Origin of the sequence: Legionella sainthelensi (assembly GCF_900637685.1) — a bacterium.
GTDB lineage: Bacteria > Pseudomonadota > Gammaproteobacteria > Legionellales > Legionellaceae > Legionella > Legionella sainthelensi.
Genome location: NZ_LR134388.1, coordinates 3,872,401 through 3,987,743, shown reverse-complemented (window position 1 = coordinate 3,987,743; position 115,343 = coordinate 3,872,401). Strand labels below are relative to the sequence as shown.

Sequence of the window (115,343 nt, the reverse complement as noted above, 5' to 3'; positions counted from 1 at the left end):
AATCCCGCGCTTTCTCTGTTTAAGCCTAAATCAATTTTGGCAGCAGAAGAAGAGTTACTGACTTGGAAAAAACTCTTCCCTAATGATTATTAATACATTTTAAGTGGTTGTCTGATTTATGCGAGTATTATTAAATAATGCTCGCATAGTGCTATTAGCGTTAAAATTTAATGATGGGCTATCCAGGAACGTAAATAAGACAATGCAGGTGTTATGGTAGCAGCAGAGTGTCCAGAGTTGTTCTTATAAAGGCATACCCAACTGTCTTGACCTTCAATATTAATCCCGAGAGGGCCTTTTTCAAAACTTAAAGAATCTAATGCACGCAATGCTTGTTGTTTTGCATCGTTTTCATTAGTGGTTCGGAACGGTCCGATAGCAAAAGTCCAGTGATCATTAGTATCGTAATTGTGGGATCTTACTGCCCCATACCAAAAACCGTTTTCTTTTATGACCTCTGTAACACCTACGGTTTTCAGTATAGATACTGACGGACATTGACTAGGCTTCTCAGGTGTTGCAGCAAAACTGAATTGGGATAGTGATAAGAATAGAATTGCATTTATAATTTTTAATTTCATGATTTTCCTTTGAAAATTTGTAAAAATATTTCCATAAATTACTCAGGTTGCATCAATTTTTTGATATGCACTAAGTAAGTAGACAATATACCTTAATCTAATCATTTAAATCCAACAGTACTATGTAATTATTGCCATAACCTGGCGCAAGTGGAGCCTGTTTTACGCCTAACCTAGCTGATAAGAAGGAAATTACTTAATTCTTGATTATATGGCTCGAGCGACGGCGGACACATTGCTGCGAGCAAAAATGTTAAGTACCCGCGCTGCCAGAATTTCTTCGGGTAGCTGATAAGCCCAGAAATCGTCATTTATATTCATTTTAATCCAGTGAAGCATGGCTATGTCAAAAATCCTTCAGATTGGTCTTACTCCAGTATCCATCGATTTATTCGTGAAGGAATATTGATCTCTCAGTAGGCTTGTGGTGATTGTTTTAAGAAATACTGGTTTGGTGAGTAGATTAGGCATGCTGGGCTTAAAAGCTCAGCCTACGCTTGCTAGTTTCTCGCTTTAATGTTGGTTACAATAATTTTGTTCTTATTCACAATAACAATTGAATAAAAACATTCAATCTAGGTTTAATAATCTCTTTAAAATTGGGCTTCAAGAGTAGCTACATTATTGAGAATTAAAGTTATTTCCTTTTGGTTTGCATCGGATAAAGCATGAGTGTTTTCAATCCTATTGCCATAAACTTTAGGTAACAATTTACAAGCGAGCCATTGCGTGTGTCGATTTGTAGTTTTGCTCTGGTTACTACAGCATTACTAAATACATGTACTCCTTGTTCATTGAACATGCTGTCTTTAGATGAGTCATCAGCAATTTCCAATATTTCATCAACCCATAACTCAATTTGACGCCTTTTTGCTTGCGTGTATTGCTCTGAAAAGTCCTCATTGTTTTAAGCCATGTGAATAAGGTAGCTTGGCTCTGCCAATCAGAACTTTCTTTGCATACAGCATCAATGGGGTACTGGGTTTTCAGAATAGTTTTCGCATAACATGCGCGAAGCATTCCCTGAAATGCAGGAGCTTTAAATGCGAAACCTGTAACGGATGAAGCAATTTGCTCTGATATTTAAATTACGACACAAGCTGTGTCGTAATTGCCTTGGAGCCGTATTGCCGCTTAATGCAAATGGTTAAAGATGATACAGTCGTGAATGGTATGCTACTTTCTTATTGAGCTCGGCCAAGGTTTTGCCTTTGTTGGTTATCAAGTGTCCTTGACGTCTGATGATCAAGCATTTTTTGTTGATCTACTCTTTTACTACATCGAATTGAAAAATACGAAATTTAAACCGGAGCACACAGGACAGTTGGGTTTTTACCTTGCAGCTGTTGATGATCAATTACGAAAGCCCGGAGATAACCAAACTATTGGAATCTTGCTATGCAAATCAAAAATAAAGTCATTGCAGAATATGCGTTACGAAACATTAGTGCACCTATAGGTGTTTCAGAATATACCTTATCCAAATCAATTCCCACTGATTTGAAAGACAGCTTACCGACAGTTGAAAAATTTTAAGCTGAATTAAATGAGTCGGTAAAAGACAGTTAATAAATTTTCAGGGTAATCAAACGAACTCTACGTATATTTCAAGAATGTATGGGACAAGTGTGGCGCCGTGTCAATACGGAGCTAAAACCGCCCCACTCTTCTGAATCTTCATGGCGGGGTATGGAGCACATTTTCGTTTATTAGTTTTATTGTTTCACTCAGTATCATTTTATGCAACTAATTTTCTATAAAGAAGAATTGTAAGAAGAGAACCTAGCGAGCAGATTAAAAATAAATAGTAATAATCAACTAATTGATAGATTACGCCTCCTAAAACAGGACCAACAGCTAAACCCATAGCGGCACCATTAAGAACACCATAACAACTACCTATCACATCTGGTGGTGCAATTTTAGCAAGAAAGACATCATTCAAGGGGAAGAAAATAACTTCACCTAGAGATAAAATCAGCATGGAGCAATTCATTGTTACGCTATTCTGGGCGAAACAAAATCCCAAAAAGCCTAGGGCGAATAATGATAGCCCGGTAGCGGCAAGCACCATATAATTGACTTTTCTGAGGAGAGGGCCAATACCTATCTGCAACAAAACGCAGGTTATTGCATTGACGATGAGCATGTTGCTGTACATCACTATCCCATCATCAAATTGCTGCACCATATACTGAGCTAACGAAGAGGTTATTTGGGCGTATAAACTGTAACAAATAAAATTAATCAAAAAGAGTATTTTTAAAGAAGAATTGGCTTTGATGAATCGAAATGTATTCATCATTGAGAAAAGTGGTTCTTTTTTTGTTTGCCTATTTTTCTTTTTTGACCAAAAAATCAATAACAAAAGACCAGTAGCAAGATAACAATATGCAATGAGCTGAAACAGTTGAGTGGAGTGTTCTACAGCATAACGTGCCCCAATCAGTGGACCTAAAGCGGCTGCTAAATTTAAAATGGCATAACGCACACCAAAAGCAATAGTTCTCTGTTGCTCATGGGGGTTGGACGCTAGAAACGTTTTTGATGCAATATCAAAAATGGCTCGGAATACACCAATGATGGTGTTTAATACAATAAAACACATTAATGACTGGTTTTGATAAAGACACTCATAAGCAATGGCCGAACCCAATAAAGTCATGATGAATAAGTGCTGAGAAGGGTAGCGGTCTGATAAATGTCCTATGAATAAGCTTGTTAAGCTGTGACTTAATTGCCCAGATGCAATAATCGCTCCTATGCCAATAGGTGATAGTGAAAAATGATTCAAATAAATGGCTAAAAAAGGGATGATTAAAAACTGCCCTAATTTCATGATAAAAAAAGAGAGCATAAAAAGTGACATGTTAAAATAAGCGCTACTGGTGCGAGCGGAACTAAGATACATCGATTCTGACATGATATTCCCCTAATTAAGGTGAGCTTTTGTGGTGATGTACACGTGTTCCATGGCGAAACTCACCGAAGAAATAGCCTCATCAATGGTGCTTCCTGTTCCTAAAATATATCCTTGTCTGGATAAAGATGAGCTTAGTTTCCCAAGTTTCTGCCCCTTTTGCAAAGTACAATCAATACGAACGATTCCGGGTAAATTGTTTGCAGAATCAAGTCCATGAATCTCAAGAATCTCTTCAAATTCTCGAGCAAAAAATAAAACAGTTGCGGCATTTGCTTTCTTCATTTTTGTATTTTGACTTAATCCTAATAAATGCAAAACGGTTTCAGAAATAACATCTACTCCTGTAGTTAATTCGGTCAACTCCCAAATTTGGTCTCCTCCCATTCGAGTTTGTGATTCAATGATTTTAATTTCATCCTGATGCACTTTAATTTCAGTATGCGCAGGGCCATTTTGGTGCTGAATTACCTCTAAAAAACGAAGAATGAGTTGCTGTATTTTTTGTTGTATTTCTGGAGTCAGGCGAGCAGGAGAATTATGCCCCAATTCAATAAAATGAGGGAATCCGGTTGTAAGCTTTTCAGTAATAGCAATTACCTGATGTTGTCCATCCAAACTTAAGGATTCCACACTGTATTCTTTACCTGAAAGGTATTCTTCAGCAATAAGTTCAAGATTGCCATGCTGTATCGCCCAGTCCCATGCATTAGGGAGGTTTTCGAGTGAATCCACATAGCACACGCCTTGACTTCCTGCGCCATGAACGGGTTTTAGAATAAAAGGAGCCTGTATTTTTGTATAAAAAACAGTTACTTCTTCTAAAGTGGTGCAGCGTTGATAGGCAATAGAGTCAAGCTGATGACTCTCGAGTAAACGACGCATTTTAAATTTATCCCGAGTATGTTCTACTGGAAATACAGTATTGCCTTTAATGTTCAATTGTTCAGCGATTAAGGATGCGGGATATAAGCCAAATTCAGTAAACGAAACAACGGATCTAAAATGATGTACTTGATGTAATTGTTTCGCTATTCGACTTAGTTCAGAAAGATTCTCATAAGTTTCAACGAATACGATTTGTGCATCCAAAGAGATATTCAAAGAATCATGTTGTGATTGAATCAGCACAAATCGGATATTCATTGTTTTTAGTTTTTGTAATGTATGTTCTCGTGCACCGATGACTAGTAAACAAGGCGATGGGTTTATATCATATGCTTCCATGTTGGATGTTCCTTAAAAATGACGAATTCTTGGGTAATATCTGCAACTGATTTATTGAGATAATAAGTGCTCAATGAAGAGAACTCCTTTCCAGCTGGTAAACGGCCAAGCCATTCAAGTGGCGTTAACTTATCCTGAATGAAGTTGGTTCCCCAGGCACTTAAATCATTGCTTAACAGCTCTTCAAGAAGTTCGCGCTCTTCTTGACTATCAGGATTTAAGAGTCTGCAAAAGATTTTTTGGATTAAAGGAAGATAAGCAATTTGCCTTGTTCCACCCAAGACCCTAATTTGAGGCATGAGGCATAAAACAAGAAAGCTTAAAAAAATATTAGGGATAAGTAACCCATCGATAAGTGCTGTTCGAATCGATTGATGGTCTAAAGGTATTGTTAATTGCTTGCTGAGATTAGTTGTCTCTTCTTTAAGAACATTATCTTCAATGGTTAATGCACGTATTTTATTGTCTCTGACACCCCAGAAAAACTCGGTACCTTGTTTTAAGAACACATGATTTTTTTCATGCATCATTGAGGCGATTGAATGGTTCAACTTGTTGCGTTGTTTCGGGGAAAAAATAAGTTGATAAATAATTCCTTCAGGCTCACGTAAATGTTCTGCAACTAAAAGTGAGGTGAAGTAGTCGTTCATGATTAATGGCTGTATTTCTTGGTCTTGAGCACAATGAGCCAGTAAACGTTGATTTGATAATGTGAATGCAGGAATAAACCCTTCATATTCTTTAAAATCAATTGCTGTTAGTAATTTTTCTAGTCCTTTTTGTTCAAAATAATTGGATTGATTCAAAGACTGGATAAAATTACCCTTAAAATAAGTCAATCGAGGGTAGGATGAACACACACTGAGCTTTGACATCTGTTTCGGAGTCAAGTCAAATAAATTAATCACCTCATGTTTTAGGTTAAGCCATCCCGGACCTTGCTTCTTGCTCCATTGTAGCGTTCGTGTCACGCTGTTTAAGACAAACATATGGTTTAGTCGATGGATTTTGCTTCCCATCCAGCTCATCAATATGGCATTAAAATCAACCTCGTTGGTGTACAACTGACAATGAGGTCCGGTTTGAACAATGGGGTATCCCTCAAACTCTGAAATAGCGCGTTCAACGTCAATCGATTGTGACCTAAAAAACAGTTTCAATGCGTTATAGAATTTTGTTCTGGATTGAACTGCTATGGTACTTTCGCAAGAAATAAGCCTTTGCCACACTTGTTTGATATAGGACGATAAAGTATCGTCCCAATGTATTTTTAAATCACTAATAACACCAGGACAAATGGTTTCCATTGCTTTGGTAATAGGAAATGAGTCAAGTTCTTTCATACTAACCCCAGATATGTTGTGTCACGTGAAAAAAGGGGTCAAACACGTTATCGAATTGTGTTTGAGAGTAGTTCTGGAGTTTTTTATAGAGGATATGAAGTTCTGCACAAGCAATAATAAAGTGGTGCTCTGGAAATTGATTCATCAATTCTAAAAAGTCATCCAATAACTGCGAGTCTACTTGATTATCCTTGACGGCCTTAATCAGCATATTAAGTTGTGTTTGCACCTCAGTTCCAGAATAAGCAAGGTGCTGAGCTACCTTTGCCCATAGAGGATGATGTTCCAAAACCTGAGCTTCTTTTGCTGAGGAGGCACAAAGAACGAGAAATTGAGTGTTTTGTGTCAGTACGTGCACCAAAACTGGTGTAACCAGCGAATAAATTTTAGCTTGGTGCTCAAGCAATAATTGGGGCAGTAATGCATGAGCAGTAAAGCAGCAAATTACAATGCAATCTACTTCGTGCTGCAAGAGATAAGCTATATTTTTTTCTAGTTTTGCTAAGAGCTCCGCTTTACTTTGATTGACAGACATCAGCGCTGTTGATTGAGACTGCAATGGCTCAGAATACAGATATACAGAAGGAGAATGATACACTTCTTTTAAATCACTCTTGTTGAGATAAGTCGTATAAAGAGTCTCCACAAATGATGCGGAAGCTAAAGGCCCCATTCCGCCGATAATACCTACTTTGATTGTTTTTTTATTCATTCTTGTTAATCCATTAATTTATCACAGCACCCACACGGTCTGTTTAACTCAAAATGCGCTTTGACTTTTGTATAAGCGTTGTAGCCGACTCGTGCGATGAGATTAAGCTTGTTGGTATCGATTCGTTTATCCTTAGTTAAAATGTCAGGATTAATATGAATGCCGACAACTTTTGCGATGACCATGCGGTTGATTAAACTCAAATCAACGGGTGTCGGCAATTGAATCGATTGGTGATAAACACATTCCAAACTAATAGGTGCACCTTTAACACGATAGGTTTGAATAATTTCTCCCGGTAAATGGTCCACCTCAGCCATAGCAAATTCGTTAATTCCTCGTGAAAAATCTAGAGAGGTGATATTCATTGCTTCCTTATTGCTGTAATTCACTAAATTGACGGTAAATTCTTTAGTCTCCTCAGCGTTTTTTAAAGTATCTTTGGGGCCACCGCTGTCATGTGAACCGGTTGTTGCAAACATAATCATTGGTGGGTCTTCACAGACAATATTAAAATAACTAAAAGGCGCTAAATTAGGATTGCCCTCGGTATCTTTGCTGCTTATCCAAGCAATGGGCCTTGGAACAACACAGGCTTTAAAGAGTCCTTTAGGCAACTTCTGGGATGTGTGAAAAAACATGATCGATTCCTTGATTCGAATGGGGAAGAAAGACTCGTCCACCCATAGTTTGAAAATTTCTAAATGCCCATAGACTGGGGCTTACAAAGACGCGTTGAATCCAGCGATAAGGATAACCTTGATTGTCGTAGGTTGGCGTAAATCGTTCTCGAGCATGCAGCGTAAACCGATTGTCCACATACACTAATTTCTCTGGAGTAATCTGAATGACTTCAGCTGTTTCTTTGATTGCTTGATGGAAATGAGCCAAGGCCATTTTGGCTGCTTGATTGATGGGAAGCATCATATTTGAGTAAAAAGCAACAGACACTCGCGGCTTATTTAATGCTCCTCTCAAGACCGAACATTTAACCATTGCTTCCTGAGAGAAAATTTCTCGCCACCGATAGGGGAGGTTTAAATAAAAGTTTTCTCCATATAAAATCTTCAAATCAAAGGGATTTAATAATTTTAAAGCCTTGCGAGTATCAGCAATGAATGTTTTGGTGGGTTCAATGGTTTCATCAATTCGGATACCTAAAAAGAATAGTCCCGATGGCGAATAATCATCCTCAGCAACATACTGCAATGCCGCATTTTCAATGTGAAAATCAAGCTCTACTTCAGAACCCAATCCTGTATAATCAAATTTATTTTGGGCTTGTGGTGTTAAATTATTAACAAGCTCTTGCCCCTCAAAATAGATGGAGTAGGGTTCGCCTACTAGAGAAGCAAAAGCGGTAATAATGTTTTCACTCAAGGTGCCTGATTTAAACAGTTTACCTGTTTGTTCGAAACTGGGACTTCCATAGATTTCTTCATCGATGGGAGCATTGTTAATCACTATTGCAGAGACCAAGCTATCGGTGCTGCGTTGATTTGTAAGCGTATTAATTAATGTTTCGGGTAGCACATTATATATTTTTTGCCGCAGCAATTGGATATAGTGCTCTCTCCCTAAAGGGTCATATACAATTTCGTTAAACTCCTGTACTAGTTTTTGTTTCTTTTCAGAACTCAGAGTGATTTCAATAATACTTTTTTCATCCATGGTAATTCCATATTTAAATCCTGTACTTCTGATTAAAAAAAATCAGTCTTTTTTAGGTTATCTTTAGCTGGTAAACTTCATATCTAAATTTACAAAATATTTTTTCCTTATAGGTTGAACTTGATTAATTTGAACATTGAATATAAAAGAAAAAATTACTATATTTTCATGTAAATTTCAGAATTGAATAATGAACAATTTAACTTAAAACAAATCCAATTTATTGACAGGTCTCTTTTTGTAGAACTAAAATCGTGGCTTTTTATTGGATTTTACTAGAGAGTGTCTTCATTTGTTTTTTAAATCAAAAAATTAAAGACACACTCTAAAGTACAGGATGTTGCATTGATGTTTACAGAGTTTGATGAAAGAAAGGGATTGGTTAAATGTTTTTGGTCAGATATTCGTCACCGTTTTGAAAAGGTAGAGCCTGTATTTACTAATATTGTAGATCAGTTATCGCCAAATCAATCTTACCCTCTTTATATAGCTTATTATCTTTATGGTGATACTGATGCTGACACACGCAGTTCCTTATTTCCTAATATAAATGGAGACTACTATCGAATTACGGATCCTAACCTTCCACAAGATATTCTTCAGCATCTTGGATATAGTGTAAATGGCACTCCTTTAGGCATGGTTCTCGAAAAAGAGCTCGAATGTTTTATCGATTTGAAAAATGAACAAATCACAATTCCTTGGCTTGTTTATAAACCAGGGGATATTTTCCCTCTATCAACCATTCTAAATAAAAGAAAAAGTCATGTTTATACGCCCAATGGATTGTTGTCTTCAACAGCAGGAGCACGCTCAACATTTATGTTGCCTAATATTGGAGCGACTCTAAATCATTCGAATTTACAGCGAGATTTTAATATTAGAAGTCGACCAGCAAAATCACTATATGAACATTGGCAAGTTTTTAGAGAGGTAGTCAATAGTAGTGTAATTAGTACTGATTGGCGTTGTTGTATCGTTTATTTCTCGGAGAGTTGGTTAATTAGTTTGCATAATGATGTTAGTTGGAAAACTTTGAAGCAATATTTGCATGAATTGGCATGGTATCGATATGAGTATGAGCGAAACAGAATTTATTATGACATCACTTTTTCAATCATACAAAAAAATCGTAATTTAAAACCCAATCCTTACCTTGTTGATACAGCAAAACATTTATTTGCTACTGCTTTGGGTGCTGCTCCCGGCTATGTTCCTGCAACAGATAATAATGCTTTACCGGTTGATATTTTGCAGCAAGCTTTTGTGGAATCTTATGGCTTAAAAAAATATAGGCCAACAGTGATGCAACCTAAACATTTTAATTTTCAAACAGATTATTTTCCAATATATTATTCATTACAGCATCCAGCTACTCGTATATTCTCGCCAAGATCAAGGCTTGCCTCCAGTACAATAAATGAAGTGCGCGAACTAGAACATATCATGAATATTTTTATCGAAGAATTATCAAAAGATGGCGCGCTGTCTTCTGATACTGTTGTCGGGCAAATAGCAAAATTTGTTAAATTCAGCTATTTTCATAATGCTTTAGATACTCATAACATACTTAGAAACTCTCTCGAGTTGTTAAATAGTGATAAGCGGTTTAATGATACTTTATTCCTACATACATCTGAAGCATTATTTGCGGCAGATGCATCTTTCTTAAGGGGGTGTGTTAGTATAGGTTCTGCTGCAATACCAACACAGCAAAAAACACATTGTCCCAATGAACATGCTGCAATACCAGAGTAAATTGCCACCCCAATTTTGATATATGATACCTCCTAGGGTTGGCCCAATGACATTGCTTACTGCAAATGCAGTTTGAAATAACCCTAAGCTTTGTCCTTTTTTCTGATTGCTACTTAGCTCATAACATAGAAGTTGGGCTGTAGAGATAAAGAGCATTTCACCAGTTGTCCAAATAATGCAGGAGAAAAGAGCCAGCACAAATACAGAAGAATAGCTTAAAACCAACATCCCTATTCCCATTAATAAAGCACCAAGTCCTGTCACCAATAATTTATTTTGCTCATCTACTAATGTAGTCAATGGAGCTTGGAAAAAGACAATTAGAAATGTATCTAAGATAAATAAAATACTTACGGCCCTAATACCTAAATGTGGAAATGACTTTTGAATATAGAGAGGATAAGTAGTGCTTAACTGGGCAATAATTAACCCAACAAGAAAAACACACACAATAACCAATAATAAAATTAGTTGAGATGTATTTGAATGATCGTAGTGATGCTGTCCTTTGATTCGTAATGGTACAGTAGTGCTCGTATTTTTCTGAAATAAAAGATAAAGTGCGGAGCACAAAAGCAATAAGCTTGATAAACAAAAAATTGACTGAAATCCATAAGTGGTCATGCTAGCAATAAGGACCCCTGATAATCCTAACCCAAAATTAGCAGCAACATGGGAAATACTAATCGCTTTATAATGTAACTTTGTATCATTTCGACACAAGCTAAGCATCCATACATTATTGGAGGTTTTAAATCCATAGGCTGCAAATCCAAGCAAGAACATATTAGCCATTAGTGCAAAGGCTGAATGTAAGTTAGTTAAAAGAAAAAACGTTGTAGATTGCACTAAAAGGCTAAAGATTGAAATAAGACGAGGTGAAAACATATCTGACAATTTACCAGTAATAAGTCCACCCAATACTGTACCCAAACCGTAACAAGAAAGTAATAATCCAGCTATGGATGGAGTAAAGTGCCTAATAGTAACAAAGTAGAGCGATAGGAAAAAACAAATACCAATAGTAAGCGTATTAATACAAATTAGCATAATACCCTGCCAGCAAAGCTTAGGTAATCCTTCATAATTTGCTGTATATTTTTTAGCGAAAGTTGTTAAATAATCCGTCATTTTTAAATTAATCCAAGTGCACTTAATATTGCCTTATTACAATTAGCTTTTTTTACAGGGGGAATATATAAGGTTGAAAGAGTCGATAATTGGATATCCGGTAAATGCTGTAACTGCGTACGGGTTATTCTAGGCTCTAAACCAGGATATTGTGCGGCTTCATAAATAATAATTTCATCTACAGGCTGATAAAAATGCTTCAAATAATCCAATAAGAGCAAAATACCTGTTTTTTTATTATTTGTTGAGCCGTGATCAATAATGCCTACTGCATCAATTTGCCACAAAATTAAGTGTGACGAAGGATCTAATTGTCGCTGGTAAATTAAAAAATCCGATGCTTCGAACGATTGACACCCTAAAGAACCAGGATCTATTAATAGATCAGCAAAAAGACAAGCCTCAGCAGAAATAGCAGGTAAGATTTTTACAAAATAACCCTTTTTTTGCGCTTGCTTAACTGCCTCTAATCCTGGTTTGGAAAAAACACTGGGATGACCATATAGTGCAAAGCATACATGCTTTTTTTGATATAGATGTTCTAAAACATAATTAGTAATACGCTGATAGGTTTCTGTGCGTAGAGAACAGGAACTATATAAAAAGTCCAATGATTCTGTATTTTGATTTTGTTTTTGTATCCATGACTTCAGAATGGGATCATTTACTAAATAAAGAACGATATCAGACTGTTGTATATAAGCAATTGTCTCTGTGGTTAAATGGGCAAAGAACTTAATTCCGCACCCAACAACAACCAGTGAAGACGTATTTGGATTTATTTGCATATCTAATGTTAAAGCATCTTGAAAATCTAAAGATCAAAAATTGTAGTTCGATCAGCAAGTCTCTCCGTTTTATTGAAAAGAGCTTTTAGATATGAAGCATCATTATTTGCAAATACTTGCTGTATGTCTGCATTTTTTTCTTTTAATAACTTATCAAGATTTATTCTATGGTGAGTTGTGCTGGCTAGTTGTTCGAGAAGCGTTACAATACACATAATGCAGATCCCTCATAAGATTAAATTTTGATTCTAGCATAGGGTTATAATATAGTTAAACATATGGAACATATAATTTTAATACTTGGTTCTTATAACAATGATCAAGGTAAGTTATCTCACATTGCTACTGATCGATTAATGAAAGGCATATCAGATTATAACGAACATGGAAATTCTAAAATACTATTAACTGGTGGTTATGGCGATCATTTTAATCGCACAGATAAGCGTCATACCTTTTATGCAAAAACTTTTTCTTATAGAAAATAAGATATCAGGAGATGATATTTTAGGCGAGGTAGGAAGTACCTATGCTTTAGAATATGCTTTATTGTCTAAGGAAGTTATTGATAAACATTCTACTGAAAAAATAATAATAGTAACCTCTGATTTCCATATGTCTCAGGTTCAGTTTATTTTTAATAACTATCAGTTGCAGTATTCTGCAGCAACCACTTGTGTTCCAACAGAAGAATACAATGCGATTCTTGCTCAAGAAGAAAAAAATTAGAGACAATCAAACAAAAAATAGGATACCTGAATGGAATTCCATACTAGTAACTTACCGAGCACAAATTATTCTTCATTTGTAATACATTTACTTAAAGACCATTTTCCTAAGAGCAAAATAATTGTTGATTCACTATCAAAAATCAAGTGTGTTCAACATGCCCATTTAATCATTCTATTGAAAGTAGATAATAGTGCCATAGAGGGTTCTTTTTCAATCCAAAACGGACAATATATCCAATTGTCCTCCTATTGATATTATTGGTGGAGGTATTGCTGGTGTTGTTTATGCTGTGCGTGCATTACAAACTAAAATCAAACAAGAAGATTCTATTTTCATTGACAGACTAACTATTCATGAGTCTCCCTCTTTGCCTTATCGGTTTTTTGGACTTAGGATCACAGTACGAACCGGTATTTAGAACAATATGGGTTGCAAGAAATTGGTTTTTCGAATTCATTCGCTGCGCGCCAAGGAAGGCGGAACGCCGAGGCGTGTAGTCCGGGATAGGTTGCGATTTACGCAGACAGCCCGACAGGGATGCGTAGTAAATCTTTCTGCAACCGTTAAGTCATTGGCGCAGGTATCCGTTTTTCTTGTTCAGAGCAAACGTACCGTAGACAGGACGCTCAAGGCCTTTAACCTGTCACGTTGGTGAGTGAATTCTGGGGACTGGGATAATAGTATGGACCCTGCCACTTTAACTAGGCTTCGTTATGAGCCAGAATGAAAATGATACATTTTGTAAAACCCTACGTAAAATCGATTAAAAATGATGCTCTAGATGCAGAAGCAATTGCTGAGGCGGTAACAAGACCCAACATGCGATTTGTTCCTAAAAAACGAAGGCACAACAAGACATCTTGTTACTTGATAGGGCTAGAGAATTAGCAATAAAACAAAGAACAGCGCATGGCAATCAGCCTCGTGGATTATTGGGTGAATATGGCATTGTTGTAGCAAAGGGACTATCTTATCTTAATCAGTTGCCATCAATTTTAGAGCAAGAAGGAAACAAATTAAGCATTGATTCAAAAGAGTTTTTTTACAGTTATATTAACAATTAAAAATGTACTCTGAACAAGTTGATTATTATGAGAAGAAAATTCACAACCATGCTGCTACCGATCCACGCTGTGAAGCAGTCCAGGAAATAGAAGGTGTTGGGCCAATAACTGCGTCAGCTATAGTAGCTACAATTGGTGATGCAAATGCTTTTAAAAATGGGCGTGAAGTCTCAGCTTGGCTGGGTTTGATACCAAAGCAGCACTCGAGCGGGAATAAAATAGTTTTAGGGAGCATTACCAAGCGAGGCGATCGTTATATAAGAAAATTACTTGTTCATGGTGCGCGCTCTGTTGTGAATACCTGTGATAATAAAACAGATAGAAAAAGCCAGTGGGTGACAAACAAAAAGCAGCGTTGTGGTTATAAAAAGGCAACAGTGGCTCTTGCCAACAAGAATGCGTGGGCACTATTAGCAACAGGCGAATGTTATCGAAAAGCAGCACCAACAACAGAGGCACAAATGGTATGAGCAAATATAGCGCAATGATTAAATTACATTGTTTCGCCTAATTTTGTTGGATGTAAAAAAGACATCCGACAAAATTAGGCGATTAAAAATGAGTTAAGAGCGACAAACCGTTCAGGAGTTGCTTAAGGTAAACCAAGATTGATAGCAAAACCGGTAAGACCAGTTCTTTCAAAACCTATTTGGGACAAGGGTTTCTAGTAAGACCGTTGGGATGATGAGGAGAAAGAACGCAGATACTATCAGGGTCCGAGTGAACGTATATCACTCAAGTAAGAGACCGAATACATGACTGCATCTCAACCTAAATTGCTAAAAATTTATAAATTACCTCTTGCAAAAAAGGCGGAGTCCATACATGTCCCAGAATTTATAACGAGGTAGCGACACGCTTGAGCAATTTAAGATAGAACCCACAAATGAAGTTAATGAAATGAGCATTAAATAAGGGAATGTAATACGAAGCATCTCTGTCGCTAGATTAAAACGATAAGCATCCAAACCTGGTGAGAATAAACTTACTAAATTCAGTGCTCTCCAAACACCCAAAAAAGTTATAATTAATAAAACGATGCTAAGTGGCTCTACCCCAAATAAGCACATCATTACCCATAAGTTATCTCTCCGAGAGTTTGTTGTGCTAAAAGAAAGTCCTTGAGACGTTGCAAACCAATCCAAAGTGTAGTAGGTCCTGGCTCTGGGTCATTATTTCTATTCATGTATCCTCCCATAGAAGCAATTATTTTGATCATTATTTTTAATGGCGGAGGTTCAGCAGGAGGTGCTTCTTTTTTAACGATGAGATGAGCCATTTTCCACTCTTCGGTCGAGAAGATTAACTCCCAACTTATATCAGGACATTCTCGCCCCAATATAGTTAAATAGAGAATTCTCCATGCAATAATCATGTATAAAGTTAGGCAGGGGTCAAAACGACTCTTGTCATTAAGCTGTAATTTCTCAACTCGGCAACCGCTTTTTAAAATACGAAAGTACACTTCAATTTGCCAACGGCATAAATACCATTTCAGTATATTATGTGCTCCAGTAGCATCATGGATTTTGACGTTCGTTAGTAAGACCCACTCTAGTGGCTCTTGTCCTTCAGGTGAGTCGATTTCTGTTGCAATTACCACCGTCACGATTACTGTTTTGTCACCATATTTTGTCGATATTTTTCGTTTTCTATCGGGTGGGCATAGAGTAATCTCTGTTGCATATAAATTTTGTGTTACGTCCCGACCTACTTGTTTTTCTTTTGCAGGTATTTCAAAAGTAATAGTGCAAAGTGGTGGGGTACTTTTAGTCTTTTCGATTAGTTTTTCCTGGTCAGGTCTTCCATTATCATTCAAAATTCTCCGATTAGAAGAGGCTCGAATGAGCCAATAGGCTGCAGTATTTTCTTGGGAAGATTGGGCATGCTGTGCTTCATGATATAAATCATAAATGTCCGCTTCTCTATCCGCAACCGTGATTAACATCGTATCAGGAACTTGCAAAGCGACTTCATTTGCTTTTCGGTAAGCCTTTAACCATCGATAGCTTTCCTTTTCTTCCAAAGGAATTTTATGGTTATCTCGACTTTTTTCTCGAGCAGTTCGATGACGTACCTTTTCTCTTGCCCAATGATAAGTATCTAAAACACCTAAACATAGTCGTTCCGGTGTAACTGCCAGGATGGGGTGCAGAAGTAACCCTAAATGCTTTTCATGATTAATCGGGCCGATATCTTCCCGTTCTTTTTTCCCTGTAAAATTAAGTGTTGTTGTATCTTGTAGCAAAAGAACAACTGAATGCTGCTTCATACGAGCAAGGGTCGATTCTATATGTGGGGCTAAGATGCTTTCTGTAGTGACTTGCTCATGATCAAAGAAACGATAAGCAGCTTTTGTTTCATGCCAACCGCCACATGCTGCAGGAATGCTCAAATTAGGTGAGTTACCTAATTTATCAAATAAAGAAAGCAATCGCTTATTGAGTTTTTTTCCTAGCAAGAGATCGAAAGGAACGTTTTTTAAAATTGATATGAAAAGTTATCGAATTAAGATGCCAAAACCCAGACTGGGAGTGGCTCCCCGGACAAGACTCGAACTTGTGACCTAATGATTAACAGTCATTTATTATTCAATATCAATTAATTTCAAATAATATCAAAAAACATCATAACTACTTGTAAATACTATGTTTTAATTGAAATTTGACTTTATTTTAATATCATTTAATATTATCTCAATTCATATTTAGTGGTACCAAAATCGGTACCAAAAATCATCTTGGTACCAGTTATGAAATTTACTGACGCGTATATCCGCAATTTAAAACCCCAGCAAAAATGGTTTGAACAAATCGAGTTTAGTGGGCTTGGAATTCGAGTCATGCCAGGGGGCGGTAAATCATGGATCTTTAGGTTCACTTTTGATGGCAAGCGTTACAAGATGACTTTGGGCAAGTATCCGGGAATTGGCTTGAAGGAAGCACGTGAGCTAATGTTGGATGCGGAGCATTTAAAAGAACAAGGGACTAATCCTATAGAGCATGCTAAGCAACAGCAAGCCAAATCGGACAACACAGTAAAGAAGCTTGCTTTAAGTTGGTATACTCATTATGTCGAAAAGCATTTAAAGCGTCCTTTAACGGTTAAAAAACAAATAGATGGTGATATTACTATACTTCTTGGTGATTGGGTTTTGGATGAGTTGGAAACCAGACATATTACACAAGCGCTGGATAAGATCGTCAAAAGAGGAGCAAGTGTGCACGCAAACCGCGTTTTAAGCTCGCTCAAGCAGATGTTTGGCTATGCGGTAAGTCGCGGCGCTATGAGCACCAATCCAGCCTCTAACATTCGTGCAAGAGATATAGGCGGTCATGAAAAACCAAGAGAGCGTGTTTTAAGTCTGGATGAAATTAAATCCTTGTGGCTATTTCTAGATGGTAGCGATTCGCAAATGGCACCTCAAACCCGATTGGCCATTAAGATTATTTTATTGACAGGTGTTCGTACTGCTGAACTTCGTTTGGCGCAATGGAGTGAAGTCAATTTTGACGAGTCACTTTGGATTATTCCAGCTATTCATTCCAAGGCTAGTATTGTTCATAAAGTATATCTTAGCGATTTGACCAAACAATTATTACAGCAACTGAAATCAATTAGCCGATCAGATTATGTTTTAACAGGCGCAGACTATCGTCAACCATTGACGGAAAATGCTTTGCCAAGAGCTATTAAGCGTATTCAAGAACGTTTGGGCATTCCAGAATGGACAGCCCACGATTTAAGACGTACATTTGCCACCCAACTTGGAGAAACGTTACAAATCGACCCAGTTGTTATTGAGAAATGTCTAGGGCACAAGATGCCAAGAATCATGGCAACTTATAACCGTAACGAAATGTTACCTCAGCGACAAGAGGCTCTGGAGCGTTGGGCGGATTGTATTGAACATATTACTACTGAAAAATTGGTATTTTTGAGAACACGAGCCGGCTGATTTGAGGTTTACAAAAATAAAAACTATAATTAATTTGTAAACTATAGAGAGGATATTAAAATGTTGGGTAATCGGATATATCGGGCACGCAAAGCGGCACGGTTAACTTTGAGAGAGTTGGCTGAAAAGGTATCTCTAAGTCACACTGCAATCCAAAAATATGAAAATAATGAAATTACTCCTGCGTCTGACATGCTTATCAAATTGGCAAAAGCACTTGATGTAAAGGTTGAGTATTTTTTTAGACCAGAACGGTTCACCCTCAAAAATATTCAATATAGAAAACATGCTGATATGCCGGAGCAAGATTTAGAGGAAATAAAAGCTAAAATTCTGGATCAAATTGAGCGGAGAATTGAGCTTGAAAGTCTGTTTCCTATTTCTCCTATTCAGAATTTCAAGTTAGGGGAAAAAAAATTACGTGGTTATGACGATATCGAAAGAATCGCCAACGAAGTAAGAAAGCAGTGGAATTTAGGGTTAGAACCGATAGCTAATTTAATCGATACTTTTGAGGAAAACGGCATAAGAGTTTTTGAAATTGATAATCAGCTATACCCGAAATTTGATGGATTTTCCGCACACATTAATGATCATCCTATTATAGTAATTGGAAGTAATTGGCCGGGTGATAGGCAACGATTTACTCTTGCTCATGAATTAGGGCATCTTGTGTTAAATGGTTTTATGCACCCGGATTTAGATGAAGAACGATGTTGTAATCATTTTGCCGGAGCATTTTTATTACCCAAAGAGTCTCTTGTTTTAATTATGGGTGAAAAAAGAACTTTTATTGAGCCTCGTGAACTTAGTATTTTAAAACAAGAGTTTGGAATTAGCATGTTAGCTATTCTTCACAGAGCAGAAGATGTTGGCATTATCACCAATAGCGTTTATCGTAAAATTCGAAGTACCTTTAATGAGAATGGTTGGACTAAAAAGGAACCCGGAGAGCAGTATCCAAAACAAAAAACCTATTTATTTGAACAAATGATTTTTCGAGCACTTGCAGAAGAGTATCTTGGCGAATCCAAAGCTGCGGAGCTTTTAAACTTGAATGTCGAACAATTAAGAGCTATGCGGTCAATGGAGTGCCATGATGCTGTTATTAATCAGTGACTCTTGTGTATTAATTGATATTGAGCAAGGCGAGTTAACCAGCTCTATGTTCAGTTTACCATATCAGTTTGCAGTACCTGATATCCTATTTGAGGAGGAGTTATCTGAACGGCATGCGGACTTACAAAATTTTGGTTTAATATCAAAATCGATGCGCAGTGAGTTAATCGAAAAAGCTTATAACTTAAGACAGCAGTACAGTCGTCCTAGCTTAAATGATCTCTTGGCTTTAATTTTAGCAGTTGATGAAACAGCCATATTACTGACAGGAGATAGAGCGTTAAGAGCGGTTGCAAAAGTTCATCAAGTTGAAGTGCACGGTACAATTTGGCTTGTAGAACAAATGATCAATAATCAATTGATAACTGCTGACGTAGCCAAAATAGCTTTTCTAAAAATGAAACACTCCGGTAGCCGGTTACCTTGGAATGAAGTGGCGCGGTTATTAAAAAACTATGGCCATGACTTCTGATATTGGTTTATCAATTAGAATTTTAAAAAGCTAAGGCCGCCGTAGCGACCTTGAGTACTCCTTCTACACTGAGGTAGATGAGGCGATGTAATTTTAGCAGATAATATGGTTAATTTGCAGCATTAAGGCGGCAGACCGAAATATCTTTTCTATCTCATACACAAAATACTTTGCGTACGATTTTTCTGATTTTACTGTACACAATCCTGCTTGTGTACGCTCTACCATACACAAAACAATTTATTTAAAAATAACGTATACAAAAATTATCAATATTATTTGATATCAATCAATATCAGCATCAGAAAAGCTATTGATCGATGAAATTTCCTCCCTACAATGAAACCATAAAGACTATTAATTCGCTTAAAATGGATGATAAGAGGCATGAATTTTTTATTTGCCAATGCACATGAATTAGCGGCGTTACTTGAATTGCCTTATATACAAAGATTAGTTTACCTGATGGGTATTCGTCCATATATGGACAGACAAAGTTGCATCGTAGGCATAAAGCGCAGAATCAGTTATCAATCATTGCGTGAAACCCTTTATGTGGGACCGATTGCAGGCGTTAAAACGGGCAGTCCAAGCCTTCAGCAAATGAAGCGGGCCGTTAAATCATTAGAGCGTGCTGGACTTATTGAGATTCAGTCCACTGAAAGGCACTTAATCGTGAAGTGTATTTACGCTGAATTGGATAACCCTGCTCCAAATAAGGCAGTATCGAAGCCGAACCGTAATCCCGACACAAACCCGACACAGGAAGATGCTGTGGAATCAGGGGAGTCATGTACATTAAGACACAAACCCAACATAGGCAATAACTCTGAGGCCGACCCACCTCAGAAGTCAGAAGATAATAATTATATATATGTGTGTAGCAAATTTGAAAAATTTTGGAAAAGTTATCCACATCCCGTTGATAGGGAAGCAGCTTTTTATCAATTTAGAGAGCTTAATCCTGATGATAAGTTATTTGAAAAGATGATGACGGGACTACATGAGCAAATTGAAAGTTATAATCTTCTGGCAATGATAGGTGCATGGGTACCTAAATGGAAGTATCCGGCCAACTGGTTGGCCAGAAAATGTTGGCAAGCAGATCCGTACGTTTTTGAGCATTCATTACCAGTTGCACATTACTTGGAAAATGAACAGATAGGTCTTCAAGAGGACTGCAATCTAGATCATACTTAATTTCAGCGATGTGGGAAACTCGATAACTGGTAAGGTTCTGCACTTTGAGAGAGAAGAATAATTTCTTTATCATCTATTATTATTTTCTGCGTCACTGCAATTTTCCAGCAGTGACGCAGAATTAAGAATTCAATCTTAGCCAGTAAAATCAAGACCAGTAGCCCTTTTGTCCGATCACGCTGCTCGGGATTGGACATCATTTACATGATAAATTCTTATTAACCACTAAACTCAAAACAGGATAAATAATTTTTTAATTAATGCTTTAGTTTAGATAACCGTTTTTCACTATGTTAGATCAAGGCTATTTTCGTTGTTGATCTAATTGATAAGTTTGAATAGATTGTGATAAATCATTGATGGCAGTTAGTATATTTTGAAGGTTGAATGATTGGTTAAGAAATGTATATTCTAAAGTTTGAGGATTGTAGTTTCTTAAAAAGGCTGTTGTAGAGACTCCGGATATAGCTCTTTGCATGTTGCCGATATTTTGATCCACTACGTTATGCCCCAAGGAGCTTATTGCCCATGTATCTAACCTTTCGTCAAAGTGAGTAATATGATTTCTTAGGTCACGATTATTCAAAATATTAGCCTCGTCAATTCCAAGTTGCGTTTTGAGATGTGTAGCACGAGTTTTGGCTTGTTTCTTTGAGTTGTTTGCTGGCCATAATAAAAAGGAAATTGCTGCAGCATGATGTAAAAAATGTTCTCCTTCTCGAAAAAAATCTTCAATTGATTGGGTTTTCATAAATTGATCCATCTGTTGAATACAATGTGTGGCGCGCCTAATTTGTCTCATTAGTTCCTTCAAGTATATCGATTCAATATGTTTGTCCATGTAATCTATAGCTCAACAAAAAATAATAACGTAATTTTAGTATAGCTAAACTATAGGCAAGTGTTCTTGTAGGCTGTTAATCCTCTGCGTCACTGCAAATTCTGTGCAGTGACGCAGGAAAATCACCCTGATTAGGCTCAATAAAATCAAGGTATCCAGAGATTTTGTCCTGACGCCCGTCTGGCGTCAGGACAAAACTCTTATCTCGAATTGGTTGTTTAGCATCTATCTATTTGCTATTTTGGAATGAAGCATAACTGATGAGCCGCACAGGCGAAACGTTATTGACGTCTTATGCAAAGCCACTTTAACCCTTAACTTGTGGCTGGACGTTTAGTAGGGTAAGTAAAGGTAACAATTTATAATAATTGTTTGCTCAATTTAAAAAATATAGGAGGTAGCTAATTAAAAAATAGCTGTAAACAGGCGATACCGTTTGCCATATAATGGTTGATTTGTCCCAACTTCGAGCTACGCAGCATTGCTGGGTTTCAACTTTGAGAGAGCCGCTCGACCAACACTAAACTCAGAACAGGGCAAATACTTTGTAACGAAATTCCAGTTAGGACATATATATTTACCTATACTGCTTCAATGTTTTTCTACTAATATTTCATTTCTAGATTAAGGATATTCATTGGTCTACAATTAGTAAAAGGCCAGCCAAGGAAGAATCATGAGAAACAATCATTTACTGTTGCTTTTAAAAGAAATTATGGAAGATATCAAAGAGGTTATCAGAACAGAAGAGGAAATTGAGCGCGAAAACTCAGTAAGAGATAAGTTATCAAATCCCGGTCCTTTCGAAGATTATATGAAAAATCTAGAGTTATTACAGATGAAGTTAAGCACATTGATAGAGGATATTGATCGAATAAAACGCAATCTTAAATAAGTTATTATATGTCTACTCATCTTCAATATATGAAATAAATTGATTACCGAGTTGAGTAGTTCTTTTCTCTAAACTTCCCTGACCAGTCATTGTAGTTTGCAATAAGGTTTTATCGCTGCTCACAAATCCTTTAATGTATAAGTCAGTCCAAATATTATCTACTAAGTCTTTTGAATTCCTTAATTCAGGAAACGCCTTTTCCAATGTTCCTCGAACACTTCCAATTCCCCCGATACCTGGAAGACTATTTTTATTATTTGCAAACCATTTTTGTGGATTATTGAATAAAGTCAGGATTTTTATATGCCAAATAGTAAAAGTATCTATGCAATTGAGAAAAATTTGTTGTAATGAGAAATCAGGGGCATTATTTTGAGCAGAATGGATGATTGCATTTTTAAGTGCTCGTCTTTTCTCTTCTTGATAATGTTTGAGTCCAATTGGGATAGATTGGAGTATGATATCCATAAACTCTTCATTATTTTGTAATTGTTCAAGGTCAACGCCCTTCTCTTGAATTTTATTAATAGCATCAGTTAGTTCTTGCTGCCATGCTTCAGAACGTTTTTGGTAGGGCATTTTGATTAAACAGGAAAGTAACTCTGTGGCTATAGCTCCTCCTGGCACAAGCGAATCAACTCCGGCTTTAATTAGCTTTGCAGTCTTATCTATTAGCCCTTCTTTAGGTGGCTCTTTAATGGTCATACTGATTCCTTGTAGTAAATGGAAAAATTTTAGAATGTGGTAATCTAAATTTTAAAATCGGTACCAAAATTGGTACCAAGCTTCAGGAAGGGAAAACTTGAATTTCGCCAAAACCCAGACTGGGATTGGCTCCCCGGACAAGACTCGAACTTGTGACCTAATGATTAACAGTTATAAAACAACGGCTTTTAACTACTTTTAGTAACTTTTAAATTATATCAACAACCCTTTATTTATAAGGCCTAAAGGCTTTTTATATAGATCAATTACTTTTATTGTGTTTTAATCATTCCTTCGACACATATTCGACACGTTTGAATAAGAGGGAAAATGAAAATCACCAAATCGGCCGTTGATAAATTACCTTTGCCTGTTTCAACGACTCAGGGAAGAACCGCACAAAAACGTTATTACGATGAGGTAATGAAAGGATTTGGTATCCGGGTTACCTCCGGTGGTACAAAAGCCTTTTTTATTGAAAAAATAATAAAGAATAAATTATCTCGCATCACTTTAGGTCGTTACCCTGAACTCACCGTCGAAATGGCAAGGAAAGAAGCGCAAAAGCTACTCGGACAAATTGCAACGGGAATAGATCCAGTTGCTGAAAAGCGCGCTGAAAAAATGCGGCAAATGACCTTAAACGATGTATTTAACGACTACCTTCAAGTGCGCAAATCGCTAAAGCACAATACCCTATATAATTACAAAAAAGTGCTAGCAACAGGGTTTGCTGGTTGGGCCGATAAACCCTTTCTTGCCATTACCAAAGATAGTGTTGCCAAGCATCATAAAAAATTAGGGAATGAACGTGGTGAAGCCTATGCCAATTTAGCCATGCGTCTACTGCGCGCCCTTTTCAATTTTGCGGCTGGTCAATATGAAGATTCACAAGGTAAATCATTGATTACCGAAAACCCGGTAAAACGTTTATCACAAACTAGAGCCTGGTATCGGGTTGAGCGTCGTCAAAGTTTTATTAAAGCTCATGAATTGGCGGCTTGGTATCTTGGAGTGCAGCAATTACAAAGTGAAATTTTGCGAGATTACCTATTGTTAATCATACTAACGGGATTACGGCGTCAGGAAGCAGCCACTTTACGCTGGGATCAAGTTGATCTCAACGCTAAAACCTTAACTGTACTTGATACTAAAAACCACGAATCTCATACCCTCCCTCTTTCCGGCTATCTTTATGAATTGCTATTATCGCGCAGTCAAAACAGAATCAATGAGTATGTTTTCCCCGGTAAAGGAGCAGCAGGCCATATAATCGAACCACGTAAGCAAATGGCCAATGTTACCAAGCTCTCAGGCATTCATTTTACAGTACATGATCTAAGGCGCACTTTTATTACCATAGCCGAGGGTTTAGATGTTTCAGCTTATGCTTTAAAACGCTTAATGAACCATAAAATGAATGGGGATATTACCGCGGGCTATATCGTGACCGATGTTGAGCGCTTAAGGAAACCAATGCAGCAGATTACCGATTATTTCTTAAAGTGTATGGGGGTTCAGCCATCTGCCACAATATTGGCAATCCAGCCGGCACAAGAGAGTGATATGAAAGATTTGGGTTAAAACTTATATAATATATCGATTTTCATTATATTGTAAAAGTTTTAACACAGATCAATAAAATCATGGCGTTCATTTTTTATGTTGTTCATTTTTCTTGAACACAATAAATTTATGAACATGTGAAAAAATTGCGGGGCATCAGGGACAAATGGGGCACTCAAACCATTACTGCGTTAGAGTGGTCCCTTCATTATTTTTTATTAGTGGGACGTATGGGACATTGTTTGCCAAAAAGTATAAAAATATTTATACCAATAAAGCGCGAAACAAATATAATTTATCAAAAATAATGAATCTTATACCAGCATATATAAATAAAACCTATAAAATAATTTACATGAAATTTTAATAAAAATTTTTCATTATAGACATTGGTTGAATATAAACATGAATACACTAAACCGCGACAACCTTTATTCTCATATGAAAGCCGGCTCCGTTTACCGGAGAGAAGATCTGTTGTCCTTTTCAAGCAATCTGGATAGAGACCTTAATACCTTAGTAGAAGCAAACAAACTCAAAAAGCCGGCAACAGGTTTATATTATAAGCCAAAGAAATCTCGCTTTGGATTACTGCCCCCAACAGATGAAGCACTGGTAAAAGGATTTCTTCATAAACCTTTTCTGATGTATTCGTGGAATGATTACAATAAATTAGGGTTAGGACTGACTCAGCTTTATAACAAAGTCGTTGTTTATAACAGTGAGCGCCATGAGGATAAAAAGCTTGGAAATCGTGTTTTTTCTTTCAAGCGCCCAAACAATGGTTTTCCCATCAAGCTGACCAAAGAATTTTTATTGGTAGATTTATTAAATAATGCAAAATATTTAACGGAAGATGTTAGCCAATTGCAGTTAAAAGTTGAGAAGAACCTCAGCCAGTTTGATAAAGACCTGTTGGTGAAACTATCTGCTAAGTATGGAAAAGTTGCCACCAGAAAATATTTACATGCCTTTCTTGGGGACTAAATAATGTCTCATAATTGTTTATATCGATGGAATATTTGTGTTAAAACTTCTATAATATAACGAAAATCGATATAATATGGAAGTTTTAACACAGAATGATTGCCAATGAAAGCCACTGATTACATCAACAAATTACGCAGTCAAGGACGCTTTTCTTTTACGATTGAAGAAGTCCAGAAAGTGCTTGGACTTGAAAAAATACCATGCTTAAATGCTTTGCATCGATTAAGGGAGCATAAACTAATTGCTAGCCCAGCAAGAGGTTTTTACTTAATTGTTCCTCCCGAATATCAAGTCTATGGCTGTTTGCCTGCTGAAATGTTCGTTCCAGATTTAATGAAATACTGGTGTCTCCCATATTACACTTCTTTTTTAAGTGCAGCGCAGTATTATGGCGCTGCTCATCAAAAACCTCAACGCTTTCAGGTAATGACATTAAAAAATCGATCTTCAATTCAATGTGGTCGTGTACTTGTCGAGTTTATTGCTAATAAATGTATGACTCATTTCCCTGTAAATAAATTTAATACAGTCGCCGGAACTGTTAATGTAGCAAGTCCAGAAGTATTGGCGGCTGATCTTGTAACATCACCACAACATGCAGCCGGCCTCAATAATGTAGCGACTATTCTGCTTGATCTTGCAGAAGCATTAGACGGCAAAAAATTAGTAGAATTAACTCAAATTAATAACCAACTTGTTTGGGTACAACGATTAGGTTGGCTGCTTGATTTCCTAGGTTTTGAAGAACTAAGTACTCCTTTATGGGGCACCTTAGAAAACAAAAAAACCCATTGGACGCGTCTTTTATCCAAAGGGCCTTATAACCCTATAGAACGTAATAAGAAATGGCGCATCATCATTAATACTACTGTGGAGCCAGATGAGTGATTCCTTTTGCACAGATTACACAATGGCGGCAAGTTGCGCCATGGACTGATGATATGCAGGTCGAGCAAGATTTAATACTATCCAGAGCTATTGTTGAGATTTTTTCAAATCCATTTCTCGCCAGTGAGTTAGCCTTTAGGGGAGGAACAGCACTTCATAAATTATTCTTCCATCCAGCGGCTCGATATAGCGAGGATATTGATTTAGTAAGAACCACGCATGGCGGTATTAAAGAGATTATTGATGCATTACGAAAGTGTTTAGGATCGTGGCTTGGTGAACCTAAAACAAGACAGACAAGCCAAAGCTTCAAACTGTTATATCAATTTGCCCCTGAGATGTCTCCTTCATCAAAACAGAAAATTAAAGTTGAGATTAATATTCAGGAAAGCTTCTCCATCCTTGAGCGTTTAGAAATGCCATATTCTGTTGAATCCGATTGGTTTCGTGGAAATGCCAAAATTAATACCTTCCAGTTTGAAGAATTACTCGCAACAAAATTACGAGCATTATATGAACGTAAAAAAGGACGAGATGCATTTGATTTATGGTTAGCCATAAATACAAAAGACTTTGATGCTGAAAAAACGATGGCAATTTTTTTGGACTACATGGCTAAAGATAATAAAAGCATTTCAAAAAAATTGTTTACTGAAAACCTCCATAACAAGCTGCAAGATCATGCTTTTATGGGTGATATTGGCCCTTTATTATCAGCTGACTTAAGAAAAACCCATTCGCAGCCCATAACTACAGAAGGACAAGGAAGAAATTATACATTGACTGAAAATAACCAACGAATGGCAACAGAAGGATGGGATTTAGCTGATGCAGTTGAAGTAATAACCAATACATTTCTGACAAAGCTTTAACCATTATATGCAACTATAAGATAAAACCTGTTGCAGAATATGAAAAAAAGGGCGGGACAAAGGGGACAAGTGGGGCACCCGCGCCACTACTGCGTTTGAGCCGCCCCAACCTTGTTTTACATCAGTGGGACTCGTGGGACAAATTCATTTTTAGAACGAATTTCAGTATCAATGAATATCATTCGAGAACACAGCTTTGAATATGATCTTTTTAGCTTGACAACCTTTTAAGGAATGCGCGATACTTTTTCCGAGCTTGAGGTTTGAGCTATTTTTTACCAAAAAAGCTATTGAGCAGGAGCTAAATTCAGCTAAGGAAAAGAGAAGAACAATGTTTCGCTTTGGCTAGACCGGGAAGGCATTGGGATTCATTCAAAGGATTGACTGGTTCAGCATTATGCTGTGTGAATAATCAATTGCGGAGAGTCCTATGCCTGCACAAAAAGCATCTAGGTTACATCTATTAAACGAATTCGAATCAGCGCCACATTCTGCGCTTTTTAATCAACAAACAATCGCTGCGGTATTAAGCTGCTCCACCCAGTTACTTGAACGTAACCGTTGGGCCGGTGGTGGTGTTCCCTATTTAAAAATTGGTCGTAAGGTGTTGTACCGAAAAAGCGATGTGTTGAATTTTCTCCAACAACAAAAAATTTATTACTCAACCAGTGACGAACATCAGTTACAGCCTGTTGAGAACGTATAAATTTAAAATTTGTCAGAATGAATATGCTTCATTTCGATAGTTTGACTGTTGTTTGGAGAATAACGTATGTCACAAAATCATGTTATAGAATTACCCAATACACCAAAGCTGCGTCCAGTTTTTTGCGACTATGCTGGTGGTCGCTTTCGATTAACTGCTGATGGGTTAACTTTTATCGGTATCGATAAGGATGGGACTCCATTACCACCTCGATGGATATGCGCACCCTTGTATGTCGTTGCCAAAACCCGAGATGCTCAGAGTGGTGAATGGGGTCGTTTGCTGGAATGGCAGGACGATGATGGCATCACTCATCAGTGGGCGATGCCACTGGCTTTGTTGCAAGGTGATTCATCGGATGTGAGGCGAGAGCTGGCAAGATTGGGATTGAGTATTTCTCCCAATAGGACTGCTCGCGATTTGTTAGCCTCCTATTTACAGGTCTTTCCAGTAGACGCACGTGCACGATGTGTTGATAAACTGGGTTGGTATGGTGATGTCTTTGTAACCGCTTCCCAGTGTATCGGGCAATCAACAGAGAAGATTGTCTTCCAGAATACCAATGCAATTGAACCGGCAATGTCCGCTAAGGGTAGTGTTGAAGAATGGCGAGATTCAATAGGTCGGCTGGCATCAGGCAACTCAAGACTGGTGTTTGCCATCTCTGTAGCCCTTGCACCGGTTCTGTCAAAGATTGTTGGCGAAGACTCAGGAGGTTTTCATTTCAGAGGCGCATCCTCATCAGGGAAAAGCACTGCATTAAGTTTGGCCGCTTCTGTTTGGGGAAACCCACAATCTTATTGCCGTTTATGGCGCAGCACCACCAATGGGCTTGAAGGCTTGGCGTCATTACACAATGATGGATTGTTGATCCTTGATGAACTCAGTCAAATTGATCCCAGAGAAGCAGGGGAAGCGGCATATTTGCTAGCCAATGGTCAGGGAAAAACACGTGCTTCTCGAACAGGCACGGTCAGGCAATCTTCTCGGTGGTCTTTATTTTTCTTATCTGCTGGTGAAGAGTCTTTGACAGCACTCATGGCAAAATCAGGACAGCGCATTAATGCAGGTCAGGAAATCAGGCTTGCTGATATCGAAGCGGATGCAGGTTGCGGGATGGGGATCTTTGAAACAATTCATGATCGACTAAGCCCAGGAAGTATGGCTTTATCGCTTAAGAAATACAGCAGTCGATATCATGGTGCAATCGGTATGGCGTGGTTGAATCAAGTGGTTGCCAACCGACAAACAATCAGCCGATTTATCACCGATACCATTCAAACCTTTGTTGATGCAGTCATTCAACCCGATGCAACAGGTCAGATTATCCGTGTTGCAAGACGCTTTGCATTAGTTGCTGCTGCCGGAGAATTGGCCAGTCAATTTGGCCTGACAGGGTGGCAAAAAGGTGAGGCTTACTATGCTGCGAAAAAATGCTTTATTGCATGGCAGGATTCATTTGGGACTGATGGTCTTCGCGAAGATCGCGCCATTATGGCGCAGGTGCGTGCCTTCTTTGAATCTCATGGTGCCAGCCGCTTTGATAATGCCAACTCACCCAACAGTGACAAAACTCTCAACCGAGCAGGATTTTATCATACAGATGATGAAGGATTTCGCATCTATATGGTGTTAACCGAGGCGTACAAAAATGAGCTGTGCAAAGGCTTTGATCAACGCACCGTGACAAGGGCTTTATTACAAGCTGGCTGGCTGAAACCCGCTTCTGATGGTAAGGCCTCACACAAGCCAAGAATCAAAGGAGTTGGCACGCCAAGACTGTATGTCTTTACCAGTAAAATTTGGGGAGGTGAATAAAATTGCCTATACCATTGGTTTTTACATTGAGCACCGCAGGTGCGAATAAGACGTGAAGTTTGGCAACCAGCTTGCTGGTTAGCTAACTTCACCTATCTTGCCCTGTATTTTGAAATTTATTTTGGAACCGTAATTCGGTAATTATTCGTAATTGTTCGTTATATAACGATTAGTAACGAAAATAATCATGAATAAACGGAAATAAATAATAAATTACCGAAAATACCCAAAAAGGGCTTAGTCAGTTACCGAAAAAGTCGAAAATAAATAGAAATAAACGATAAAACTCAAAGGATTGAATAACCAGTAATATGGAGAGTAAATACCATGAAAAAATCCTTAACAGAAAACATAATGACGTCTAAACAGAGTCAACAAAGAACGAACTCCAGAAAAAATAAAGTGGAATTCCTTGCTATGCGCGAAGACATTTCTGAAGCTTTGGAAAAAGGATGGTCGATTACCATCATATGGGAAACGCTTAGAGACGAGGGATCCTTCACAGCAACTTACAATACGTTCAGGTTATACGTGTTGAAATACCTGTATGATCAAAAGCCAGGATATTCGCCAAAGGAATCTGTTGCAGTTCGAACTAAGAAATCTGTAGAGAATCAATCCAGTAAGAAAAAGGATATCTCCATGCCCTCATTTACATATAACCCTATCCCCAATATAAAAGATTTATTGTGATCGTTTGGTTTTGCGCAACAAGAACAGTGTTTTTGTTAATATACCGAAACAATTATTTGTCCCTTATTCCCCATCTTCAATTTATAAGGTGGGGACACATTTATCCCTTTATTTATGCGCGTGTCCCAGTTGTCCCGATTGTCCCGTGTATTTTTTACATGTCTGCAAATAAATTATTATTTTTTTGGCAATGATAGGTTGGTTTTCCCGTTTGCAAGAAAAAAGGCTACTTGCTGGCTAGGGGTATGTCACAAAAAAACCTGGCATAGCTGCTGGTATGGATGAGTTTTCTCGGAGGGCGCGTATGAACCATTACGAAGTAGGTAGACATACTCCTGATTAATCGATGCTAAGTCGTATTGCTGCAGTACTTAAATTGCCTGTAGCTTATTTTTATGCTGATTCGGATGATTTAGCAGATCTGATTAAGGCATATAAAGGATTAAACAATGAACAGAAAAATATATTGTTTCTGTTTTACATCCTCCTCTTTATTAGAAAAAATGTTGGGAGAGCAGAACACATAGCTTTGACTGTTTATCACCGCAGTAGTTCATTCATTCGCTCTTGAAAGTAATGAGGGTATTTCTTAATTAATATAAGAGCAGATTCGCTGTTTTGTTTTAGAGTCTTAATACATTCTTTCTTCCGAGTACCAGAAAGATTAATAGACATAGCAAGGTCTTGGCAAATAACGCGATCTGCAAAACCAAGTTCATAAAAAGAGATAGATGCTTCTGTAGGCAGGCCATATTTAATACGCTTTTGAAAAAATTGGAGACGCTTTGAAACATCATTACCAGCTTTACAATCTAAATTCGCATAAAATTCACAGACTGCATTTATAACTAAAGCTCCATCATAGGATAGCCCACCTTCACAAATATCGATAATATTTTCAATTTTAATTTTTCTAGGTTTTTTCCCTTTGCCAAGCTTGCAATCTTGTTCTTTAGAAATTTTAAACAATTCGTGAAAGGGAACTCCTAAAAACCACTGTTTAGCAATTGCCATCAATACATCTTGTCTATTAAAATTTCTAAAAGTTTTACTATGAATATGTTGATTGAACAATGGCCATATTAGTTCAATAAATTCTTCTTCCTTAACTGTAATGAGTTCTTCGGTATGTAGTTGTACCCATCTTTCTATTGCTTGAGCTTCATTAACACCATAAAGGGTTTTACCGAATACTTTTCTACGATTTATATCTGTTATATTTGTAGATATATTTTTAGCCAAAATTTTAAATAATTCTTGGAGTTGCTCTCGTTGTTTATCCTCAGCTAAGAAATAAGCCAATGTTTGTTTGGTGAGATCCAGAAGTTCAACCTCTGATAATTCATTATCAGTTACACCCCAGTTAGAAAGTAGAAATCCTTCAATAGACGAGAGCATAATGCTGAAAGATTCGAATTGAGGTCTCAGTGCATCTTCTGTAAATCCCTGCGTGTTATGCGATTTTTCTATTTCTATGATAATTTCATTTAAGGAGTCCCATCCTTTAATGTAGGCTTTGGCAAAAGATAAGATGTCCCACGTTAATGAATGATCCTTTTTATCATTTGATTTATTCCTGTCATTCTGGATGATCAAAGGAATTAATTTAGATAGACTGCTTACGCACTCTTCTGATTTTGTAGGATCAATGAGGTCCTTAACCACTTTCCATCGCCAGCTATCATATCGGCTTAGTTTTTTGTCATAAACTATTGGATCTGCAAATAGAATACTCCCTTCAGTATACATACCAGCGCGCCCAGCACGCCCGATCAAATTATGAAAATCTCGGACTTTAATTTGTTCTGTCCCTTGATAAACGCTGGTAATAATCAGATAACGGATTGGAAGATTTACGCCTTGTGCTAATGTGGATGTGCAAATAACAAATTTGACTAAGTTTTCACGCATGGCATGTTCTACAGCTAGGCGAATACCATGTGGTGTATTGTTATGATGGGTAAAAATGCCATGTTTGGCACTTATAGATGCAGGCGCTAGACTCCCAAGATTTTTAATGTGAAGGTTATAAAGCTTATCAACCTCTTCCTGATTTGAAAATTCTAATGGTATTGGAAGAGGAATACTTCGTTTAATACATTCTACAGCCCTTTTGCAAATACTAGCTGCTGTTGTTTTTTTTCCGCAGAATATAGCGACACTCCCGTTATGAGCGAGTTTTAGACCGAGATAAAGTGCAATATCTTGTCCAGTTTTTTCTGGAAAGTAGCGATCTGTCTTTTCTTTAACTTTCTTCCCAAGATTTAATCTCTCAATAACTCTGGGAACATAAAATTCACTTTGTTCCGTATTTCGGATGTCAACATATTCAATTTTTCCTAAGGGATCAAGCCAACTAGCAAATCCGAGCGATTTAAACGTTGGATTTAGTGTACTTCCTTCTACAACAGTAGGCTTATTATTTAGCCATTTGCCAATCGTTTCCGCATTGCTTATAACAGCCGATATCAAAACTTTCTGCGCTTCTTCAGAAATCATGGATCGCAATGATGTTAGAAGTAATTCATACGTGATCCCTCGAGTACCGCTATCAAATTGATGTCCTTCATCAAAAACCAACAGACCCACCATAGATGCTAGTTCAGGCGAATGGCGAAGGACATACAGAAATTTCTCTGGTGTTATAATCAGAATTTGCTGGTGTCCTAGAAGTTCAGCTATTTCAAAGTCTGTCTGGGGTGTATCAGAAAGTTCGTCCACGTTGATATTTTCATTATGGAAGGCATCCGTTAGACTATTTTTTATTTCATGGCATAACGCTCTAAACGGGGCAATGATTATTGCTAGGGTTATACGATTTGATAAAAAAGAACTTCGCAAGATTAATTCAATTGCTTTTGTTTTTCCTGCGCTAGTGGGCATTTGAACGATAGCAGACTCACCTTTAAGGACATTGGCCTTACCTAATAGATGCTGGGCTGGCCATAGCTCTTTAATAAATGACTCTTTCTCTAAAGTGGGGAGCCATTTGTCGAGAGACAATGCAGAATATAGAGGCAAGGACTTCCAAGTAGAATTTTCAAGCTTAACCCGAATAACTGCCCCAATAATGTCACCGAATAAAAGTTGTCTGGGAGTGCCAAATTCGTAGGCTGCCTTTTTTAGAGTTACACTCAAGTTAATAAGGTTTTCCTCACCAGTACCATTTTTAAAAAACTGAACAAACTCACTGGCAATATTATCAATGTATTTTCTGAATGGGCTATTAGGATTACTTAAATAAGGCTTTAGGTTTGCTTGTAATAACCATAGTAATAGATTCTCTAAACCTTCAGCATCTAAATCCAGAGTCTGTTCATTAAGACGATTTGCTAACAATAATGCGCTTCCAGGAAGATTACAAAGGTAATAAGATGCAGATCCAAGGAGGGCGAAATATGGGTCGAGTGTTTCATTCAGCTTCGATTGCAGATAGGAATCAAAAAAATGGGTAGAGAAAAGTAGATTTTCTCGTAACTCTGAGAGAATTGGAGAATCAGATTTTTCTCTGTTAATAGAGGAAGCAAGGTCGCCCAATAAGCCAATTGAGAGAGTGAATAATTTAAAAGGATCTTGTGGGATTCTGATGTGGTGTTCTTCAGGAATACTATATTCCAACATCTTAGATTTTGAACGGGTGATGCTAAGTAGCTGCTTAGACTTCTGTTCAGGCCTCATCCGCAGCTTTCCTATATAAATTATGAACGAGCGACATCATATCAACCCCCTTTATAACAATCAGTTTAAGGTCATTTGAACAGGGGTGAGTTGCTGTGATGATCGATGACATGAGTTCATTGTCAAACAGTTTGTTTTCAAAAAGTGCTACTGCGCCATATAGTTCCTTATATGGATTATCAACTTCGTTTTGGAAGCGGTCAATTTTTTCAGCATCATCACATTTATTGGAAGCATATAATCTTTGCTTAATAGCATTTAAGGACTCAGCCTTTCTGGTAATATCTTTTGCAGAATCGTTAACTGCGTCTTGAAGTCGTGCTTTGGATTTCCTACCTGAAAATTGCGTTTTGACCTCAAAAATTGCAAGTTTATCCTCCACGGATGTTTTGCCTTCATTTATGAAATAAAAACCCATGACATCACTACCTTTTGTAGATTCGTTTCGGATAGTCTTATCTCTGTAGCGGGTGCGGGGAACCCAATAACCAAGTAGGTATTCAAGAAAATCAGCTACCAAGATTTCCCCAAAATCACCAGCACGAGTGCTTGGACCTGGTGCAGTTTTTTCATCAGGAAATTTTATATTTGTAAGGTATTCTGAACGGGAGTGTTTGGTTCCTTTGCGCCATTTATCAATTTCATGATCAAAACAATAATGGTTTCGAAAATGTTTGGCCCAAGCTGAAAATATTGGGGCATTGTCCTGATACTGAAACTCCCAAATTGAGATTTCTTTACCATCGGAAGTTTGCAATCGCTCGCCAGTGTCGACCAGCCATTTAGTATGTTCTGAACTCCATGGCATGGACTTTCCTTGTGAAGCCAGTAGTTAAAAATTAGGGTACTTCAATTTTACTTTGACTTTTAATCCGTCTACATGATTTTTTCAAACTTTCCAAAACTACTCGTAACTGATTCTATTGGTGGGCCCACTAGGACTTGAACCTAGGACCAACGGATTATGAGTTATATATAAATTTAAAAATATCTTGCGAACTCTACCTCAAACTTCGACACATATTCGACACGAAAAATTTAAGGTTTAATTGATTTTCGCCAAAACCGAGACTGGAATTGGCTCCCCGGACAAGACTCGAACTTGTGACCTAATGATTAACAGTCATCCGCTCTACCGACTGAGCTACCGGGGAATGAGGCCGAATCTTAAAACGATTCTGGTTGGAGGTCAAGTAGATTTAATAATAATTTTTTAAATTTGCGTTGAATTGAGAATTTTTGATCCATTATTAAAAAACGATAACTCTCCTCACTTACCCATAGCGAGGAGAGAATTTAGATTTTATTTACAAAAATTTTGAAGGCGGTTTAACGCATCTTGGAGTGTTTCCATACTGGTTGCAAATGAAAGTCGAATGCAACCTTCGTTGCCGAAAGCGGAGCCTGGGACTAAAGCTACCCCTGCTTCAGTTAACAGTTTTTCTGAAAATTCGAGATCATTGGCATAACCGCGTTTTTCAATAATGGCTTGTACACTGGGGAAAATATAAAAAGTTCCATCAGCAGGGATAACCTCGATGCCAGGGATGTCCTGTAATCGTGAAGCAACAAAGTCATGTCTTTGGTGAAAGGCTTTTACCATTTCTAAAACACTTTCATGACCGCCATTTAATGCAGCTACCGCTGCTCTTTGCGCAATAGAACAAGGGTTTGAAGTCGATTGAGATTGAATGGTTTTCATCGCATTGATTAGGGAGGCTGGACCTGCAGCATAGCCTATGCGCCATCCGGTCATCGCATAAGCTTTGGATACCCCGTTTAATACGATGGTTCTGTCGTATAATTCGGGGCATGCATTAAGTATATTCGCAAAAGGTTGGCTCCATAGAATATGTTCGTACATATCATCTGTGGCAATAATAATCTGGGGGTGCTTTTTCAATACTTCAGCCAATGCCTTTAACTCCTCCAATGTGTAGGATACTCCTGATGGATTGGATGGGCTATTTAAAAAGATGAGTCGTGTTTTAGGGGTAATGGCGTTTTCTAATTGCTGAGCATTAAATTTATACCGTTGGGCTGGAGTGGTCGAAATAAACACCGGAGTTGCATCAGCAAGCAAGACCATGTCTGGATAAGAAACCCAGTAAGGAGCAGGAATGATTACTTCGTCACCTGGATTAAGTAATGCCTGGCATAGATTATAACAACTTTGCTTTCCACCCACAGACACTAAAATCTGATTGAGTTGATAATCAAGCCCATTATCTTGCTTAAATTTATTTTTAATCGCCTCTTTTAATTCAGGTATTCCGTCTACCGCGGTATACTTAGTATAACCTTGTTGAATGGCCAAGATTGCTGCTTCTTTGATGTAATTTGGCGTGTCAAAATCAGGCTCTCCAGTGCCTAAGTTAATCACATCATGCCCTTGTGCACGCATTTGAGTTGCTTTTGCTGCTACAGCCAAAGTCGGGGATGGTTTAACTTTTTGCACGCGTGTTGCCAATGCGATATTCATTTATTGCTCCTGTGAGATATACTATAAAGATATGAAAGATTTATTTAAAATTTATGCCGATTTTCAACCTGCCGGTGATCAGCCAACCGCTATTGCCTCGTTAATCGATGGCTTAAAATCTGGTTTGGCCAAACAAACCCTTTTAGGGGTTACTGGTTCAGGTAAGACCTTTACTATAGCACATGTAATTCAAGCTATGCGAAGGCCTGCCTTAATTATGGCTCCTAACAAGACGCTTGCCGCTCAGCTTTATGGGGAGTTTAAAGCCTTTTTTCCGGATAATGCCGTAGAGTATTTTGTATCCTATTACGACTATTATCAGCCCGAGGCTTATGTGCCTTCTTCTGATACTTTTATCGAAAAGGATTCATCCATCAACGACCATATAGAGCAAATGCGATTGTCCGCAACCAAAGCCTTAATTGAACGTAAAGATGCAATTATTGTTGCCACGGTTTCGGCAATTTATGGCTTAGGTGATCCTGATTCTTATTTGCGTATGGTATTACATCTTTCTCGAGGAGAACAATCGGATCAGCGTAAAATTTTAAGACGACTTGCCGAAATGCAATACACTCGTACTAATTTTGCTCTGGAGCGTGGTCAATTTCGCGTGCATGGGGATGTGATTGATATCTTTCCTGCTGACTCTGAAAAAGAAGCAATCCGCGTTGAGTTATTTGATGACGAGGTCGAAAATATTGCCCAGTTTGATCCACTTACTGGCGAAATCTTGCGACGATTACCACGAGTTACTGTATTTCCTAAAACCCATTATGTAACGCCTCGTGAACGTATCTTGCAAACTGTAGACTGGGTAAAAGAGGAGTTACAAGAACGCTTAGCTGAGTTTAAAGCACAAAATAAATTAGTTGAGGCTCAGCGCCTGGAGCAGCGTACCTATTTTGACATCGAAATGATGTTGGAATTGGGATATTGTTCTGGTATCGAAAATTATTCACGTTATTTATCAGGACGAGACGCTGGAGAGCCTCCTCCTACATTATTTGATTATTTGCCGGAGGAGGCATTGCTGGTTATTGATGAGTCTCATGTTACTGTCCCCCAAATTGGCGGTATGTATCGGGGAGATCGCTCGCGTAAAGAGACTTTAGTACAATACGGTTTTAGACTCCCTTCAGCTCTGGATAATCGACCTTTACGGTTTGAAGAGTTTGAAGCGCGTTCGCCACAAACGATTTACATTTCGGCAACGCCTGGCTCTTACGAACAAGAACATTCCGATAATGTAGCAGAACAAGTTGTGCGTCCAACAGGGCTGATAGATCCAGAAGTTGAAATTCGCCCAGTTCGTACTCAAGTCGATGATTTAATGTCAGAAATTCACCAGGTGACCCAACATAATGGCCGAATTTTAGTTACTACTTTAACGAAACGAATGGCAGAGGATTTAACCGATTATCTGAATGAACATGGAATCAAAGTGCGCTACTTGCATTCAGACATTGATACGGTAGAGCGGGTGGAAATTATTCGCGATTTGCGCTTGGGTGTTTTTGATGTTTTGGTGGGGATTAATTTATTACGCGAAGGTTTGGATATGCCCGAAGTGGCGCTGGTTGCTATTCTTGATGCGGATAAAGAAGGATTTTTACGATCAGATCGTTCCTTGATCCAAACTATAGGGCGTGCGGCACGTAATATGAAAGGACGAGCAATTCTTTATGCCGATAAAATAACCGGGTCCATGCAAAGAGCCTTGGAAGAAACGAACCGCAGGCGCGAGAAGCAACAGGCATTTAATGCGGCACATGGAATCACACCTAAAGGGATTAATAAATCCATAGCAGACATTATGGAAGGTGCCTATCATGGAAAGCGTAAGGCTGCCGTTGCAGAATCAGTCCCGGAATACAAGCATTGGTCCACTCAGGAGCTAATCAAGCATATTAATACCTTGGAAAAACAAATGTATTTACATGCTAAAAACATGGAATTTGAGGCAGCAGCGAAAGTTCGCGATGAATATCTTTTATTAAAGAAACAACTGGTGGAGTGATAGCCCCGACAGACATGGATTATGAACCCTTTTGGTTCAAGTGGGTAGCGAATGAAACGGTTCAGGCTTCCCACTTAAAGTGGGCTTGCACAACGCCGAATTCAGGATGCTTCCCATGCTGTTAGCATTGGTTCTAAAATCACTTGCTATCGGGTTAAGTAGATTATAACATGACCAGCTTGATTAAAGTCAAGAATAAGAAAAAAAAGTCGATACATTTTTATTCAGGTATGAATATCACGTTGTCAATAAAATCCAAAATTATAAGTAGAGTAGTTCTACTTTTGACATAAAAGAGGAGGGCGTTATGGCAGCAACCCTATCAAATATGCTTCCATTGGGAAGTAAAGCTGCTGATTTTAATTTAGTTGATACGCGAAACAACCAAATGGTTTCTCTGGTGCAAAGTACACCATCTGTGGCAACCGTTATTATGTTTCTGTGCAATCATTGTCCTTTTGTCAAGCATATTCAAAGGAAACTCGTGGAGTTAGCTGAATATTATCAGGAAAAAGGCATCCGATTTATTGCGATCAGTTCTAATGATGTAGAAAAATATCCCGCCGATAGCCCAGAAAAAATGTGTCTTGAGGCTGAACAATTTCACTATCCGTTTCCTTATTTGTATGATGAAACACAAGAAGTAGCTAAAGCTTATCAAGCTGCATGTACTCCAGATTTTTATGTTTTTGATAAAGACTTACTGTGTGTTTATAGAGGCTGCCTGGATGAATCCACCCCTGGCAATAATAAACCGGTAACGGGTGAGCATTTACAAAAGGCGTTAGAAAGCATACTTGCAGGAAAACCTGTCAGTGCAGAGCAAAAGCCGAGTATTGGATGTAATATTAAATGGAAGTAAGCTTTTTTTTTGTTCTATAATAAAGCTATAAGTTATTTTACTCTTTAAGCCTTGCATGATAGCAGCAGAGAAATATTGACATTGAATATATTCCCAGCTTAGCATGCAAGAGATATTTTATTTATGGATATGTGATGGGAATTGATCATTTACGCAATTTAGTGAGTGAAGATTTTGAAGCAGTTAATCATTTAATCATTGAAACAATCAAATCTCCCATCCAGTTGATCGATGATATTGCAAATCACGTCATCCAAAGTGGTGGTAAACGCTTGCGATGCCTGTTAGTTCTTTTAGCAAGTCGTGCTTGTGGGTACGAAGGTAAAGAGCACATCATGCTTGCTGCCATGATTGAGTTTTTCCATACAGCTACTCTTCTCCATGATGATGTGATTGATGATTCGACTCTGCGTCGTGGCCGGGAGACTGCTAATAAAATATGGGGCAACAAGGCCAGTATTTTAGTTGGCGATTATTTGTTTACAAAATATTTAGAGCTTATGGTTGAAGTGGGTGATATCGATATTATTCAACTTCTCATTGGCATTGCACCTCAAATGGGTTGTGGTGAAATCCAGCAATTTTCTAATCGCCATAACGCTGATCTTTCTGTTGAAGAATACTTTGACATGATTCGGGCTAAAACAGCGCTTCTTTTTGCTGCCTCTTCTGCTATAGGTGCTCTAATCAGTAAATCAGAACATCAAATTCAGAAAGCAATGTATTCTTACGGCTTGCATCTAGGCAACGCCTTTCAATTAATTGATGATGCTTTGGATTATTGCTCGGATGCCCAAACAATTGGAAAAAACATTGGTGATGATTTAGCAACTGGCAAAATTACTTTACCGTTACTGCAAGCATTAAAATACGGTACGCCCGAACAACAAATAAAAATAAAAGAAAGTCTGGAAAAAGGAACGCTTCTACATTTACCCGCAATATTAGATGCGATCACTGAAACAAAAGCGATTGAATACACGCGCGATATTGCTGATAAAGAAGCAGATTTTGCAATTGATGCATTAAGTATTTTACCTGATTCAAGTTATAAAAAAGCCCTTGAGGAATTAGCCCGATATGCTGCTCAGCGCAAGCATTAAATTTAAGATTAAATGCGGGGTGTTGAAACATTGAGGTCTTATACTACAATAAAGTTATACCTTTATGAGCAGTTTTTTAGTGATTTGGTAAATAGTAAAACCTCCGATGTTATTCCCTCGGTTTTAAAGTCATTATAAATTGGTATATTGGCATTGATGAAGTATAATTAACAAGGCTCGATATAAAAGCCATATGCTTTTATGTCGCTAAACGAACGATATCTCGTAATATGCACCGCGTTTATACGGGATCCGGTTCTAAATAAAACAGCTTGGTAAATCATTTTATTTTTTATATCAAGCAGACGTTTAACATTCTGGCATACTAAGTACTCAGCATGAGCTATCAAATTTATTCGTCACTGGGACCTAATTATGGAAGATCTTGATACACTTCTAAAGCCTTTTTGGGGGTCCGAGAAATGGATCCTTGAAGGATGGAACAAAATCACTGATGACGAACGAAAAGACATCAAAAATCGAGTAGAGAACCTTTTTAAAAATGGTCTTCCTTTTGAAATAAAATATGACAAGCTTCTGTATCTTTATATTTTTTCTTTGATGGCGCAATTGGAAGTTTTGGGTATTCAGCTCCCTATGCGTTTTGAAGATAAAATGCATAACCCCGAGCTGAAAAAGCGAATGCGGGCACAATTAGTGGATGAAATTTATCACGCGATTGTTTTTACTAAAATCATATTCACCCTCTGTGCTCCTTATGCAACGCCTCCTGCTTATAATCAAGAAATTGAGCGGATTTGTGAGTTTATTCGTGCCCAAGATTGTCTCAAAGTAGGCATGGTTGTTATGAACTTAGTCTGTGAAGGCTTGGTTGAAGAAGTGTTTACCATTTTTCACAAATACGGTGTCGCTACCGAACTTTTTGAACTGATTATTGAAGATGAACATCGACACGTTTGTGAAGCGGATTTATACCGAGAAATAGGTTTACCGGATAAAGAGATTTTAGCGGAGAAACTGCGCGCATTAGAAGAGCTCCTTATTTCTGCTTTTTCATTACAGCCTAAATATGATGTGGCGCTCAGTGTGCTAATCGGTCCAAGAGGTACGGGTGAGTTCCTGATGGCTTTGCAGGAAAAACACATTCGCCAACTTAAAAAAATAGATATGGTCCCGAGTGAGAAATGGGAACTGGTTTTCCAGCTCGCACCGGAAGCTATAGCGGAATTAGAACCTCATAAAGAAGAAATAACTCGTGAAGCAGAGCTTGAAATCTTTGAAGTGGAAATGACGCCACTGAAGAAAATTTTCATGTATCAGTTAGATAATCCTGGTGATCCTACCACCGTAGCTCAGTTCAGTATTGATATTAGCAATTTTGGTTATTTTGATAATAAATACCCACCTGAACTTTTAACACCCTTAATGATGCAGGCTGTAAGCCATATGGGAGCTACTGAAGATTCATTTCGAAATTTTCTAAGTTATAAAAAAATGTATCGTACTCGGGGTGCCTATGTTGCGCTTTATCAGAAATTACCAGGCTGTGGCGATCATTTAGCTACTATCTTTTTTAGAGATTGTCATGAGTTAAGCCCGATTGAAATGCTCCCCCGAATAAAACGCACTATAGAGATGATGGTGTATTGCTATAAAAAGCGAGAGCAAGTAGAGAAAGAACACCCGGAACTTAAACGACGTTTAGATGATTTGCTTTATGAATATGCTCATGATGTTTATCCTTGTCCTATTCCTGTCAGTTATGGGGCATATATAGCTAATGCTCAAGAATGCGGGTATGAGCAAGTTGTAGCTCCTTTGTTGAAGCAAACGAACTTACAGCTGACACTCCTGGCTGTTGATCGAAAACCCGTTTGGAACAATGCAACGCGTTCATTTGAACCCAAAGATGTGTTGCCTGTATCTCTTAGTGCAGATGGTCGAATTTTTGATGGCACTTTACCTGTTCCGAAATTACTCAATGAATCCTTTCAATTAATGTTCGAAAAGATGAACGAACGCATGAAGAGTCCATTGAAAGATAGTGACATAGCAGAAAATAATTACCAGGAAAAGGCAGACAAAATTGCTGAAACCCTATTAACTAAAGAAAAGATTAAACGTGGGGAAAAAATTGCCCACTATTTAGCGAGTAAAAAAATAGTACTCAAAGAAGCCCGTAGAATTTTTGGCGATGATATTGAGGATTTCGAGTTATATGGGGAAAAGTTATCTCAATACTCCGATTTTAAAAATATTGCCAATAATCTTTTACTTGATTATTTAGGATTTAATGCAGAAGAAGCAGCGAAAAATGAAAAGCTTACGCGCATGATCGATAAAATGTTGGCCGAAAATGTAGAAATGGGATATCGCATACTGTCTACCTTACAAACCCTATGGCTCGATTATGTAGATATTGAGGCGGTTTTTAATACTGCCTATAAAAAAGTAGCGCAAACGCGACTGATCAAATTGGCTAAATTTATTCCTACTATTGGTAAACGCTTAAAATACGAAGATCCTGATGAGTGATGATTTATCCGGGTAGCTGTTTTTGCTACTTTTGTCGATAAAGCGAGCTCTCATCATGGTTCTAACTAAACCATGTGTGAGCTGGATTGCGGATAGAAATGCCTGTATTGATGGTATCTGATACCGTGGAACAAAGCCACGGTATTAGGAGTGGAGTCCATCTACCTCCCCTTATTTCTTGAACTCTGGTTGTGGGTAACTCACTGGATAGGTGTTCTCTAGCGATTGTCCAGTATGTGGTTGGGCAAAAAAACCAGGGTATACGCTTGGTGCTGTCGGCCAAGAAACCGAAGTTGCATAAGGATTGCTTTCTCCTATCGGTGCGTTGTATAACGGAGCCGGAGGAGCGCTGGGTTCGAAACCAGGAACAAAGGGGGGCGGGAAGCTTTCATTGGGAAGCAACCGAACGGATGAAATAGGGATTCGTCGATTCAGTTCCTTTTGCATTGCGAGCAACTGAGCCCACATCCCCGAGCCTGGTTCTGGTTGGAATAACCCTCTTTTTACCGCAAAAAATTTACCTAAAGGTGTTTGTTTTGATAGTGCTTGATTAACCAATTCTCTCTTCATAAAGAGCGGCAAGGATTGAATATAGTTTAAAACACGCTCTTTATTGTTTCCATATTTACCTAAAGCGGCCAACGCTTCTGGTTCAAGGCACTCCTTTGATTTCACACGCCATTGGGAACAATCTATCGTATGCTCCTGTTTAATAGGGGGGAGATGCAATCGGCTTCCTCTAACCAGGATGCCTGCACTAGCAAAAACTAATAATGCTGCTGCGTCGCTGTCTATAGATTGTTGGTGTAGAAGATTATATAGAGGAGATTGCCCCGAGTGGTTTACTTTTTTAGCATTTACGCCCAGTTTAACTGCTAAAGAGATATGGCTTAGACAATTTGAAATAACCGCATGTTGCAGCAAATTATTGCCATAATTATCTTCCGTATCAACTTGTGCACCAGCTTGTATTAATACAGCGGCAGCCTCAAAATCTATGGGGTGATTATTCAATAAACATTGCAAGGGGGATAAACCCATTTTATTAGGTTTTTGAATGTCCAAGCCTAATCCTAATACTGCGGGAATCAGGGCATAAGCTTTGCAATAAATGATCAGATGCAGCAAGGTATCGCCATTTATATTGGGAGTATTAGGATTTGCTCCGGCCCGGATAAGGGCCGTGACTCCTGCTAAATTAAATTCTGATTGTGATAAATAATCTCTTAACTCGACATCATGACTCATTTAAATTTCCTTATTAGATGCTTAAAACGTATCGGTATCTATGAAATAACTGTTGTCGCTCCTCAAAATCTGGAGATTTACATTAAAATAATTGGTTCTTAAAAGAAAGCATTTAATACACCCCAATCTTTGTGTTTTTTATTGAAATTTTGATTACGTTTAATAATTAATACGAATATTTTAGATAATTAGCTATCTCTTTATGAGTTATTGATAACTATACTATAAATTAAATCCGCCAAAGGGGATTGGTATGAAAAAAGAGACTTTTAATAAAAAAATTATTCTGCTGGGATTTGGCTGTATCGGGCAAGCAATATTACCGTTATTGATTCATCGATTAAATAGTTCTCCATCACAAATTTTAATTATCACTGATGAGGATTCTGCAATTTCTCTTGCCAACAAATTTGCAGTTAATATTTTTATTCAAAAGATTACGCAACAAAATTATGCGGAAATTATCGGCAAGCAACTTGCATCAGATGATTTAGTTATTGATGTTTCTATAGGTATTTCAAGTGCGTCCATAATTGAACTTTGCAATGAGAAACAGGCATTGTATATAAATGCCTCTATAGAAGAGTGGGGTGAAAGTCTTTTTGAAAAAAATATTCCTGAAGAACGGACTAATTATTGGTTACGAGAAACTGTTTTAAAATTAAAAGGAACAATTAAGAAAACGGCTGTACTTACTCATGGTGCTAATCCTGGATTGGTTTCTCACTTTGTAAAACAGGCTTTATTAAATATGGCTAAGGATAATAATCTTCAAATTTCTATCCCAAAAAATCAATTGGAATGGGCTCAACTTGCCTCTACACTTAATATCAAAGCAATACACATTGCAGAACATGATACACAGGTGACACACTCCCCTAAAAAATTAGGAGAATTTGTTAATACCTGGTCTATCAATGGATTTATCGAAGAAATGAAACAACCTGTGGAAATAGGATGGGGTAGTCATGAACGCCATTTTCCTATCGATGGAAAAATTCATTCGCAGGGAGAAAAATCCAGTATCTATATAGAACGTCCCAGTGGAAGCTTTAAAGTTCGTTCTTGGACTCCAAGCTTTGGTCCTTATCATGGATTTTTAATTACCCATCCCGAGACCACCTCCATTACGAGTTATCTAACTTTGAAACACGATGATGAAATTTTATATAGACCCACAGTTCTTTATGCTTATTGTCCTTGTCCGGATGCCATTTTATCTATTTATGAATTACAAAGTAACGAGTGGATTCCCCAAAAAAATAGTCGCTTAATTGTAGACGAAATAGTGGAAGGAGTGGATGAGCTTGGTGTCTTACTTATGGGTAATGCTAAGGGGGCTTATTGGTTTGGTTCTACTTTGTCTATTGAATCAACTCGTGAACTAGTTGCTCATAATAACGCAACGAGTTTACAAGTTGTTGCGGGGTTGCTTGCTGGGATAATTTGGGCGATACAACATCCTAACCAAGGCTTGGTGGAGCCGGATGAGTTAAATTATGGCGAAGTTTTACAAAATGCATTACCTTATCTTGGGAAGGTAGGGGGTTACTATACTGATTGGACTCCCTTACAAAATAGAAAAAAATTATATTTCGAAGAATTGGATTTTTCAGACCCTTGGCAATTTATTAATATGCAGTCCAATAAGTAAATAGTGTTTCCTTAGACGCATTAACCGCCTAAAACTTTTCTGGATCGGCTGCCTCCCAATGAGCCCTGTAACTTTCCGGAATATCAGAACTTAATAGTTGTCCTGGTGTAAGGTATTCGTAGATCTCATTAAAAGACTTAACTTCTTGCACACTCACTCTTCTCATAATATGGTTGGGTTTCAAATCACTGGGATTGTCTAAGCCTAACGATCCGACCATTTCTAAAAAGCTTTTCATGGTATTTTTATGGAAATTTGCAACTCGGTATTTTTTATCATCCACTACTAAACCATATTGTAAGCGTTTGCTTTGCGTTGCTACTCCTGTTGGGCAGGTGTTGGCATTACATTGCTTGGTTTGTAAACAACCCGTAGCCAGCATCATTGCTCTTGCAGCATTACACATATCAGCTCCCAAGGCGATATTGGTGAGCAAATCAAAACCATTAGCCACCTTACCACTACAGATAATACGTACTTTATCGCGTACATTAATTCCTACTAAAGCATTATGCACAAAAACTAATCCAGCCTCTAAAGGGGTACCAATAAAATTGGTGTATTCCACGGGCGCAGCTCCAGTGCCTCCTTCGGCGCCGTCAACAGTAATAAAGTCAGGTAGGATGTTTGTTTTTAACATAGCTTTACAGATTGCAAGAAACTCGTCTCTGCGCCCAAGACATAGCTTGAATCCAACAGGTTTTCCATGAGACAAATCACGTAATTTTTTTATGAAATGGAGCAAACCAATGGGGGTACTAAACGCGGTATGTGCAATCGGCGATACTACATCCTGACCCATGGAAACTTTTCTGGCTTTGGCGATTTCTGCAGTAAGTTTAGCTGCTGGCAAGATCCCACCATGAGAGGGTTTGGCACCTTGAGAGAGTTTAATCTCTATCATTTTTACTTCTTTACGGTTTGCTTCTGTGGCAAATTCTTTTTCATCAAAATTACCTTGTGCATCACGACAACCAAAATAGGCAGTTCCTATTTGAAATACAATATCGCCCCCTTGTAAATGATAGGGGCTTAATCCCCCTTCTCCAGTGGATTGAGCAAAACCACCAATCATCGCTCCTTTATTCATGGCCATAATAGCCTTTCCTGACAAGGAACCAAAACTCATCCCGGAGATATTAAATCGGGATGCATTATAAGGTTGTAAACAGTCAGGGCCTCCAACGACAATTCTGGATTCTACTTCAGAATGATGTTTTGGTGCTAAAGAATGTAATGCCCATGTGTAGCCCACACTTAAAATATCCCGCTCTGTTCCATAGGGTATGGTGTCGCGCGTATTTTTGGCACGTTCATAGATAAGTGAGCGTGTCTCACGATTATATGGAAGTTCACTTTCATCAGTTGCAATGAAATATTGTTGGATTTCAGGGCGCAAGAACTCTAAAAAATAGCGCACATGGCCCAAAACTGGAAAATTACGTAAAATGGTATGTTTCGTTTGTACTAAATCATAGATCCATATGATTATAACGGGGATAAGAAAAGCAACAAACCACCTAATATCACTCAGCATAATAAAAAATGCGAGAGTAATTAATAGGGCTACTCCAAAGCCTATATACCATTGGCGTCTCATTTTTAGTCCCTTTAATGGATTATATTTAAGTAAAAATTAGCACGAACTTTACAGCAATTAAAATACGTTCAGAAAGACAACTAGTCTGTTTCTGTAATACTTTCTAATAATTCGCCATCAACCATTTTATTGATTTTATTTTCTAATGAAGTAATAAATTGAGTTACTTGATGTTGCTGATAAGCCTGCTTATTTTTGCATAATATTAATTCATGGCTTATATCAAGAGCAGCAAGTAGTAAAGTTTGCAGATTATCAAGTTGTTTTGATTTCTTTTTATTAATGAGGATTTGGTTATTTAATTTCTGTACTGCAAGGTGTAAATTAGCCTCTTCGCCTTCAGGACACTTTATTTCATAAGTTGCATTAAGCAATTTAATGGTGCATGTTTTCATATGAGTCATAATAATAGACCTTTATAATTCCAATGGATGCTAAGAATAGTAACAATTTTGCTTGCAAGCAGCAATTAGTAGGGTGAACGCTTGCATTAAATCGGTTATTATGGAGTTTACTTTAATAGATGAGTTGAATATGTCTGAGAAAGAACATTTGCATTTGCCTAATTATGGCGAATTTTCCAATAACATTAGTGTATTAAAATTACAGATATCTGCCAGTTTATTACATGGAGCGATGTGTGGCTATCTTTGTGCAGGCGCAGATATTCAAGGTGAGGCTTATTTGCGTGCCTTATTGAATAATAAAAAGGATGAAACCAGTCGCAATGCTGTTTTAGCGATGTTTGCTGTTTTTTCAATAAGCCAGCAACAAATTTGCAGCCTGGATTTTGGATTTGAAATGATGCTTCCTGATGAGTATGAACCCTTATTGGTACGGGCACAAGCTTTTAGTGAATGGTGTCAAGGGTTTATTGAGTCGTTGAAACTTGCAGGTATTGGTGTCGAACGATTTCATGACGAAGAAGCACAAGATGCATTTCAACACCTTATCGAGTTTGCCGAGCTTGACTGTGACACCATAGATGTGGGTGAAGATGATGAACGTGCATTGATGGAAGTGAGCGAATATACTCGGATGGCAGTGCTGCGTTTGTATAGTGACTTGGTGATGGGTGAGCCTAGTGGAAATTCTGGAATAACGCATTAATAAAGGATTTTGATATGATTTCTCAACAACAATATCAAGCAAGAAGAAGAGAGTTAACGCAAAAATTGCCTGAAGGAAGTATTGCAATTATCCCAGCAGCTCATGAGTCTATACGTAATGGAGATGCGCATTATCGTTTCCGTCAAGAAAGTAACTTTTATTATTTAACCGGCTTCAATGAACCTGAAGCAGTGTTAATACTGATCTCGGGCTTAGATCCGCAGAGTATTTTATTTAATCGGCCACGCAACCCATTGGAAGAACAATGGACAGGGAAACGTTTAGGCCAAGAGGGTGCTTTGTCTGAATTAGGTATGGATGCTGCTTTTTCTATAGGGTCTATTGCCGACGAATTGCCTAAATTATTAAGTGGGAAAACAGCAATTTATTACGCTCTTGCGCGAAATTTAGATGTTGAAAAAATAATGATGCAGGCCTTGGAAAAAGTGAAAGGTCAGGTACGTCGCGGTGTAAAAGTACCTGAGCAATTGTGTGATTTAGAACCCATCTTAGGTGAAATGCGGTTATTTAAAAGTGAGGCTGAATTGGAGCTAATGCGTCGAGCAGCACGTATTTCTGTTAAAGCCCATGAACAGGCTATGCGCCGTTGTAAGCATTTGGAGTATGAATATCAGTTAGAAGCGGAACTTATTTATGAATTTAGCCGTCAAGGCTGTCGTAGTGTCGCTTATGATCCTATTGTTGGGGGAGGTGAGAATGCGTGTATTTTGCATTATACGGATAATAATAAACCCTTACGCCAAGGCGATCTGGTTTTAATTGATGCGGGTGGTGAGTATGAAAATTATGCTGCTGATATCACGCGAACTTTCCCGGTAAATGGGAAATTTAGTTTGGAACAGAAAAAAATTTATGAATTAGTGCTTAGGGCACAAAAATCAGGAATTGCGGCAGTGAAACCAGGGCTTCCGTGGAATGAAATACAACAAATTATGTTACGTATTTTAACAGAAGGCTTATGTGAATTAGGAATTCTGCAAGGAAATGTAGACGAATTGCTTGCTAAAGAAGCCTATAAACCTTTCTATATGCATAATTCAGGGCATTGGTTGGGCTTGGATGTACATGATATTGGTCTTTATAAAATTAATGGTGAATGGCGTCCTTTGGAACCGGGGATGGTTTTAACCGTAGAGCCTGGTTTATACATTAGTCCTAACACACCTGGAGTAGATGAACGCTGGTGGGGTATAGGAGTACGTATTGAAGATGATGTAGTCGTGACTAAAACAGGCCATGAGGTAATAACTGCAGCTTTGCCTGTAGAGGTGCATGAAATTGAGGCATTAATGCGTGATTAAAAAAGAAATTGATATACTGGTTATTGGTGGGGGATTAACAGGTGCAACTTTAATGCTTGCTTTGCAAGGATTAGGTTATCGAACCTTATTGGTAGAAGCAAAACCATTTAGTGATAAAATAAAGCCCGATTTTGATGCTCGTTCATTAGCGTTATCACCCGCTAGCCGACGCATACTTACTATGCTTGGAGTTTGGGAACATCTTAAAGCCGATGTAACGCCTATAGAGATGATTCATGTTTCAGATCAACATCATTTCGGTGTTTCGCGCTTACAAAGTCAAGCGCATGAACCTTTAGGTTATGTGGTTGAAATGCAGCATATAAACCAGGCTTTGCATCAATTAGTACCTCAAGATCAGCTTATAGCTCCCGCAACATTACAGTCTTTAGATTATGAGAAATCCTTGGCGACCGTCCATACTGACTTGGGGGAAGTTACTATTGCGGCTCGTTTTATTGTCGCGGCAGATGGAACCCAATCGGGGGTGCGCCGTTTTTGTAATTTATCGACGAAGGTGAAACAATACAATCAGCATGCCCTTGTTGCTAATGTAGGTTTACTCAAGCCGCATCAGCAACGTGCCTATGAGCGATTTACAGCTCATGGTCCATTAGCGCTCTTACCCATGCAAAACGATCGAATGTCTTTAGTGTGGGCAATGCCTCCTAAGGAGGCAGCGCATATGTTGTCTTTATCGGACACAGATTTTTTAAGACAATTACAACACGCTTTTGGATATCGTGTAGGTCGTTTTGATAAAATAGGTAAACGTTTTTCTTATCCTCTGCAGCAAGTTTTAATGCCCCAGCAAATTCGCTGGCCGATTGTTTTTGTGGGTAATGCAGCACATACATTACATCCTGTTGCAGGCCAAGGATTTAATTTAGGTCTTAGAGATGTGGCAATGTTAGCACAATGCATCGCAGAGCAAGGCTTGACCGCAGAAATGCTGTTGCATTATGCGCAATTAAGAGCACACGATCAAAAAGTAATTACTTGCTTTACTGATGGTTTAATTCAAGTATTTACCAGCCGTTTACCCGGTATCGGTTTGATGCGGGGTTTAGGATTGATGGCACTGGATAATATTCCTGTATTAAAAAATCTTTTAGCACGATATGCACGCGGTTTTGGGGGAGCTATTCCCGATTTAGTGTGCGAAATTGCTCTAGCTGAGGCACAAAAACACACTCCGCTTAAACTTTCGGAGACAAAATGAGTCTGGAATTTAATGTACTAGTAGTAGGTGGTGGCATCGTGGGATTAGTTTCCGCTTTAGCTATGGCGCAACGTGGCTATACGGTGGCTATTATTGATGCAGGGTCATTAAAAACGGAGACCTCAGGTGTTGATACTCGTGTTTATGCTATTAATCATGCCTCACAAATGCTTTTACAACAATTAAATGTTTGGCACTATTTAGAGCAATCAAGGATTTCTCCTTATTGTCGCATGCATGTTTGGGACTCAGTAAGTGGTGCGCATATTGATTTTGATTCACGCTATGTTGCTGAGCAAAATTTGGGCTTTATCATGGAAGAGTCAGTGCTTAAGAGAGCTTTATTCAAAGAAATTGCGTTGCATCCTACAATTCATTTATTTCCAGATAGTTTTGTGGAGGAAATAAAGTTTGATGATGATGGGGTTACGGCAAGCAACATGAAGCAAAGCTGGAAAGGGCTGCTCTTAATGATCGCAGATGGAGCTCAGTCTCCAATACGGAAAAAACTAAAAGTTGCATTAACCTGTTGGTCTTATGACCAACAGGCTTTGGTTGCAACCGTGTTTACTGAAAAGAAACACAAGCAAACTGCTTATCAAGTGTTTCACCCTGATGGTCCCTTGGCATTTTTACCTCTTGCAGATCCACATCAATGTTCCATAGTTTGGTCCACTAAGCCTAATCATGCGAAAGAATTAATGAGTCTCTCTGATCACGAATTTAATAAATCACTTACCCAGGCTTTTGCGAAGCGATTAGGTAAAGTAGAAGTCATTAGTGCGCGCCATCAATTCTCTTTATATATGAGGCATGCACACCAATATGCAGGTAAGCGTTGGCTGCTTCTTGGGGATGCAGCACATACAATTCATCCTTTGGCGGGTTTAGGCTTAAATGTTGGATTAGCGGATGTAAATTCTTGGCTTCAGTGCTTGGATGCTTTTTCTGGTGGCCTTTGTTCGAAAAAGGCATTAGGTGCTTATCAACGCGAACGTAAGGCAGCTGTATGGCAAATTATATTGCTTATGGAAGGATTTAAACGCTTATTCGGTAATTCCTTTGGGCCTGTAGTTAGCTTACGTCGTTTAGGCTTAGGATTTTGTAATGGATTTACCCCTATAAAGCGCTTATTTATTCAACACGCCCGAGGCGTGTCATCATATTGAACGGATATTAATTTCATTAGGATCTCGTCATGTCTCGCATTTATTGCGAATCCATTATCTCATTATAGGGCTCATGAGGTAGAGGAGTATTTATCGGATGGGCTCTCAGATACGTTTTCTTTTTCTCCATTAATAAAGGATTGTAACCGGTTTTAAAAATCTATTTTGCTGTGTGTGGCCACTTTTTTGGGTGTGAGATCTTCCTCTGATTTTTTGATATCTTCAGCCGTAAAGGGGGGATAATTTAACCAGTTACCATCACTCATGATTTGATGTAACTGTTGATATTCTTTTGCCAGATCTTTGGGTAAAACAATATTTTTTTGATTCATTTGTATGGTTTTATGACCAAAAAAAGTATGTTGGTAATTGTTGCTTAAAATGGTATCTATACGTTCGGCGATTCTAGACTCCGCTATTAAATAATTCACAATGGATTTTTCAATTTTTTTAAAAAAATCCTGCGTGACTGGTTGCTGGATGGTATTGTTATTTGAATTGGTTTGCATTGGCGCAGGCTTGCTGTTGTCGTTGGCTGAAGTATGGCGTTGCTTCATCATCGATGTGATCGCGAGCAGACGAAATTCATCGAGCCGCAACTCATTTTGATTCATACTAAAATTATCAGGAATTGCATTTCCAAGATATCCAATTCGAAAATTTTGATCAAATGCATTATTGTTTTTAAATAAAAGTACAGCACGATACAAAGCATTAATTTCTGGGAGATAATGGCCGCTGTAATTGTTAATTTTAACTATTTTACCTCCTTGGAGATCCACTTCTCCTGCAAACATCAGATGATTTCCTGCATTGAACGACGAATGATGAAACAGCATGCTTCTACTGCTTTCTTGATCTTCGGAGGCAATATAGATCTGTCTGGATGGAGTAATAGCAAGAAGATAATGACCGTCCTGAATCAAAGAATCTGTTTTTTTATTATAAACTTGTCCATTAATGATGGTAGCCTCAAATTTTTGGCGTTGTTCTTCGTCAAGATAAATAATTTGTTGAACATTTTGATGATCAAAGCTGTCGAAACTGGCTAACCACTTAAAATAGCTTGGTGCGCCAGGTGTATCCATCCAGGTTGAAAAAAGCTCTGGTTTTCTGTGAATGGGATCTGAGAGTTCGATAAAGTATTTGTTATCCATGTGTCCAGGTTGTTTCATAAAATGAAAAATATCGATTAGCCGTTCTTTGGGTGTCCTTGCAGCAATATTTTTTAATTGAATTTGGTAGTTTTTTTTGCTGGTAATATAAATAACATCGGCTAATTGTGTATACAGTTTATCTACTTCTTCGAGCACTTTCGGTTTATATTGTTCTTTATTCATAAAAATATGGTTACATGTTTGCTTTATTTCTTGTAATATTTTTAATCGATTGTGAAGATCATCAGAGGAGATGGTCTCATAGCGCTGAATTGCATTTAAAAAATCTGGATTAATCTCTGTTATGGGCACTGATTGCCAATATTTAGAAGTTAAAATTTCTAAATTTTCCCCGTATTTGGAGAGCGTCTCCTTTAAATCCTTCAAATGTGTTTCTAAAAAAGGTAGGGCGCTATTTAGTGTATGCGGATTGCTCTGTATTAATTGCAAAAGGTCATGGGACTTGTCAGCAATGGCGCAAATTTGTCGAGTATCTTTTTCAGTTATAGCCTTTTGTAATTCAGGTAGTAAGCATCTACGGTAATAAGCAAGTTGACATGCAGGATCACCTGCATTTGAACCCAGTTTATAGTAATGCTCTACTTTGCCTTTTTCTTCTTCACTTAAGTGTGCAATATTAGCGAGATGATAATAGGCCAGATAACACCCTGATTGCGCCGCTTTTTGGTAATATTTTTGTGGAGGAATTTTAGCGTTTTCAATCTGATTGTCTTCGTAATAAAGCCCTTGTGCATAGAATTGCAATGGTTTAAGTGTGAGGTCATATTCTCCATGGAGTATTCTCTCAAATAATTCCTTAGATTCTTTTTGCATGTCCTCCGCAACCTGCTTTTTTTCTGGAGTTTGGTGCTTAATTAGCCGCGCCGAGGTAGCAAGAATTTGTGCATGATAATAATCGAAAATGGGATTTGGCATATCATTGGGTTTCTTACATAGCAAAAAAGCTTCCTGCATTTCCTCAGGTGGCATTTGAATGGATTTAAGATAGGTTGCGGAAATTTTTTGAGCATCTTTCAGTGCTGTTTGTAATAATCTTAGTTTATCGATATTTACGGAGATTTCTCTGATTTTTTGAGGAATATCCATATTATGATTTTGATGAACAAAGCGGTTAATCTCAGCAATTACCTTAATGGCTTTATCAAAATCCCCCTTGGCAATCTCATCCTTATAAAGCGTCATTAAACCAGAATAAAGTACTTTTTCTTGGCTGATAGAACCAGCCTTTTGATATGCCCGAATGGCTTCAAAAAAAGAAGGATGTGATGAGACAATAAGATTTGAGCTGGTTGCTTGTGCAAAAAAATGATCCCCTATTTTGTCCCAAGCTTTCACGCTACCGAAACTAACGGCATCCTTATAATCAACCATTGCCTGCCGAGGATGTTTTTTTATATCACGAAAGCCTTGGTCATGAATAATTCCTCGCAAATAACTGACTTGCGCTTTAACGGGTAAGGGAGCATCCGTTATATTTGCTTCGATGATACTCTTCATGACTAATCTTGCATATTGATAGTTAGATGAAGGAGTTGCCAGCCATCCTTGAATTTGTTTTTCCAGTTTTTCGAATAGACTTTGTAACAGTTCTTCATCTCCGCCCTGGCCAGCATAGGAGAGAATCTCGTTAAAAAAAGATTCAAAATTTTGCATGTCTGTCAAAGGTACATTTTTTCCCATTTAAATACTCTGTGTAAGTACATCATTGATAATATTTAAGCATTAAGATAAATATTTTTACAATGCAATTTATTTATATCTCATATCAATTGGCCTGATAAAGGAGTAGTTGTTTAGCAGAGGACTATCGTGACGTTGCAATAAAAAAAACATCGATTTATTATTTTACATAATAAAACATTTGATTTTATTAGGAAATTTAGTTGATCTTGCTTGCTTTAAGGTGAGGAGAGTTATTAAATGACACCAGCAAAAGACTTACCAATGATCATTGAAAAATCACAAGATAAGATTGAGATCCTATCTGAAAAATCAGTGGCATAGCGTGATCTGGACTGTTTTTGCTTGTATTCGACTACTTGACGCATCTGAACAAAATTAAAACTACCTGGCTCAGAATATTTTATAAAAAAATTAAGACAAATTTCATTGCGAGACATACCTATCCGTTGTAACTTAAATTTTCGTAACCTATATCTGTACGGGCATAGGGAGCTTCGCTGAATCTTATGCAATACAAAATAGATTAAAATTCTATCAAGTACAACACATCCTAATTCATATAAGACTTATCGTTCGATTTTTCTATTTTTACTATTGAATCTTGAGTCAATACAGAAGTTAAATCATTGGCTTGTTTTTGTATCTCTTTTATAGGAGACGAGAAATGCTTTACTTCAGAGTGAATCAGTTGAGCACCAGATTTTTTCATCAGAGGTACCACTTTTTTAGGACTAGGGCTAGCTGGAATTTGCCCTACAGCGTCTTTAAGCTTCGTTGTGATATCCATTGCTGCGCTGAGGGGCTCTTCAAACACCTCTTTACTAAATCCCGACGTAAATAAGCGACTAATAAAGTTTTTAATTTTAACTAGAACGTCTGTCAATGAGAAAGGTGTAGTTTGCTCTTTAATTTGGATCTCAGTACAGAGTTGTACACATTCATTTTTAAATTCTTGGTTCTTTATTGTTCCTGTGTTCCAATTTTTATAGAGCACATTAAGTGATTTCAGTTGTTCTGGATATTTTTCTTTACTTTTAGGATCTTGATTGAGTTGATTAATAAGCACACCACAAAAGTGGAGCGTTTGTCTTTGCTTTTCTTCGCGCATACTTTGTTCTTGAACTTTCTGAACTAACTCTTGATGCATCATTGATTTTGTAGCAATCCCTTGAGTATATTCCTGGGCTTTATGAAATTCATGATCAGTGTCGTCAATAATCGCGTAATCTAATTTAATATTTGCTTGAGTAAAAATGGATTGAATGTATGCGTCTTTAAAGATATCGATGACTTCTTTATAGCTGTGGTAACCGTCTTTAATGTAGGCTGAAGTCCATAACATGACGATATTATTTATTTTCTTCTCAAGATTTGGATCTGTTTTATGTTTATCCATGTATTTTTGTAGCACCACAACTAAGGAGTAAGTTGTACCTGATAATGAGGCTACAAAGGGAACTTGAGGATTGGTTTTTGAGTAACCACCAGCCTTTTTTTCATCTATGGCTATTTTATCTATCTTTTTAATCGGGACTGTATTGTCTGCAAAATTAGGAGAATTTGGTTTCATGATACCAGGGTTCGCTGTTAGGACTTGTCCTAACTCTTCTCTGGAGCGATCTTTTTTCTGATAGATTGCTGATTGATCCTTTAATCCTAGTTCGACATTATCATTTAGCATCACGAACGCTAAAATTAGCTTTCGTGCTTCTTCAAAGGTATTAATTTTGGTGAGATCATTGACTGTGTATTCAGGTCTTACTTCGTTATATGCCTCATTCAATTCATCAAAAATGGAACAATCAAAATCTTTTCTCAAGATGGATTCCAGATGTTCTGCGTACAAGACTTCATAAAATCGTCGGCTTTCATTGTCTTTAGGATTGCTTGTTATCTGGGAGGATTTAGTTATTAAACGTTGGACAAGGTTTGTACCTAATACTGTTTCATTCTCTTGACACAGCCTTAAAATATTTTCTATAGCCTTTTTATATTCCTGTTCCAAATAGTATTTTTGGATTTGTTTCGAAAAAGCAGGGTAATTGTCATTATTACCTAATTTTTTTTCAAGAAACTTAGTCGAAAGTAAAATGAAATCTGACTCATCTAACTTAGGATAATCTAAGGCCAAAAGAAGACTACTTTCAATTTTCGTATAGGACATATGTAAAACGCTAAAAAATAATTAATAAGTTTAAATATAGATCATTCAAAGTTTACCGGATATATTAAGCACGGAGAGCATTAAATATAAGATATCTTTTTTGACTACATATTGGCCTAAATGATAACATATGGATCATTTCATTGGAAGTCTGCTTTTTAATCATTTTTATACGCAAGAGGAAAACAAAATGCCGAATTTTACGGAAACTCCGAATCCAGCTAAACCAGGTATATTTAATATCCAATTAACTCGATCGGCAGTTGGCAAACCAAAACCTGACTTTACAGATAAAAAAAATCCAGTTGTTGTTTATTACCCAGAGAGTGTGTTACAGGGCTTTCAGGCAATCATTAAAGAAAGTGGCTTGTGTGGACAAGAGTTCTATAATCCTTTCACAGAAGAGATGGAACGATTTCCCGAACATCCTACCGAATTTACTGCAAGACATTTACAATTTTTAGCACGTAATGAGAGCAGCAATGTGAGTGGTATTATGGATTGCGACTTATACGGAGGACTCCTGACTGAAGATCAAATTGCACGTATTCGATGTTTAGTTAAAGGATCCGCCGTTATTGGTAAGGTTACAGCAACTAAAGTATATGGCTTTGGACGCAAAGTAGAGGACTTGCCAAAACCAGAAGATGTAATTGTTATTGATCAAATTGGACTTCAGTGGCAAGGCGATCTGCGAAATACAGGTGGGATGTTTTTTTATCCTGAAGACTCAGAGAGTGAAAAGTTACCCAAAGATTATGCGGTATGGCAAAATGAAATGTTTTTTCAGATGTATGGTGTTGAGAGACGAGATAAACCATCTAAAGAAAATATATTGGAGTTGCAATGGGGGCCAAGCTTAGATAGCGACTTAAGAGTACGTGGGGTGCTTGATTTAGATGGTGTGCGTTGGGGCGTTATGCATGAATTTCATCAAGCATTGGCAGGTTTGGTTAATTACAGTCAAACCCTCCCAGAAGATTCAAACCCAATTAATTTTAAATTTCTTAAAGCAGGAATGGGATTTTTTAGTGCAGGACTTTATGATCTTGATTTTAATTACCCATTCACCGCCCTTCAAAATGATGGTCTTGCACAAGTCGAATTAGCTCGGTTAAAAGGAATATTGGCTGCTTTAGAGAGTTACCCTTCTGATACCGATTTCGGTAAGGTTAAACGCTTGAATTTGCCTTTTAGTGCTTTAGTACCAGAGAATGCAAGCCCAGAAGTTGCAAAACAATATGCAGTAGTTCTTCAATCAATAAAAAATGAATGTCGGCGATTAACCTTGGAATGGGGTGCGGATCGCATAGAAGATGCTTTAGCTCCTGTACCAGGATATATTAATGCGGTAACAAATTGTGCTGATCCGCATGCGTTGATTGGAAATGAAGGTAAATACTCAAGTGTTGATGCAGCGATTGCCAGTAATATTCCCAATATTCATTTGCTTAACTCAGCATACAACGCCCATATCCATTGTTACTCATTAGCTCCCGGATTTACTATGCCAAAACGCAGCAAACCTGAAGTGATGCTGCAAACGGATGTTTCTTTGTTTGGGTATGTACAAAAACTAGCCGCAGGCTTCGTAGATAGTTTGACTAAAAAAGCACCTATTCCTGAACAAAATGTGAGGGTGAAACCCAATAAAGTAGGTTTTTTTGAGCCTGTATCTACTTCAAAAAAAGAGGACACTGAAAAAGGAACGAAAACAATACCTGAGGCGACACTGGAAGGCGGCCTAAATATCAGGTAATCACCGCAAATGCATCTTCCTCGATTAACTGAATTAATCGAGGATTTTTTTGGAGAGGTGCTTTAATCAAATGATAAAGACATACAACGAGAGGGAGCCGCATACACGGCTATGATAATGGACTAACTCCATAGAGAATTATAGAGTGCGTCATTTCTTTATTTTAAGCGAGAAAAACTCTCACGACTAAAGGCTACTTTTTCTGCGACTGACTCGTGGGGGTATTGATGGTATCGGGCTTCAATAGTGCGGTACCTTTTCAACCCTCCTTCTCTATTTGCAATTTGAATGTTTAACCCTGGACGGGCATTGAGTTCGAGCATCAAAGGCCCTTGTTCTTTATCAAGGACTATATCAACGCCAAGGTATCCTAACCCGGTTAATTCATAACAACTAGAAGCAATTTCGAGTATTTTATTCCAATAAGGTACTTCTATGTCTACTATGGAATTCAAAGTGTCTGGATGATAATCAATGATGTCATTATGATATACGCCACCTAAAGTTTTTCCGGTGGTAAGATCAACTCCTACACCAATAGCCCCTTGATGCAAATTAGCCTTTCCTCCTGATAGTCGAGTAGGAAGACGTACCATCGCCATCGCAGGATAACCCAATAAGCTAATAATTCGGATATCAGGAATCCCTTCGTAACTGACTTCCGCAAATACAGGATCAACAACTACCCGTTTCTCTATAATCGCGTAATCTGAGGAACCTCCAAGACTATATGCGCCTGACAGCAAACAAGATAAATGATAGCTAAGCTCTTGGGTTGTTGTTAATTTACCGTTAATTTGCCGATAACGTCCATAGACTTTATCCTTAAAAACCAAGATCCCATCACCACCAGAACCCCGAGCTGGCTTGACTACAAAATCATTATAAGGTGTCAAACGTTCTTCGATGGTTTTAATTTGTTGTTCTGTTTCAATAATATCGTATAAAGGGGGTACTGCAATTCCTGCTTTTAAGGCTAATTTTTTTGTTTTTAGTTTATCATCAACCAAAGGAAATAATTTTCTAGGGTTATAACGCAATACAAAATCAGTATTACGCTGATTGATGCTCAAAATCCCATGATTTTTTAAACGACGAAACAGGGTAATCATTCTACATGTCTCGCTAGTGATTTGAATCGTTTTAATTCGAACAAGCGATAGCCTCTATATTGTCCAAACCATAAAATCAAAGCTAATAAAATCAAAAGCAGTTCTGGAAAAGCAAAAATCAAATACTGTAATGGTTCGTAGCTCATTGCCCAGTAAGAGATGACTGCTGCAACCAGGCTTCCAATACCTGATTTTATCGCTTCGGAAGCACCGCGCTCGTCCCAAGTAATGCACATGCGTTCTATAGTCATAGTTAAAATGATCATAGGGAATAAGGCTACGGATAACCCCGCATCGAGTCCAAGGCTTTGACTAATTACACTAATAAAGATCATTAATAAAATGACAACAGTCAGAATCGCGCCAAGTCTTGGCACTAGAAGCAGTCTTAATTGATCCAAGTAAAAACGTGCTAATAAACCGAAAGAAATAATGATAACAAAGAGTGAAATTCCCCATACTACGTGAGTTTCTCTAAATGCTAGGGCGATTAAAACGGGCATAAAAGTCCCAAAGGTTTTAATTCCAATAAAATTACGCAGAATTAAAATAATAAAGGCACCTATAGGAACGGTTAATAAAATTTTATAAGTTGCTTGGACATTGACTGGAAGTTGTAACAATGAGAAACGTAATAATTGTGAATCTGATTGCAATCCTCGTGATTTAGCAATACTTAAGGCATTGATGGGAGTAGGGGAAACCGTTAGAGTAAATTGAGCTTTTTTTCCCCCGACTACATCAAAAACAGGTTCATTTCCATATTGCCAAATAAGAAAATCTTTAGGCAGTCCTGCCCCACCTGTTTTAGGATTGATATAAATCCAATTTTTCCCATTAAAAACAGCGAGAAATGAATTTAAATCCGCTTTACTTTTTTGGGATAAATAAATTCCCTTCACAGGAACGGCATAAATTTTAGACTGATTTAAAATGAGGGTTGCGGCGCTAATGATGTGTTCATCATCAAAGTTATTTCCGGTTAATAATTTGGCATTCCCATCTCTTTTATTCAGTTCTTTAATTGTGCTTTGTGCAAAGGTTTTAATGTCTGCAGAAGATTGCCTCACTTGATTGGTAATAGTTTCTACCGCTGATTTTTGATTTTCCTCCAGAGGTTGTGACTTTACTGCTGGTGGTGTTCCCAATGGTGATTCATTTGTTTCTGTTTGACGGAAAATTGCTCGATAATATAAGGACTGTTGACCATTCGCTCGTCTTATTGCCCAAACCGTTTCTCGATTATCACCGTTCAAGTTGGTTGTAACTCCATAGTTTCTTGAGACAAAATATTCATCTAGAATCGCAAAATGAGGGGGTAAATAAGGAATATTAAAGCTTGCTTTAATTGGGGTATTTGGCTCTGCAACAAAACGTAAATTGGACTCAACCATCCAGCTGTTTATGGTTTCAGTATCTGTTAACGGCACATCAAGTACTAAATGCCTGTATAAAAAAATCCCTGCTCCTAAGATAAATAAGGTAAATATCAGTCCATAAACGTGACGTGTATTATTTTTCATTGTTTCTTAAGACTCTTATTTCTTTTTTAAAGTAAACGTGAGAGCAGGATCAACTGCACCATTAAACGCAATGATTGCATCTCTTCCTAATAGAAGGGGGTAGAGAAAACGTTTGCGATTGGTTAAGTTAACTTTAATTGTTCTTACCTTATCGCCAAGTTGCATACTGAGTAGTACTACGGGACGTTTAATTGGCGCATGTGCCAAGATCTCTGAACCATGTTCTCCTTCGCGAACTTTGATTTTCACTCGACCTTTATATTCTGCCTCGAATTGGTAATCCCCGCTTTTAGTAGGCACTGTAAAGCGTAAATAGGCTATACCTTTTTTGGTAATTTCGGTAATATTGGTTGCATTTAATGATGCTGATTTAGCACCAGTATCGAGTTTTGCTGATAGAATTAAGTTCTTTTCTGGAAAAGATACTTTTTCAACATAACCATAAATTTGTGCTTCATTTGTTGCCATAACAGGTCCAGTCATTAATAACACAAAAATAAAGAGAGCAAGTGTTGATCTCATTTAATCATCGTTCCTAAGTTGTTTTTATTATTAGTGCGATATCGTAGCAGGTTTTGCCGCTTAAGTCACAACCGTAAGTAGGTTTACAACATATTTTTTGTACGTATTGAGTGTGATATCATGGACAATGGCCAATAAATTTGTATTTTTTTGACCCAGGATGAAACTATTATTGACATGAAGATCAATTATACATATAATCCGCGCCATCGTAACTGATGGTCTCTCTGCGTGTAAGCATGTCTCGTAAGAGTAAAGATTCAGCTCCAAAATCAAAACAACTTATTTTTCTTTTAGCTATTGCTGGGCGCATCGACGCGCAAAGCAGACTTCTAGCTCAAAAGCTAGATAAGAATCGGTATGTTTATCATGCCTACGCAATTTTAGATTCTCTCAGCTCTTCCTACAGCATGCTTAAATGGTTTTTTGAAGTATGCATGCCCAGCAACGATCCAGACGTAATGCACGATATATTAACTTCACCTGAAGGTATCGCCGCAGCTACAGCGGAAGCACTTTTTTTAGTTTCTTTTTCTTTTTTAGCAAGTGTTTATGATGGCGAAGAAAAAAATCCAGTTAAAAAATTCATAGCAAGTGCTTGGCCTTATTTTCGGGATGTAATGAAAGGCTTAAAAAATGCATACAAAGGCTGGAAAAGTGCCATACAAGTCTTGGGCATTATCACTGAGACAGATCTTAAGTATATGGTTGTTCCTGTAGGACTTGTATTAGGTGTTTTAGCTGCAGCAAATCGACTTTGGATACGAGGTATGCTTGAGTCGCGTAAGAAAAAAATGAATCAGAACAAAGAGCTTTTAATTGAAATCCAGCAATTAAGCTCGTTAACACCTTTAGATCGCGAATATTATTTATCACGAATTGCCCATCAGGATGAAGAAGAACGCATACATGCGTACTTGGCGGTCGGCGTTGGTGGTTTGCTTGATGGCTTATATCTCTACATAGGGGTAGCTAGCCTTTCTGTTCTTGCTCCTCCTCTTTTTCTCGCCATGACAATACTTAGTGCTGTTTATGCATTGTCCTGTGTTATTACGCGAATTTATGAAGAATATGATTTTCAATTGCGTTTGATGGTTACCCAAACCAAATGCCAACTCGCGCTTGTAACTAAAGAAATGGAGCTTACTTATGCGAAGTTACTTTCTTTGGAAGAAAAAAAAGAAAAAACTATTGAAGATAAACTGGAAATTAAGCGCTTGAAAGCGGAAGTCTGTGGACTCCTGGACAACTTTGAAGCATTGCGCCAAACCTTAAAAAATCAGACAACCCATAGCTATTTGACTGCTGGTTTGTTAGGAATGAAGTATGGTTTATATGCCTATGGTGTGTTAACCAGTGTTTTATTTATGGTTTCTTCAGTATTTTTAGTGACTGCGACTGTATTTCCTCCTGCCTTGTTAGCTGCATTTATAATCTCGGGCTTAGTGTTAATGGCAGGGTTTACTGCGTACACCTTAAGAGCCCATTCTCAGCATCTGAAAAAACAAGCTAAGGCACAAGAGGAGGAGCATCCCTACAAGCAGCTAATTGAAATGAAAAAAATATAGAGGCTGATGAAGAAACGGCGGAAATTTTAACTTCTGATCGTTTTGGAACCTCCTTAAAAGATGGCCTTGCTCTTGATCCATCACCACAATATTTTTTTCAAGAGTGGTTTGAAGTGTTTCGTTCATTGGCATCGGGTATTTCTAAAGGAAAAAGCTTTTCTAATTTTGCGACAACCCCTCTGCAAGAGGCTGATTCCGAAGGACATTACCATGATACGCCACTGATAGGCGTTTTAGCTATCGCAAATGCTGTATTGTTTTCTATAGTTTTGGGCCTTAGGGCTTTGGCTCGAGGATTGGGGCGTCCTCCTTTAGGGCAGGTCAATTCACGCAATGTGAAGCAACCTGATGTGGTTGAGTCGTCATCGGATGACATAAAAACCAAGTCTCTAGGGGAATCAAGCGAACCTTCTAAGAAAAAAGCGCCTGATTCCCTGTCGAGAAATGAACCTTCCATAGCAAACATGGGCTTTTTCGGCTCAAAACTTAAAAAAACCTCCCCCAAGACAAACCCCTTGCCCATGCAAAGAGTGAAGTCGATTTATCTTCATTCGAATCAGCTAACGGCGGTATAATTCTGGGTTTAGATTAGGATCGTTGTACATTTTAAATTGATGATAGATGCGGAACGTCCGTTTTTTTGCTCGCACTTCCACCAGCAGCTCCTCAAAACATTGAGATAATTGTTCTAATTGTTGATGAATGATTATTAATTTGTTAGAGCAGTTTTGGCGATGATCCTCGGTTGCATCAGTACGCTTTGTCTGTAGGGACATATGATAGGATTTTAACGATAAAATAGAGAGTCTATCGATAATCATACCTGGTGATTCTGAATTGACAGGACAAATATTGAATTCGGCGGGTTGTAACTGCTTGAAAAGCCATTCATCCATAGCTTCCATGCGATTATTCCGTAATTGATTGAACCTATCTATTTCGCGTTTTGCCTGGTATACAAACTCATAACCTAAGTCATCACGACGTGCTCGGTCTTCAGCATGCCATAGTTGAAAATTAAAGGCGTGATTTTCTTCAACTAATCGATAGAAGTCCTCTTGTTGAAAAATTATGTCTGATGCTTTCCAAATGGTAATGGCGTTTTGGTGGAGATTGGTTATTTCTGAAACTTTAATACTAACTGGCATTTTTTATCCTATCTATCAAAAAATGATACCAGTTTAACCCATACCTTATTTTGTCACAATTTGAGTTTTTTACAACGATGGATTTTTGTAGAAACAATCAAACAGAATAGAAGATTTGAGTACAAAACCGCATTTTGACACCTCCCCGACGTTTGAATTCATACTTGTGCAAGGGATTGGAATTTATATTGGCATTGAAATAAAGTACAACGCATAGGCAAATGAAGTATTTTAGTATTCAAATTTAGGTGCATTTACCTAGAAGAAACACAGAAGTTTGAAAAAATTTAAGAGAGCGTTAGAGAGACAAAGCACTGCTTTGTCCCACTAGAAACTAAGCGACTAATGTTAAACCAAACTGTAGTTGATTTGTGTACAAATGATTCAAACTTAATCCACTATTCATGGTTTGTCCATCTGCTGCGGCAAGATTACTTTTACCCCAGTCCGCGAACTCATAGCCTATGCTTGCGTATAAGGATGTTGTAATGGCTCTTTGAATGCCCGCACCTACTGTATAGGTAAAGGAGGTCTTCGTATAGCCATTAAAAGGAGGAGCAGGTACCTCTTCAAAAATTTTAGGCGTAATGACAAAATTATGAGAGTGGTTAAATCCTACGCCAATGCTGCCACTGACATAAGGTTGCACCAATTTCATTCCGGCGGCTAAAACTTTACCTTTTGCAGCAATATGCTGATGATTCACGTAGTAACGGTAAAAATAGTTATTAAAATCGGGATCGGCATCCTCCCATATATCCCCAGTTAATTTAGCATCGCTACTGGCTGCTAAAGCTAAACCAATTTGCCCTAAAAAATTGGCATTAAATGAGTGTTGCAATCCTAAAAATATTTCGCCACTACCTAAGGTGCTATTGGATGACTGATTATCATAGGTTTTTTGAATATCGGGTTGAAGGAAAAAGTTTGTGTTTCACCGTTTTGGCTCCAGCTTGGGCCTCCACTAAGAGTGAGGACTCGTTTCCAACCTTCTTCGATAACACCCATGTCACCTGCAAAAGCAGCATGGCTAAATATTGTAGTGAAAGCCAATAATACGGCAGTTTTTTTTATCATATTCTTTCCTTGAATCTATAATTTTATCTATAAATAAGTTTAGAATCATAAACTATCTTATTGTTGGTATCAATCAACATGTTTTATCAATTGTGGATCATTATTGATTTTGGGTAGAGCATACAATTTAAATATTTATCATAATATTACATCCTTTCAGAATGTATTCCATATCAACAGTGGGACCTAAGATATGTTTCTTGTAATCTGTTGAAACTTACTTTACCATTTAGCTGCACGAATCTAACTTGACCTTTAAAGTAAAACATCAAGGATGTGAAATACAATGAATAGAATGCTTACCCATGTTTTTCATTATTTTATTTTAGGTATAACCCTATTGTTCATGACTACATTTTTGCACGCAGGGGCGCAGCCCAAATTTAGCATTGTTGCAACGACTCCTTCCACAAAACAAGTTTCAGCAACTGGACATGATACCGTGCAGTATCGCGTCACTAATAACACCAATATTACACGAACATTAACTATGAATCCTATTCAAGGAATTCATCAGGTCTTGGCAGGTGGTTGCAGTAATCCATTTACTTTAGCTCCCAAAGCTTCTTGTTTACTTACATTAAGACTAGATGGCAGTGAGTTGCCAGAGCGGGTGACAGGCGGTCCTGAAATATGCAAAACCAAAGGGCCTGGTGATAATAGGCCGGATGCTTTTTTATGTAGTCGACCCAGTGCAGCTGATAGTTTAAATCTTACTGTCGTTTCTTCCTCAAGAACACTAGTTTCAATTGCCATCAGCCCTAGTAATCCCAAAATTGCTAATAAGACCTCGCTGCAATTTGTAGCGATTGGAATATTTTCCAATGGAACGACCCAGGAGATTAGCGATAGGGTGAACTGGTCCTCTTCAAGTCCTAATATTGCATCTATTTCTAATGACGCGGGTTTGAAAGGATTGGCCACTGGGAATAGTCCGGGGACTACCACTATTACCGCTAGCCTTGGCACGACAAGTGCTTCGACACTCCTTACTGTTTCCAGCGCAACCTTATCCTCTATCACAGTTACACCTGTCAATCGCTCGATCCCTAATGGAACAACTCTTCAATATGCCGCTACAGGAACATTTTCAAATGGGACAACACAAGATCTTACTTCCTTCGTAACTTGGACATCTTTGAATGAAACACAGGCGAGTATTTCTAATACAGCGGGCTCCAAGGGGTTAGCAACCGGAAATGCTCCTGGAACTACTATTATCCGTGCCACGTTAAATAACACTATAGGTGAAACAAATCTTACGGTGACTGCGGGTACATTAATATCTATTGCAGTTACACCTAATAATCCAAGTATCCCCAACGGGTTTGCCCAGCAGTTTACAGCCATGGGTACTTTTAGTGGGGGAGCTGTTTATGATATAACCAATCTTGTTGCTTGGACCTCTTCGACTAATGCGGCTTCAATTTCTAATGCACCTGGTTCTCATGGGCTAGCTGTTGGAACCAATACAGGAACAACAACAATTACAGCACAATATGCTGGGATTACTGGTACAACTAACTTAACCGTCACAGCAGCGACACTAACTGCTATTGATGTAACACCGGTTGATCCATCTATAGTTAATGGAACGAATCAACAATTTACAGCGGTTGGTATTTTCTCCAATGGTACGCACCTGACCATTACGCCTTTCGTGACTTGGTCATCGTCGGATACAACAAAAGCAACAATTTCAAATGCTCCTGGTTCTCATGGGTTAGCCTCAGCTGTAGGCGTAGGCTCCACAACTATTACTGCTTCAGTAGGTTCAATGTCAGGGAGCAGCACCTTAACTATTACATCAGCTACTCTTACTTTGATAGAAGTGACTCCCGCGAACACCACCCTGGTTACGGGCAGTACACTTCAATATACTGCCACGGGGATTTACAATAATGATACGACTCAAGATCTGACTCAGGACGTCACTTGGACTTCTTCATCCCCAGCTATTGCTAATATTTCTAATGCACTTGGTTCAAAAGGAGATGTGTATGGCAATGCTGCAGGATCAGCTACAATTAGTGCAAGTTTGAGTGGTGTTTCAGGGTCCACAGGCCTTACAGTGGTTGCACCCACTCTGCAATCAATTACAGTAACGCCTAATAATGCCTCACTTGCTAATGGTTTAACGCTTCAATACACTGCAACAGGAAATTATTCTGATGGCAGTATGCGTAATCTTACTCAGGAGGTGGTCTGGTCTTCTACATCGACAAATATTGCAACGGTTTCTAATTCAAGCAACTCTAAGGGATTGGCTACAGCAACTGCCCAAGGACCCACAACAATCACAGCGAGTTATAATAATATCACTGGTGGCACTCCTTTAACGGTTACTCCAGCAACATTATCCACCATAACTGTAGCGCCATCGTCAGCATCGATTGTAGAGGGTACAACCAAACAATATACAGCCACTGGTCATTTTACCGATAATTCCGAGCAAGATTTAACCTCGTTAGTAACTTGGACGAGCAGTAATAGTACGATCGCTTCTGTTTCCAATCTAAGCGGTAGCGAAGGGTTGGCTACGGGAAATGGAGTAGGAGCCGCGACTATTTCTGCCACACAGAGCTCAGTAACTGGAACTGCTACCTTAAATGTGACTGCTGCTACTTTGCAGTCTATTAAAATCACGGGTAGTGGTTTTGTTCCTGTGGGAGAGAGTATTCAATTGACAGCGGTCGGAACTTATGACAATGGTACAACTCAAAATATTACTACCTTAGTTACATGGTCTTCCGATAACCCCTTTAATGTTTCAGTTTCAAATGCTGTCGGTTCTCAAGGTTTAGCTACTGGCAATAATCCAGGAACAACAAATATTAGGGCAAAGCTTAATGGTCATCAAGGAATTACACCAATAACAGCTACAACCACTCAAGTCACGAGTGTCTACATCTCAACTGCTAATAACTCTATTGTTCATTGTCAGGTTTTAAATACTGGGTTATTTAACAATTGTGTTGAGAGCGCTTCTGTTTTTTCTTCGCCACAGGGTTTAGCTATCAATTCAGTGGGTACTTTTATCTATATTGCTAATTCAGTAGCGGGGCTAGCTAATGGAGTAACCAAATGTACTGTTACTGGTGGTGCTTTCATCAACTGTAGCCAAGCAGCATCTACCGGTACTCAGCTACTCGGCTTTAACCCTTACGGGATTGCCTTAAATGATGCCGTTGGTAACCCAAATCCAAGAGCTTATGTAACAACGTCGACTCATGATAATGTTTTGGTATGCCCCATAAATACGGGAACTAATAATTTGGATAACTGTATCGATTCAGGGATTAATTTCACCACCTTCCCTGCTTACGATATTTCTCTAAACGATGCAGGAACAATGGCTTATGTTACAAGTCCTAATACTAACCAAGTATCGTTATGTATGATTAATTCAATAACGGGTCTATTTGATTCTTGTACTCAGTTGAGTGGCGATTGGGGTTCACCTCTAGGTATTGCATTGCAAAGTTCTGATCTCGGACTATATGTTTCTAGTGTTGGCGAAAACCTTGTATCTTATTGTTCGTTGAATAGCAATGGGACAGTGGAGTATTGCCTCAATGCAAGTCCTAGTCCCATAGCGGGAGTATCTTTTGCCGGCCCTATAGGTATTGTGGTTGGCAAGAATAATCAGGTAGCTTATATCGCAAATTCATTGAATTCGGTAAGTAATCCCATTTCTGTTTGTCCAATTGATGCTGATACACAACGCTTTGGTGCTTGCTCCAGCGCGACTTCATTTGTAATAAACTCGCCACAATTTATTGCCTTACTGTAAATATCAAAAAAGGGTTCCATTTTGGAACCCTTTTATATGATAGCCATGCAAAGTGCGTAGTATGTCTCATGAGCTAAAGAAGCAATTTCTAGCGGATGCTCTTTACTGTTTAACACTTCTCATTTACATCAAAATAATGTGATGTTTATTTTTCTTAACCATTAAAAAATAAAATTTGTTTCTGTTTGCACTGCAAAAGATGTGAAAACCAGGAAGAAATTTGACTTTGAAAAAAAAAGGTGATTATATCTTTGTTCAAAGATTATGAATAATTTTTTATTGAGCCTACTGAAAAAGGACTTGAACAATAATGAATATTAAGCATCGATTAACCCTAATGATGGGTTTTTTATTTTTACTGGCCACTTCTGTTTTATTTGCTGGTACCCAACCAAAATTTAGCATAATTCCGACAACAGCAACGACGAAGCAAATTTCTACTACTTCCAATGATACAGTTCAATACCTTGTTACCAATAACACGACTATCACCCGAACGTTAACGACGAAACCTATACCCGGTGTTACACAAATTGTGGCAGGTGGAGGGTGTAGTAGTCCATTTACTCTTGGTCCCAAAGCATCATGTTATTTAACTTTAAACCTTGATGGGAGTCTGCTTCCGAGACACGTCACTAGTGGGCCTGAGGTATGCAAAACCAAAGGGGCAGGCAATAATATGCCGGACCCCTTTCTGTGCAGCCAACCCAGTGCGGCTGACAGTTTAAATCTCACAGTGGTGCCTGCTACCGCCACATTAGTATCCATTCATGTAACACCGGTGGCTGCTAGTATTGCCAATGGAACTTTTCAACAATACACGGCAACGGGAATTTACTCGAATGGAACAACACAAAATTTAACCAATCTTGTGACCTGGTCATCAACTAATGCGAATATAGCCAGTGTTTCAAACGCAGCTGGTTCCAAAGGATTGGTAACCGCTTATAGCCCCGGCCAAACCAGTATTGCAGCTGCATTGGGCACTTTAAGTGATAGTACGACACTAACGGTTACCACAGCAACGCTACAAGCTATATCGGTATCTCCCACAAATCAGACTATACCTAAAGGTACTAGCTTACAGTATACCGCTACTGGTCTTTTCTCTAATGGGACTAAGCAGGATTTAACCAATTTTGTAACCTGGTCCTCATCAACTGCTGCTGCGACTATTTCTAATAATCCAGGTACCAAAGGAGTTGCTACAGGAGCAAACCCAGGAAGCACCACTATACGTGCTACGTTTAATACTACCACGGGAAGTACTAGCCTGAATGTTACCGCCGCAACACTGAATTCAATTGCCGTTACCCCTGTGAACGCGAGTATTCCAAGTGGTATAAGCCTCCAGTATACTGCAACAGGGAATTTTAGTGATGGTTCTGTTCATGATATAACCAATTTTGTGGTTTGGTCCTCATCAACTGCAGCCGCAACTATCTCTAATTCAAATGGATCTAAAGGATTAGCTACGGGAGTAACGCCTGGAGCAACCACCATTACCGCAAGATTCGAAGCGATAACGGGCACAGCACAACTTAACATCACCGCTGCCGTATTGACTAACATCACTGTCTTGCCGCCGAATCCTTCAATTGCAAGCGGCACCACACAACAATTTATCGCAGTAGGAACATTTTCTGATAAGACTCATGCGCTATTAACCGATCAAGTGGCATGGACTTCCTCTAATCTAAGCACTTCTAGAATTTCTAATGCGGCTGGTTCTAACGGATTAGCTATAGGTTTACAAGTTGGTTCTTCGGTAATTACTGCTACTTTGGGCTCAGTATACGGGAGTGCAAACCTGACTGTAACTGCTGCAACTCTTAGTCGTATTGAAGTGACACCTGTTAATCAGTCTATTCCTGCAGGTACGACACAGCAATATAAGGCTACTGGAGTTTATTCTAATTTAACCACCCAAGATTTAACGGACGTAGTGGTCTGGAATTCTTCTGATGAAATTTTTGCTACCATCAGTAATGCCCCAGGTACTAGCGGTTTGGCAACAGGTAAGCAAGCAGGAGCCACTACTATTTCCGCTACTCTGGGCAGCGTTTCAGGCAGTACGTCTCTAACAGTCACCGCAGCAGCGCTAACCAGCATAACGGTCACGCCTAATAATGCCTCCTTAGCGAATGGGCTACAACTGCAGTATACGGCTACCGGCCATTATAGTAATGGCACTACTCAGGATTTAACAACACAAGTGGTATGGGCATCGTCTAATACTACAGTGGCAGTTATTTCCAATGCAGCCGGCTCCAATGGTTTAGCGACAGCTACCAGCCAGGGGGGGACTACTATTAGCGCTACAATGGGTGCTATTTCAGGCAACACTGCTCTTACAGTAACAGCGGCGCAGTTAACCGCGTTGTTAGTTGTGCCATTGTCAACATCAGTAACGGTTGATGCGACCAAACAATTTTTTGCCGTTGGTTTCTTTAGTGATGCTACTTTTCAAAATCTAACGGATTTCGTGACCTGGTCGTCTTCAGAAACTAGTTTAGCAGTTATTTCTCCCCAAGGATTAGCCACTGGGGTAGCTGCTGGCTCTGTAACCATTACTGCCTCACTCAATAGCACAGTATCTAATGGGGCATCATTAACTGTAACAAATCCTGCGGTAACATCCATTGAAGTAACCGGTGGAGGAGACTTTTTAGTGGGTACACAGGCGCAATTATCCGCGGTGGCTACTTACAGCAATGGTTTAAGAGAGGACGTTACCACGCAGGCGGTGTGGAGCTCTTCTAATACTGCTGTTGCTAGCGTTTCAAATGCGGATGGCTCACAAGGATTAGCTACGGCTATATCACCAGGCACGGCAACAATGCAGGCAGATTTTGGTGGAGCTTCTGGTACCACGTCATTTATGGTGTTGGCAACACGTCCTACCACGGCATTCGTTTCGTTATTGAATACCCATACAGTAGAGGGATGCAATGTGCTTGCTACGGGTTATTTTGATACGCCATGTATTTCTAACACCGCTACTCCCAATAATGCAGCGGGAATGGCTTTAACAGCTGATGGTACTAGAATCTATATTGCTAACTCCTTCCCTAGTAATGACATTACCCAATGTATGGTATCAGGAGGAACATTAGGAAGCTGTGCATCTGCTATGGTTAGCATTCCTTCTCCGTTCCAACCAACAGCCATTGCATTAAATCATGCGCAAACTAAGGCGTATATTACTAGTGGATCTATTGTTTATGTTTGTAATATTGATAGTGGAACAGGAAATTTAAGTGGCTGTACCAATGCAGGTTATAATTTTAGTGCAGATTCTGCAGTAACCTTTGATATTGTCATTAATAACAGCGATTCTTTCGCTTACATTACGACCACTGGTAGAAGTAGAATTTATAAATGCACTATTAATACCTCTAATGGAACATTCACAGGCTGTGTACATTCCGATGCATCAGGGCAAACTTGGGGCATTGCGATACTAAATACCGATCTAGGGCTTTATTACACGGATAAAAATGGCGGTGATATTAGTTACTGCCCCTTGGATAGTTCTGGAAATATAGAGGGATGTCATGCATTAGACGCGCTATCTGATCTATCCACTTTCCCGCAACCTGTTGGTGTTGCTATTCATGGCAACAACAAACTTATCTATGTTGCCGATGAAAATGGTTATGTGGCAGTTTGTCCTATAGAGGAGGACAAAACCTTAGGACCTTGTCAGTTTGCTGAACCACAGGATTCCTTTCCTCGATATTTCATCACTATGCATTAATCACTAGGTACGCTCCCCATGACCAAATGGGGAGCAATAATAAGATTCCAAAAACTATATTTGCATTATTTACATACCATGGCTGAGTTCAAGTTCAGAGTAATTCTTGGATTTTTATTGCAATAAATCAGGCTTAAGATAATCATTAATTGACTGTAGTGCGAGGGCATATGGTCTTTATTCATTCTCCAGATAATATAAAATGGCTTCCCTGTCTGTCTTAAGGGTTGTGGTTATCTAGCCCGGGGTGTCATCGGTAAGTTGGGTTATCGTTGAATAAGTAGGAGTAACTCTTATACGAGGACAGGATTTTTATACGCACCAATCACCTATTTATGCTGTTTTTCAATAAAGCGTCAAGCCTTATCATAACAAGAATTTTTGATCAAAGAACGAAAGCTCTGAACTCCCTGGTTACAGCCGTATTGAGTTTTTTTAAGAATGTGTATCAATTGAGCCATTGGAGCAATTTTACTGTGGGATAGAACCAATGTATCTGTGTGATGTGAGTTGAGCCATGTGTTTCAATATAGATTTATAAACCAAAATATTTAGTATAGATTTGCTCATATGTGCCATCATTTTCCATTTGCAATAAAGTTTTATTGATCTTATTTATAAGCGCCTCATTTTTTTTAAGCGCTAATAGTCCATATCCATTTCCAATAGCAATAGGTTTACCTACGGTTCGAAAAGTAGCAATTTGGTTGCTCGTTAAATATTTAAGGAGATTTACATTAAATAATATGGCATCAATATCATTGTTCTTTAAAGCGTCTATTATAGTGGCGCCGCGTGCAAATTCTTTAATATTGTCAATCGAAGTGTACTGTAGGAGAACGGTCTTTAAGTGAGTTTCTTCAAGGATGCCAATTTTTTACCTTGAAGATCTTTGAGTGATTTTATGTTTGGATTGTTGGTTATAAATTGCCCGTTGCTCGTCATATAAGGCATACTGAAAATGTATTCGGGAGATAGATCTGGGCTAATGGGTGTTGGAGTTAATGAAATGTCAACAAGTCCTTTATCCAGCGAGCCTTCTATACCTTCATTGAGGATTGATTTATATTCGCAGGTATCGTTCATTCGCTTACATAATTCGTTAATCAAATCGATACAAAAGCCAAAATAGTGATTACTTGTATCTACAGCCGAAAATGGGGGGGCAAACTTTCCAACTCCTACTATTATAGTCGCACTATAAGCAAATATATTGCTCGCTAATAAAGCTAAGAAGATGATTTGCTTAATAATTTTCATGGCACACATCCGTTGCAATTATATCTAGAATCTAGATTGGGATAAGATAATTGTCAAATTTAAGTTAAGATCTTTTGATTAAAAATCAGCTTTCTCAACACGAGATTTAAATGTGTAAGGTTGGCAAGCAACGGAGGCTAATTATATAATGGTCAAAAAGTACTACTAAATCCGGTTTCAGTAGTATTACGCAAAATTTTTCAACACATTAGCCTGGTTACAATTTGATTGTGTTTTAGGATAATATCAACAACATATCAAAAATAAAGTTATAACTTTGAGGAGAAAAAATTAATGCGAGTTTTCGTTTTTGTGTATTGTTTTCTATTGTCTTTTTATGCTGCAGCGGAGTCTACTTTACCTTTGGGTTGTCAGGCAGTGACCGTTCAAGGAGAATCCGTAACATTAAGTACCAAAACAAATGGTTTGTTCTTTATTCATAATCTGACCCCCACAGACTTGTGGATTACTCATCCTGTCACAAATCCTGGCGCGAGTGCTGGATGGACTACTCGATTGAAAGCGGGTAATTGGTCGGCATTAACCTTAAAAAAAGGCCCTTTCATTTTAAATTGCATTGAGTCTAAACCAGGGCATGAACAACAAGCACCCTGTGAAGGCGCAATAGCAGTATGCCAATGGAAGGCAAAAGGGGTAAAAATTCCTGCTAAAGCTAAAAAAACCACTTTTTGGGTTGCGGAGGATATGTCTTTGTCTGGAGTAACTGCGGCGGTTGGCGCACGTGGATTTGTTATTCCTGTAGCTAAAAGTGATGAGTAGGCAATTTTTTGTTGCCCCCTTTTATCTTGCTACTTATATGGATAAATGATAGAACAAAGTAAATGGTGTGTAATTAACTATATGACAATAAAATACAAACAAAAAACAGGATGAAAGTTGAGTAAAAAATCAAAAGATCCCTTTTACGAACGGGAGAGTGAAAAATATAACGATCCTGTGCCCAGTCGTGAATTCATTATGAAAATTCTTAATGAATACGGAAAACCGATGTCGCGCAATCGATTATTTGAAAAATTACATATAAGTGACGAACGGAAACAAGAGTCAATGGGATTTAGGTTGAAGGCTATGTTGCGTGATGGACAAATTATGCAAGATAGGCGTGGGCGTTTTTGTCTGATGCAACGGATTAATTTATCTCGAGGTACGGTGCAAGGACACTCAGATGGGTTTGGTTTTTTTATTCCTGATGATGGCTCAGAAGATATGTTTTTGTCCGCTAAAGAAATGCGAGCGGTGATGCATGGAGATATAGTTCTTGCTTATCAAGCCGGCATAGACCGACGAGGCAGACCCGAGGCCAAGATCCATGAGGTAATCGAACATGCTAATGCTACTGTTGTTGGTCGTTTTTTTACGGATCATGGAGTCAGTTTTGTTCTGCCAGACAGTAAACATTTGACGCAAGATATTTCAATTCCCCAAGAAATGGTAAATGGTGCCAAAAATGGGCAAATTGTTTTAGTTGAATTAATTGCTTTTCCCAGTAAACGCACTCAGCCTATAGGTAAGATCATCCATGTATTGGGTGAGCACATGGCTCCAGGCATGGAAATTCAAGTTGCCCTTTATGCACATGGGATCCCCTTTGAATGGCCGGAAGATGTGCGTGTTGAAGTCGCAAAAATTCCACAGCAAGTTACTGAAGAACAAATAAAAGGTCGCACTGATCTTCGTAATCTTCCTTTTGTTACTATAGATGGTGAAGACGCTAAAGATTTTGATGATGCTGTTTATTGTTATAAAAAGCCTAAAGGAGGTTTTCAATTATATGTTGCTATCGCCGATGTGAGTCATTATGTGAGGCAAGATTCAGCATTGGATAAAGAAGCCGCTCGTCGTGGTAATTCTGTTTATTTTCCAGGCAAAGTAATTCCTATGCTCCCTGAGGCTTTGTCCAATGGGCTTTGTTCCCTCAACCCTCATGTGGATCGTTTATGTATGGTTTCTGAGATGGCAATAAGTCGCGAGGGAAAAATATCACGATCACGTTTTTATCGCGCGGTTATCCATTCTCATGCACGCTTGACCTATAATCAGGTTGGTTCCTGGATTGAACAGGGTAAAGCAGATGAACCACATTCTTCTTTATGGCCGACGTTGTGTGCACTCCATGATTTGTATCACGTTTTATTGGTTACTCGTAAACTTCGTGGTGCAATGGATTTTGAGACTACTGAAACTCGAATTCAATTTGATGAAAACAAAAAAATTCAATGTATTGTGCCCGTGGTGCGCAACGATGCTCACAAATTAATTGAAGAATGTATGTTGGCAGCTAATGTTTCTACAGCTCGCTTTTTGGAAAAGGCAGAAATCCCCACTCTATATCGGGTGCATGCAGCACCTGAGGAAGATAAAATTACCGCTTTAAGGCAATTTTTAGGTGAACTGGGATTGCAATTAGGTGGAGGCAAAAAGCCTGGACCCAAAGATTTTCAGCGTACAATGAGTACCATAGAAGACCGCCCTGATAAACATCTTATCGAAACAGTCATGTTGCGTTCATTGAAACAAGCACAATATGTTGAAGCGAATGAAGGACATTTTGGTTTGGCCTATTCTGCCTATACTCATTTTACTTCGCCTATTAGACGTTACCCTGATTTATTAATTCATCGTGCATTAGGTCATTTATTAGATAAGCATCCAATCCATGAGTTTGTTTATACCCATGAAGATATGAACCGTTTAGGTAAACATGCATCAATGACAGAACGTCGTGCCGATGAAGCGACTCGCGAAGTGACGGCTTGGTTAAAATGTGAATATATGCAAGATAAATTAGGGCAGATATTTCAAGGCCGGATCTCGGCTGTAACCAGTTTTGGAATTTTTGTTGAGCTTGATGAAATTTATGTTGAGGGTTTAGTGCATGTAACCTCTTTGAAAAATGATTACTATACTTTTGATTCTGTAAAGCATCGATTAACTGGAACTCGCGGTGGTCAAGTATACTGTTTAGGTGACAAAATGACCGTTTTAGTTGCTCGTGTTGATTTAGATGAGCGTAAAATCGATTTTGAGCCTGTGGAGGACGTGATAAGCCATGAGTGAGCAGTACGTTTATGGAATGCATGCGGTATCAGCTTTATTAGCCAACCCCCATCGAATGACCAAAAAACTCTATATCAGCTATGATCGCGAGGATAAGCGATTGCAGGATATAGTTGATAAAGCGATGCAGGCGCATATTGATATCGAAAAATTAAGTATGCAAAAAATGAATCAACGTTTTGCTGATTTTACCCATCAAGGAATTGTGGCCTGGGCTTCTTCACTACCGGAATACAATGAGTCGCATTTGCTTGCATTATTAGAGTCCAGTAAACAGCCAGCTTTAATCCTTATTTTGGATGGAATTACCGATCCTCATAATTTAGGCGCTTGTTTACGCACTGCTGATGCAACTGGTGTTGATTTTGTGGTGATCCCTAAAGATAAAAGTGCCAGTATTACGCCAGTGGTGAGCAAGGTTGCATGCGGTGCAGCCGAGTCTGTACCTTTAGTCAGAGTGACCAATTTGGTACGTAGTATAAAACTTTTAAAAGAACACGGTGTATGGGTTTATGGTGCTGCAGGAGAGGCAACGAGCACGTTGTATCAAACGGATTGCACTAGTGCTGTTGCTGTAGTATTAGGCGCAGAAGGAGAAGGATTGCGTCGATTAACACGAGAGAACTGTGATAGCTTATTTTCTTTGCCTATGTTGGGTAGTGTTGATAGTTTAAACGTTTCTGTAGCAACCGGTGTGTCTTTATATGAAATTTTAAGGCAAAGAAAAGGGAGTGGTTTTAATGAGTGATTTAAAAATTAAAGCCGCAAAAGCGGCATTGGATTATATTGAAGATGACATAGTGGTGGGTGTAGGTACAGGCTCTACAGTGAATTACTTTATTAAAGAATTAGCGACTATTAAGCATAAAATCGATGCTTGTGTGGCGAGTTCTAAAGCAACAGAGGCTTTATTAAGACAAGAAGGGATACCTGTTATTGATTTAAATTCGGTACAGGATTTGTCCGTTTATATTGATGGGGCAGATGAAGTGACTGAGCATGGCGACATGATAAAAGGAGGAGGCGGCGCATTGACCGGTGAAAAAATCGTAGCCCAACTCGCTCAAAAATTTATCTGTATTGCAGATGATTCAAAACGAGTACGTCATTTGGGACGATTTCCCGTAGCAGTTGAAGTGATTCCAATGGCAAGAAGCATGGTTGCCCGAGAACTCGTAAAATTGGGGGGTGATCCAGAGTACAGAGAGGGTTTTGTCACTGATAATGGTAATATCATTCTTGATGTTTTTAATTTAACAATCAATGAACCTATGGATTTGGAAGAGCGGATTAATCGCATAACTGGTGTTGTCGAAAATGGTATATTTGCTCATTGTATAGCGGATGTGGTTTTATTAGGCTCTCAAGAGGGAGTGAAACGACTGAAATAGTAATCGTGGCCTGGGTAAAATAGAATGAACCCGGGAATGCCCTTACAGACTCTGGGTGATGCATATTAATCCTAAACAAAAGCAGGTTTTCGTTAATGAATGAGCATAAAGTTTATGTAAATAGAATTCTCAATATGAAAAAAATCAAGTTGATTGGTTTGGATATGGATCATACTTTGATTCGCTACCATTCTGAGAATTTTGAATCCTTGGTTTATCAGCTCGTTAAAGAGCAATTGGTCGAAGTAAAACATTACCCTGAGCCTATTAAAAAATTGAATTTCAATTATCGTGATGCAATTCGTGGATTAGTGATTGATAGAAAAAACGGCAATATATTAAAACTAAGTCGGTATGGTGCAATCCGACAAAGTTATCATGGCACTAAATTAATCGATTTTTCGGAACAGCAAAAAATTTATCGAAGTATTTATGTTGATTTGAGTGATCCTAACTACATGGCCATAGATACTGCATTCTCAATTGCTTTTTGTGTCCTATATGGACAATTAGTTGAGTTAAAGGATACCTTGTATCCTGAGCAGATGCCCAGTTATCAAACGATGGCTGTAGACGTACAGTTTTGTGTCGATAAGGTGCATTCTGATGGAAGTCTAAAATCGATTATCAGCAAGAATTTACCTACTTACGTTATAAAGGAACGAGCGGTGGTGGAAGGATTAAAGCATTTCATCCATCATGGCAAAAAAGTATTTATTCTGACTAATTCGGATTATGCTTATACAAAGCTTTTACTCGAATACGCAATAAACCCTTTTTTAAAAAAAGGGGAACACTGGGTTGATTTATTTGAATATGTTATTACTTTAGCCAATAAACCGCGTTTTTTTTACGATAATCTTCGCTTTTTATCGGTGAATCCGGGTACAGGTATGATGACAAATACAATGGGCTCTATTGTCCCCGGGGTGTATCAAGGAGGTAATGCGAAGAAATTCACCGAAGACTTACATATTCGTGGCGATGAAATTCTTTATATTGGCGATCATATCTATGGTGATATCCTTAGATTAAAAAAGGATTGCAATTGGCGAACGGCATTAGTTGTTGAAGAGCTTGGCGAAGAAATAGCAGCTCAAGCGCAAGCTCTTCCAGTAGAGAAAAAAATAATGGAAGCTATGGAAATTAAAAAGGATTTAGAAAGACAATATGTAAATTTATATACTAAAATTATTGATGAAGGTGCTTCTAAAGAGCACAGTAAAGAACTCCAAGAATTACAAGCAGAGATTAGTCGAATCGACGCCCTGCTTACAAAACTAATCAAAGAGCAACAAACCTATTTTAATCCCAAATGGGAACGAGTTTTCCGAGCCGGAGCAGAAGAAAGCTACTTCGCTTATCAAGTAGATCGCTTTGCGTGTATTTATATGGAAAAATTATCTGATTTATTAGAGTACTCTCCTTTAACGTATTTTCGTGCTAATAGACGTTTATTGGCTCATGATGCTGATGTATAAATTAATTATGATGATGAAAGTTAGAGTATGTTTTAATGCCGATGAATTTATCTTTGGAATTCATTCTGCTATCACTATTTTTAAAGCGATTGCACTTTAAAATTTAGTTTAAGTAATATATCTATAGGGATATATGCTAAATAGTGTGAGTTCGATATAAAAAATCAACGTTATTTTTATATCGAACTGATTTTATTTAAAGCTGGACCCATATAAATGTTAGGTATTTTCGCTTTAGTTGGAGGACAAGTTTGATGGGAAAACGTTCGTTTAGAGATGTTCATGTATGAAAATGTTTTGACGTCGAACTCACGTTAAATAAGGAATATAATGGAAATAATCAAATTTTTAAAAAGAATGATTCTTATTAGTTGTCTTATAGGAATTTCCCCATTTATTAGTTCTTGTGCAATGAATCAGACGCTACCTGATAATGCGAAAGGTTATGGTGGTGAAGGTGGCGGCGGTGGACACTAAATTGGTTTCTCTTTAATCTGAGTGGTTTTTGCTGGTTGGCTTAAAGTCTGATCTATGTATCGAGACTTTGGGGGACTTTCAAAGCCAACATGATTCTTGTGAAAATAGGTGAAGGGGAAAGATAATTTCATTTCCCCATGTTCTCTTCATGCCCGATCCTGATGATGCATTTTGTTTAAATTGTGTTTTTAATTGTTTAATTACGATCTACTGCATCAATTTGCCCACAATGAGATTGGCAGCATGAGAAATCTATCTAAGCTCTAAAAAAAATTGAATAATACTAAACCATTATCATCCTGGCCGTCACTGATAGTACAAAGCCAGTCAAGAACCAATTGGTGCTTATGCAAAAGAGGATTAAAGAAATCCAAATGCAGTGTTGCGGTGTTATCCTCAAAAACACGTAAACGACCAGAAAATGTTAAGAGTTCTCCTGAAGGGTGCTCTATAAAAATTTTCATAGACGTGGTCACTGTGTCTATTAACTGATCATTAATGTTCTCTTGGGCATGAAAATAGTGGGTAAAGTTAAACCGAGTTGTCGCTCCCGCTAATCTTTTTTCTAGTTGAGTTTGAATGGCCGATTCTTTTACAACACAATGGTCAAAATGAATAATCGCCCGGACATTGTCACCATTTTCGATAGCTTGAACGAGTTGAGAAAAATTGACAAGAATATTATTATTAGTGAGTGCGTTAGTCTGATTTAAAAAAAGGAGCAATACTCCTCCAACTGACATCAAGCGCCAAATTCTCATTTATATCCTCCATGATGTATCCCGAATTTATAATTATTCCGAAAATAAATATCCACTAAGTATTTTTATTGTATTATATGGTTGAAATTTTTCCATCATTTCAAGATAATCTTCATTATCCCTGGTCTTTAAATAGGATTAAATCAGAGAAAAAAATTTTGGTTGAGGACGCAAAAAGAACATAAAAATTTACTGTTTCTTAAGTGTTCCTTAAGGTTTGATCTTTATACTTAACCGCAACTAACAGGGAGTCTTGACGTGATGAATGTATTAATTATTGAAGATAATGCGTTTAATGCATTTTGTTTGTCTCGAATATTAGAGACAGTTATTCCTTCAGTTTCAGTAACTGTAGAAAATAATAGCCAAGATGCTTTATCGGCTATAGAACATCACGTGCCCGATCTGGTTATCCTTGATGGTGAGTTGAATTTACTCAATGAATTATCTACTCATGGTCCGCAGCTTGCTGCAATTCTTTTACAAAAACATCCTCAACTACCTCTTATAGCTTGGTCAGACTCCGAGTTTATGCGCGGCGCTTTTACTAAAGTTTTTATTCAAAATAACCGTATAGTTAATGAACACAACATTTGGTCTAAAACGGTTAGTTCCAACGATATCCGTAACACGGTCGATTATTACTTTGATGAATTAACTGGAAAAATAGCCCAACCATTCACTCATGCACTAGGTACCCAACGTCATACCAATTATCGTATGGATTGCATTTAAAAAATTAAATGCTTATGTATATACTGAATCAGAAAGTTATAAGTAACTCTGAGCTATAATTATTATATAAGCTATTTATCGCTCAACAGAAAAGTCCAATTTTTGGGAAGAAAATATAATGGAATATAATCGATTAAATTTTGAAATGCAGAAAGATCAAAATAATCAAGAAATGAATGTCCAATACGCTTCAAATGGAAAATCATATAAGAGAAAAAAATGTAACGCTAAAAAAAGAAAAAGCGTCCTTGAATTAGAGGAACAAATGTTTAAAGCAGAAGCTCATTATACAAAAAGTATCCTGCAAAGTATTTTGGAAAGTGCTATTGAATATTCTATTGTGGGCACAGATCTCAATGGGACAATTCTATTATGGAATGAAGGCGCTCGAAGTAATTATGGTTATCAAGCAGATGAGATGATCAACAAGAAAAATATTCTCATGTTACATACAGCGGATGACATAGAGTCGGGAGCGGCGCAAAAGTTTATGCAAACAGCCTTCGAACAAGGAAAGGCAGAAGGTATTTTTGAACGTGTTCGTAAGGATGGATCACGCTTCACGGCGTTTGTTACGTTATCCATACGGCGAGATGATGAGAATACGCCGATTGGTTATGCGATGATTTCCAAGGATATTACTGAAGCCAAACGAATTGAAAATGAACTTATCAAGAGTAATGAGGAGTTAGAACAATTCGCTTACATTACGTCACATGATTTAAAAGCACCCTTGCGAGCAATACAACGATTGGCTTGTTGGATTGAGGAAGATAATAAAGATAAACTCGATGAGAAATCCAAAGAGAACCTGATGTTGTTACGCAAACGTTCAATTCGTCTTGCCAATTTAATCGATGGAATATTGCAATATTCACGGGCTGGCAGAGTCGATTTAAATATTGAAATCGTTGATACCCAGGAAATTCTAAAGGATATCATTGATAGTCTTAATCCTGATAATCGATTTAAGATTAAATATCCGAAAAACTTCCCTATTTTTGAAACAGCGAAAACCCCATTGATTCAGGTACTTTCCAATTTAATTGGCAACAGTATCAAACATCATCATCAAAAAAACGGATCTATCTCGATTGATATTGATACTTTAGGTTCATTTTATCTTTTTACAGTGAAAGACGATGGCCCTGGAATTGATCCTGAATTTTTTGATAAAATTTTTGTCGTTTTCCAAACGCTTAAATCTCGAGATGAATTAGAAGCCACAGGAATTGGTTTAAGTATCGTAAAGAAAATTGTGGAGTCTCAAGGTGGAAAAGTAATGGTTCAATCTCACGTAGGCCATGGGACTATCATGTCCTTTACGTGGCCCAAATGTATTAAAAAAAACATAGTTGATAGTTAGGTATGCAACTTACTGTATTCAACGCAGGAGGCATGAATACTTAATCGTATCTACTTATTAAATAGCACTGCACAAGATGAAAATTACAGCAAAGTTCATCATTTTTAGACCTTACACTTTTGCTGAAAATGATGAGATGCCTATATGAAAATGTCTCTATAAAACCTATAGTTGGGTAAAAAATCCCTGCGCCTTGTATGTTGAATTTTGATTAATTATGATTATCATGTGGAAATTCCAGGAGATTCCAATAGTGATGTAAGGCACTCACTACTTCTTTAAAATCGGAAAACTGGAACGGTTTTATGATATATCCGGCAACATTTAAATTATAGGCGTCTATCTTATCCTGCTCATTATTTGAAGTCGTAAGAATAAAAATCAGCAACGATTTTAATTTATTATTCGAGCGGATGGTTTTCATAAATTCTATACCATTCATTTTAGGCATATTGATATCTAAAATAATTATTCTTGGTGTGGGGTGCAGTTTTTGTTCGCCTGCTTTCCCCAATAACATATTCAATGCATCTAAGCCATTAGTGGCTATGTGAAGCGGATTATTAATATTATATTTTTGAAATGTTCTTTGTATGTCTTGGATATCAACTTCATCATCATCTACTAGCATTAAGTTGATTGATTGATCAAATTGAAACATAGTCGATCCCTCAGTGTTCTATTTATATATAATTATAGGCAATAAAATAGTCATTATGGATGTAAGCAATACTATAATTATAAGGAGAGTCATTATTGACTCCGGTTTTTAGATATTTTTCTGAAGTCTGTTGACAATGGGTTCCCAAATGTCTACATGTGGCGTTAATGCGCAACATCCAGCTTTGTAAGAACCTAACTAGGGTCAAATTGATTCATTCCTATGGATCTGCTTAGCGCGTGGGGCATAGGAGGAGCATGAGAATCGTCAACAACCCTAAATTATTATTTGGCTTAGGGGCAATTTGAATATTGGAAAAGGGCAACAGGAGGACGATTATGAAACCCCAAGAAAATGCGGTCGATATTTTATATGTGGAGGATGATGTTGTTGATGTCCAGGGTGCAAAACGCCTATTCAAAAAAGTTAAAGAATCCTGCGCTATTGAAATTGCTTCTAATGGACAGGAAGCATTAAATAAATTATTTGGTCATGAAGGAGAAAAAAAAATATACCCTAAGGTGATTCTGCTCGATATTAATATCCCTAAAGTAAATGGGATCGATTTGCTTAAGATAATACGTCAAGAGCCTTCATTAGCTTTTGTAGAAGTATTTATTGTAACCAATGCTTATACTACAAAAGATAAACTTGCAACCAAAGACTTAAATGTTAGAGGTCAAATTATTAAACCTCTTGAGTACGGTGATGCATTAAATATTTATTGGGCAACTCAACACGCATAAGAGTGCCCAGTGAGACGAATATGGATCTAATGAGCTGCATCCCAATTGGCACCTGTACCAATAGAAACTACAAGTGGAACAGAAAGTGTAACGGTTTGCTCCATCAATTCACGAATTATTTCTTTACTTGATTCGATTGCATTTTTGTTAACCTCAAAAACCAATTCATCATGTACCTGCATGATCATTCTTGCTGGAGGTTTTTCATGAGAATTTTGCCATTTTGCAATACAAATCATGGCATTTTTTATAATATCTGCGGCAGTTCCTTGCATGGGGGCATTAATAGCAGTTCGTTCCGCAGCTTTTTGCCGCATTAAATTACGTGCATTGATTTCAGGTAAATATAAGCGTCTGCCAAATAATGTTTCTACATAACCTTGATGATGTGCTTGGTGACGAGTGCGATTCATGTATTCCAATACTTTAGGATAACGCTGAAAATAGGTGTCAATATAATGTTGTGCATCTTGACGCTCTACCCCAATTTGTTTCGCTAAACCAAAAGAAGACATTCCATAAATTAAACCAAAATTGATGGCCTTGGCTCGGCGACGTTGTTCATTGTTTATTTCTTCTAAAGGTATTTGAAAAATTTCGCTCGCAGTTGCTGCATGAACATCCCAGCCGTTAGCAAATGCTTTGAGCAGACTCTCATCTTGTGACAAATGCGCCATGATACGTAATTCAATTTGGGAGTAGTCCGCCGCAAGAATAATATTATCTTTAGGTGCGATGAATGCAGTGCGAATTAGCCTTCCTTCTTCACTGCGTATAGGAATGTTTTGCAGGTTGGGTTCGCTGGAAGAGAGTCTACCTGTGGCTGTGACCGCTTGGTTATAGGAAGTATGCACTCTATTTGTTTTGGGGTTAATTTTTTTAGGTAAGGCATCAATATATGTAGAAACTAACTTGGTTAAACTCCGGTACTCAAGAATGACAGCAGCAAGACGATAATCATACGCTAATTCTTGTAATACTGATTCTGCTGTTGATGGTTGTCCAGTAGGTGTTTTGGCAATAATAGGCAATTTATGCGAATCAAAAAGAATTTCTTGTAATTGTTTGGGTGAATTTAAATTAAAGGGCTTGCCTGCTAGATGCAAGGCTTCTTCTTCTAAGGTTTTGATGCGTTCTTTTAAGCGCTCTCCATGTTGATTTAGGGTTGTGGAGTCTATAAGAACTCCAATTCGTTCCATATCTGCAAGTACTGTCACTAATGGCATTTCAATATTGGCAAAAACATTGTGTACTGACTCTGGAATCAATGGATAGAGTTTATGATGGAGTTGCAACGTAATGTCTGCATCTTCTGCTGCATAAGCCCCTGCTTTATCCACAGGGATTTGGTCAAAACGAAGCTGTTTGACTCCTTTGCCTGCAATTTCTTCATAACTTATTGTTTTATGCCCTAAATATTTTAAAGCAAGGGAATCCATATCATGACGACCCGAACCACTGTTGAGGACATAGGATTCTAACATGGTGTCGTAATTAATCCCTTTTAACGTAATGTCATGATTTTTCAAAACAGAATAGTCGTATTTAAGATTTTGGCCGATTTTTTTTATGGTAGGGTTTTCCAAAATGGGTTTTAAAGCGGTTAATACCTCTTCACGCAGCAGCTGAGGACTGCCATCAGTATGAGTAAATGGAATATACGCTGCTTTACCTTCCTCAATTGCTAATGAAACTCCTACAACTTCTGCCATCATGATATCAAGGCTTGTAGTCTCTGTATCAATGCAAAATACGTCACATTGTTCTAATTGGTTTAACCAATGGCTTAACTGTTGATTCGTTGTAATTAATTCAAATGATGCTTGTACTTGTTTTGCGTTGTGATCATATGATTCTTCGTCACTTAAGAGCTCTTTTAGCCAGTTTTTGAACTCTAACTCCCGCATTAATGCAATTACACGTTCTTTATTCATTGCATTAGGTTTCAACTCACCCCAGCCTAAAGGTAAACTTACATCTGTTTTAATAGTGACTAATTGTTTAGATAGGGGGAGCTGAGGTATGCTTGCACGTAAATAGTCCCCGATTTTGCCCCCGATTTGATTGGCATTTTGAATTAGATTATCAAGGGTTTGGTATTCTGTGAGCCATTTAACTGCTGTTTTAGGGCCGCATTTGGTTACTCCTGGAACATTATCGACACTATCCCCAATGAGGGTTAAATAATCAATAACTTGATTGGGCGTGACGCCAAATTTTTCTTTGACCCCCGCAATGTCCATAGCCGAATTATTCATGGTGTTAATTAATGAAATATGTTCGTTGACAAGTTGGGCCATATCTTTATCGCCCGTAGAAATAACAACGGGTACACCTTGTTCGGTCGCTTGTATTGCTAAAGTGCCAATTACATCGTCTGCTTCAACACCTTCAATAATTAGAACAGGAATTCCCATGGCTTCTAATAATTCGACTAAGGGGGCAAATTGAGAGCTAAGCTCTTGCGGCATGGGGGGTCTGTGTGCTTTGTACTCAGGATACCACTCATCGCGGAATGTTTTTCCTTTTGCATCAAAGACCACAGCCAATTCCTCTGGTTGATAATCTTTAATGAGTTTTTTAATCATATTGACTACCCCATAGACTGCTCCTGTAGGCTGGCCCTTTGAGTTGGTCAAAGGAGGAAGCGCATGAAATGCACGGAAAAAATAGGATGAGCCATCAACCAAAATCAATGGGGAGGATGTCATAGTTACTCTGCCTCTTCTTTAGCTAACAGTTGCTTTTTCAACAAATCAACTTGTTCTGAAAGCGCTTTGATGTTTTTACGCATCAAGGGAATTCGATTAACACCAAGTTCATGTTGAATTGCAAGATCTTTGGGACGAGCAGGGTTTCCCAAATAAATATTTCCTTCTTTTAGATGCTTGTTTGGCGGCACACCGGTCCGTGCGCCTAGTATCACACCATTATCAATACGTACATGGTCACTGACACCAACATTTGCAGCAAAAATTACATTATTACCAGAGATCGTGCTTCCAGCGATACCAGTAAATCCGCAAAGGATATTGTGTTTCCCTAATTTAACGGAGTGCGCTACTTGGACCAGGTTATCAATTTTAGTTCCCTCGCCAATAACGGTTGAACCTATTGTGGCGCGATCTATAGCTGTATTTGCGCCTATTTCTACATCATCTTCGATAATCACATGCCCAACATGGGGAACTTTTTGGTGTTTGCCATCAATAAAGGTATAACCAAAACCATCAGAACCGATAACAGTAGAGGCATGAATGGTTACCCTGGAACCAATTCGACACTTATCATAGATAGTTACGTGCGGATGAATAGTAGTATGATCACCTAGGATCACCTGATGCCCAACATGAATATGACTTTTCAATACACAATGATTTCCTATAATGCTTCCGGCCTCGATCACTACATAAGGACCTATAAATACCTCATTCCCTAATTGAACTCCTTCTCCAATAACTGCAGTAGGATGAATGTTCGGAATGATTTTTGGGGGAGGATTAAATTGTTGTATTAAAGCGATAAAGGCATTGAATGGATGTTTTACTTGGATTAAGGGTTTGTTAGAACTCGAAACCTGCTGATTTACAAGTATAGCAGCTGCTTGTGATGCTTCTGCCTTTTTTACATTTTCAATACTATCGGCAAATACCAAGCTTCCAGGAGCAATTTCATCGATAGGTGATAGGAAAGAAATTCTTATCGAGTCATCACCAATGACTATCCCATGTACCTTATTTGCTATATCAGATAGTGAATAACTCATTTGTTGGCCTTTTTGTAAAATAGCTGATTATATACCCAAGAAACCTTCATTGCCACGGTTTAGGCGACTTGATTTTATCTCGTGGAGTTTACTCTGGAATAAGCGAAGTATAGAAAATCGGGCCCAAATATTGTATAAAACTAAACGGATTACATTAGGGGCTGTTGACGGTTTATTCTCTCTTCTGCTGTCCTGCGATTTGTGCTTATAAATCAAGCGATGTGAGCTTCTATTGGGCCAATATTGGGGCTTTGCCACGCAGGGGAAAATTAAGTGTGTAGGAACTGGAAGCCAATTGTTAACAAATTTTAGGATTTAATGATTGAAAATCAAAAGGATAGGTATGTTTAAACAACTAGTAGTCTGGGCGTTTTGTGCTTTATTTTCCGTGAATGTTTTTGCCGTAGACCCATATGCTCCAGTAGTACCTCAAGTATGGTCATCAATTATTACGATAAGCGGGGGGCCTGCATGGTCTGATCCGGGAAAAGATCAATACCTTTATCCTTATCCTGCACCCATGTTTAACTATTATATTGCTGATTCAGAATCTGATTTTTTAGGTACAGGTGAGATTTTTTTTGGGTTACAACGTTTTATTGGCGCAACTAATATCATTGGGCAATTGGGTCTTGGTGTTGCAGCAGCGAGTGATGCTTATCTTTCGGGGGTGGTGAATGTAAACGGCATTCCTAATGTTTATACCTATCAGTATAAGGTAAGCCATGTTCGTGCAGAAATGAAGGGTAAACTTATTGCCAATGGGTTTCAAACCGTACAACCTTATCTTAGTGGAAGTTTTGGTGTCGGTTGGAATCATTCTCATGACTATTCGTCTACTACAATAGATCCGGTTCTTTTCCCTACATATTGGTTTGGCACTAGCAGCGTTGTTGCTTTTTCTTATACTCTTGGAGCAGGTATCCAAAAGATGTTAACTCCTAATTGGCAAGTAGGTGTAGGGGCAGAGTTCGCCGATTGGGGAAAAAATTATTTAGGGGGTGATGATGCTACTACTCTTAATCAGGGTCCAGGCATGCCTCATTTATATACAACCGAATTGTTATTTAGTTTAAGCTATATGTTTTAAGTGTTAGTAAAATCCAAGAGCATTGCACGAAAAATAGGCCCCGAGGATAAGTTGTCGGGGCGTAGCCAAAAGGTGATTAAGAGACAGTATAAGAGCTCAAATATAACTGATTGTCTGAGCTACAGGACAGCACTTTTGTGAAGGGTGACGTTGTTTTAAAACTGACAAGCAATCCCAAAATATTAACGTTCATCAGGTTGCTTAAAATGCTTCGCCCTGACAATTTTGCATGTGTCATCAGTATTCCTAGCGTATGTATCTACGCAGAATTAAAGCAGTATTAGCACCTCCAAAGGCAAAATGGTTGGACAATGCTATATCAACAGATTTTCTTCGCGCTTGATGAGGAACATAATCCAGATCACAAGCCGGATCTGGAGTGTCTAAATTGATTGTTGGTAATAATAAATTATGTTGTAGACTTAAGCATGAGGAAATAATTTCCATCACTCCAGAGGCGCCTATAGAATGGCCTATCATCGCTTTTTGCGCAGTGACTGGAATTTCATAGGCCCTTTCCTTAAATACGGATTTAATCGTTTGAGTTTCCGTCGCGTCATTCAAGGTAGTTCCGGTCCCATGTGCTTTTATATATTGGATATCCTGAGGTGATACCCTTGCATCATCTAAGGCTGCTTGGATTGCGCGTTGCTGTCCTTCAGAAGAAGGGGCTGTGATGTGAAACGCATCACAACTAGCACCAAATCCGATGATTTCTGCAAAAATGGGAGCACCTCTTGCTTGCGCTTGGCTTAATTCTTCAAGAACTAAAATTCCAGCTCCTTCTGCCATGACCATTCCTTCACGATTAAGATCAAATGGACGACAGGCTTTGGCTGGATTCTCGTTATTAATAGACATTACTTTAAGCTTGCACCATGCAGACATCATGGATTCCCAAATAGGCGCCTCTGTTCCTCCACAGATAGCCGTAGAAATGATACCTTGAGAAATTTGCTGGTATGCTGCACCTATAGCATCAGCTGATGAAACGCATGCATTTGAAATTGTGGAGTTAGGCCCACCTATACCAAATGCAATAGCAATAAAGTTTGCAACGGAATTAGGCATTCCCCTAATTACAGTTAAAGGTTGCATTTTTTTCCAGTTATTGGTGAAAAACATCCTATAACTTGTTTCTGATTCAGGATAGCCTCCCATTCCTGTGCCTATGTACGTTCCGGCTTTGCGTAACTCGTGTTCAGTAAGTCCCGACTGTAATAATGCATTGTGCGTGCAATATAAGGCAAATTGGGCTACACGTACGTAGCGCTTATTTTTATTCAATTCAGGAAGATGCTCTAATGAAAAGTCAGTTATTTCACCTGCTATTTGGGTTGGATAAAGAGAGGGATCATAGTATTGAATGCGTTTTATTCCGCACTGTCCTTGACTTGCAGCCTCCCAGAATTTGCTAAGTCCAGTTCCTATGGAAGAAGTTACTTCCATACCGGTTATTACAACCCTTTTTTTCATTAATGATCCTTTAGTTTTTATCAACAGCAAACTCGTTCTTAAATAGAAGTATAAAAAATGAATGAGAATTGAATTGTTCCATTTTTTCAGTCCAATACTAAGGGGGGGCTTTAAATTTTGTCAAGTTCTATCTTGAGTAATCATTTATTAAGACCCTATTACTCCGGTTATTGACTCTAGCTAACCCAAAATTCGTGGCCATTTTATAGATTATTCTTTATTCCTATTAAAGGGATACAATCAATGTGGATGCATGCATCATGGGCTACAATTAATCAAAAATTATCTTTTCATGATAAAGCGGATGGAGGCGTAATTTGTTCACAGAAGTAACAATAAATGAAGCTCTTGAAGATATTGAAACCTTGAAAAATATTGATGAGTTTTCTCTGCTAAAAAAGAAGATATTGAGAATATGCTAAACCAACAGAAGTTATCACTTGACGGCTACAACAAGACAATCGGTCGTATCCCCTGATATTCTTATACACTTCACAACGCTACTTATCCGCTGGCTTAGATTCTCCTTTATTGCCTTGTTTCTGTTTTATGTGTTTTTCCAATTGGTGGAGATCGATTTCCCAATAATCACATGCATTTTGAGTGAGAAAACCAAGGCGAGAATATAAGCTGAGTGCTTTCTGATTATGTGTTTCCACATCGAGATTAAGATGGGGTTTCCCTTCACTTAAAGCAAAATTAATACAGTGCGCTATTAAAGCAGTTCCCAATCCTTTCCCTTGTCTTATTGGTAATACGGCAATATCAGAAAGTGTTGCTCCATGCTTTTGCCAACGTAAATGGGCTTTACCAACAAGGTGGTTGTCTTCAAAGGCGAGGATTATTTGATAGTTTCTATCACCGAGTATGTGTTCGAAACGTGGAATTAACTCTGCCTGTGTTTTAAAAAAACAGGATTCATCCAGAACACAAAGAAAAGGAATATCTTTATCGGTTGCAGTTCGAAAAGTTAAGTCCTTATTGTAATCAAGTAAAGGACTTAAATCATTTCGCTCCATATAGTATTCACTATGCATATAGGTGCATCCGAGATCAGGTAGCCAATGGTGATTTAAATGAGCCGGACTTGAAAATATTAATTTGAAAAAATTTTGCTCCTTTACAAGGGGTAAAATACTTCGAAGCAATTTTTTGGCTATGCCTTGACGACGATAAGAGGGATGGATCAGCAGTGAAATTTCAACAGCATCATCATAAAAAAAATACACACTTAAGAAACCGATTAATTTTTTGTTTTCATAGTCCAATAGAATGGTTGGAAAGTTTCTTTTTTGGGTTAATAAGTGAGTATATAAGTTAGGAACACTGCCATCGTTTTTTTTGCAGATGGCTTTTAATTGTTCTAGATCTTTAAGTTGATCCTCATTGAGTTGATTTGTATTGCTCAGCATAATTTTGTTAATTGTCACTATTTCTGTTAAGAATAGCTGGTTTTAATGAAATTTGCTCTTATTAATTGATTAAAAATGCAAATTTAGCACTGCAATAATAATTTCTAAAGTGATTAAAACGATAATGATTATTTCCAAATTATGGCCGTGTCGATTATCCAAGTAGTTGTTAAACATATCAAAGATTTCATTTAGAGTATCGAGACGATGATTGATTGCGTTGACGCGTCTTTGTATGTGCAAGTAGCGTTCAAGCATCGTAAAGTGTTCTTCTAATGTTGGATGTTGCCAAAAATATTTTGGGTGATAGAGAAAATTACTAATTAAGTTCATTTCGCTTTTCGCACCAAGAATTTCACCAATAATTTGCTGTATTTGTGTACGACTAATCTCCATTTCACCTGACAAGGAAAGTTTTTGAATCATGGGATTGTATTTTTCGATCAGCACTTCAATAATGGTTTCAAAATACTGCAACTTAACTGATTGAGAAAATCCATAAGACAGGCTAAGTTTCAACTCATCGCTATCATTTTCAATCGTTAAACAGTCTACATCAAAAAAATCATGGGGTTCTATAGTAGTTTTACTACCATATTGATAATGAAATTCATCATGGACCAAGAGAGCTACAGGTTTATCAATGAGGCTCTTAACAATATTCAAATAATCGTTAATTTGATAACGTTTGACTCCCCAAGAAACTACAGCGCCGTTTTTAAAAATAAATACGGTATGATTTTTATTATGATTAGCACTTAGCTTCAGTACATCGCGAGTTTTAATCGCTGTAAATTCACCAGAAGCGTTTTTAAAATAATTATCTACGCGTGTTAAATCAATTGACTTACCAATACAAAAACTTAAGCATTCCATGATGGTTATAATCCGCGAACTCAAAGCATTTAAAGATATATAAGAAATAATTTGCTGCATCAGCTCTAATTAAGATCAGATACAGCAAGATTATTTATATAGTATATAATAATTTCAGTAATTATCTCAAATGGCGTCAATGGATGCAAAAATGCCTTAGTTACTGTTTTTAAGATATGCTATCTGCTGTCTCGCGATTTAGATAAGTTCTTTTACGATCACTAGCACCACCTAACCATTGAGGACAAACTTCCAAAATTTCAGCGATTTTGTTGAGCTGATCATCTCCTGGAAGTATGTGACCAAAAATAAGGGAGTTTGCTAAATGACGTGAAACACCAAATACTTTAGATACAGCTTTTGTTTTTTCAGTTAACTCTTCCGGGAACCCTAAAGAAGCTAATTCGCGATTGAAACGTTGCGAAAATACTTTACTGTTCATTTTCTCACTCCATGAAAAAATATTTTTCAGCATCATGCTGCTACCACATACTAGTTGCTTACCCAGTCATAAGCTATGGTAAGAATGTTATAACTTATTTTTTTTCAATAGAAAAGTTCTTTTATTATGAAATCAATTAGTTATTTTTAGATTAAAAGCTTTTTTTTTGCATAAAAAGTTTATTTTTAATAATGTTGTGTGATTTTTTTCGATCAAAATCCGAATTAATTTATAATTTTTTACACTAATCGTATGAAATAGGGTATAATGCTGTGCTGAAATTCATTAGTGCTAAAAAATTTGTTAAAGTTATCAATTATTAAGGGCTGTTGCTAATTTATCTCCATGCCTCTACTTGGCTTGCTTTGTGCAGAGTAGATAATGAAATAGTCAATGTCTCTTAATTTTCTTGTTCCTTGGTATGGTTTAAGGATATAAACATGACAAGGAATATTTATTTCACGTTAGGAGCTAAAACAGAATGATGAAAGTAGCCTCGATTTTATTTGGTTTTGTTTTAACCGGCTTGGCATTTGCTAATGGTCCTAAAGAAATAACAACTCATACGGTGACTCTCTCAGGTTTGCAACCTGGAGAAGGTCGATATATTCGTAGCGATGTCTTCGAGAACAATAAATTCCAATCAGGTTATTATTTTTGTGCTGGCGCAGATAGTTTGCTTTATGACTTGCAATATGTTTTTTCGAAAAGCCAAGAACCATTTCATGCAGAACATTTAATTAAGTTTTCCATATGCCAAGATGAAACTATGGCACAATGTCACGAGTTTGCTGTAGATAAATACCTCACTTTTAGAAATCTCGATGGGTATTTGCAAAATGACGTGACTAAAACAACGGTAGATATTTCTCCATTAAAAACAGCTTATCAGTCCTGCGAACCAAATGCAGATATGGATGAGTTGGTCAAACAATCAATTTATGAAAATGATCGTCGCTTTGCCCGTATCGGTTAATTCATTATTTTTCTGCCAAACTTTCAGATAAAGATCTGTTGCGCGCTGCTGCACGTGCTGTTGTGTTAGCACGCGCAGCAGCGGTCATTATTTCTCATTTAACTCCCCTGAATTTGTCATTTTTTTGTTAAGTTTTAGCAAAATCATTACAAATAGTTGTGTAAAAGAACATTTAGATGGTTAAATTACGTGCATTTTTCGTTTGTCTATACATTAATTTGGAGGTTTATTGAATGAAAAAAATGAAAGTATTAGGTTGTTGTTCTTTGTTAATACTAGCATTGGATGCATACTCTTATCAAACTCGAGACAGTAAAATATATGATGACCAGGGCCAAGTTGTTCATGTTGATGGATTATCATGGTCTGGATTTCAAGATACGAATGTTCTTCAAGGATTACAAAGCAACTCCTTTTATGCAATTCCATCACTTCAATCTAATCCTAGATCTTTTGGGATGATGGATTTAATCAGTAAGCCCTGGGAGTTTCCTGATTCAGGTATTGATAAAAGCTCCGCTGTGTCGTTTAAAACCATACGTTTACCGATCCAACCCGAAGTGCTTTATGATGATCAACGTGAGGTAGATTTGAATAAATGGCTTTCAGATAAAGCCAAACCAAGTGCCGGGAATGGTATTTTTTGTAAAACCTGGCAGAGCAATGGCAGTGGCTGTGAGAAGGCAGTTAGCCCAAGAGAAGCTTTTTGGATTGTCTTACAAGAATTTAAAAAGAACAATATCAAAGTAATGATTGATATCCATCACCGTCAAGGGTATGGCGATGCAATGCGTGATGGAACGGTGTATGACATGGCGCAGTACGAGCAAGATATTGCTCTTTTAGCTAAAGAAATTAAAGAGCGCCAATTAGATAATGTTCTAGGCATTGATATTTTTAATGAGCCTTATCGTTTGAATTGGTTTAAAACACACGACTCTCAAGTCCCATGGACAAAAGTCATCGCAACTGCTGCAAATGCAGTGCAAAAGAATAATCCTGATTTATTGTTATTTGTAGAAGGACCAGATTCAGGCAATGATGATTCAAATAATCCCGTTATTTGTGTTCCTAAAGCACAAGTACCTGATGATAATGGATACAGTCATTCTCCCGATCCTTCGTTGTGCGGCACTCTTGAACGAGTTTTTTTCAAAGGCAATTGGGGCGAGGATTTTAAACCTTTGCTTAACGAGCAATTGGCTCAAAATGGGGTTGCTGTTTTTGACGCGGTTAAATTGAAAGAGCAGTTAGTTCAGCAAGGAATAAATCAATCTGCTCTGGAATGGTTAATGGGTGATGAACAAGCTCAAAATAGCCATTTAGTCTTTTCACCTCATGTATATCCTGCGGAAGTTGCTGGGTGGGAAACTTCGCCAGGCATGGCGAGCCAATTACGTTTTGATTGGTCATGGGGTTTTTTATATAAAGCGGGTTATCCTGTTGTTCTTGGCGAAGCGTCTTGGAAAACCGCAAAGGGCAAAGCATTTTTTACAAATTCATTAATGCCTTATTTACAAAATAATATGGAAACAAATAACCTCTTTTTCTGGGCAATTGGTTATCTTGGTGATACGGTAAGTGCTATAGATCCAAATTCAGGTAAACTTAATTTGGAAGTTCAACAAACCTTAAAACCATACTTTGATGATATTTAGGGTATTTATTTTGGAATGCTAAAAGCATCGCCTGGGTGAAAGGAATGCGACCCAGGCAAATCATTATGAAATAGCCTCAGTGATTAGAGCAATAATAATTAAATTCTTCTTGCTGTTGAGCTGAAGACTCACTCTGCTGCATATGAAAGAAACTATTAGAATACGTGTGTTTCTCTGGCTTATCTTCAATAATCATTTGATCTAATGGTAATCGTACCAAACACGTTTTCTACTAAAAACTCACGATCTGTGGCTTCACATTCCAGGAGACACAATCCCAGAGTTCAGAATGATCTTTATTTTCAAAGATGCATAATGCTCCGGTAGCAATCTTAATTCCATATTGTCCACTGAAAGCCGCAAAATTACCCGTCAAATAAGGTAAAAAACGCGCAACTCCGTTACTTGTGATGACCAAACATGTTTTTCCCATATACTTTGTGCGAAGCCGAATAGAAAAATCAAGCCAATTTTTGATGAGTGTTGCCGGATCAACATTCCAACCTTGAGGAACTATTGCCTGGGTTTCCCAGGCCCTCAACGCATCTTGTCCAATTCGAGCAATTACATGTTCTTCTGGTTGGTTTTCATCGGGCCCATAATCGATTTCGTTGAAAATGGACAAAGTTTCAATAGGCAAATCAGAACCCATAGTGCTTTGCGCTTGTTCTGCGGTCTGGATAGCGCGTTTTAATTTCGAGGTAAAAATCACATCAGGAATAAGATGCTGTTGCTTTAGGTAAGCACCTAGTAAACGCCCTTGAAGTAAGCCGCTTTCTACTAAAGGTAAATCAGTAGTGCCTACTCGACGAACAATATCGCTGGGAGCGAATGTGTTTCCATGACGAGCGACAAGTAATCGAGTGGTCATATTATAGAGTCTCTTGAGATTGAGGGGGCAATGAAGTGAATAATTCACCATATTTAGCGATCAATGCTTCAGCACGAATGACGTCTTGCGGGCTATCAATCCCAGACATGCTCGCGCGATTTTTATAATCAACAGGAACACAACGAATCGTGTAGCCATTTTCCAAGAGGCGTAATTGTTCCAATCCTTCTAATTTTTCAAATTTACTTTCAGTTAAAGTAATATATTTTTCCAGCATCTGGAGCGAATATCCGTATAAACCAATATGACGAAATATAGGGCTTTTATCGCTTTTTTGGCGTAACTTTTCTTCTTGGCGCACAGCAGGAATGATATTTTTGCTAAACCAAAAGGCGTTCCCAGTTTGTTCATTGAAAACTGCAGTAGTTCCACTAAAAGGGGTTGTCTGTTTATTTTGGCGTAGTTCATCGAGTTGTTTCCAGGTTAATTGCGTCACGGGAGTGACTACATCACAAGGTGAAACAGCGAAGGAATCAATCATGGCTCGTAAAAAATCTGGGGGCGTTAGTGGTGCGTCCCCTTGCATATTTAAAATGAAATCAGGTTTGCTTGGTATTTGTTGTATTGCTTGAGCGACGCGATCAGTACCACTGGGGGCATCTGCGGAAGTCATCACAGAGACAACGCCAATTTCATGACAATGCGCGACAATTCGTTCATCATCTGTTGCGACAATTACAGCGATGTTTTCTAGTCCTTTAGTAGCTGCGAGTGACAAATGGACTACACGTTGTAGCATCGTTTGGCCCTGAATTTTCACCAATGGTTTTCCTGGTAGTCGGGTAGAGGCATAACGAGCAGGGATAACAATGGCGGTTTTCATGGCAAAAGGTGGATTAAAGATAAAAAAAACAATAATAGCCTAAATAATGGGCTGTTACTATAGTAGAATGGGCATGCAATAATTTGGGTTTAAATAAGGATATTGATGATGAAAAAAATAAATGCAGTCCTCATGGGGGTTATGATGATGGCCTCTTTGGATGTTAGTGCCGATCAACATTCCTTGGCAAAATTAACAGACTTAGCAGGGGCATCTGGGTTTGAAAAATCTGTTCGCGATGTGGTAAAACTACAATGGCAACAGTCAATGAGTCGCGTTACTGTAGATGGAATGGGAAATTTAATTGGAGTATACAAAGAAAATGCCAAAGGTCCTAATGTTCTGTTAATGGCTCATATGGATGAAGTTGGCTATATGGTTGAATCGATAACGCCTGATGGTTTTTAAAGATTATTCCTCTAGGAGGTATTCCTGCCTCGGTTATTTTTGCCCAACGCTGGACTGTTTCCACCCCTAAAGGGCCTATTCTTGCTTACTCTGGAATGGATTCAACTCACCTTATTGAAGAGCAAAAAAAAAATAAATTACCTGCAGTTAATGCCGTATTTTTAGATATTGGTGCTGAAACAAAAGAACAAGCTGAAACCCAATTTAATGTTCGTCCAGGATTACAAGTGACTCCCGCCAGTCAATTTAGTCCTTTAAGCGAGAATCGTTATTTAGCAAAAGCACTGGATGATCGCTTGGGATTAGCGTTGATTGGCGATGTTCTGGAGTCCATCAATAATCAGCAACAACCGAATCAGCTTTTTACAGCAGCAACAGTACAAGAAGAAGTGGGATTACGTGGAGCAAGTACGGTTTTTAATAGCACCCATCCCGATGTTACCATTAATGTTGAAGTAGGCATTGCTGATGATTATCCTGCATTGATTGCTGCCCGTAAAGGTAAAATTGCTTTAGGCAAAGGACCAACCTTATTTGTTTATGATCGTTCAATGATTCCCCACCAAGAGTTATTAAGTTGGATTTTAGATTTGGCTAAAAAAAATAACATCCAAGTACAATTAGAATCTGAAATGGGGTATGGTCAAGATGGATCCAAAGTACAGGGATCAGGTTCAGGAGTCCCAAGCATTAATATCGGGGTACCTATCCGTTATGCTCATCAACAAGCAGGTGTATTTGATAAACGTGATTATGATCAAGCAGTAAAGTTAATTAGTTTAATTGTCACTCATCTCAATCAAAATGTTGTTGATCAAATTAAAGCGGGTTGATTTTGTAAGGAGAGGGATGTTTACATCCTTCTTTTACTTCATTTTTTCCTTACATTGTTCCAGGAAATAATTTGCTGATGAGTCTTGAGGATTTAGGGTCAATATTTCTTGAAAGAGCGCTGATGCGTCATGAAATCTTTTTGCTTCATAATGATTTAAAGCGGTAGCAAAAAGAGTGGCTGAATCATTTTTTAACTGAATTTCAGCTGGTGAATTATGATTAAAGATTTCATAAATATTTATGGGATAGTTTTTACCTTTTACCTTGGTTAAACCTAAAGAACGAAAATTATATCGTTCTTTGAATTGCAATTGCGAAAAGGTTTGTTCGCTAATTAATAGCTCTATATCAAAAACTCGAGTTAAGCTCTCTAGCCTTGAGGCAATGTTGACTGCATCACTAATCACACTGCAATCCATTCGTTCTTCAAATCCAACGGTGCCTAAAATCAAATGACCTGTATTGATACCGATGCCTACGCGTATAGGATCCAAATGGTCGTGTGTTCGAATAGAATTAAAATTATCTAGTGCCGCTAACAATTGCGATGCAGCGGTCAGTGCATCATCTGCATTATTAAATAATGCCATTATCGCATCGCCAATATACTTATCAATAACGCCAGAGTTTCTAAGGATTACGGGCTCCATATAGCTCATCAACGTATTAATCAGATTAAAAATTTCAACTGGGGAAAGTTGTTCGGCAATTGAAGTAAAGGACTTGATGTCCAAAAAAAGAACGGTCATTACTTTTTCAACACAATCACCTAATTTGATGTCGGCAATATTTTTTCGATTCAGTACCTTAAGAAAATCTTGGGGTACAAAACGGGCTACTGCGATGGCATTTTGTTGAATTTGCAGTAGTTTGTCGAGTAATTCATTATTTAATGCCCTAACTTTTTGCTCAGCAATTTGCAACTCTTGAAAATAAGAATTGGTTCTCACCATATAACGAACACGATAACCAAGTAAAGTAGGATTAATCGGCTTAGTGGTAAAATCTGTCGCACCAGCCTGGTATGCAATATTAATCGATTCATAATCTTCCAAACCGGTGACTATCATAATGGGAAGATAGTGCCAATCAGGTAATTTGCGAATTTCAGCACAGACTTGAAAACCATTTAAACCGGGCATTTCTACATCCAGCAATACAGCGTCGGGTTTCGCCGTTGCAAGTAATGATAATGCTCGCTCACCATTCTCAGCTTGGACCACATTAAAACCCACTTTCATTAAAGCATCGCAAGTAATTAGACGCATAGTAGCACTATCATCAACAACTAAAATCAATGGATTTTCTTTTTCCATAAAAAGGTTACTCGCTTATAATAGTACAAATTTTTGTTAAATAACCCGCAATATGCTCTAATTCAATAACTTTATCTACAGCATTTAATGATTGCGCTACAGCCCCCATGCCAAAAACTACAGAGCTTTCTTGGTCTTGGATTAAAGTATGTCCGTGAGCTTGTTTTAATTCCAATAATCCTGTTGCGCCGTCATCACTCATTCCCGTTAAAAGTATTCCTATAGCTCTGTCTTGGGAAACTTTGGCGATTGATTGAAATAAATGTGTAATTGATGGGCGAAATCCGGAAACAGGAGGAGCATCGACTAACTTGCAAATTAAATGTTTATGGGCTCTCTCAATCTCCAGATGTTTATGCTCAGGAGCTATGTAAACTACTCCTGCTTTTAATGTTTCATAATTTTCTGCATTTTTAACAGTGAGATTTACATTTTCCGCAAGCCATTGTGCAAACCCACAAATAAAACCACTACTCATATGTTGTACAATCACGATAGGTACAGGAAAATCTGCTGGTAATTGAGAGAGAATGGTTTTCAATGCCATGGGACCACCAATAGAAGCCCCCATAGCAATAATTTCATATAAAGGCTCCCCTGTATGCTCGGTGTGTGCTTTGTGACTGCCATGAGCTAAATGCTTTTTTAGTGGTTTTTTTACTACTCGAATGTCTGCAAGGCTACGCAGAGTATCAACGATATGATTTTTGCTGTCTTCAAAAGAAGGTGAAAATACACTTTCCGGTTTTTCTAAAGCAGTTAATGCTCCTGCGTCAAGAATATGAAAGGTAGCATGAGCTGATTCGCTATTTATCAGGGAGCTAATGATCACTATTGGTGTTGGATTATGAGCCATAATAATACGAGTAGCCTCTAGTCCATCCATGACCGGCATATGAATGTCCATAGTAATAAGATTAGGCTTTAGCTTTGCGGTTAACTCAATTGCTTCCTTACCATTTTTGGCGACACCAATCACCTCCATATCTTTCGCTGATTCAATGATATGTTGAATTAGCGCAGTTTCCGTAGGTGAGTCATCAACAATTAAAATTTTTATCATAGTAGTAGTTCACTATAGCAGTACCCTTTTAATGATCTCTGCAGAATTCAAGACGAAATTAATTTGATTGCTGCCTGTTAAAGTCGCCCCAATAACACAAGGTATATTGGTTAAAGGTTCTTGCAATGGTTTGAGTACAATTTCCCGTTCACCAATAATTTCATCGACAAGCAAGGCAATGCACTCTTCATCTTTCTTGATGACTACAACAGAAAAATTTTCCTTGAAATTTTTTTTATTTTCATCAAGATACAACACCTTTGACAACGAGCATAACAAAATTGGTTGTTCCTTAACAAGGACGGTTTGATTTCCTTCTACATGAACAATATCTTTTTTTTGTAACAGCAAGACGCATTCCACAGAGCTGGTAACAATTACAAATGTCTGGCTACTGCACATAATAATTAAACCGCGTTCAGTAGCTAAGGTAAGAGGAACTTGCAAGAAAAAAATAGTTCCTTTTCCTGGTTGACTTTCTACATTCACTTGACCTTTTAAACGAAGTAAGTTCGATCGCACTACATCAAGTCCTATGCCGCGTCCAGAAATATCAGTAGCTGACTTGCGCGTAGAAAAACCTGGCCGAAAAAGGAGATCAAAAATATTTTCTTGTTTCATCGTTTCAAGTTCGGTTTGGGTAATAATATTTTTTTGAAGCGCGCTACGAACTACATCCTCTGTTTTAATTCCTGAACCATCATCGATTATTTTAAAAACAATTTGGTTGTTTTTCTGCAGGACTTCAATGGTGATATTTCCTTGTGCTGGTTTGCCATTTTTCAGACGCAACTCACTACTTTCAATGCCATGATCAATGGCATTACGTAAAATGTGGACTATGGGATCTTTAAGACCATCAAGTATTAGTTTATCAATTTTTACATTATTACTTTTAATTTCGAAATTCACCTCCTTATTTAGCTCTTGAGCTAAGTCACGAACTATGCGCGGTAAATAACGTAATTGATTCACCACCGGAATAAGACGCAAAGTACGAATTTCATCCTGAAGTGCATTTAATAAAATCGATAATTCGCTCACGGGGATACGTAACTCTCTTTCAATCAAGTGGGCTGCTTTTTTGGCTTCCGTGAGTTCAGTAAAGTTTACAGAGGATAAGGTATCCAAATGCTTTATTTCATTTCCAGAGTAATTTTTAATTAAATCATAAGTATTTTTTTTCCAGGACTTAGTTAGTTGCTCTAACTTGAAATTAATTTTGGTTAATTTTGCATAGTTTTCTTCAATAGCAATTTTAATGGCCTGAATCTCTTCCATATAAACTGAAATACGTTCCAAATTTTGTAAGGATACGCGTATGGATTCAAATTCATTCTTTAGAGGTACGGTGGGAACGCCAGCTGTTTCTTGATGCTTGGTTGACGTTTGATTACTTAGCGAGATATTGGACGCTTTTTCTTTTTGAGTAATGCCTTCGGCATAATAGGTTAATTGCTGTAAATGATTGTGTAAATCAAAAGATAAAGGTCTTTGTTCACTAAAGCACTGTATGGCTTCACTCATATAATCAATCGATTGCAGGCAAAGATTAATTATTTCAGAAGAAATCTCGATCTTTTTTTTCTGGATTGCAGCAAATAAAGCTTCTAAATAGTGAGCAATTTCTCCTACATCAAGAGCTCCTACGCCTCGAGCAGAGCCTTTGATATTATGGGCAACACGAAAAATTTCTTCCAATAAATTTTGGAATTCTTGTTCAGATTCTGTTCCTTTCTCGAGGTGTAATAACCCATCCGTTATCGTGATTAAATTTTCATGAAGCTCTGTTTTAAATGTTTCAACAATTTTTTTTATAAATTCACTATCCGGGGAAGGAGGAATAGGTATTGAGGAAGATGCTTTCTCTTCATTAGATTTCTTTTCAGAGGATGCAGTTTTTGATGGTGTTATTTGTTTTTCTTCTTCATGTTGTTCAGGCTGTAAAAGAGATTCCAGTTGATATAATAATTCATTAAGATTGGCGGAAAGAGGTTTTTTTTCAATAAAATCCCGCATGGCTTCACGCATCCCATCAACTGCGCGAAATGTTAATTGGATGATCTCTGTAGAGATTTTATGGTATGGATCAAATAGTTGTTCAACAAATTCAGCGATCTTCCCAAGATTTTGCATCCCTACTGAAAATGCTGAAACTTTAATATTGCGTCCAGCACGAGAAATGTCCGCCATCATAAGATTGAGATCATTTACTGCTTCTGCACGTTCAATTTTTTTTAAATTCTCAGTAATAATTGACAGTAATGACTCAAGCTCTGGGCCAAATGTTTCAAGTAACTGTTTTAAAAACTGATCGTTTGGAGTCATATTAAAGCTTCTACACTTTATAAATATTCACACCCTCTTTGAGGTGTTTTGCTATATCATCTAACTTATGGATAAAATCCATCAACTCTTTAATGCCACCTGAAAATGTTGATGTAGTACGGTTAATTTCATTCATACTTTCGACTATTTGCTCAATACCTACAGCTTCCTGACGTATAGCTACTTCAATATGCTGGCTTGAAATAGAAGCTTCATTGATCATTTTACTCAGTGTCTGAATGACTTGCCCGGCTTTATCAATGAGTTTTGTTCCTGATTCAAGGGCTTTTGCTCCTTCCTCGGTAACAGTAACGGCTTTTTCGGTAGTTCGTCGGATGTCTTCAAGAATTTTTTGTACCTGTACTGTAGATTGTTCTGATTGTTCCGCAAGATTTCTAACTTCAGTGGCAACAGCAGCAAATCCTTTTCCAGCTTCACCTGCTTTAGATGCTTCAATTGATGCGTTCAATGCGAGCATTTTTGATTGTTGTGCTAGAGTATTCACTACTGATGTGATATCTCCAATTTGTTGCGTGTGGGTGCTTAAGTCAAGAATGGTTTGAGCAATCAGCTTCATTTTTTCTTCTAAAGCATTAATCCCCTCGATGCTTTGTGCTACCGATTCCGTGCCTAATTTTCCTTGTTCATAAGTATTTTTAGCAACTTCCCTTAACGTTTGCGCTTTAGCCATAGTTTGTTTTGAGCTTTTATCAATTTCTTCTAGAGAAGCGCTGATCTCATTAATTGCAGATGCTTGTGAGGTAATACTTTCGGCTTGCTCATTGGCTGAAGTTAGAATTGTTTCAACCATGATGACAATCTCATTACCCGCGGCAGTGATTTTTTTTGTAATAGACGCGAGGCCATCGGTCATTAAATTTAAATCTTTGCCTAAATCTTGTAAAACATCTTCTTGATCAATTTCAAGGTGCTCTCTCAGGTCGCCTGCGGCAACTTTACTGCTATGCTCACGAAATTTCTTTGATGAATTAACTAATTTTTCAAATAATATTCGAGATTCCTCTTCTTTAGTACGAAGAATCGCTTCATTTTTCTTAATTGCTTCTTGCATCGCTTTGAGTGATAAAAGCAGTTTACCTAATTTATCTCTCGTTGGAATATGAATTATGATGTCGCGTTCACCTGCGGCAATTTGTTCAGCAATATCAATTGCCTTGTCAATTGGAATGGACATCGCTCGCGAGGTGATATAGGGAACGATGATAGTTAAAATAATAGCTAAAATCAGTAGCCAATAGGCAGAATTCTTTATCGAAACTAAACTTTTATTGATTTTGGTCGTATTTTTTTCGATTTCTTGAGACAACAGATAGAATATACCCCCCGTTCTTTTCCCTGTTTCAGCAGAATAAGTACCGTCGATAATTTTAAGCATCGCATCTTCAATACTTCTTGTTTTATTCCTGGTCGTTTCTACATTATCAGGATTATTGGGATCCCATGGCTTATTGATTATCGAGCTTTGAATATCGTAAAGAGGTAAATAGAGTTCTTCTAGTTTATCCCATTCTTTTCTGAGTTTGGCATTATCTATGGAATGCATTGCTTGATTCCATTCATTTCTAATATTAGTGATTTGTCCCCATAGGCGTTCGAAATGGTTTTTATCTTCCGGGTTGCCTGTCATTGCCCAATTTTCTAGTAAGTCTTGAACCTCATAAATTTGACTATCAAGGATTTGTGGCAAATTTTCACTGCGTATTTTCTGGCTTAATTGGACTACAAAGTTAACCTTGGGTATTAAAAGCATAATTAACAGCAACAAAGGAAGACTAAGAGTCATAAATCCAATGATTAAGCGGGCATGAACTGTGATAACAAAGCCTCGATTATTAATGGTTTCCATGAGCCTCTCCTCTCCTATATAAACTTTTTTTAATTTCTAAACATAAACTCGATATTAGAGTCTCAACATGGATGATTGCTGTGACCGCATGATGTAATCCTAAAATATACTCAGGCTTTGCTGTATTAGTCGACGATAAAGGAACGGCCAATTGATTTGGCTGATAAGTAGCACTTCCTTCGATTTGAGGAGTAAGTAAAGCAAGGGTAATGTTATCGGAATTAATCACAATAATAAATTCGTTTTTTTGTTTATGCGTCGAAGGTTGTGGATGAAAGAATTGGAATAGATCGATCACCGTAATTAATGCCCCTCGCCAATTAATGACCCCGGCAATAAAATGGGGGATGAAGGGAGGTCTTACCAACTCCACATGATGTAAAATTTCTTGAACATAGTGATAGGGAATTCCATAATGTTCATTCTTGCTAAGGGTGAAATGAACAAAAGCAATACCGTTATTTTGAGTTTTATCCACTTCCTGTTGTGCAAGTTGTTTGGCTCTTGCTTGCAGTATGCATAATGCCTCCTCACTTTTTGGTATCAGTTCAGACGCATGCTTTTGTTCTTTTATCATCACTTAAAATCCTTTTTTGTTTCATCATCTTTATTTAGAGAGAAATAGATAGCATCATTATGATGAAAAATAAGATTAGTTCCTGATGTAACAATTGGATCTGATGCGCCTAATACAAGATAACCGTGCTCGGTCATGCAGGCGCTTAATTTTTTCATAATTTTTGTAACGAGTTCATTATCAAAATAAATTAGCACATTACGGCATAATATTAAATCAACATCAAATATTCCATTAATTATCGATGGGTAGCTATTATCGCATAGATTAAGATATTTAAATTGTACTAAGTTGCAAATTTCTGGTGAAAGAATGTATGAGCGATTATTGATTTTGAAATATCGGTTTATGTATTTCTCAGGAATAGATCGCATCGACCATTGTCCATAAGTACCGGCGTGTGCTTTTTGGAGTGCGCTGGTGTTTATATCAGTTCCTATTAAACAGAGATCCCATGTATCGATATTAGGAAGTAACTCTGTTAATAAGATAGCAATTGTATATATTTCTTCTCCAGAAGAACAACCTGCGCTCCAAATTTTTAAAGTAAAGTCATTCGATTTTTTTTTGATTAATTGAGGTAAAAGGATTTTTTCCAGCAAAATCATTTGATTCTTATCGCGAAAAAAATAGCTTTCGCCTACAGTAATTGATGCAAGTAAATCAGCTAACAACGACGAGTTACAGGAGCAATTTTTTAGATGATTTAGATACTCTTGGGGTGAGTAATTAAATTTAATACATGCGGCAATAATTGTTTTTGTGAGTTCTGTAGCCTGGTGTATCCTAATAACAAGACCAAATCGTTTGTGGATAAGTTCGATAAACTCAGGCTCGAGTTTTTTTGTCTCATTTATTATGGTATCAGTATTGTTGCTCATAATTAGTTACTTGATTTATTTCTTGTGTAAGTTTTAACGTAAATACCCAATCAATATTGATTAACAGCGAAACCCCTGTCTCTAGAGTTATGACACCAAAAAAAGGTGAGTTACTCTGTGTAAATTCTTCGTGGACTTCTATCCTTTTTTCATCTATTTCATCGATACCAAGTATGTTATCAACAATTAAACCCATCTGATGTGAGCCGTTATCGCAAAGAAGAACAGGTATATTTAAAGGATATATTTGCTCACGTGGCAAACCGATGCTAATTGCTAAATCAAGAACAGGAATGCATTTACTTTTAAGATTCATCAAGCCTGCGCAATAGACAGGACAAGATGGGACTGCCTCAAGCAGTGGTAAAGGAAGTACTTTAGCTACATATCTCAACTCAATACAGACACGAATGTCTTGTAAAAGAAAATGGAGAACAGTTATGTTCTTGGTTGACATTTTCGCTTCTTCCTCAGATAAAAATATTTCTAAGTATATGTATTATATTTATAGACTTAATACTATTTATGTACAAGCTAATTCCTACAGGAAATCGCTTCTTTGGGTGATCACCCTCTTTGCAAACACGATACAAGGACATGCTGCAAGGTGACATTTTAGAGCAAGGAGTTGTTGCTCTTGAACCCTCCGTATTTACGGAGGGTAATGGTAGATCCAGAGAAACAATTAAAAGAAGTCTATTCTGCTGAAGTGTCTTTACGTGCAAAATAATTTAAATCGAGCTCCCGAGCTGCTTTAACATCATCGAGTCGTTTAACGGGTAAAGAATGAGGTGCTTCTTTAACTAAGTTAGGATTTGTTGCTGCTTCTTCTTTTATCGATTTCATTACCTGTACAAATTGATCCAGTTCTTCTTTGCTTTCTGTTTCTGTAGGTTCTATAAGCAGGCATTCAGGAATAAGCAAAGGAAAATAGGTGGTTGGGGCATGCATACCATAATCTAATAATCTTTTGGCAATGTCCATGGCGGTAATGCCATAAGATTTCTTTTCTGGACTTAGTGTTAAGATAAATTCATGGGAAGCACGTCTGTTGGGATAGGCAGGGGTGAATCCTGCTTTCATTAGCTCTTTAAGCAGATAGTTAGCGTTTAGTGTCGCGTATTCCGAAACACGCAATAACCCCTCTTTACCAAGTACTCGTATATAAAAATAAGCTCGCAGTAATATGCCTGCATTTCCCATAAAGCAAGATAAACGACCTATACTCTGTGGATAATCTTGGCGAGTTGCCCAATGATATTCTGAGTTTGTTTTTTTCACGACAGGTAATGGCATGAACGGTAGCAAACGTTTACCTACAGCAACCGGGCCTGCGCCAGGTCCACCGCCTCCATGCGGGGTGGCGAAGGTTTTATGAAGATTGAGATGCATCACATCAAAGCCCATATCCCCCGGTCTTACTTTGCCTAGAATGGCATTAAGATTGGCACCATCGTAATACAATAAACCACCAGCTTGATGAACCAAGGCAGCTATTTCTTTAATCTGTCGCATAAACAATCCGAGTGTAGAGGGATTGGTTAACATGATGCCTGCAGTTTTTGGGCCAAGTTTGCTCTTTAATTCTTCAAGATCAATATCGCCGTCTGCAGCGGTAGCTATTTCAACAATCTTAAATCCGCACATGACTGCAGAAGCTGGATTTGTGCCATGAGCGGCATCAGGAATCAACATTTCATCACGTGCAGTATCGCCTCGAGATTGGTGATACGCTTTAATCATTGCAACACCTGCAAACTCCCCCTGAGAGCCAGCCATGGGTGTCAACGACACACCAGCCATCCCTGTCATTTCAGCTATATATTCTTGCAAGCGATAAAGTGGTTCTAAAAAACCTTGACTGTCTTGTTCGGTAGCAAGTGGGTGGCGGTTGAGAAAATTCGCGTGCGATGCTGCTTTATGTACCCCGCGCGGATTATATTTCATGGTACACGAACCTAATGGATAAAAATTACTGTCTATTGCAAAATTTTTATGGGAAAGACGCGTGAAATGTCGCACCACTTGTAATTCGGAGCAAGCAGGTAATTGAGGCGGTATTTTGCGCTCCAATTCCGCAGGAATGGCGTATTTACTCTTTGAAATTTTCGGTGCTTGTGCCGTAGCTTGACGGTTTTTTTGGGATAATTCAAAAATCAACATAATTTGCCTTCCGTTTTCTGAATAAGCTCTTTAAGTTCAGCTCGATGATTGACAGGGGTAAATTCAATAAATTGATACGTCGCTATTTCTGCTAAATAATAGGGATCATTTTTGAATACGGATTCAAGATAGGCACGGTCATTTGTCGCTGCAATGATGATACCGCCTGTACGTGGTTTCATGGGACCAGAAGCCACCAATAATCCTTGTTTGTAATAGTAATCAAGAAACTCTCGGTGTGATTGCAGATACTTATCGACTTCATTAAGCGGTACTAGATAAGTTAATTGAATTACGAACATGAGGCACCTCGTTGAGACATGATGGCTTTTAATGTTTTTGCGTAGTGCTCGATTTCTTCATCAGTACGCATTTCTGTAGCGCAAACCAAAAGGGTATTTGTTAATCGAGGATAGTGGATTTCTGGAGCATAACCACCAGTGATGCCTGCGTTGGCCAATTCTTTTAGTACTTGCTCAACGGGGTGATTTAATTGAAGTAATACCTCATGAAAATAAGGGGCATCAAAGACTAACTCTACACCATCAATTTTGGTTAAAATCTCAGCCAATGCATGTGTATTCTGGTGGCATTGGCTTGCTACTTGGTGTAATCCTTCTGCTCCCAAAAGACTCATGTGGATAGTTGCTGCGGTAACCAGTAATCCTTGATTAGTACAAATGTTTGAAGTGGCTTTAGCGCGGCGGATATGTTGTTCTCGTGCCTGTAATGTTAAAGCAAATCCTCTCTTACCTTCTTTATCTACAGTACAGCCAATCAGTCTTCCAGGAAGTTGGCGTACATGACTCATACGTGTACTTAAAAAACCAAAATAAGGTCCCCCGGATGCCATAGGTGAGCCTAAAGGTTGCCCTTCACCACAAACAATATCTACTCCATGGCTACCCCATAAACGTGGAGGTTTTAATAATGCAAGCGATACTGGATTAACACATGCAATACTAATGACTTTATTCTGATGTGCCCAATCACTCAGCTCATCAACTTTTTCAAGGCAACCAAAGAAATTAGGTTGTGCAATTACGAGCGCAGTAATATCTTCACCAGTATACTGCTCTAATGCAGAAAGAGGGATGATGCCTTGTTTTTCATCCAATGGTAAGGTAATCACTTCGATATGTTGATTACGTAAGATGGTTTCAACCGTTTCACGATAGAAAGGATGAACAGTCCCTGCAACTAACACCCGATTTGTTTTACTGTGTTTGTTGATGCGTACTGCCATTAAAATGGCTTCCGCCAAAGAAGTGGCGCCATCATACATCGACGCATTAGAGACATCCATGCCAGTGAGTTCACAGATCATGGTTTGATATTCGTAGAGTAGCTGTAAGGTCCCTTGACTTGCTTCAGCTTGATAGGGCGTATATGCGGTTAAAAATTCTCCACGAGAAGCAATATCCCACACTGCTGCAGGAATATGATGTTCATAACATCCTGCCCCCATAAAGCAAATTCCATTACGATTTTTATTTGCAAAATTTTGCGCTTCTTTCAACATATCCATTTCGTTGAGGCCTGCAGGTATGTTTTGAAAGCCTGCATAGAGCAAAGCGGAGGGAATCTCATCAAACAAGGCTTGTGTTTCTTGTGCTCCAATAGCATTCAGCATGGCCTTGATGTCTTCAGGGGTATGTGGGATATAAGGCATAATTAATGTTCCTCAGCAATCTCATTTTGATATTGTTCAGCGTTTAACAAACTATTTATTTCATCGGGATGGCTTGGTTTTAGTTTGACGAGCCAGCCAGCTGCATAGGGATCGCTATTGACGAGTGCTGGATTTTCAACAACCATTTCATTAACTGCAGTGACAATACCACTAACGGGGGCGTAAAAATCAGAAGCAGCTTTTACAGACTCAACGACACCTAACTCTTCACCAGCACTGACTTGATCACCTATTTCTGGAAGCTCAACAAAAACCATATCTCCTAGAAGCTCTTGGGCATGATCCGTAATGCCTACCGTTACTTCTTCATTTCCACTTTTTAGCCATTCGTGTGTCATTGTGAATTTTAAATCATTCATTGTATTTATCCTCATTTTTAGTGTAGCTTAAATGAAGCGAGATGGGGCTTCAGAAGTTTGTACCACTAAAATTTAGCATCCTTAGCTCCCTGTTTTGCTCGCTATGAACTCAACCGATAATGTGACGTTATAGTGCTTTTCCCAATTTGACAAAACGTGGCTTACCTACTGTTGCGGGGACTAATTTACCACGAATGTCTACCATGACTTCCTCCCCTGTTTCAACAGGAACGCGTGCCAATGCGATAGACTTTTCTAGTGTAGGAGAATAGCTTCCACTAGTAATAATTCCATCGGGACAACCAGGAACAACTATTCTTTGGCCCTGACGCATGATCCCTTTATCTTGCAGGGTAAGTCCTACCATTTTGCGTTTAATGCCTATTTGCTTTTGTGAAAATAAAGCCCCCATGCCAATAAAATCGCGATCTTCTGGTTCCCACTTAATGGTCCAGGTTAAGCCTGATTCCAATGGACTGGTGGTTTCATCCATATCTTGGCCATAAAGAAGCATACCCGCTTCTAATCTTAAAGTATCTCGAGCACCTAAGCCACAAGGATGGACCCCTGTTTGGCTCAAATCATGCCATAATTGACCGATGATTTCCTGGGGAACAACAATTTCTAAACCGTCTTCTCCAGTGTATCCTGTGCGTGCAAAAAACCAATTTTCTACATCAACGCATTCGAAATGAGTTAAAGTAGAAACTGCATCAATTTGCGCAGGATTAAGTATTGTTAACACTTTTTCTACCGCATTAGGGCCTTGTACGGCAAGCATGGCTAATTCTCTTCGCTCTTGCAAACCAACAGCAAATCCCTCGCTTTTTTTGCGAATCCAGGCTAAATCATTTTCTCGGGTTGCCGAGTTGAGAACAATCCGATAATTATCTGAAGCACGCTGATAAACGATAAGGTCATCAATAATGCCGCCATGTTCATTGCACATGCAGCTGTAAAGAGCTTTGCCATTATGTTCCAATAAGTCAACATCATTGGTTAGAAGTTTGCGTAAAAATTGACGGCAGCCCGCACCAAGTACATCGACGATGGTCATGTGAGAGACATCAAACATGCCGGCATCTTTACGGACATACTGATGTTCTGTGATCTGAGATCCATAATGCAATGGCATTTCCCAACCATGAAAATCAACCATTTTTGCACCACATTCTATGTGTGTGGCATGAAGAGGAGTTTTAGCAATCATTGCATATCCTTATAATAGAACCTTGACGTCAACGATTATACCTATTGCGATATATACTGTATATTGCATAAAGCATATTTCTTAGGACTACTTTAATGGCTTGGCTAATTTTTTGGCGATGTATGCTTGATTTAGTATGGTTATTTTTTCTTTTGATTCTGTTTCGACACTTTTGGCAAGACAGGCAGGTATTAGTACGTGCGAAATCTTGGTTAATCACTCAAGGCCGTATTACTTCTTGTGAATGGACGGAAGTGGGCCATAGCGTTTGGCCTAAAATTGAATATTCTTATCAAGTGGATGATAAAGATCTGACTGGAGAGTATTTATTTTTGGATACAGCTCATAATAACCCCAATAGTAAATATTCTCGAAGTATTGCTTATAAGGCGGCCGTTGCTTTTAAAGAGGATAAAGAAATTGACGTTTATTATAATCCTGATAATCCGGAGCAATCTGCTTTAGATGTGACTGTGCCAACCAAATTAAATATCATTTTAATTTTGATTGGCTCATTCATTATTTTGCATCTAGGACTTATTGCTTGGCGTTATCTGGGCTAGTTTTACTTGGTGGTGTGGGAGTGGGCTCGTCTTCAATATCGCATTTACAAGGAGTTTTGTTCACCACAGATTGTAGACTTGAAATAGTGTAGCCTCTTACGCCTTGGCCTGAGGGGGCTTGCATAAAATTGATGGTCACTTTCAAATGCTGTTTTTGCTGGTATTGAGGATTTTGGTATACAACTAATAAACCCATAGTCGCTTTCCAATGCGTGGCGTCAATATTAGAAATGACAGGTGGTTCTGTGGCTACAGCGCTGACATAATAAAGATTTTGTTGTACGGCCTCGGGTAGTTTTGAAGCATTTAATGCATTGCTGTATGCTATCCACCCATCTGCTGTAAAATATTTGGCTATTCTTTTTTGATCTTCTAAATAATTTTTATAACTATACGTATATGTGGCAACAATCGCCTCATTGACCCAGACTGATAATTGCACGGGATCAGGTTGTGCATAACTGAATTGAGAAAAGAACAACAGTATCCCCAAGAAGCCTGTTAATTTTTTGTTCATGAATAATGCCTCGATTGTCAATGGAATAGATTGAGTTTAATCATTTTTACTGAAATTCACCACTTCCCATAAAAAAGTATTTCGATGGCAGCAAATTTGGATTGGGTATTAAAAAAATCCCCGGCTAGAGCCGGGGTAAATTGGTTGTTTAGATTATGAACCTAAACATTTCTTCGCTTAAGAGGGGGTAAAGCGAAGTTAAGCATTCGGGGGAAATGCTCACTATATTAGACACCTAAATCACAAGAAAGTTCAATTTTTGTTCTAATTGACTTGCTTTTGTTAATTTGAGAT

100 protein-coding genes, 1 tRNA gene, 1 other RNA gene and 2 pseudogenes (1 of these 104 running past the window's edge) are annotated in these 115,343 nt (G+C 38.1%); 47 read left to right on the top strand and 57 right to left on the bottom strand.

Annotated features, from left to right (window positions below; genetic code table 11):
• A protein-coding gene (gene wip, locus EL220_RS17365; RefSeq protein ID WP_027271871.1) for a Dot/Icm T4SS effector Wip crosses the window boundary here: on the top strand, nt 1–93 show its end. It extends 1,257 nt beyond the left edge of the window; 93 of the gene's 1,350 nt are visible here — the last part of the coding sequence; its start codon lies beyond the left edge, outside the window; the stop codon is at nt 91–93.
• Nucleotides 94–167: 74 nt separating this feature from the next.
• Here wip and EL220_RS17360 read toward each other — a convergent pair whose 3' ends face one another.
• Both EL220_RS17360 and EL220_RS19860 read right to left on the bottom strand, forming a co-directional pair.
• On the bottom strand, nt 168–581 hold the full coding sequence (locus EL220_RS17360; RefSeq protein WP_027271870.1) for a DUF4949 domain-containing protein: 414 nt from the start codon (nt 579–581) through the stop codon (nt 168–170).
• Between the two features lie 637 nt (nt 582–1,218).
• Nucleotides 1,219–1,440 (bottom strand): hypothetical protein, encoded by a 222-nt coding sequence (locus EL220_RS19860; RefSeq protein WP_414973831.1) that lies wholly within the window; start codon nt 1,438–1,440, stop codon nt 1,219–1,221.
• A gap of 309 nt (nt 1,441–1,749) precedes the next feature.
• Between EL220_RS19860 and EL220_RS19855 the strand changes: the two genes are divergently transcribed.
• Nucleotides 1,750–2,040: a PDDEXK nuclease domain-containing protein gene (locus tag EL220_RS19855; protein ID WP_027271868.1), complete on the top strand. Its 291-nt coding sequence runs from the start codon at nt 1,750–1,752 to the stop codon at nt 2,038–2,040.
• Nucleotides 1,980–2,117, top strand: a complete 138-nt coding sequence (locus EL220_RS18390) for a PDDEXK nuclease domain-containing protein (RefSeq protein WP_197720972.1) — start codon at nt 1,980–1,982, stop codon at nt 2,115–2,117. Before EL220_RS19855 ends, EL220_RS18390 begins: the two co-directional genes overlap by 61 nt.
• Nucleotides 2,118–2,319: 202 nt before the next feature.
• Here EL220_RS18390 and EL220_RS17345 read toward each other — a convergent pair whose 3' ends face one another.
• Genes EL220_RS17345 through EL220_RS17320 form a run of 6 tightly spaced genes read right to left on the bottom strand, consistent with a single transcriptional unit; the run spans nt 2,320 to nt 8,454 of the window.
• Nucleotides 2,320–3,504 (bottom strand): MFS transporter, encoded by a 1,185-nt coding sequence (locus EL220_RS17345; RefSeq protein ID WP_027271867.1) that lies wholly within the window; start codon nt 3,502–3,504, stop codon nt 2,320–2,322.
• 9 nt (nt 3,505–3,513) lie between these two features.
• A complete protein-coding gene (locus tag EL220_RS17340; RefSeq protein WP_027271866.1) occupies nt 3,514–4,728 on the bottom strand; it encodes an ATP-grasp domain-containing protein in 1,215 nt (404 codons plus the stop codon).
• Nucleotides 4,710–6,071, bottom strand: a complete 1,362-nt coding sequence (locus EL220_RS17335) for a hypothetical protein (RefSeq protein WP_027271865.1) — start codon at nt 6,069–6,071, stop codon at nt 4,710–4,712. Before EL220_RS17335 ends, EL220_RS17340 begins: the two co-directional genes overlap by 19 nt.
• 1 nt (nt 6,072) lies before the next feature.
• Nucleotides 6,073–6,783 (bottom strand): aspartate/glutamate racemase family protein, encoded by a 711-nt coding sequence (locus EL220_RS17330; protein ID WP_027271864.1) that lies wholly within the window; start codon nt 6,781–6,783, stop codon nt 6,073–6,075.
• A gap of 5 nt (nt 6,784–6,788) precedes the next feature.
• Nucleotides 6,789–7,424 carry a flavin reductase family protein gene (locus tag EL220_RS17325; protein ID WP_027271863.1) on the bottom strand — a complete coding sequence of 212 codons (636 nt, stop codon included), beginning with the start codon at nt 7,422–7,424 and terminating at the stop codon, nt 6,789–6,791.
• Nucleotides 7,393–8,454, bottom strand: a complete 1,062-nt coding sequence (locus EL220_RS17320) for a Fe(II)-2OG oxygenase family protein (RefSeq protein WP_027271862.1) — start codon at nt 8,452–8,454, stop codon at nt 7,393–7,395. Before EL220_RS17320 ends, EL220_RS17325 begins: the two co-directional genes overlap by 32 nt.
• 348 nt (nt 8,455–8,802) lie before the next feature.
• Here EL220_RS17320 and EL220_RS17315 point away from each other — a divergent pair, with 348 nt between their 5' ends.
• Entirely contained in the window at nt 8,803–10,212 is a 1,410-nt protein-coding gene (locus tag EL220_RS17315) for a hypothetical protein (RefSeq protein WP_027271861.1), read from the top strand.
• Here the strand turns inward: EL220_RS17315 and EL220_RS17310 are convergent.
• Genes EL220_RS17310 through EL220_RS17300 form a run of 3 tightly spaced genes read right to left on the bottom strand, consistent with a single transcriptional unit; the run spans nt 10,123 to nt 12,346 of the window.
• Nucleotides 10,123–11,343 carry an MFS transporter gene (locus EL220_RS17310; protein WP_027271860.1) on the bottom strand — a complete coding sequence of 407 codons (1,221 nt, stop codon included), beginning with the start codon at nt 11,341–11,343 and terminating at the stop codon, nt 10,123–10,125. The two genes, EL220_RS17315 and EL220_RS17310, sit on opposite strands and share 90 nt — an antisense overlap.
• A 2-nt stretch (nt 11,344–11,345) precedes the next feature.
• Nucleotides 11,346–12,131, bottom strand: a complete 786-nt coding sequence (locus EL220_RS17305; RefSeq protein WP_027271859.1) for an SAM-dependent methyltransferase — start codon at nt 12,129–12,131, stop codon at nt 11,346–11,348.
• Nucleotides 12,132–12,157: 26 nt separating this feature from the next.
• Nucleotides 12,158–12,346: a hypothetical protein gene (locus EL220_RS17300; RefSeq protein ID WP_027271858.1), complete on the bottom strand. Its 189-nt coding sequence runs from the start codon at nt 12,344–12,346 to the stop codon at nt 12,158–12,160.
• Nucleotides 12,347–12,548: 202 nt separating this feature from the next.
• Between EL220_RS17300 and EL220_RS17295 the strand changes: the two genes are divergently transcribed.
• The 3 genes and pseudogenes from EL220_RS17295 (at nt 12,549) to EL220_RS17285 (ending at nt 14,397) form a co-directional block, all read left to right on the top strand.
• Nucleotides 12,549–12,860, top strand: coding sequence for an ElyC/SanA/YdcF family protein (locus tag EL220_RS17295; protein WP_081779081.1), 312 nt, complete (start codon nt 12,549–12,551; stop codon nt 12,858–12,860).
• 741 nt (nt 12,861–13,601) lie between these two features.
• A pseudogene (locus EL220_RS19850) lies at nt 13,602–13,877 on the top strand (IS110 family transposase); the annotation flags it as partial.
• A gap of 52 nt (nt 13,878–13,929) precedes the next feature.
• Nucleotides 13,930–14,397: an IS110 family RNA-guided transposase gene (locus EL220_RS17285; RefSeq protein WP_128130960.1), complete on the top strand. Its 468-nt coding sequence runs from the start codon at nt 13,930–13,932 to the stop codon at nt 14,395–14,397.
• Between the two features lie 324 nt (nt 14,398–14,721).
• Here EL220_RS17285 and EL220_RS17280 read toward each other — a convergent pair whose 3' ends face one another.
• Nucleotides 14,722–14,997: a lipid II flippase MurJ gene (locus EL220_RS17280; RefSeq protein WP_058390700.1), complete on the bottom strand. Its 276-nt coding sequence runs from the start codon at nt 14,995–14,997 to the stop codon at nt 14,722–14,724.
• Nucleotides 14,998–14,999: 2 nt separating this feature from the next.
• Complete coding sequence (locus EL220_RS17275) at nt 15,000–16,388, bottom strand: IS4 family transposase (protein ID WP_197720971.1); 1,389 nt, start codon at nt 16,386–16,388, stop codon at nt 15,000–15,002.
• A 291-nt stretch (nt 16,389–16,679) separates the two neighbouring features.
• On the opposite strand from EL220_RS17275, the gene EL220_RS17270 reads away from it, so the two are divergent.
• The 4 genes from EL220_RS17270 (at nt 16,680) to EL220_RS17255 (ending at nt 20,676) form a co-directional block, all read left to right on the top strand.
• Nucleotides 16,680–17,885 carry a tyrosine-type recombinase/integrase gene (locus EL220_RS17270; protein ID WP_027270471.1) on the top strand — a complete coding sequence of 402 codons (1,206 nt, stop codon included), beginning with the start codon at nt 16,680–16,682 and terminating at the stop codon, nt 17,883–17,885.
• A 60-nt stretch (nt 17,886–17,945) separates the two neighbouring features.
• Complete coding sequence (locus EL220_RS17265) at nt 17,946–19,004, top strand: helix-turn-helix domain-containing protein (RefSeq protein ID WP_027270472.1); 1,059 nt, start codon at nt 17,946–17,948, stop codon at nt 19,002–19,004.
• On the top strand, nt 18,982–19,476 hold the full coding sequence (locus EL220_RS17260) for a PIN domain-containing protein (RefSeq protein ID WP_027270473.1): 495 nt from the start codon (nt 18,982–18,984) through the stop codon (nt 19,474–19,476). The genes EL220_RS17265 and EL220_RS17260 overlap by 23 nt, the downstream gene beginning before the upstream one ends.
• A gap of 387 nt (nt 19,477–19,863) precedes the next feature.
• A complete protein-coding gene (locus EL220_RS17255; protein ID WP_027270474.1) occupies nt 19,864–20,676 on the top strand; it encodes a hypothetical protein in 813 nt (270 codons plus the stop codon).
• 304 nt (nt 20,677–20,980) lie between these two features.
• Here EL220_RS17255 and EL220_RS17250 read toward each other — a convergent pair whose 3' ends face one another.
• On the bottom strand, nt 20,981–21,478 hold the full coding sequence (locus tag EL220_RS17250; RefSeq protein ID WP_027270476.1) for a hypothetical protein: 498 nt from the start codon (nt 21,476–21,478) through the stop codon (nt 20,981–20,983).
• 715 nt (nt 21,479–22,193) lie between these two features.
• Between EL220_RS17250 and EL220_RS17245 the strand changes: the two genes are divergently transcribed.
• Nucleotides 22,194–22,412: a hypothetical protein gene (locus EL220_RS17245; protein WP_027270477.1), complete on the top strand. Its 219-nt coding sequence runs from the start codon at nt 22,194–22,196 to the stop codon at nt 22,410–22,412.
• 12 nt (nt 22,413–22,424) lie between these two features.
• On the opposite strand, the gene EL220_RS17240 is transcribed toward EL220_RS17245, so the two are convergent.
• Nucleotides 22,425–23,117 carry a hypothetical protein gene (locus tag EL220_RS17240; RefSeq protein WP_027270478.1) on the bottom strand — a complete coding sequence of 231 codons (693 nt, stop codon included), beginning with the start codon at nt 23,115–23,117 and terminating at the stop codon, nt 22,425–22,427.
• Between the two features lie 330 nt (nt 23,118–23,447).
• On the opposite strand from EL220_RS17240, the gene EL220_RS17235 reads away from it, so the two are divergent.
• The 7 genes from EL220_RS17235 to EL220_RS17205 all read left to right on the top strand — a co-directional run bounded on the left by EL220_RS17235 (nt 23,448) and on the right by EL220_RS17205 (nt 30,650).
• Nucleotides 23,448–24,701, top strand: a complete 1,254-nt coding sequence (locus tag EL220_RS17235; RefSeq protein ID WP_011214353.1) for a tyrosine-type recombinase/integrase — start codon at nt 23,448–23,450, stop codon at nt 24,699–24,701.
• Nucleotides 24,702–25,088: 387 nt separating this feature from the next.
• Nucleotides 25,089–25,670 (top strand): DUF6088 family protein, encoded by a 582-nt coding sequence (locus tag EL220_RS17230; protein ID WP_011214354.1) that lies wholly within the window; start codon nt 25,089–25,091, stop codon nt 25,668–25,670.
• Nucleotides 25,671–25,775: 105 nt separating this feature from the next.
• Nucleotides 25,776–26,561, top strand: a complete 786-nt coding sequence (locus tag EL220_RS17225) for a type IV toxin-antitoxin system AbiEi family antitoxin (protein WP_011214355.1) — start codon at nt 25,776–25,778, stop codon at nt 26,559–26,561.
• Nucleotides 26,558–27,433 (top strand): nucleotidyl transferase AbiEii/AbiGii toxin family protein, encoded by an 876-nt coding sequence (locus EL220_RS17220; RefSeq protein WP_011214356.1) that lies wholly within the window; start codon nt 26,558–26,560, stop codon nt 27,431–27,433. The genes EL220_RS17225 and EL220_RS17220 overlap by 4 nt, the downstream gene beginning before the upstream one ends.
• Before the next feature lie 430 nt (nt 27,434–27,863).
• Nucleotides 27,864–28,139, top strand: a complete 276-nt coding sequence (locus EL220_RS17215) for a MerR family transcriptional regulator (protein WP_027270479.1) — start codon at nt 27,864–27,866, stop codon at nt 28,137–28,139.
• Between the two features lie 66 nt (nt 28,140–28,205).
• A complete protein-coding gene (locus tag EL220_RS17210) occupies nt 28,206–29,957 on the top strand; it encodes a DUF927 domain-containing protein (RefSeq protein WP_027270480.1) in 1,752 nt (583 codons plus the stop codon).
• 327 nt (nt 29,958–30,284) lie between these two features.
• Nucleotides 30,285–30,650 carry a TraK family protein gene (locus EL220_RS17205; RefSeq protein ID WP_027270481.1) on the top strand — a complete coding sequence of 122 codons (366 nt, stop codon included), beginning with the start codon at nt 30,285–30,287 and terminating at the stop codon, nt 30,648–30,650.
• Nucleotides 30,651–31,190: 540 nt separating this feature from the next.
• Here the strand turns inward: EL220_RS17205 and EL220_RS17195 are convergent.
• The 4 genes from EL220_RS17195 to EL220_RS17180 all read right to left on the bottom strand — a co-directional run bounded on the left by EL220_RS17195 (nt 31,191) and on the right by EL220_RS17180 (nt 36,810).
• Complete coding sequence (locus EL220_RS17195; RefSeq protein WP_027270482.1) at nt 31,191–34,328, bottom strand: DEAD/DEAH box helicase; 3,138 nt, start codon at nt 34,326–34,328, stop codon at nt 31,191–31,193.
• Nucleotides 34,318–35,136: a Hachiman antiphage defense system protein HamA gene (locus EL220_RS17190; protein WP_027270483.1), complete on the bottom strand. Its 819-nt coding sequence runs from the start codon at nt 35,134–35,136 to the stop codon at nt 34,318–34,320. Before EL220_RS17190 ends, EL220_RS17195 begins: the two co-directional genes overlap by 11 nt.
• Nucleotides 35,137–35,406: 270 nt before the next feature.
• Nucleotides 35,407–35,482: transfer RNA gene (locus EL220_RS17185), tRNA-Asn, on the bottom strand.
• A gap of 149 nt (nt 35,483–35,631) precedes the next feature.
• On the bottom strand, nt 35,632–36,810 hold the full coding sequence (locus EL220_RS17180; RefSeq protein ID WP_027270484.1) for a pyridoxal phosphate-dependent aminotransferase: 1,179 nt from the start codon (nt 36,808–36,810) through the stop codon (nt 35,632–35,634).
• 31 nt (nt 36,811–36,841) lie between these two features.
• On the opposite strand from EL220_RS17180, the gene uvrB reads away from it, so the two are divergent.
• A complete protein-coding gene (uvrB, locus tag EL220_RS17175; RefSeq protein WP_027270485.1) occupies nt 36,842–38,830 on the top strand; it encodes an excinuclease ABC subunit UvrB in 1,989 nt (662 codons plus the stop codon).
• On the opposite strand, the gene ssrS is transcribed toward uvrB, so the two are convergent.
• Nucleotides 38,828–38,998, bottom strand: a non-coding RNA gene (gene ssrS, locus EL220_RS17170) — 6S RNA. The genes uvrB and ssrS overlap by 3 nt on opposite strands.
• Before the next feature lie 139 nt (nt 38,999–39,137).
• On the opposite strand from ssrS, the gene EL220_RS17165 reads away from it, so the two are divergent.
• From EL220_RS17165 to EL220_RS17155, 3 genes are all read left to right on the top strand, one after another.
• A complete protein-coding gene (locus tag EL220_RS17165) occupies nt 39,138–39,692 on the top strand; it encodes a thioredoxin family protein (RefSeq protein ID WP_027270486.1) in 555 nt (184 codons plus the stop codon).
• 134 nt (nt 39,693–39,826) lie between these two features.
• Nucleotides 39,827–40,795 carry a polyprenyl synthetase family protein gene (locus tag EL220_RS17160; protein ID WP_027270487.1) on the top strand — a complete coding sequence of 323 codons (969 nt, stop codon included), beginning with the start codon at nt 39,827–39,829 and terminating at the stop codon, nt 40,793–40,795.
• Between the two features lie 375 nt (nt 40,796–41,170).
• Nucleotides 41,171–43,291, top strand: a complete 2,121-nt coding sequence (locus EL220_RS17155; protein WP_027270488.1) for a hypothetical protein — start codon at nt 41,171–41,173, stop codon at nt 43,289–43,291.
• Between the two features lie 171 nt (nt 43,292–43,462).
• On the opposite strand, the gene EL220_RS17150 is transcribed toward EL220_RS17155, so the two are convergent.
• Complete coding sequence (locus tag EL220_RS17150) at nt 43,463–44,539, bottom strand: ankyrin repeat domain-containing protein (protein WP_027270489.1); 1,077 nt, start codon at nt 44,537–44,539, stop codon at nt 43,463–43,465.
• A gap of 253 nt (nt 44,540–44,792) precedes the next feature.
• Here EL220_RS17150 and EL220_RS17145 point away from each other — a divergent pair, with 253 nt between their 5' ends.
• Complete coding sequence (locus EL220_RS17145) at nt 44,793–46,193, top strand: saccharopine dehydrogenase C-terminal domain-containing protein (RefSeq protein WP_027270490.1); 1,401 nt, start codon at nt 44,793–44,795, stop codon at nt 46,191–46,193.
• 28 nt (nt 46,194–46,221) lie between these two features.
• Here the strand turns inward: EL220_RS17145 and EL220_RS17140 are convergent, their stop codons facing one another.
• Nucleotides 46,222–47,793, bottom strand: coding sequence for an FMN-binding glutamate synthase family protein (locus EL220_RS17140; protein ID WP_027270491.1), 1,572 nt, complete (start codon nt 47,791–47,793; stop codon nt 46,222–46,224).
• 80 nt (nt 47,794–47,873) lie between these two features.
• A complete protein-coding gene (locus EL220_RS17135; protein WP_027270492.1) occupies nt 47,874–48,197 on the bottom strand; it encodes a cell division protein ZapA in 324 nt (107 codons plus the stop codon).
• A 130-nt stretch (nt 48,198–48,327) separates the two neighbouring features.
• Between EL220_RS17135 and EL220_RS17130 the strand changes: the two genes are divergently transcribed.
• From EL220_RS17130 to EL220_RS17115, 4 genes are read left to right on the top strand one after another with little or no spacing between them, the layout of a single operon-like run.
• Nucleotides 48,328–48,903, top strand: coding sequence for a UPF0149 family protein (locus tag EL220_RS17130; protein WP_027270493.1), 576 nt, complete (start codon nt 48,328–48,330; stop codon nt 48,901–48,903).
• Nucleotides 48,904–48,917: 14 nt separating this feature from the next.
• Nucleotides 48,918–50,225: a Xaa-Pro aminopeptidase gene (gene pepP, locus EL220_RS17125; RefSeq protein WP_027270494.1), complete on the top strand. Its 1,308-nt coding sequence runs from the start codon at nt 48,918–48,920 to the stop codon at nt 50,223–50,225.
• The gene (gene ubiH, locus EL220_RS17120; RefSeq protein ID WP_027270495.1) at nt 50,218–51,447 is read left to right on the top strand and encodes a 2-octaprenyl-6-methoxyphenyl hydroxylase; all 1,230 of its coding nucleotides are present in this window, start codon (nt 50,218–50,220) and stop codon (nt 51,445–51,447) included. Before pepP ends, ubiH begins: the two co-directional genes overlap by 8 nt.
• Nucleotides 51,444–52,616, top strand: a complete 1,173-nt coding sequence (locus EL220_RS17115; RefSeq protein WP_027270496.1) for an FAD-dependent oxidoreductase — start codon at nt 51,444–51,446, stop codon at nt 52,614–52,616. Before ubiH ends, EL220_RS17115 begins: the two co-directional genes overlap by 4 nt.
• Nucleotides 52,617–52,768: 152 nt before the next feature.
• Here EL220_RS17115 and EL220_RS17110 read toward each other — a convergent pair whose 3' ends face one another.
• The 3 genes from EL220_RS17110 to EL220_RS17100 form a co-directional block, all read right to left on the bottom strand.
• Nucleotides 52,769–55,474, bottom strand: a complete 2,706-nt coding sequence (locus EL220_RS17110) for a hypothetical protein (protein ID WP_035905874.1) — start codon at nt 55,472–55,474, stop codon at nt 52,769–52,771.
• Between the two features lie 236 nt (nt 55,475–55,710).
• Complete coding sequence (locus EL220_RS17105; protein WP_128130958.1) at nt 55,711–55,914, bottom strand: hypothetical protein; 204 nt, start codon at nt 55,912–55,914, stop codon at nt 55,711–55,713.
• Between the two features lie 113 nt (nt 55,915–56,027).
• Nucleotides 56,028–57,641: a hypothetical protein gene (locus EL220_RS17100; RefSeq protein ID WP_027270497.1), complete on the bottom strand. Its 1,614-nt coding sequence runs from the start codon at nt 57,639–57,641 to the stop codon at nt 56,028–56,030.
• 190 nt (nt 57,642–57,831) lie between these two features.
• Here EL220_RS17100 and EL220_RS17095 point away from each other — a divergent pair, with 190 nt between their 5' ends.
• A complete protein-coding gene (locus EL220_RS17095; RefSeq protein WP_128130957.1) occupies nt 57,832–59,400 on the top strand; it encodes a hypothetical protein in 1,569 nt (522 codons plus the stop codon).
• A 158-nt stretch (nt 59,401–59,558) separates the two neighbouring features.
• Here EL220_RS17095 and EL220_RS17090 read toward each other — a convergent pair whose 3' ends face one another.
• The 3 genes from EL220_RS17090 to EL220_RS17080 are packed head-to-tail and all read right to left on the bottom strand — an operon-like array spanning nt 59,559 to nt 62,557.
• Nucleotides 59,559–60,512 carry an alpha-L-glutamate ligase-like protein gene (locus tag EL220_RS17090; RefSeq protein ID WP_027270499.1) on the bottom strand — a complete coding sequence of 318 codons (954 nt, stop codon included), beginning with the start codon at nt 60,510–60,512 and terminating at the stop codon, nt 59,559–59,561.
• Complete coding sequence (locus EL220_RS17085) at nt 60,509–62,035, bottom strand: inactive transglutaminase family protein (RefSeq protein ID WP_027270500.1); 1,527 nt, start codon at nt 62,033–62,035, stop codon at nt 60,509–60,511. Before EL220_RS17085 ends, EL220_RS17090 begins: the two co-directional genes overlap by 4 nt.
• Before the next feature lie 15 nt (nt 62,036–62,050).
• On the bottom strand, nt 62,051–62,557 hold the full coding sequence (locus EL220_RS17080) for an ATP-dependent zinc protease family protein (protein ID WP_027270501.1): 507 nt from the start codon (nt 62,555–62,557) through the stop codon (nt 62,051–62,053).
• A 239-nt stretch (nt 62,558–62,796) separates the two neighbouring features.
• Here EL220_RS17080 and EL220_RS17075 point away from each other — a divergent pair, with 239 nt between their 5' ends.
• Both EL220_RS17075 and EL220_RS19360 read left to right on the top strand, forming a co-directional pair.
• A complete protein-coding gene (locus tag EL220_RS17075) occupies nt 62,797–64,125 on the top strand; it encodes a hypothetical protein (protein WP_232002529.1) in 1,329 nt (442 codons plus the stop codon).
• 113 nt (nt 64,126–64,238) lie between these two features.
• Nucleotides 64,239–64,700 carry a hypothetical protein gene (locus EL220_RS19360; protein WP_232002528.1) on the top strand — a complete coding sequence of 154 codons (462 nt, stop codon included), beginning with the start codon at nt 64,239–64,241 and terminating at the stop codon, nt 64,698–64,700.
• On the opposite strand, the gene EL220_RS17070 is transcribed toward EL220_RS19360, so the two are convergent.
• The 3 genes from EL220_RS17070 to EL220_RS19355 all read right to left on the bottom strand — a co-directional run bounded on the left by EL220_RS17070 (nt 64,686) and on the right by EL220_RS19355 (nt 66,350).
• Nucleotides 64,686–65,273, bottom strand: coding sequence for a DUF4254 domain-containing protein (locus EL220_RS17070; protein WP_027270503.1), 588 nt, complete (start codon nt 65,271–65,273; stop codon nt 64,686–64,688). The genes EL220_RS19360 and EL220_RS17070 overlap by 15 nt on opposite strands.
• Nucleotides 65,274–65,607: 334 nt before the next feature.
• Nucleotides 65,608–66,114 carry an outer membrane protein gene (locus EL220_RS17065; RefSeq protein ID WP_232002527.1) on the bottom strand — a complete coding sequence of 169 codons (507 nt, stop codon included), beginning with the start codon at nt 66,112–66,114 and terminating at the stop codon, nt 65,608–65,610.
• A 23-nt stretch (nt 66,115–66,137) separates the two neighbouring features.
• A complete protein-coding gene (locus EL220_RS19355; protein ID WP_232002526.1) occupies nt 66,138–66,350 on the bottom strand; it encodes a hypothetical protein in 213 nt (70 codons plus the stop codon).
• Between the two features lie 286 nt (nt 66,351–66,636).
• Between EL220_RS19355 and EL220_RS17060 the strand changes: the two genes are divergently transcribed.
• Both EL220_RS17060 and EL220_RS17055 read left to right on the top strand, forming a co-directional pair.
• Nucleotides 66,637–70,143, top strand: a complete 3,507-nt coding sequence (locus tag EL220_RS17060; protein WP_051544717.1) for an Ig-like domain-containing protein — start codon at nt 66,637–66,639, stop codon at nt 70,141–70,143.
• A gap of 310 nt (nt 70,144–70,453) precedes the next feature.
• On the top strand, nt 70,454–73,903 hold the full coding sequence (locus EL220_RS17055; RefSeq protein ID WP_051544718.1) for a beta strand repeat-containing protein: 3,450 nt from the start codon (nt 70,454–70,456) through the stop codon (nt 73,901–73,903).
• 535 nt (nt 73,904–74,438) lie between these two features.
• Here the strand turns inward: EL220_RS17055 and EL220_RS19845 are convergent.
• Both EL220_RS19845 and EL220_RS19840 read right to left on the bottom strand, forming a co-directional pair.
• On the bottom strand, nt 74,439–74,651 hold the full coding sequence (locus tag EL220_RS19845; RefSeq protein ID WP_414973830.1) for a transporter substrate-binding domain-containing protein: 213 nt from the start codon (nt 74,649–74,651) through the stop codon (nt 74,439–74,441).
• Between the two features lie 98 nt (nt 74,652–74,749).
• Nucleotides 74,750–75,163 (bottom strand): transporter substrate-binding domain-containing protein, encoded by a 414-nt coding sequence (locus EL220_RS19840; protein ID WP_269470994.1) that lies wholly within the window; start codon nt 75,161–75,163, stop codon nt 74,750–74,752.
• A gap of 294 nt (nt 75,164–75,457) precedes the next feature.
• Between EL220_RS19840 and EL220_RS17045 the strand changes: the two genes are divergently transcribed.
• The 6 genes from EL220_RS17045 (at nt 75,458) to EL220_RS18300 (ending at nt 81,590) form a co-directional block, all read left to right on the top strand.
• Nucleotides 75,458–75,943, top strand: a complete 486-nt coding sequence (locus tag EL220_RS17045) for a hypothetical protein (protein WP_027270506.1) — start codon at nt 75,458–75,460, stop codon at nt 75,941–75,943.
• A 117-nt stretch (nt 75,944–76,060) separates the two neighbouring features.
• Nucleotides 76,061–78,241: a ribonuclease R gene (gene rnr, locus EL220_RS17040; RefSeq protein WP_027270507.1), complete on the top strand. Its 2,181-nt coding sequence runs from the start codon at nt 76,061–76,063 to the stop codon at nt 78,239–78,241.
• Nucleotides 78,234–78,989: a 23S rRNA (guanosine(2251)-2'-O)-methyltransferase RlmB gene (gene rlmB, locus EL220_RS17035; protein ID WP_027270508.1), complete on the top strand. Its 756-nt coding sequence runs from the start codon at nt 78,234–78,236 to the stop codon at nt 78,987–78,989. The genes rnr and rlmB overlap by 8 nt, the downstream gene beginning before the upstream one ends.
• The gene (gene rpiA / locus EL220_RS17030; protein ID WP_027270509.1) at nt 78,982–79,632 is read left to right on the top strand and encodes a ribose-5-phosphate isomerase RpiA; all 651 of its coding nucleotides are present in this window, start codon (nt 78,982–78,984) and stop codon (nt 79,630–79,632) included. The genes rlmB and rpiA overlap by 8 nt, the downstream gene beginning before the upstream one ends.
• 95 nt (nt 79,633–79,727) lie before the next feature.
• Nucleotides 79,728–81,113 carry an HAD-IG family 5'-nucleotidase gene (locus tag EL220_RS17025; RefSeq protein ID WP_027270510.1) on the top strand — a complete coding sequence of 462 codons (1,386 nt, stop codon included), beginning with the start codon at nt 79,728–79,730 and terminating at the stop codon, nt 81,111–81,113.
• Between the two features lie 330 nt (nt 81,114–81,443).
• Complete coding sequence (locus tag EL220_RS18300) at nt 81,444–81,590, top strand: hypothetical protein (protein WP_027270511.1); 147 nt, start codon at nt 81,444–81,446, stop codon at nt 81,588–81,590.
• A gap of 263 nt (nt 81,591–81,853) precedes the next feature.
• Here EL220_RS18300 and EL220_RS17020 read toward each other — a convergent pair whose 3' ends face one another.
• Nucleotides 81,854–82,351, bottom strand: a complete 498-nt coding sequence (locus tag EL220_RS17020) for a hypothetical protein (RefSeq protein ID WP_027270512.1) — start codon at nt 82,349–82,351, stop codon at nt 81,854–81,856.
• 261 nt (nt 82,352–82,612) lie between these two features.
• On the opposite strand from EL220_RS17020, the gene EL220_RS17015 reads away from it, so the two are divergent.
• Both EL220_RS17015 and EL220_RS17010 read left to right on the top strand, forming a co-directional pair.
• On the top strand, nt 82,613–83,086 hold the full coding sequence (locus tag EL220_RS17015) for a response regulator (protein WP_027270513.1): 474 nt from the start codon (nt 82,613–82,615) through the stop codon (nt 83,084–83,086).
• A 118-nt stretch (nt 83,087–83,204) separates the two neighbouring features.
• On the top strand, nt 83,205–84,452 hold the full coding sequence (locus tag EL220_RS17010) for a sensor histidine kinase (protein WP_027270514.1): 1,248 nt from the start codon (nt 83,205–83,207) through the stop codon (nt 84,450–84,452).
• Nucleotides 84,453–84,663: 211 nt separating this feature from the next.
• Here EL220_RS17010 and EL220_RS17005 read toward each other — a convergent pair whose 3' ends face one another.
• Nucleotides 84,664–85,113 carry a response regulator gene (locus EL220_RS17005; RefSeq protein WP_027270515.1) on the bottom strand — a complete coding sequence of 150 codons (450 nt, stop codon included), beginning with the start codon at nt 85,111–85,113 and terminating at the stop codon, nt 84,664–84,666.
• Nucleotides 85,114–85,451: 338 nt separating this feature from the next.
• Between EL220_RS17005 and EL220_RS17000 the strand changes: the two genes are divergently transcribed.
• Nucleotides 85,452–85,859, top strand: coding sequence for a response regulator (locus EL220_RS17000; RefSeq protein WP_027270516.1), 408 nt, complete (start codon nt 85,452–85,454; stop codon nt 85,857–85,859).
• A 26-nt stretch (nt 85,860–85,885) separates the two neighbouring features.
• Here the strand turns inward: EL220_RS17000 and polA are convergent, their stop codons facing one another.
• Nucleotides 85,886–88,570: a DNA polymerase I gene (gene polA, locus EL220_RS16995; RefSeq protein WP_027270517.1), complete on the bottom strand. Its 2,685-nt coding sequence runs from the start codon at nt 88,568–88,570 to the stop codon at nt 85,886–85,888.
• Nucleotides 88,571–88,572: 2 nt separating this feature from the next.
• Complete coding sequence (gene lpxD, locus EL220_RS16990) at nt 88,573–89,625, bottom strand: UDP-3-O-(3-hydroxymyristoyl)glucosamine N-acyltransferase (protein WP_027270518.1); 1,053 nt, start codon at nt 89,623–89,625, stop codon at nt 88,573–88,575.
• Nucleotides 89,626–89,968: 343 nt separating this feature from the next.
• Here lpxD and EL220_RS16985 point away from each other — a divergent pair, with 343 nt between their 5' ends.
• Entirely contained in the window at nt 89,969–90,715 is a 747-nt protein-coding gene (locus EL220_RS16985) for an outer membrane protein (protein ID WP_027270519.1), read from the top strand.
• Nucleotides 90,716–90,961: 246 nt separating this feature from the next.
• Here EL220_RS16985 and EL220_RS16980 read toward each other — a convergent pair whose 3' ends face one another.
• From EL220_RS16980 to EL220_RS16965, 4 genes are all read right to left on the bottom strand, one after another.
• Nucleotides 90,962–92,191, bottom strand: a complete 1,230-nt coding sequence (locus EL220_RS16980; protein ID WP_027270520.1) for a beta-ketoacyl-[acyl-carrier-protein] synthase family protein — start codon at nt 92,189–92,191, stop codon at nt 90,962–90,964.
• A gap of 500 nt (nt 92,192–92,691) precedes the next feature.
• Nucleotides 92,692–93,603 (bottom strand): GNAT family N-acetyltransferase, encoded by a 912-nt coding sequence (locus EL220_RS16975; protein WP_027270521.1) that lies wholly within the window; start codon nt 93,601–93,603, stop codon nt 92,692–92,694.
• A gap of 69 nt (nt 93,604–93,672) precedes the next feature.
• The gene (locus tag EL220_RS16970; protein ID WP_027270522.1) at nt 93,673–94,479 is read right to left on the bottom strand and encodes an RMD1 family protein; all 807 of its coding nucleotides are present in this window, start codon (nt 94,477–94,479) and stop codon (nt 93,673–93,675) included.
• 169 nt (nt 94,480–94,648) lie between these two features.
• Nucleotides 94,649–94,921, bottom strand: coding sequence for a hypothetical protein (locus tag EL220_RS16965; protein ID WP_027270523.1), 273 nt, complete (start codon nt 94,919–94,921; stop codon nt 94,649–94,651).
• A gap of 481 nt (nt 94,922–95,402) precedes the next feature.
• Here EL220_RS16965 and EL220_RS16960 point away from each other — a divergent pair, with 481 nt between their 5' ends.
• Both EL220_RS16960 and EL220_RS16955 read left to right on the top strand, forming a co-directional pair.
• Nucleotides 95,403–95,897 (top strand): hypothetical protein, encoded by a 495-nt coding sequence (locus EL220_RS16960; protein ID WP_027270524.1) that lies wholly within the window; start codon nt 95,403–95,405, stop codon nt 95,895–95,897.
• A gap of 233 nt (nt 95,898–96,130) precedes the next feature.
• On the top strand, nt 96,131–97,555 hold the full coding sequence (locus EL220_RS16955) for a cellulase family glycosylhydrolase (RefSeq protein ID WP_027270525.1): 1,425 nt from the start codon (nt 96,131–96,133) through the stop codon (nt 97,553–97,555).
• 232 nt (nt 97,556–97,787) lie between these two features.
• Here the strand turns inward: EL220_RS16955 and EL220_RS16950 are convergent, their stop codons facing one another.
• Complete coding sequence (locus EL220_RS16950; RefSeq protein WP_027270526.1) at nt 97,788–98,426, bottom strand: histidine phosphatase family protein; 639 nt, start codon at nt 98,424–98,426, stop codon at nt 97,788–97,790.
• A 1-nt stretch (nt 98,427) separates the two neighbouring features.
• On the bottom strand, nt 98,428–99,210 hold the full coding sequence (locus EL220_RS16945) for a 3-deoxy-manno-octulosonate cytidylyltransferase (RefSeq protein WP_232002525.1): 783 nt from the start codon (nt 99,208–99,210) through the stop codon (nt 98,428–98,430).
• A gap of 165 nt (nt 99,211–99,375) precedes the next feature.
• On the opposite strand from EL220_RS16945, the pseudogene EL220_RS16940 reads away from it, so the two are divergent.
• Nucleotides 99,376–100,511 (top strand): annotated as a pseudogene (locus EL220_RS16940) (M42 family metallopeptidase).
• A gap of 33 nt (nt 100,512–100,544) precedes the next feature.
• Here the strand turns inward: EL220_RS16940 and EL220_RS16935 are convergent.
• From EL220_RS16935 to gcvT, 12 genes are all read right to left on the bottom strand, one after another.
• A complete protein-coding gene (locus EL220_RS16935) occupies nt 100,545–101,828 on the bottom strand; it encodes a response regulator (RefSeq protein ID WP_027270529.1) in 1,284 nt (427 codons plus the stop codon).
• Nucleotides 101,829–101,835: 7 nt separating this feature from the next.
• Entirely contained in the window at nt 101,836–102,891 is a 1,056-nt protein-coding gene (gene cheB, locus EL220_RS16930; protein ID WP_027270530.1) for a chemotaxis-specific protein-glutamate methyltransferase CheB, read from the bottom strand.
• 12 nt (nt 102,892–102,903) lie between these two features.
• Nucleotides 102,904–105,219, bottom strand: coding sequence for an ATP-binding protein (locus EL220_RS16925; RefSeq protein ID WP_027270531.1), 2,316 nt, complete (start codon nt 105,217–105,219; stop codon nt 102,904–102,906).
• A 10-nt stretch (nt 105,220–105,229) separates the two neighbouring features.
• Entirely contained in the window at nt 105,230–107,086 is a 1,857-nt protein-coding gene (locus tag EL220_RS16920; RefSeq protein ID WP_027270532.1) for a methyl-accepting chemotaxis protein, read from the bottom strand.
• Nucleotides 107,073–107,663 carry a chemotaxis protein CheW gene (locus tag EL220_RS16915; protein ID WP_232002523.1) on the bottom strand — a complete coding sequence of 197 codons (591 nt, stop codon included), beginning with the start codon at nt 107,661–107,663 and terminating at the stop codon, nt 107,073–107,075. The genes EL220_RS16920 and EL220_RS16915 overlap by 14 nt, the downstream gene beginning before the upstream one ends.
• Nucleotides 107,663–108,544 carry a CheR family methyltransferase gene (locus EL220_RS16910; RefSeq protein ID WP_027270534.1) on the bottom strand — a complete coding sequence of 294 codons (882 nt, stop codon included), beginning with the start codon at nt 108,542–108,544 and terminating at the stop codon, nt 107,663–107,665. The genes EL220_RS16915 and EL220_RS16910 overlap by 1 nt, the downstream gene beginning before the upstream one ends.
• Nucleotides 108,528–109,001, bottom strand: coding sequence for a chemotaxis protein CheW (locus EL220_RS16905; RefSeq protein WP_027270535.1), 474 nt, complete (start codon nt 108,999–109,001; stop codon nt 108,528–108,530). Before EL220_RS16905 ends, EL220_RS16910 begins: the two co-directional genes overlap by 17 nt.
• A 239-nt stretch (nt 109,002–109,240) precedes the next feature.
• Complete coding sequence (gene gcvPB / locus EL220_RS16900; protein WP_027270536.1) at nt 109,241–110,707, bottom strand: aminomethyl-transferring glycine dehydrogenase subunit GcvPB; 1,467 nt, start codon at nt 110,705–110,707, stop codon at nt 109,241–109,243.
• On the bottom strand, nt 110,701–111,009 hold the full coding sequence (locus EL220_RS16895) for a YciI family protein (RefSeq protein WP_027270537.1): 309 nt from the start codon (nt 111,007–111,009) through the stop codon (nt 110,701–110,703). Before EL220_RS16895 ends, gcvPB begins: the two co-directional genes overlap by 7 nt.
• Nucleotides 111,000–112,379, bottom strand: a complete 1,380-nt coding sequence (gene gcvPA, locus EL220_RS16890; protein ID WP_027270538.1) for an aminomethyl-transferring glycine dehydrogenase subunit GcvPA — start codon at nt 112,377–112,379, stop codon at nt 111,000–111,002. The genes EL220_RS16895 and gcvPA overlap by 10 nt, the downstream gene beginning before the upstream one ends.
• Nucleotides 112,380–112,381: 2 nt before the next feature.
• The gene (gene gcvH / locus EL220_RS16885) at nt 112,382–112,759 is read right to left on the bottom strand and encodes a glycine cleavage system protein GcvH (RefSeq protein ID WP_027270539.1); all 378 of its coding nucleotides are present in this window, start codon (nt 112,757–112,759) and stop codon (nt 112,382–112,384) included.
• A 127-nt stretch (nt 112,760–112,886) separates the two neighbouring features.
• A complete protein-coding gene (gene gcvT / locus EL220_RS16880) occupies nt 112,887–113,969 on the bottom strand; it encodes a glycine cleavage system aminomethyltransferase GcvT (protein WP_027270540.1) in 1,083 nt (360 codons plus the stop codon).
• Nucleotides 113,970–114,064: 95 nt separating this feature from the next.
• Between gcvT and EL220_RS16875 the strand changes: the two genes are divergently transcribed.
• Nucleotides 114,065–114,532, top strand: a complete 468-nt coding sequence (locus tag EL220_RS16875; RefSeq protein WP_027270541.1) for a DUF3592 domain-containing protein — start codon at nt 114,065–114,067, stop codon at nt 114,530–114,532.
• Here the strand turns inward: EL220_RS16875 and EL220_RS16870 are convergent.
• The gene (locus EL220_RS16870) at nt 114,507–115,049 is read right to left on the bottom strand and encodes a DotI/IcmL family type IV secretion protein (protein WP_027270542.1); all 543 of its coding nucleotides are present in this window, start codon (nt 115,047–115,049) and stop codon (nt 114,507–114,509) included. The genes EL220_RS16875 and EL220_RS16870 overlap by 26 nt on opposite strands.
• Nucleotides 115,050–115,343 lie beyond the last annotated feature (294 nt).

Bases quoted from the DNA above. Each gene is read 5' to 3' on its own strand.
- EL220_RS17360 (WP_027271870.1), bottom strand. From the start codon at position 581: ATGAAATTAAAAATTATAAATGCAATTCTATTCTTATCACTATCCCAA.
- EL220_RS19855 (WP_027271868.1), top strand. From the start codon at position 1,750: ATGGTATGCTACTTTCTTATTGAGCTCGGCCAAGGTTTTGCCTTTGTT.
- EL220_RS18390 (WP_197720972.1), top strand. From the start codon at position 1,980: ATGCAAATCAAAAATAAAGTCATTGCAGAATATGCGTTACGAAACATT.
- EL220_RS17345 (WP_027271867.1), bottom strand. From the start codon at position 3,504: ATGTCAGAATCGATGTATCTTAGTTCCGCTCGCACCAGTAGCGCTTAT.
- EL220_RS17340 (WP_027271866.1), bottom strand. From the start codon at position 4,728: ATGGAAGCATATGATATAAACCCATCGCCTTGTTTACTAGTCATCGGT.
- EL220_RS17335 (WP_027271865.1), bottom strand. From the start codon at position 6,071: ATGAAAGAACTTGACTCATTTCCTATTACCAAAGCAATGGAAACCATT.
- EL220_RS17330 (WP_027271864.1), bottom strand. From the start codon at position 6,783: ATGAATAAAAAAACAATCAAAGTAGGTATTATCGGCGGAATGGGGCCT.
- EL220_RS17325 (WP_027271863.1), bottom strand. From the start codon at position 7,424: ATGTTTTTTCACACATCCCAGAAGTTGCCTAAAGGACTCTTTAAAGCC.
- EL220_RS17320 (WP_027271862.1), bottom strand. From the start codon at position 8,454: ATGGATGAAAAAAGTATTATTGAAATCACTCTGAGTTCTGAAAAGAAA.
- EL220_RS17315 (WP_027271861.1), top strand. From the start codon at position 8,803: ATGTTTACAGAGTTTGATGAAAGAAAGGGATTGGTTAAATGTTTTTGG.
- EL220_RS17310 (WP_027271860.1), bottom strand. From the start codon at position 11,343: ATGACGGATTATTTAACAACTTTCGCTAAAAAATATACAGCAAATTAT.
- EL220_RS17305 (WP_027271859.1), bottom strand. From the start codon at position 12,131: ATGCAAATAAATCCAAATACGTCTTCACTGGTTGTTGTTGGGTGCGGA.
- EL220_RS17300 (WP_027271858.1), bottom strand. From the start codon at position 12,346: ATGTGTATTGTAACGCTTCTCGAACAACTAGCCAGCACAACTCACCAT.
- EL220_RS17295 (WP_081779081.1), top strand. From the start codon at position 12,549: ATGGCGATCATTTTAATCGCACAGATAAGCGTCATACCTTTTATGCAA.
- EL220_RS17285 (WP_128130960.1), top strand. From the start codon at position 13,930: ATGTACTCTGAACAAGTTGATTATTATGAGAAGAAAATTCACAACCAT.
- EL220_RS17280 (WP_058390700.1), bottom strand. From the start codon at position 14,997: ATGTGCTTATTTGGGGTAGAGCCACTTAGCATCGTTTTATTAATTATA.
- EL220_RS17270 (WP_027270471.1), top strand. From the start codon at position 16,680: ATGAAATTTACTGACGCGTATATCCGCAATTTAAAACCCCAGCAAAAA.
- EL220_RS17265 (WP_027270472.1), top strand. From the start codon at position 17,946: ATGTTGGGTAATCGGATATATCGGGCACGCAAAGCGGCACGGTTAACT.
- EL220_RS17260 (WP_027270473.1), top strand. From the start codon at position 18,982: ATGATGCTGTTATTAATCAGTGACTCTTGTGTATTAATTGATATTGAG.
- EL220_RS17255 (WP_027270474.1), top strand. From the start codon at position 19,864: ATGAATTTTTTATTTGCCAATGCACATGAATTAGCGGCGTTACTTGAA.
- EL220_RS17250 (WP_027270476.1), bottom strand. From the start codon at position 21,478: ATGAGACAAATTAGGCGCGCCACACATTGTATTCAACAGATGGATCAA.
- EL220_RS17245 (WP_027270477.1), top strand. From the start codon at position 22,194: ATGAGAAACAATCATTTACTGTTGCTTTTAAAAGAAATTATGGAAGAT.
- EL220_RS17240 (WP_027270478.1), bottom strand. From the start codon at position 23,117: ATGACCATTAAAGAGCCACCTAAAGAAGGGCTAATAGATAAGACTGCA.
- EL220_RS17235 (WP_011214353.1), top strand. From the start codon at position 23,448: ATGAAAATCACCAAATCGGCCGTTGATAAATTACCTTTGCCTGTTTCA.
- EL220_RS17230 (WP_011214354.1), top strand. From the start codon at position 25,089: ATGAATACACTAAACCGCGACAACCTTTATTCTCATATGAAAGCCGGC.
- EL220_RS17225 (WP_011214355.1), top strand. From the start codon at position 25,776: ATGAAAGCCACTGATTACATCAACAAATTACGCAGTCAAGGACGCTTT.
- EL220_RS17215 (WP_027270479.1), top strand. From the start codon at position 27,864: ATGCCTGCACAAAAAGCATCTAGGTTACATCTATTAAACGAATTCGAA.
- EL220_RS17210 (WP_027270480.1), top strand. From the start codon at position 28,206: ATGTCACAAAATCATGTTATAGAATTACCCAATACACCAAAGCTGCGT.
- EL220_RS17205 (WP_027270481.1), top strand. From the start codon at position 30,285: ATGAAAAAATCCTTAACAGAAAACATAATGACGTCTAAACAGAGTCAA.
- EL220_RS17195 (WP_027270482.1), bottom strand. From the start codon at position 34,328: ATGAGGCCTGAACAGAAGTCTAAGCAGCTACTTAGCATCACCCGTTCA.
- EL220_RS17190 (WP_027270483.1), bottom strand. From the start codon at position 35,136: ATGCCATGGAGTTCAGAACATACTAAATGGCTGGTCGACACTGGCGAG.
- EL220_RS17180 (WP_027270484.1), bottom strand. From the start codon at position 36,810: ATGAATATCGCATTGGCAACACGCGTGCAAAAAGTTAAACCATCCCCG.
- uvrB (WP_027270485.1), top strand. From the start codon at position 36,842: ATGAAAGATTTATTTAAAATTTATGCCGATTTTCAACCTGCCGGTGAT.
- EL220_RS17165 (WP_027270486.1), top strand. From the start codon at position 39,138: ATGGCAGCAACCCTATCAAATATGCTTCCATTGGGAAGTAAAGCTGCT.
- EL220_RS17160 (WP_027270487.1), top strand. From the start codon at position 39,827: ATGGGAATTGATCATTTACGCAATTTAGTGAGTGAAGATTTTGAAGCA.
- EL220_RS17155 (WP_027270488.1), top strand. From the start codon at position 41,171: ATGGAAGATCTTGATACACTTCTAAAGCCTTTTTGGGGGTCCGAGAAA.
- EL220_RS17150 (WP_027270489.1), bottom strand. From the start codon at position 44,539: ATGAGTCATGATGTCGAGTTAAGAGATTATTTATCACAATCAGAATTT.
- EL220_RS17145 (WP_027270490.1), top strand. From the start codon at position 44,793: ATGAAAAAAGAGACTTTTAATAAAAAAATTATTCTGCTGGGATTTGGC.
- EL220_RS17140 (WP_027270491.1), bottom strand. From the start codon at position 47,793: ATGAGACGCCAATGGTATATAGGCTTTGGAGTAGCCCTATTAATTACT.
- EL220_RS17135 (WP_027270492.1), bottom strand. From the start codon at position 48,197: ATGACTCATATGAAAACATGCACCATTAAATTGCTTAATGCAACTTAT.
- EL220_RS17130 (WP_027270493.1), top strand. From the start codon at position 48,328: ATGTCTGAGAAAGAACATTTGCATTTGCCTAATTATGGCGAATTTTCC.
- pepP (WP_027270494.1), top strand. From the start codon at position 48,918: ATGATTTCTCAACAACAATATCAAGCAAGAAGAAGAGAGTTAACGCAA.
- EL220_RS17115 (WP_027270496.1), top strand. From the start codon at position 51,444: ATGAGTCTGGAATTTAATGTACTAGTAGTAGGTGGTGGCATCGTGGGA.
- EL220_RS17110 (WP_035905874.1), bottom strand. From the start codon at position 55,474: ATGGGAAAAAATGTACCTTTGACAGACATGCAAAATTTTGAATCTTTT.
- EL220_RS17105 (WP_128130958.1), bottom strand. From the start codon at position 55,914: ATGTCTCGCAATGAAATTTGTCTTAATTTTTTTATAAAATATTCTGAG.
- EL220_RS17100 (WP_027270497.1), bottom strand. From the start codon at position 57,641: ATGTCCTATACGAAAATTGAAAGTAGTCTTCTTTTGGCCTTAGATTAT.
- EL220_RS17095 (WP_128130957.1), top strand. From the start codon at position 57,832: ATGCCGAATTTTACGGAAACTCCGAATCCAGCTAAACCAGGTATATTT.
- EL220_RS17090 (WP_027270499.1), bottom strand. From the start codon at position 60,512: ATGATTACCCTGTTTCGTCGTTTAAAAAATCATGGGATTTTGAGCATC.
- EL220_RS17085 (WP_027270500.1), bottom strand. From the start codon at position 62,035: ATGAAAAATAATACACGTCACGTTTATGGACTGATATTTACCTTATTT.
- EL220_RS17080 (WP_027270501.1), bottom strand. From the start codon at position 62,557: ATGAGATCAACACTTGCTCTCTTTATTTTTGTGTTATTAATGACTGGA.
- EL220_RS17075 (WP_232002529.1), top strand. From the start codon at position 62,797: ATGTCTCGTAAGAGTAAAGATTCAGCTCCAAAATCAAAACAACTTATT.
- EL220_RS17070 (WP_027270503.1), bottom strand. From the start codon at position 65,273: ATGCCAGTTAGTATTAAAGTTTCAGAAATAACCAATCTCCACCAAAAC.
- EL220_RS19355 (WP_232002526.1), bottom strand. From the start codon at position 66,350: ATGATAAAAAAAACTGCCGTATTATTGGCTTTCACTACAATATTTAGC.
- EL220_RS17060 (WP_051544717.1), top strand. From the start codon at position 66,637: ATGAATAGAATGCTTACCCATGTTTTTCATTATTTTATTTTAGGTATA.
- EL220_RS17055 (WP_051544718.1), top strand. From the start codon at position 70,454: ATGAATATTAAGCATCGATTAACCCTAATGATGGGTTTTTTATTTTTA.
- EL220_RS19840 (WP_269470994.1), bottom strand. From the start codon at position 75,163: ATGAAAATTATTAAGCAAATCATCTTCTTAGCTTTATTAGCGAGCAAT.
- EL220_RS17045 (WP_027270506.1), top strand. From the start codon at position 75,458: ATGCGAGTTTTCGTTTTTGTGTATTGTTTTCTATTGTCTTTTTATGCT.
- rlmB (WP_027270508.1), top strand. From the start codon at position 78,234: ATGAGTGAGCAGTACGTTTATGGAATGCATGCGGTATCAGCTTTATTA.
- rpiA (WP_027270509.1), top strand. From the start codon at position 78,982: ATGAGTGATTTAAAAATTAAAGCCGCAAAAGCGGCATTGGATTATATT.
- EL220_RS17025 (WP_027270510.1), top strand. From the start codon at position 79,728: ATGAATGAGCATAAAGTTTATGTAAATAGAATTCTCAATATGAAAAAA.
- EL220_RS18300 (WP_027270511.1), top strand. From the start codon at position 81,444: ATGGAAATAATCAAATTTTTAAAAAGAATGATTCTTATTAGTTGTCTT.
- EL220_RS17020 (WP_027270512.1), bottom strand. From the start codon at position 82,351: ATGAGAATTTGGCGCTTGATGTCAGTTGGAGGAGTATTGCTCCTTTTT.
- EL220_RS17015 (WP_027270513.1), top strand. From the start codon at position 82,613: ATGAATGTATTAATTATTGAAGATAATGCGTTTAATGCATTTTGTTTG.
- EL220_RS17010 (WP_027270514.1), top strand. From the start codon at position 83,205: ATGGAATATAATCGATTAAATTTTGAAATGCAGAAAGATCAAAATAAT.
- EL220_RS17005 (WP_027270515.1), bottom strand. From the start codon at position 85,113: ATGTTTCAATTTGATCAATCAATCAACTTAATGCTAGTAGATGATGAT.
- EL220_RS17000 (WP_027270516.1), top strand. From the start codon at position 85,452: ATGAAACCCCAAGAAAATGCGGTCGATATTTTATATGTGGAGGATGAT.
- polA (WP_027270517.1), bottom strand. From the start codon at position 88,570: ATGACATCCTCCCCATTGATTTTGGTTGATGGCTCATCCTATTTTTTC.
- lpxD (WP_027270518.1), bottom strand. From the start codon at position 89,625: ATGAGTTATTCACTATCTGATATAGCAAATAAGGTACATGGGATAGTC.
- EL220_RS16985 (WP_027270519.1), top strand. From the start codon at position 89,969: ATGTTTAAACAACTAGTAGTCTGGGCGTTTTGTGCTTTATTTTCCGTG.
- EL220_RS16980 (WP_027270520.1), bottom strand. From the start codon at position 92,191: ATGAAAAAAAGGGTTGTAATAACCGGTATGGAAGTAACTTCTTCCATA.
- EL220_RS16975 (WP_027270521.1), bottom strand. From the start codon at position 93,603: ATGCTGAGCAATACAAATCAACTCAATGAGGATCAACTTAAAGATCTA.
- EL220_RS16970 (WP_027270522.1), bottom strand. From the start codon at position 94,479: ATGGAATGCTTAAGTTTTTGTATTGGTAAGTCAATTGATTTAACACGC.
- EL220_RS16965 (WP_027270523.1), bottom strand. From the start codon at position 94,921: ATGAACAGTAAAGTATTTTCGCAACGTTTCAATCGCGAATTAGCTTCT.
- EL220_RS16960 (WP_027270524.1), top strand. From the start codon at position 95,403: ATGATGAAAGTAGCCTCGATTTTATTTGGTTTTGTTTTAACCGGCTTG.
- EL220_RS16955 (WP_027270525.1), top strand. From the start codon at position 96,131: ATGAAAAAAATGAAAGTATTAGGTTGTTGTTCTTTGTTAATACTAGCA.
- EL220_RS16950 (WP_027270526.1), bottom strand. From the start codon at position 98,426: ATGACCACTCGATTACTTGTCGCTCGTCATGGAAACACATTCGCTCCC.
- EL220_RS16935 (WP_027270529.1), bottom strand. From the start codon at position 101,828: ATGGAAAAAGAAAATCCATTGATTTTAGTTGTTGATGATAGTGCTACT.
- cheB (WP_027270530.1), bottom strand. From the start codon at position 102,891: ATGATAAAAATTTTAATTGTTGATGACTCACCTACGGAAACTGCGCTA.
- EL220_RS16925 (WP_027270531.1), bottom strand. From the start codon at position 105,219: ATGACTCCAAACGATCAGTTTTTAAAACAGTTACTTGAAACATTTGGC.
- EL220_RS16920 (WP_027270532.1), bottom strand. From the start codon at position 107,086: ATGGAAACCATTAATAATCGAGGCTTTGTTATCACAGTTCATGCCCGC.
- EL220_RS16915 (WP_232002523.1), bottom strand. From the start codon at position 107,663: ATGATAAAAGAACAAAAGCATGCGTCTGAACTGATACCAAAAAGTGAG.
- EL220_RS16910 (WP_027270534.1), bottom strand. From the start codon at position 108,544: ATGAGCAACAATACTGATACCATAATAAATGAGACAAAAAAACTCGAG.
- EL220_RS16905 (WP_027270535.1), bottom strand. From the start codon at position 109,001: ATGTCAACCAAGAACATAACTGTTCTCCATTTTCTTTTACAAGACATT.
- gcvPB (WP_027270536.1), bottom strand. From the start codon at position 110,707: ATGTTGATTTTTGAATTATCCCAAAAAAACCGTCAAGCTACGGCACAA.
- EL220_RS16895 (WP_027270537.1), bottom strand. From the start codon at position 111,009: ATGTTCGTAATTCAATTAACTTATCTAGTACCGCTTAATGAAGTCGAT.
- gcvPA (WP_027270538.1), bottom strand. From the start codon at position 112,379: ATGCCTTATATCCCACATACCCCTGAAGACATCAAGGCCATGCTGAAT.
- gcvH (WP_027270539.1), bottom strand. From the start codon at position 112,759: ATGAATGATTTAAAATTCACAATGACACACGAATGGCTAAAAAGTGGA.
- gcvT (WP_027270540.1), bottom strand. From the start codon at position 113,969: ATGATTGCTAAAACTCCTCTTCATGCCACACACATAGAATGTGGTGCA.
- EL220_RS16875 (WP_027270541.1), top strand. From the start codon at position 114,065: ATGGCTTGGCTAATTTTTTGGCGATGTATGCTTGATTTAGTATGGTTA.
- EL220_RS16870 (WP_027270542.1), bottom strand. From the start codon at position 115,049: ATGAACAAAAAATTAACAGGCTTCTTGGGGATACTGTTGTTCTTTTCT.